The 84,823-nt window shown below is 43.6% G+C and carries 64 protein-coding genes and 2 tRNA genes; 28 read left to right on the forward strand and 38 right to left on the reverse strand.

Features of this window, described 5'->3' with window-relative positions:
* Both INT03_RS09650 and INT03_RS09655 read right to left on the reverse strand, forming a co-directional pair.
* A partial coding sequence (locus INT03_RS09650) for an Arm DNA-binding domain-containing protein (protein ID WP_193008783.1) occupies positions 1-1,148 on the reverse strand: 1,148 nt, incomplete at its 3' end.
* Between the two features lie 18 nt (positions 1,149-1,166).
* Entirely contained in the window at positions 1,167-1,382 is a 216-nt protein-coding gene (locus INT03_RS09655) for a hypothetical protein (protein WP_011513303.1), read from the reverse strand.
* A 196-nt stretch (positions 1,383-1,578) separates the two neighbouring features.
* On the opposite strand from INT03_RS09655, the gene INT03_RS09660 reads away from it, so the two are divergent.
* Positions 1,579-1,803, forward strand: a complete 225-nt coding sequence (locus INT03_RS09660) for a helix-turn-helix domain-containing protein (protein WP_193008784.1) — start codon at positions 1,579-1,581, stop codon at positions 1,801-1,803.
* A 428-nt stretch (positions 1,804-2,231) separates the two neighbouring features.
* On the opposite strand, the gene INT03_RS09665 is transcribed toward INT03_RS09660, so the two are convergent.
* Positions 2,232-2,306 (reverse strand) — tRNA-Gly (locus INT03_RS09665).
* A gap of 261 nt (positions 2,307-2,567) precedes the next feature.
* Between INT03_RS09665 and INT03_RS09670 the strand changes: the two genes are divergently transcribed.
* From INT03_RS09670 to INT03_RS09680, 3 genes are all read left to right on the forward strand, one after another.
* On the forward strand, positions 2,568-4,238 hold the full coding sequence (locus INT03_RS09670) for an alpha-keto acid decarboxylase family protein (RefSeq protein WP_193008785.1): 1,671 nt from the start codon (positions 2,568-2,570) through the stop codon (positions 4,236-4,238).
* Between the two features lie 193 nt (positions 4,239-4,431).
* Positions 4,432-4,767, forward strand: a complete 336-nt coding sequence (locus INT03_RS09675; RefSeq protein WP_227676529.1) for a GlpM family protein — start codon at positions 4,432-4,434, stop codon at positions 4,765-4,767.
* 214 nt (positions 4,768-4,981) lie between these two features.
* Positions 4,982-6,757: a potassium/proton antiporter gene (locus INT03_RS09680; protein ID WP_193008786.1), complete on the forward strand. Its 1,776-nt coding sequence runs from the start codon at positions 4,982-4,984 to the stop codon at positions 6,755-6,757.
* Positions 6,758-6,797: 40 nt separating this feature from the next.
* On the opposite strand, the gene INT03_RS09685 is transcribed toward INT03_RS09680, so the two are convergent.
* Positions 6,798-7,697, reverse strand: a complete 900-nt coding sequence (locus INT03_RS09685) for a LysR family transcriptional regulator (protein WP_060491318.1) — start codon at positions 7,695-7,697, stop codon at positions 6,798-6,800.
* A 233-nt stretch (positions 7,698-7,930) separates the two neighbouring features.
* On the opposite strand from INT03_RS09685, the gene speB reads away from it, so the two are divergent.
* From speB to INT03_RS09715, 6 genes are all read left to right on the forward strand, one after another.
* On the forward strand, positions 7,931-8,899 hold the full coding sequence (gene speB / locus INT03_RS09690) for an agmatinase (RefSeq protein WP_055125012.1): 969 nt from the start codon (positions 7,931-7,933) through the stop codon (positions 8,897-8,899).
* A gap of 124 nt (positions 8,900-9,023) precedes the next feature.
* The gene (locus INT03_RS09695; RefSeq protein ID WP_193008787.1) at positions 9,024-10,757 is read left to right on the forward strand and encodes a 5-guanidino-2-oxopentanoate decarboxylase; all 1,734 of its coding nucleotides are present in this window, start codon (positions 9,024-9,026) and stop codon (positions 10,755-10,757) included.
* A gap of 50 nt (positions 10,758-10,807) precedes the next feature.
* Positions 10,808-12,619, forward strand: a complete 1,812-nt coding sequence (gene dld, locus INT03_RS09700; protein WP_193008788.1) for a D-lactate dehydrogenase — start codon at positions 10,808-10,810, stop codon at positions 12,617-12,619.
* Positions 12,600-14,006 (forward strand): YjiH family protein, encoded by a 1,407-nt coding sequence (locus tag INT03_RS09705; protein WP_060491314.1) that lies wholly within the window; start codon positions 12,600-12,602, stop codon positions 14,004-14,006. The genes dld and INT03_RS09705 overlap by 20 nt, the downstream gene beginning before the upstream one ends.
* A gap of 178 nt (positions 14,007-14,184) precedes the next feature.
* On the forward strand, positions 14,185-15,708 hold the full coding sequence (locus INT03_RS09710) for an aldehyde dehydrogenase family protein (RefSeq protein WP_193008789.1): 1,524 nt from the start codon (positions 14,185-14,187) through the stop codon (positions 15,706-15,708).
* 185 nt (positions 15,709-15,893) lie between these two features.
* Positions 15,894-16,505 (forward strand): TetR/AcrR family transcriptional regulator, encoded by a 612-nt coding sequence (locus INT03_RS09715; protein ID WP_193008790.1) that lies wholly within the window; start codon positions 15,894-15,896, stop codon positions 16,503-16,505.
* A gap of 192 nt (positions 16,506-16,697) precedes the next feature.
* On the opposite strand, the gene INT03_RS09720 is transcribed toward INT03_RS09715, so the two are convergent.
* The 10 genes from INT03_RS09720 to INT03_RS09765 all read right to left on the reverse strand — a co-directional run bounded on the left by INT03_RS09720 (position 16,698) and on the right by INT03_RS09765 (position 27,364).
* Positions 16,698-17,351: a DsbA family protein gene (locus INT03_RS09720; protein WP_193008791.1), complete on the reverse strand. Its 654-nt coding sequence runs from the start codon at positions 17,349-17,351 to the stop codon at positions 16,698-16,700.
* 28 nt (positions 17,352-17,379) lie between these two features.
* Positions 17,380-17,934, reverse strand: a complete 555-nt coding sequence (locus INT03_RS09725; RefSeq protein WP_193008792.1) for a carboxymuconolactone decarboxylase family protein — start codon at positions 17,932-17,934, stop codon at positions 17,380-17,382.
* A gap of 239 nt (positions 17,935-18,173) precedes the next feature.
* Positions 18,174-18,983 (reverse strand): sterol desaturase family protein, encoded by an 810-nt coding sequence (locus INT03_RS09730; protein ID WP_193008793.1) that lies wholly within the window; start codon positions 18,981-18,983, stop codon positions 18,174-18,176.
* A gap of 24 nt (positions 18,984-19,007) precedes the next feature.
* Positions 19,008-19,643 carry a CDP-alcohol phosphatidyltransferase family protein gene (locus tag INT03_RS09735; protein ID WP_193008794.1) on the reverse strand — a complete coding sequence of 212 codons (636 nt, stop codon included), beginning with the start codon at positions 19,641-19,643 and terminating at the stop codon, positions 19,008-19,010.
* Between the two features lie 71 nt (positions 19,644-19,714).
* Positions 19,715-20,359, reverse strand: coding sequence for an ATP-binding cassette domain-containing protein (locus INT03_RS09740; RefSeq protein WP_193008795.1), 645 nt, complete (start codon positions 20,357-20,359; stop codon positions 19,715-19,717).
* 99 nt (positions 20,360-20,458) lie between these two features.
* Positions 20,459-22,246 (reverse strand): ABC transporter permease, encoded by a 1,788-nt coding sequence (locus INT03_RS09745; protein ID WP_226950305.1) that lies wholly within the window; start codon positions 22,244-22,246, stop codon positions 20,459-20,461.
* On the reverse strand, positions 22,243-23,550 hold the full coding sequence (locus INT03_RS09750) for an ABC transporter substrate-binding protein (RefSeq protein ID WP_193008796.1): 1,308 nt from the start codon (positions 23,548-23,550) through the stop codon (positions 22,243-22,245). The genes INT03_RS09745 and INT03_RS09750 overlap by 4 nt, the downstream gene beginning before the upstream one ends.
* 51 nt (positions 23,551-23,601) lie before the next feature.
* Positions 23,602-25,788, reverse strand: a complete 2,187-nt coding sequence (locus INT03_RS09755; protein ID WP_193008797.1) for an FAD-dependent oxidoreductase — start codon at positions 25,786-25,788, stop codon at positions 23,602-23,604.
* 260 nt (positions 25,789-26,048) lie between these two features.
* Positions 26,049-26,453: a hypothetical protein gene (locus INT03_RS09760; protein ID WP_193008798.1), complete on the reverse strand. Its 405-nt coding sequence runs from the start codon at positions 26,451-26,453 to the stop codon at positions 26,049-26,051.
* 377 nt (positions 26,454-26,830) lie between these two features.
* Complete coding sequence (locus INT03_RS09765) at positions 26,831-27,364, reverse strand: DUF2058 domain-containing protein (RefSeq protein ID WP_193008799.1); 534 nt, start codon at positions 27,362-27,364, stop codon at positions 26,831-26,833.
* Between the two features lie 313 nt (positions 27,365-27,677).
* On the opposite strand from INT03_RS09765, the gene INT03_RS09770 reads away from it, so the two are divergent.
* Together INT03_RS09770 and INT03_RS09775 are read left to right on the forward strand one after the other, a co-directional pair.
* The gene (locus INT03_RS09770; protein WP_193008800.1) at positions 27,678-28,541 is read left to right on the forward strand and encodes a universal stress protein; all 864 of its coding nucleotides are present in this window, start codon (positions 27,678-27,680) and stop codon (positions 28,539-28,541) included.
* A gap of 124 nt (positions 28,542-28,665) precedes the next feature.
* Positions 28,666-29,334, forward strand: a complete 669-nt coding sequence (locus INT03_RS09775; RefSeq protein ID WP_193008801.1) for a cupin domain-containing protein — start codon at positions 28,666-28,668, stop codon at positions 29,332-29,334.
* Between the two features lie 193 nt (positions 29,335-29,527).
* Here the strand turns inward: INT03_RS09775 and INT03_RS09780 are convergent, their stop codons facing one another.
* The gene (locus INT03_RS09780; RefSeq protein ID WP_193008802.1) at positions 29,528-30,271 is read right to left on the reverse strand and encodes a siderophore-interacting protein; all 744 of its coding nucleotides are present in this window, start codon (positions 30,269-30,271) and stop codon (positions 29,528-29,530) included.
* A 105-nt stretch (positions 30,272-30,376) separates the two neighbouring features.
* A complete protein-coding gene (locus INT03_RS09785; RefSeq protein ID WP_193008803.1) occupies positions 30,377-32,602 on the reverse strand; it encodes a TonB-dependent siderophore receptor in 2,226 nt (741 codons plus the stop codon).
* 355 nt (positions 32,603-32,957) lie between these two features.
* Here INT03_RS09785 and INT03_RS09790 point away from each other — a divergent pair, with 355 nt between their 5' ends.
* Positions 32,958-34,472: a PepSY-associated TM helix domain-containing protein gene (locus INT03_RS09790; protein WP_193008804.1), complete on the forward strand. Its 1,515-nt coding sequence runs from the start codon at positions 32,958-32,960 to the stop codon at positions 34,470-34,472.
* Positions 34,473-34,593: 121 nt separating this feature from the next.
* Here the strand turns inward: INT03_RS09790 and INT03_RS09795 are convergent, their stop codons facing one another.
* From INT03_RS09795 to INT03_RS09815, 5 genes are all read right to left on the reverse strand, one after another.
* Positions 34,594-36,306 carry a multidrug ABC transporter permease/ATP-binding protein gene (locus INT03_RS09795; RefSeq protein WP_193008805.1) on the reverse strand — a complete coding sequence of 571 codons (1,713 nt, stop codon included), beginning with the start codon at positions 36,304-36,306 and terminating at the stop codon, positions 34,594-34,596.
* Positions 36,307-36,418: 112 nt separating this feature from the next.
* Positions 36,419-38,707, reverse strand: coding sequence for a TonB-dependent receptor (locus INT03_RS09800; protein WP_193008806.1), 2,289 nt, complete (start codon positions 38,705-38,707; stop codon positions 36,419-36,421).
* A 303-nt stretch (positions 38,708-39,010) separates the two neighbouring features.
* Complete coding sequence (locus INT03_RS09805; RefSeq protein ID WP_193008807.1) at positions 39,011-40,150, reverse strand: siderophore-interacting protein; 1,140 nt, start codon at positions 40,148-40,150, stop codon at positions 39,011-39,013.
* A 349-nt stretch (positions 40,151-40,499) separates the two neighbouring features.
* Positions 40,500-41,765: an HmuY family protein gene (locus INT03_RS09810; RefSeq protein WP_193008808.1), complete on the reverse strand. Its 1,266-nt coding sequence runs from the start codon at positions 41,763-41,765 to the stop codon at positions 40,500-40,502.
* A gap of 102 nt (positions 41,766-41,867) precedes the next feature.
* The gene (locus INT03_RS09815; RefSeq protein WP_193008809.1) at positions 41,868-44,045 is read right to left on the reverse strand and encodes a TonB-dependent receptor plug domain-containing protein; all 2,178 of its coding nucleotides are present in this window, start codon (positions 44,043-44,045) and stop codon (positions 41,868-41,870) included.
* A gap of 469 nt (positions 44,046-44,514) precedes the next feature.
* On the opposite strand from INT03_RS09815, the gene INT03_RS09820 reads away from it, so the two are divergent.
* From INT03_RS09820 to INT03_RS09855, 8 genes are all read left to right on the forward strand, one after another.
* Complete coding sequence (locus INT03_RS09820) at positions 44,515-45,648, forward strand: ChuX/HutX family heme-like substrate-binding protein (protein ID WP_193008810.1); 1,134 nt, start codon at positions 44,515-44,517, stop codon at positions 45,646-45,648.
* A gap of 150 nt (positions 45,649-45,798) precedes the next feature.
* The gene (locus INT03_RS09825; RefSeq protein WP_226950306.1) at positions 45,799-46,656 is read left to right on the forward strand and encodes a heme/hemin ABC transporter substrate-binding protein; all 858 of its coding nucleotides are present in this window, start codon (positions 45,799-45,801) and stop codon (positions 46,654-46,656) included.
* A gap of 47 nt (positions 46,657-46,703) precedes the next feature.
* A complete protein-coding gene (locus tag INT03_RS09830) occupies positions 46,704-47,690 on the forward strand; it encodes a FecCD family ABC transporter permease (RefSeq protein WP_226950307.1) in 987 nt (328 codons plus the stop codon).
* 15 nt (positions 47,691-47,705) lie between these two features.
* Positions 47,706-48,563 (forward strand): ABC transporter ATP-binding protein, encoded by an 858-nt coding sequence (locus INT03_RS09835; RefSeq protein ID WP_193008811.1) that lies wholly within the window; start codon positions 47,706-47,708, stop codon positions 48,561-48,563.
* A 333-nt stretch (positions 48,564-48,896) separates the two neighbouring features.
* Positions 48,897-50,138 carry an efflux RND transporter periplasmic adaptor subunit gene (locus tag INT03_RS09840; protein WP_193008812.1) on the forward strand — a complete coding sequence of 414 codons (1,242 nt, stop codon included), beginning with the start codon at positions 48,897-48,899 and terminating at the stop codon, positions 50,136-50,138.
* Positions 50,135-51,418 (forward strand): ABC transporter permease, encoded by a 1,284-nt coding sequence (locus INT03_RS09845; protein ID WP_226950308.1) that lies wholly within the window; start codon positions 50,135-50,137, stop codon positions 51,416-51,418. Before INT03_RS09840 ends, INT03_RS09845 begins: the two co-directional genes overlap by 4 nt.
* Positions 51,419-51,506: 88 nt before the next feature.
* The gene (locus INT03_RS09850; RefSeq protein WP_193008833.1) at positions 51,507-52,226 is read left to right on the forward strand and encodes an ABC transporter ATP-binding protein; all 720 of its coding nucleotides are present in this window, start codon (positions 51,507-51,509) and stop codon (positions 52,224-52,226) included.
* 453 nt (positions 52,227-52,679) lie between these two features.
* Positions 52,680-54,362 carry an NAD-dependent malic enzyme gene (locus tag INT03_RS09855; RefSeq protein WP_193008813.1) on the forward strand — a complete coding sequence of 561 codons (1,683 nt, stop codon included), beginning with the start codon at positions 52,680-52,682 and terminating at the stop codon, positions 54,360-54,362.
* A gap of 242 nt (positions 54,363-54,604) precedes the next feature.
* On the opposite strand, the gene INT03_RS09860 is transcribed toward INT03_RS09855, so the two are convergent.
* The 7 genes from INT03_RS09860 to INT03_RS09890 all read right to left on the reverse strand — a co-directional run bounded on the left by INT03_RS09860 (position 54,605) and on the right by INT03_RS09890 (position 63,178).
* A tRNA-Ile gene (locus tag INT03_RS09860) sits at positions 54,605-54,681 on the reverse strand.
* Between the two features lie 95 nt (positions 54,682-54,776).
* Positions 54,777-54,962: an SDR family oxidoreductase gene (locus INT03_RS09865; RefSeq protein ID WP_193008814.1), complete on the reverse strand. Its 186-nt coding sequence runs from the start codon at positions 54,960-54,962 to the stop codon at positions 54,777-54,779.
* Positions 54,956-56,143 (reverse strand): tRNA nucleotidyltransferase, encoded by a 1,188-nt coding sequence (locus INT03_RS09870; RefSeq protein WP_193008815.1) that lies wholly within the window; start codon positions 56,141-56,143, stop codon positions 54,956-54,958. The genes INT03_RS09865 and INT03_RS09870 overlap by 7 nt, the downstream gene beginning before the upstream one ends.
* A 207-nt stretch (positions 56,144-56,350) precedes the next feature.
* Positions 56,351-58,672 carry an NADP-dependent malic enzyme gene (locus INT03_RS09875; protein WP_060491229.1) on the reverse strand — a complete coding sequence of 774 codons (2,322 nt, stop codon included), beginning with the start codon at positions 58,670-58,672 and terminating at the stop codon, positions 56,351-56,353.
* Positions 58,673-59,031: 359 nt separating this feature from the next.
* A complete protein-coding gene (locus tag INT03_RS09880; RefSeq protein ID WP_193008816.1) occupies positions 59,032-60,498 on the reverse strand; it encodes a protein adenylyltransferase SelO in 1,467 nt (488 codons plus the stop codon).
* Between the two features lie 323 nt (positions 60,499-60,821).
* On the reverse strand, positions 60,822-62,000 hold the full coding sequence (locus tag INT03_RS09885; protein ID WP_193008834.1) for an acyl-CoA desaturase: 1,179 nt from the start codon (positions 61,998-62,000) through the stop codon (positions 60,822-60,824).
* A 449-nt stretch (positions 62,001-62,449) separates the two neighbouring features.
* A complete protein-coding gene (locus INT03_RS09890; protein ID WP_193008817.1) occupies positions 62,450-63,178 on the reverse strand; it encodes a glycerophosphodiester phosphodiesterase in 729 nt (242 codons plus the stop codon).
* 438 nt (positions 63,179-63,616) lie between these two features.
* Between INT03_RS09890 and INT03_RS09895 the strand changes: the two genes are divergently transcribed.
* Positions 63,617-64,543, forward strand: a complete 927-nt coding sequence (locus INT03_RS09895; protein ID WP_193008818.1) for a hypothetical protein — start codon at positions 63,617-63,619, stop codon at positions 64,541-64,543.
* A 169-nt stretch (positions 64,544-64,712) separates the two neighbouring features.
* Here INT03_RS09895 and INT03_RS09900 read toward each other — a convergent pair whose 3' ends face one another.
* On the reverse strand, positions 64,713-65,309 hold the full coding sequence (locus INT03_RS09900) for a cob(I)yrinic acid a,c-diamide adenosyltransferase (protein WP_193008819.1): 597 nt from the start codon (positions 65,307-65,309) through the stop codon (positions 64,713-64,715).
* Between the two features lie 212 nt (positions 65,310-65,521).
* Between INT03_RS09900 and cysS the strand changes: the two genes are divergently transcribed.
* From cysS to pdxH, 5 genes are all read left to right on the forward strand, one after another.
* Complete coding sequence (gene cysS / locus INT03_RS09905; protein ID WP_193008820.1) at positions 65,522-66,982, forward strand: cysteine--tRNA ligase; 1,461 nt, start codon at positions 65,522-65,524, stop codon at positions 66,980-66,982.
* 239 nt (positions 66,983-67,221) lie between these two features.
* On the forward strand, positions 67,222-69,234 hold the full coding sequence (locus INT03_RS09910) for a mechanosensitive ion channel family protein (protein ID WP_226950309.1): 2,013 nt from the start codon (positions 67,222-67,224) through the stop codon (positions 69,232-69,234).
* A 402-nt stretch (positions 69,235-69,636) separates the two neighbouring features.
* Positions 69,637-71,109, forward strand: a complete 1,473-nt coding sequence (guaB, locus tag INT03_RS09915; RefSeq protein WP_045454296.1) for an IMP dehydrogenase — start codon at positions 69,637-69,639, stop codon at positions 71,107-71,109.
* Between the two features lie 213 nt (positions 71,110-71,322).
* The gene (glmM, locus tag INT03_RS09920; RefSeq protein ID WP_193008821.1) at positions 71,323-72,693 is read left to right on the forward strand and encodes a phosphoglucosamine mutase; all 1,371 of its coding nucleotides are present in this window, start codon (positions 71,323-71,325) and stop codon (positions 72,691-72,693) included.
* Between the two features lie 43 nt (positions 72,694-72,736).
* Positions 72,737-73,381: a pyridoxamine 5'-phosphate oxidase gene (pdxH, locus tag INT03_RS09925; RefSeq protein ID WP_193008836.1), complete on the forward strand. Its 645-nt coding sequence runs from the start codon at positions 72,737-72,739 to the stop codon at positions 73,379-73,381.
* Between the two features lie 97 nt (positions 73,382-73,478).
* On the opposite strand, the gene INT03_RS09930 is transcribed toward pdxH, so the two are convergent.
* The 8 genes from INT03_RS09930 to INT03_RS09965 form a co-directional block, all read right to left on the reverse strand.
* A complete protein-coding gene (locus tag INT03_RS09930; RefSeq protein WP_193008822.1) occupies positions 73,479-73,913 on the reverse strand; it encodes a hypothetical protein in 435 nt (144 codons plus the stop codon).
* Positions 73,914-74,004: 91 nt separating this feature from the next.
* Positions 74,005-75,300 (reverse strand): HlyD family secretion protein, encoded by a 1,296-nt coding sequence (locus tag INT03_RS09935; RefSeq protein ID WP_193008823.1) that lies wholly within the window; start codon positions 75,298-75,300, stop codon positions 74,005-74,007.
* Between the two features lie 107 nt (positions 75,301-75,407).
* Positions 75,408-77,024, reverse strand: coding sequence for an MFS transporter (locus INT03_RS09940; RefSeq protein WP_193008824.1), 1,617 nt, complete (start codon positions 77,022-77,024; stop codon positions 75,408-75,410).
* Positions 77,025-77,526: 502 nt separating this feature from the next.
* The gene (locus INT03_RS09945) at positions 77,527-78,156 is read right to left on the reverse strand and encodes a glutathione S-transferase family protein (RefSeq protein WP_193008825.1); all 630 of its coding nucleotides are present in this window, start codon (positions 78,154-78,156) and stop codon (positions 77,527-77,529) included.
* Between the two features lie 47 nt (positions 78,157-78,203).
* Positions 78,204-78,881 (reverse strand): type 1 glutamine amidotransferase domain-containing protein, encoded by a 678-nt coding sequence (locus INT03_RS09950; RefSeq protein ID WP_045446333.1) that lies wholly within the window; start codon positions 78,879-78,881, stop codon positions 78,204-78,206.
* Positions 78,882-79,100: 219 nt separating this feature from the next.
* On the reverse strand, positions 79,101-80,150 hold the full coding sequence (locus INT03_RS09955) for an NADP-dependent oxidoreductase (RefSeq protein WP_060491217.1): 1,050 nt from the start codon (positions 80,148-80,150) through the stop codon (positions 79,101-79,103).
* A gap of 140 nt (positions 80,151-80,290) precedes the next feature.
* Positions 80,291-81,511 (reverse strand): iron-containing alcohol dehydrogenase, encoded by a 1,221-nt coding sequence (locus tag INT03_RS09960; RefSeq protein WP_193008826.1) that lies wholly within the window; start codon positions 81,509-81,511, stop codon positions 80,291-80,293.
* Between the two features lie 208 nt (positions 81,512-81,719).
* Positions 81,720-82,322, reverse strand: coding sequence for a TetR/AcrR family transcriptional regulator (locus tag INT03_RS09965; RefSeq protein WP_193008827.1), 603 nt, complete (start codon positions 82,320-82,322; stop codon positions 81,720-81,722).
* A 406-nt stretch (positions 82,323-82,728) separates the two neighbouring features.
* On the opposite strand from INT03_RS09965, the gene INT03_RS09970 reads away from it, so the two are divergent.
* Positions 82,729-84,219: an aldehyde dehydrogenase family protein gene (locus INT03_RS09970; RefSeq protein ID WP_193008828.1), complete on the forward strand. Its 1,491-nt coding sequence runs from the start codon at positions 82,729-82,731 to the stop codon at positions 84,217-84,219.
* 94 nt (positions 84,220-84,313) lie between these two features.
* Here INT03_RS09970 and INT03_RS09975 read toward each other — a convergent pair whose 3' ends face one another.
* A complete protein-coding gene (locus tag INT03_RS09975) occupies positions 84,314-84,544 on the reverse strand; it encodes a hypothetical protein (protein ID WP_045454282.1) in 231 nt (76 codons plus the stop codon).
* Positions 84,545-84,823 lie beyond the last annotated feature (279 nt).

Consider the following 84,823-nt stretch of genomic DNA (forward strand, 5'->3'; position numbering starts at 1 on the left):
AGCAAGTTATCCATTGCTGAGCCATCCTGACGGGTAATGTCAGGTACATATCGGCTATACACTCGAAACAGCATTTCCGTACTACTGTGACCCATCTGCCGAGCTATCCACTCAGGATTCTCCCCAGCAGCGAGCCAAAGCGTCGCTGCTGTATGCCGAGTCTGATAAGCACGCCGATGTTTCAAACCGAGTAGGGCCAGTGTGGGTTTCCATACCCGTCTATTCACATTACGGTACTCCATCGGATTGCCCTGTGAGTTGCAGAATACGAACTCTGACTTACCATAGGTGCGAGCCTTCTGCTCTAACAAGGCATCGTATACCAGCTGTGATATCGCAATATCACGTTGTGAGCCTAACGTCTTGGTTGGACCCATCTCACCATTGACTAATGCTCCTCTGATGCTGATTTCACGGCGATCAAAGTTAATACACTCCCACTTAAGCCCGTCAATCTCACTGGTACGCATTCCCGTAAAGAAGCGGATAGCGTAGTAGGGCCTATAATCAGCACGGACATGCTTTAAAAATAGCCATACCTCGCTCAATGTAAAAGGGTTTACATCTGGACGAGCTTGCTTGAGATTCTTAATATTCTTATAAGGCATCTCAAACTCATGGCGATCTGACGCTTCTTCTAGTATCATACGAAGAAGTATCATGATCTGATTGATTCGTGCTACTGACAGACTTGACTGACCATCTTTACCGTAACGAACTTTGGCGAGAGAGCTACGGAAGGTCAGCAAGTCTGGTTTTTTTATGGCATGTACCGCTTTACCACCAAACTCAGGTAAGAGATACTTATCTAGAATAATCTTTATTTTTTGCCGATAGCTCGGTCGCCATTCAATCTTCCTCTCCTCAAAAAACGTTTTCGAAAACTCCTTAAAGGTCGGATTGCGACTGATACAAGCTTCTGCTCTATCAGCCAGTGCCGTCATCTCCTGTGCTCGTTCACTTTTTGGAAAGTAAGCAGCATAGTCAAAGATGCCTAAAGTTATTTCTGCTTCCATTTTTTTCATGACTTGCGCTAATTTTTTACGATTAGCTGGGTTGTCTTCTAAACTGGTCTTTTCTCGACAGCGCTTACCTAAGTAGCGGAAGTCAACGACCAGCTTACCAAACCGTCCTCGCATAGTAGCCATAGTAAATCTCCTTATTTTTTATTGAAGTGCCATACCGTTGATAGCGCTCATAACCGGCTTGCACATATCTTCTTCGATACGTTCCCATACATACAGAATCTTACGACCACCAAACGGGCGTATGTAGTGAATGTTTTCAATCAAAACGGTGTCTTTCATTTGATTGCGGATAGTACGTGCGTCGTACTTGATGCGTTCGGCTAACTCATCAGTTGTTAAATAAGTATTACTCATAGTATTTACCTCTTTTCAGTTATTAAGTCATTGCATTAAGTGATAGAATAAAAATTATTTTATCAACCTGTAAAAATGCATCTTGAAGGAATCAGTTAAGATTTACCCGCTTAGAGGTAATTAATAACCGATTTGTGTAATATATTACCTTTTTACTGCAATGTAAAGCATTTTTACCCGAAAAGAGGTAATTTTTATGATCGTGTCTAAACTTCCTGTTATTTTGGCAGAGAAAAAATTGCGTGTAGCAGATGTTGTAAGAGCAACAGGCATGAGTAAATCAACCCTTCATAAACTATATAATGAAGAGTCATCAAGAATTGATTTCAATACTATCGACCAGTTATGTGAGTTTTTAGACGTGCAGGTGGGTGACTTGTTTATCTATAAGCCAAATAAAGATGTGGGTGACCAGTCCTGAAGACTTATAAAACTGGAAATACATGAGTAGAGAAACAGCTGTATAGCCTTATATACAAGGCGCTTCAAAGTATAAAATTAAGGTTGGGGTTATTTTTTATATTTACTTTTTCATGATTTGGTCACGTTTTGGTCACGCTATGAGCTAATTGTAAAAAAAGCAGTGGAAAAGGAAAAGTGATACTAAGAAAATATTTTTTAGCATCGCTTCTTATAAAGGTAGGAATAGTAAGTTGGGGTCAATTACAAAATCAGTGTTTATAGCGTGGGCACGAAATGGTCACGTTTTGGTCACGGTGCTGATTTCGAGACCTATATCTCGTTAGATTAACTTAATAATTTGATTGGGAAATAAGATATAAAAACGCTGTAACCCTTGAAAATTAGACAAAAAAAAGCCTCACTGTTAAGTGAGGCTTTTTAAGTATTTGGAGCGGGAAAAGAGATTCGAACTCTCGACCCCAACCTTGGCAAGGTTATGCTCTACCACTGAGCTATTCCCGCTAATTATCAATTAACTATCGTCAGTTGATGAAGGCGTATTATACGCAGTTTTTTGAACGTGTCAACAGTTAGTATGAAAAAAAGTAAAAGATAGTAAATTGGCATATTATCCTAGCCTTCATCTGTGATATAACAGATTGTTGTAATCTATATTCCAAAAGCTTTGCTTTCTATAAATAGGCTGGAATACAGTTTTATAATGACTTTAACCATATTAATCATTTTCATGAGTTATAAAGATAACACTTAAGGATAAGTACTATGAGTCAACAATATACCATCGCTGATTATTTGTTTGATCGTGTCGCAGAAGCAGGCGCGTCAGAGATATTTGGCGTACCTGGTGATTTCAACTTAACTTTTTTAGACAATATTATCGCCTCTGATAAGCTGCGCTGGGTGGGTAACACCAATGAGTTAAATGCAGGTTACGCAGCTGACGGCTATGCACGTGAGCGTGGCTTTGCGGCGATGGTGACGACCTTTGGGGTGGGAGAATTGTCAGCGATTAACGCGACCGCAGGCTCTTTTGCTGAGTATGCACCAGTGCTACATATCGTGGGCGCGCCAAGTACGGCTCTACAAGATTCAAAGCGCCGCATCCATCACTCACTTGGTGATGGCGTGTTCAATCATTTTATTAAAATGGTAGAGCCGGTCACGGTAGCACGAGCGCAGCTTACCCCTGAAAATGCTGCCTCAGAAATCGACCGTGTGATTCGTTTAATTCTTAAAAAACATCGCCCAGGCTATCTGTTACTATCGCCTGACGTTGCTCGTCAACCTATTTATCCACCGACTACAAAGCTTGTTGATAGCCAAGAAGACATCACCAGTCAAGCAGCATTGGCAGACTTTAAGCAAGCGCTCATAGAATTTCTGCCAAACAAAACCACGACGCTGATGGCAGATTTGATGGTGCATCGTTTAGGGCTGCAAAATCAGCTTAAGGCATTGATTGCCGATACGGATATTCCTTATACGACGTTGTCATGGGGCAAAACCTTACTTGACGAAAATAGTGAGCGCTGGGCAGGGACTTATGCTGGCGTGGCATCACGTCCCGTGGTCAAGGATGCAGTCGAAAACTGTGAGTGCTTAATAAAAATCGGTGTGCAATATACCGATACTACGACGGCAGGTTTTAGCCAAGATATTGATGAAAGTACAGTGGTTGATTTGCATTATGAGCGCGCGAGCATTGCTGGCAAAAACTTTGCGCCCATTGCCCTAAAAGACGCCCTAAAAACGCTACATGAAGTCTTGACCTCAGATATTAATATTGTGCCAAAGCAGTTCTGTAAAGAAGTCAAGCCGCATGAGCAGCAGGGTAAGGACAGCGAGGCTATTCTTCAAGATGATCTATGGCATATCATTGCCGATCATCTAGACCATAATAATTTGGTGTTTGCAGAACAGGGAACGGCGTATTTTGGCATCAGTGATGTGCGTTTACCAGAAGGCGTGACTTGTTATGGACAACCAATGTGGGGTTCGATTGGTTATACGCTACCGGCAAGTTTGGGTGCGGCTATTGCATCGCCAAACAAGCGCAGTGTTTTATTAATTGGTGATGGCTCAGCATTATTGACCATTCAAGAAATCGCGGTGATGATTCAAGAGCATATCAATCCAGTGATTGTACTGATTAATAATGATGGCTATACCGTGGAGCGGGCGATTCATGGTGAAAACCAGCGCTATAATGACATTCCTAAGTGTAACTGGCAGATGATGCCAAAAGCTTTTGGTGCTACCGATGATAATAGTCTGCTGCTAAAAGCAGAAACAGCAGGCGAGTTAAAAGCGGCTCTTACGCAAGCGGCAGCTGTAAAAGACAAGTTGGTTATGTTGGAGGTCATCGCTGATAAGCATGATATCCCGCCACTACTCGCCGATATCAGTGCCGCACTGAAGCCAAAAAACGATTGAGTGAGTAATAAAAAACTCGCTTCATAAAAATGAATAGCCCCATTTAGCACCATTGCTAGATGGGGTTTTTTGCACTTTTTTATCATATAGATTAATTAATCAGCTATTGCTCTTATGTCGGTTTGCAGACTTTAGTATCATGGTGGATTGGGCTATTTCCAGCCCTTATCATTCCATAGGAGATGACCCCGTCGTGATTTGGTTAAAAATGCTTATTGGTGCTCTAATGGTATTGGCGATTCAATTATTCGCGCAAACCAGATTTTTTTATTTGGCAGCACTCGCGCCACTGTTCCCCACATTTACGTTAATCAGTCACTTTATTGTTGGTACTGAGCGTAGCCCCGCTGATTTAAAAGTCGCATTAATATTTAGTATGCTCGGTGTCATACCGCATCTTATTTATACCTTTGTGGTGTTTTTTAGCATCGGTTACGTCAGCTTATATAAGGCATTACTGTTCGGCGTTGTCGCTTGGACAATAGCCGCAGCGATTTTGGTCCTTACATGGCAGTACATTCAGGCTTAGTTGTGGTTAGAAAAAAACGTAAACTCTGTCAAAGGGCAATATATCAAAGGTATATATGAAATTCAGTACATATTTCTACAGATAATTTTTATAGATTCGGTCGTAGATGTTATTCTTAAGAGCGATTTTATGGTGTGACCTGTAGCAAACTAAAACTAAAATTATCGCGATAACTCCATTCATTACAATTTATAAAAATAGGGCTTAAAAAAAGATGGATACCTTAAATATCATCTATCTCGTAGGGGCATTGTTAATTTTCGCCAGTATTATGGCAAGTACGTTATCGGCGCGCTTGGGCGTTCCGCTATTGCTGTTGTTTTTGATCGTAGGGATGTTGGCAGGCGAAGATGGTATTTTAGGTATCGAGTTTGCCCAATACGGGCTTGCTAATTTCGTTGGGCAGGCGGCTCTTGCTTGTATCTTGTTGGATGGTGGGCTACGCACGTCTTTTAAGTCATTTCGAGTGGGTCTCAAGCCTGCTATTACCTTAGCCACTTGGGGCGTACTTGCGACGGTAATAATACTGGGTATATTCGTCACTTGGCTACTCGATGTTGATTGGCGTCTTGGTTTGTTGATGGCGGCCATTGTTGGTTCAACCGATGCAGCAGCGGTGTTTTCGCTATTGCGTAATGGCGGCGTCAAACTTAACGATCGTGTGCAAGCCACATTGGAGCTAGAATCGGGCGCGAACGATCCTTTGGCTATTTTGCTGGTGACAGGATTAATCGCTTTAAATGTTGATCCCGCTGGACAGACAATACTGGGCTTTTTAGGGTTGTTATTACAGCAGCTTGGCTTTGGTTTGGGCATGGGCTTACTGTTTGGTTATTTATTGGCAAGGCTATTACCAAAAATACACTTGGCAGAGGGTATGTATGCCATTTTGATCATGTCTGCGGGCCTGGCAGTTTTTGCCGCGACTAATCTGATTGGCGGTAGCGGATTTCTGGCAATTTATCTCACTGGTGTGCTAATTGGCAACCATAAAGTGCGCTCAACTGAGCATGTGATGCGGGTGATGGATAGCTTTGCGTGGTTGTCACAAGCGGTATTGTTTGTGGTACTAGGGTTATTGGTGACGCCATCGCATGTGATTGATGTTTGGTATTACTCCGTCGCGATTGCCGCTTTTATGATTTTTATTGCTCGCCCTATTGCGGTCTATATCAGTGTGAAACCCTTTAAATTTAAAGATAGAGAAATTGGCTTTATTTCTTGGGTTGGCTTGCGCGGTGCGGTTCCTATTACGCTTGCCATATTACCGGTGATGGCGGGAATAGATGGCGCTTTTATGTTGTTTGATATTGCTTTTGGCGTGGTGGTTTTGTCTTTGGTTTTACAAGGCACAACCATTCCTTTTATGGCAAATTTATTCAAAGTGCGTATTCCTAGTAATAAAGACCCAGAAGAAGAGCATGAGGTTTGGGTATCTGACAAAGCAAGCATTACTTTATATGAGTTTGAAGTAAAGTCAGGGGCATTTGCGATTGATCGTCATCCAATGGCCATCTCTAAGCGCATAAGCCCTAATGAAATAAGTGTCTTTGCCTTGGTACGCAGGCAGCATATTATCGTTGTTGATGAAAATACCAAGCTCAAATGCGGTGATAGGGTGTGGTATGCGATGACAGGGAACCACGCCACCCAAATTGCTAAGATTTTCAATGACACGACCCTTGACCATAAAGCCATGGATGATTTTTATGGCGATTGGCTGCTATCCCCAAGTGTGAAGCTTGGAGATTTACCGTTTTTTACCAGTATTATGGCGTCTGAGTCGCTTGTCGATAAACTCAAATCCAAATCTGAAGACAGCGCCAAAAGCATGTGGGATCAAACAGTCGCTGAATATATCAATGATAGCTTAGAGATAAAGCCAGTATCGGGTGATACGGTCGATATCAATGACGAATGGTCGTTGGTCATAAAAGAAGTGGATGATAAAGGAAAGCTTAGAACGATTGGTTTAAAGCATCTAAAGTGATTAACAGTAGGGTAGCTATGTAGCTATTTGCCGTCATTATTCACAAAAGACGCGTCATTTGACTTAAGAATTCGGCGACTTGTTTGTGTAAGTTTTCTCGATAAGCCCAATGATGCTTGACCTCGTAACTGGCCTCATTGGGCAGTAGTATTTTCATCAGCCCCATTTCTTCATAACGCTTGGCTAAATCATTGGGCAAGTAACCAACATGATGACCCGCCAGAATGAGCTGCGCAGTTGCCTCCATGTGATAAGTGGTGGCACTCAAAGTTTTTGGGCGGACATGATTGATACTCAAATCGGTAATATAGCCTCGTTTTATCCATGGATAGTTTTGTTCCAAATCCTCAAATGTTAACCCTTCTGATTCATAAAACAATCGATGCTCGCGCCCACAGCACACCACTTGTTTTTCAATAAACGCTGGTTGAAAAGTGAGTAGTGGTGGAAAACTGCCAAAATATCCCACACCAATATCACTCTCGTTGCTTAGCAGCTTCTCTAGCATGCTTTCAGGGCTTTGCACATCGATAGAAAAGTGAATAAGGGGATTGTCACGATAGCTAGCAGCCAAGCATTGGCGCAAGGCGTCATAAAAAAACGTCGGCATCTGGTCAATGAGACACAGTCGGATATGACCGCCACGCACCGAATCCAATTGGCGAATATAGTGCAGTTGATGCTGAAAACTGGCAACCGCTTCGGTAAAACTCAAGCAAGCTTCATATACTGCTGCACCATCTTCTGTGAGCTTAAAACCCGCGCGTCCGCGATGACAAAGCGTCATGCCTAAGCGATCTTCTAAATGGGTCAAATGACCACTAATGACAGAGGTCGTCACATTTAAGCGAGACTGTGCGGCTGTCACGCCCTGACATTCTACGATTGCCATAAAGCTACGCAAGGTTTTGATGTCTATTTTTATCAATTCATCTAGCATCGGTCATTATTCCTCAGTACCTCTGATGTCCATCAAAATGCATCTTCTATTTATCACTTTTCTAACATCAAATTTATATCAAACTTCTGATAATAACGGTTAAATCTAAATTACTACGAAAAATCAGAAGTTTACTTCTAAATTTTACCATGGTCTGACTTCAAATATTTAGGTATTGTCAAAGCATATAAAAAATTGCCTATTTTAAACAAACTGAAACAAGGATGTGATTTATGAAATTCAATCAACCATTAAGCGGCAACGATATGCCAAGATTTGGCGGCTTTGCTTCTATGATGCGCTTGCCGACTCAGGCCGATGCAGAAGGGTTAGATGTGGCGTTTGTGGGTGTGCCTTTAGATATCGGTGCGTCAAACCGTAGTGGTGCGAGATTGGGCCCACGACAAATTCGTGATGAATCACGCATGATTCGTCCTTATAATGTCGCCACTCGTGCAGCGCCTTTTGAGTCTTTACAAGTTGCTGATATCGGCGACGTGCCTATCAATACCTTTAATCTCTTAAAAAGTATTGATATCATCGAAAAATTCTATACCGATAAAATCGTGAATCATGGTGCTATTCCATTGACTTTGGGCGGCGATCATACCATTGCCTTGCCTATCTTGCGTGCGCTTGCCAAAAAACACGGCCCTGTCGGCATGGTGCATATCGATGCGCATGCAGATATCAACGATGAGATGTTTGGCGAAAAAATCGCTCATGGTACACCGTTCCGCCGTGCTGTCGAAGAGAACTTAATCGATGGCAACCGCGTGGTACAGATTGGCTTACGTGGTACAGGCTATAGCGCCGAAGAGTTTGATTGGTCAACCCAACAAGGCTTTCGTGTTGTCCCTGCCGAGGAATGCTGGTACAAGTCTCTGACGCCATTGATGGCAGAAGTACGCGAAAAGCTCGGTGATGGCCCCGTCTATTTAAGTTTCGATATCGATGGTATTGATCCTGCGTTTGCACCGGGTACGGGCACTGCTGAAATCGGTGGCTTGACCTCAACGCAAGCGATAGAAATCATTCGCGGTATGCGCGGACTTGATGTGGTGGGTGGCGATTTAGTAGAAGTGTCTCCTCCTTATGACCCCTTTGGTAACACCTCAGTATTGGCGGCAAACTTACTGTTTGAGATGTTATGTATCTTACCGGGTGTGCGCTATGACGATAAGGTAAAGGCGGTGTATTAAGAATGATTTGTAATCGCAAACTGCTTTTATCAAGCTGCTTTTTATAATGGATTAAAGGGCAGCTTGGGTTTTGACACTGAACAACTTATTTAAACGCGATTGAACTTTTTAGGATGATTAACTCATGACGCAAACGCTTCAAACATCTTCTTCAGCGCCCGCCACGCCGTCTCTGACATGTGGTGAGCTGCTCGTACAGTGGCTAGAGTATTATGGGGTAGAGACCGTATTTGGTATTCCGGGTGTGCATACGGTCGAGCTATATCGTGGTCTGCCAAACACCAACATTCGCCACGTGACACCGCGTCATGAACAAGGTGCGGGGTTTATGGCTGATGGCTATTACCGCGCGTCTGCCAAAGTTGGCGTGTGTTTTATCATCACAGGTCCGGGTATGACGAATATCATGACGGCCATGGCGCAGGCGTTGGCTGACTCCATCCCGATGTTAGTGATTTCTAGTGTTAATAAAGTGGCAGATACGGGCAGCGGTGAAGGGCACTTGCATGAATTGCACGATCAGCAAGGTATGGTCAGCAAGGTAGCGCTCACGAGCAAAACTATTTGGCAGCCTGAATCGTTACCCAAGGTCATCGCTGAAGCGTTTGCATTATTTAATGGCGCACGTCCAGGGCCAGTGCATATCCAGCTGCCCATTGATGTGATTACCGCCGATGCCAGTCATGTCGCAAAGCCCTCTGATTTAACTCCTTATTTAAATAACTTTGCAAAAAATTCGACTGATGCACATGGTTTAACGTCACCTCAAGTAATGAGACCGCTGCCCAATCCTGCGCAATTAGATTTGATCGTTGAATCTCTAAAAGCGGCAAAAAATCCAGTGATACTTTATGGTGGTGGCTGCGTCGATGTCGATCATGACGCGCAGACTCTAGCAGAGATTATCGATGCACCGACGTTTTTGACCATCAATGCCAAAGGTTTGCTGCCACCTAGCCACCCATTAAGTTTGGGTAGCAATCAGTCATTAGAGGCAGGTCGCGCCGTTATTGCTGAGGCTGATTGGGTGTTGGCGATTGGTACTGAGCTGGGTGAAACTGATTATGATGTGTTCTTTAACGGCCAGTTCAAAATCAATGGCACGCTGATTCGTATCGACTGCGATGCCCAGCAATTACAGCGTCCTTTTAGAGCCGATATCGCGGTATTGTCCGATGCGCAAATGGCGGTAAGTGGTCTATGTAGTCGTTTAAAGGGTCAGGTGTTAAATCATCAAGCGGTATCACGAGTAAATGAGGCAAAACAAGCACTATTAGCAGGAATGACACCAGACTTTGCGGGTCAAAATGCGCTACTTCAATTGATTCGAGATGAAGTGAAAGACGTCATCTTCGTTGGTGATTCAACGCAGCCTGTCTATAGCGGCAATCTTGGTTTTGAGGCATTGGCGACGCGTCGATGGTTTAATTCATCGACTGGATTTGGCACGTTAGGTTATGGTTTGCCTGCTGCCATTGGCGCCATGATTGGTTCCAACAGTCCAGTGGTCAGCTTGATTGGCGACGGCGGTATTCAGTTTACGATTGCAGAACTTATCTGCGCCGCCGAGCTTGAGCTGCCATTGATTGTGCTGCTGTGGAACAATCAAGGCTATGGCGAGATTCGTCGTTATATGGAAGAGGGCGGATTGCCACTAATCGGGGTTAATATTAAGACGCCAAACTTTGAGCCGCTGGCAGCAGGATTTGGTGCAGGTTATCGCAGAATTACCGATAAGCAGCAATTACTAGACGCCTTGCAAAAGGATATCAACGGCAAGCAGCCTTTCATTTATGAAGTTGATGAAGCCGATGACTTTTTGATTGAAATGGGTAAAACGTTCATCTGCTTTAGCTAATGTTAATACGTCAAATATAATAAAGGCTGGTCGCTCAAGGAAGAACGTCTATGATGCCACATGCTAACCGCTCGTCTGGTCGCTTGAGCACCTCGCTGGCAAGCTTATTAACGGATTTATCCGCCGTTGTTGGCGCGACCAATGTATTGACCAAGTCAAGCCAGCAGCAGTCGTATACACAAGGGGCTATTGCTTCTATCACGGATGCTGTCGCGGCAGTTGTGATACCAGACTCTCTTGTGGCACTATGGCGCGTCATTAATCTCTGTGCGGCGGTTGATGTGATTATTATTGCACAGGCTGCTAACACAGGGTTGACCGGAGGCTCGACACCGTACGGAGAGTACGATCGAGCAGTCGTTGTGATTTCTATGCAACGATTGGGCGGTGTTCATCTGCTCAATGACGCAGCAGAGCTAGTTGCTTTGCCAGCGGCTAGCCTCCAGCAGTTGGAGTCTCAGCTTGCGCCATTAGGGCGTGAGCCGCATTCAGTGCTGGGCTCTAGTTGTGTTGGTGCTTCAGTGATTGGCGGTATTTGCAACAGCTCTGGCGGTATGTTGGTGCAGCGTGGTCCGGCGTATACCGAGATGTCGCTATTTGCCAAACGTAATGCCATGGGTGAGTTTGAATTAATCAATCACTTGGGCATTGATTTAGGTGCGGATCCAGAAGAGATGCTTAGAAACTTACAAACTGGCACATTTAATAAAAATCCAAATAGTATCAGCAGTAAATCCTGTACAAACCACCATTATCAACATAAAGTTCGCGATTGCGAAGCAGACACGCCTGCCAGATTCAATAATGATCCTAACGGATTATATGAAGCTTCGGGTTCAGCAGGCAAAGTCATCGTCTTTGCGGTTCGAGTCGCGACATTTGCCAAACCGACACAAGAGCAAACATTCTATATCTCGACCAATGACGCCGATACTTTGACCACACTCAGGCAACAGTGGTTAAAAAGCGAGCTAAACCTGCCTATTTTGGCAGAATATATGCACAAAAATTACAACGATATTACCATGCGCTATGGCCGTGATACTTGTTTGAGTATGCGAAAATTGCCTGCTGGTAAGATAGGTGGATTGTATCGGCTACAAGCTAAAATTGGCTATTATTTAAATAAATGGCGATTGCCTCAGACTTTACCAGATCGGCTGCTACAAATGACTGGTATTTTCATGCCGCCGTCATTACCCAATTCTTTGGCTGAGCAGGCGTGTTCCTATCGTTATCATTTAATCATTAAAGTCGCGGATGGCAATAATACGTACGATGATAATAGCGATGATAACGGCAGTCATGGTCATATTGCCGCCGCTCAAGCATTTCTACAGTCCCATATGCAGCAACATAAAGGCGTCGTACATCTCTGTACAGCAGCAGAATCCCAAGCATTATTGGTGTTTCGCAGTGCAGCAACCGCTGCCATGTTTCGTTATCACAATCTTAACCACACAACGTTTGGCGAGCTATTATCTACCGACATTGCCTTACCAAGGAATGCCGTAGATTGGGATGAAGTGCTACCTATTAACTTACAAAAGCAAGTCAGTAAAACCTTTTATTTGGGACATTTTTTCTGCCATGTCATGCATCAAGATTATCTGTTATACCCTGAAGTGGATGCAAAAAAATTCAAGGATGAGCTATTGGCGTTTTATGATCGACGTCGTATAGAGTACCCTGCTGAACACAACGTGGGTCATGTCTATACCGCAAAGCCTGCACTACATACTTTTTATAAAAAATTAGATCCGACCAATTCACTGAACCCAGGCATTGGTCAGACAGCAAAATGGAAAAATTGGCGATCGTCGCCCATCAAGGAGGAATTAAATGACGAATTATCTCGATAAGTCGCAGCAACCGATATTAGGAAATGATGTTGTCGATTCAGAAACGCCGCAAGGAGAGCAGTGGCGTGCGTCAATGTGGAAGTTTTTATTGTTTTCAGCATTGGGCATTGCACTATTTATTATTCCGTTTCAATGGGACGGAAAGGTTACGATTTTATTGGGTGTGTTAACGGACGCTTTGCAAGCTTTGTTGGGCGGTTCTGTCGTTTATGTGGCAATGGCAATCGTGACGACATCCTTTCTTGGGGCATTGGCTGTGAAGGTGTTAAAACCCAACCTGCATGAAGACTCTATGGTCAAAAAACTCTTCGATGTTGATTGGTTTTGGCTCACTGCCCGATTGTTAGGGATGGTGTTTGTCTGGATGATTTATCTGCAAGTCGGCCCTGAGTTTATTATTAATCGTAATACCGGCGGCGTCATTTTCGAAGATTTGATTCCAATTTTGATTCCTTTGTTTTTCTTCGCCATTTTATCGTTACCGTTTTTGACAGATTTTGGTTTGATGGAGTTTTTGGGCACACTGGCGAGCAAAATATTTGTCAAGCTGTTTAAGTTGCCAGGACGCTCAGCGGTAGATGCCATGTCCTCTTGGTTTGGCGCAGCTTCTATCGGTTTACTCGTGACCATGCAGGAGTATGATAAAAGCTACTATAGCCAGCGTGAAGCGGCGATTATCGCGACGACTTTTTCGGTGACTTCGATCGCTTTTACTTATGTCGTCGCCAAAACCATCGGCGTGGACGATAACTTTGTTTATTTTTATCTGACCATTGCTTTAACAGGCTTTATCGCCGCGATTATTATGCCGCGTATACCGCCACTCTCCTTAAAGCCTGACACCTATCATTCTGGCAAAAGCATGCTTGATGAAGGGATTCCTGCTCAGTACACGACCTACCAATGGGCGGTCAATCGTGCTGTGACGCGCGCGCACTCAATGCCAAGTCTGGGTCAAGTGTTCAAACGTAGTGTAAAGAATTTATTCGATATCTATTTTGGGCTAATCCCCGTGATTTTCGCAATTGGTACGATTGGTCTGGGCTTAGCCGAATATACGCCTGTGTTTAAATGGTTGTCTACACCGTTGGTACCGCTGCTTGATTTGTTACAGATTCCAGAGGCAGCAGAGGCGGCTCCAGCGATGATTATGGGCTTTGCGGATATGTATTTGCCAGCCTTGGTCGGCAAAAGTATTGAGAGTGAGATGACAAGATTCATCGTTGGTGCATGTTCTATTACTCAGATTATTTATATGTCTGAAGTAGGCGCGCTGATTTTGAAATCAAACATCAAGCTTAATGTGTTAGAGCTGTTTATGATTTTTATTCTTCGTACGCTGATCAGTTTGGTGGTGATTACCTCAGTGGCGCATCTACTGTATTAGCCATGTAGCCAATATCAACCCAGCCTCTAGCATCACGATAATGTGCCAAATAATCGGTTTATTCTTTAGTTAGATAAACCGATTACTTAGCGAATGATTGATAGAGACACTTATAAATGAAATTAAAGACAATAGGTATAAAACAATTATATCAAACCATATAAGGTGATTGACCATCATGGAAATGACGAATGCTAACAGTTTAACGAGAGAAAGCGCCATCCAAACGGTTCACGATGAAGTGATGTTAAATGCAGCTTATATAGATGGCAAATGGATGACTATTGAAGCGCCTGCTACCGATACTGCTGACGCTGATAGCTATGATTCGAATTATGATTTATATGATTCAAATTCGGGAACAATCATCGCTACCACTCGATTGTGTACCAAGGTACAGGTAGAAATGGCAGTCAATGCGGCTTCTGCGGCGTATCCATCTTGGTCGCGAACCGCCGTAAGCACGCGTGCATCGTATCTCAATGCCATTGCCGAGAAGATGGAGGAGCAGTTTGACAAATTGGTGGGATTGTCTGTGTTAAATAATGGTAAGCCCATTGAAGAGGCAAAAATAGACGTGAGTGATGCCATTGCCTGCTATCGCTATTATGCCAATCTCATCACAGAACAAGCGACGTGGTCGGAGGTATCCACCAGCGAGTCAGGCATACGCTTGCTAAAAACGTATGCACCTGTTGGTATTTGCGCCCTTATTGTCCCGTGGAATTTTCCAATGGTCACTACTGCTTGGAAGTTAGCCCCTGCATTGGCTGCAGGCTGTACGGTGCTATTAAAGCCCTCCGAGGTGACATTATTGCCAGAGTTGATGCTGGGCAATATGTTGTCTGCTATTAAACTACCGAAAGGAGTCGTTAATATTTTGCCGGGTGCAGCTGAAGTGGGCGCTGCCATGACCTGCCATCCATTAATCGACAAAATTTCTTTTACTGGTAGCAACGCCGTTGGTGAAAAGGTAATGAGCCAAGCGGCAAAAGGTATTAAGGATATCAGTCTAGAGCTGGGCGGTAAGTCAGCCATCGTCGTATGTGCAGATGCTGATATCGACCACGCTTGTGATTTGATTATCGGTGGTATATTTACCAATGCCGGTCAGATCTGTTCAGCCACCTCAAGACTGCTTGTTCATGAAAGCATTGCTCAGTCGTTGTTCGATACATTAAAAGTTAATACAGAAAGTTTGCAAATTGGTGATGGCTTTGACACTGACACGCAAATGGGTCCACTGGTTAGTGAGCAGCAACTAAATCAAGTAAAAAAATATTTCGACCTTGCTGCTGCCGAAAACCTGACTTGTCTCACAGGTGGTGAGATCTTAAATCGGCAAGGGTATTTTGCGATGCCGACGATTTATACCAATGTTCTAGTGACCAGTCAGTTATGGACAGAAGAGGTTTTTGGGCCGATACTAGTGAGTCAAACGTTTACCGACCATGCCGAGGCGATTGCTTTAGCCAATGATAGCCAGTTTGCTTTGGCCGCGAGCATTGTCAGCGCTGATGAAACGGCGGCCGTAGAGATGGCGCTACAGATTCAAGCGGGTCATATCTGGATCAATGAACAGCAAATTGTACTGCCAGAATCAGGGTGGGGCGGATTTAAGCAAAGCGGTATCGGTCGTGAGCTGGGCGTAGACGGCTTGTCTGCGTATCAAAAAAGCAAGCACGTGCTGTTGAGTCATTAAACGTTGGGCGCTTTCATATCTTATTTAGCCATTAATATTGCTACCAATGGCTAAATAAGATATTTGCTTTGTAAATTAACTTTACTGGACTAAGAATGCCATTCGATATAAAATTGAGCAATCATTCAAATTTTATCGCTGTGCTTATTTTTATATGAGATTACAGCTTTTGAGATGGAAAAACTATGTCACGTACCGCACTTTATAACCGTCAGGATGCCTTAGAACGCGCGTTACAGCTTTTTTGGCAAAAAGGCTTTCATGCTACTTCGTTAAAAGACATAGAAGAGGCGCTCGATATGCGTCCAGGAAGCATTTATGCTGCGTTTGGCAGTAAAGATGGATTATTTCAAGAAGCGTTAGACTACTATGCTCGCCTAGGTTTGAGTGAGCTTGAGCGGGTAATGGGCGCTTATCAATCGCCGCTGTTGGGGTTAGCCGCTTTCGTGCGTCAGCTGGGCGGTATTCGTGATAAAGGGCTGCCGAGTCAGGCTTGCATGTTGGTCAAAAGCTTACTGGAGCTTGGTGCTCGTGAGCAGACAGCGCTACAAAAAGTTGAAATGCTGCTGGCAGGTATGGAGCTGCGTTTTATAAATTACTTTACCGAAGCACAGCGGCTGGGTGAGCTTGATAGTAAGTTGGATCCGACTAGGTTAGGTCGTCGCTTGCAGGCTGAAGTGATGGGATTGCGTGCTTTTGCGCAGCGTGATGTCGAGAGTGCAGCGGTGCAAGCGTTGGCTGAAGATATGGCACTCTCTATAGAAGGGCTGCGTATTGATAAGCCTGTTGGCGTGTAGTTCATGTTGACTATTTGCAAATAAGCACTGCTAAAGGGTTATTGCCGATTAAGTAAGGCTGATTGCTAAGATATTTTTGGTATGAAAAAAGGGTTTTAGAGTTACTGTATAGTCTCGGGCTATACAGTAACTCTAAAACCCTTAGCTTTTCTAAAACTCTCAGCTTTGAAGACTAAACCATGACTTCATGGTTTAGTCTGGCATGTCAGCTAACTGCTGCAAAATGCTTTTATAATTTTCAATACCTTGTGCGCCGCTAATTAAATGACGCTCATTGAAAACCATAGAAGGCACACTTTGAATGCCTTGTTGCTGCCAATGCTGCTTTTCTTTTTCTACCGCTGCAGCAAATCGCTGATCTTTTAAGACCGCTAGTGCTTCGCTACGATCCAGTCCAACATCGGCCGCAACATCGGCAAGCACACTATGATCTGATACATTTTGATTATCGACGAAATGTGCGACCAACAATGCTTGCTTTAGCTCGTGCATACGCCCTTGTTGATCGGCCCAATGCAGCAACTGATGCGCATTAAAAGTATTGTAAGTACGAAAGTCATCGGTAAACTGAAAATTAAATCCAGCTTCAGCACCTACTTCTGTCATTCTAGCTCGGTTCTCTTGAACGTCCTCAGCAGTCGTACCGTACTTCTCCATGATATGCTCACGATAGTTTCGTCCTTCGTGCGGTGTATTAGGATTTAACTCAAATGGATGCCAGTGAATCTCGTGTGGAGTGTTGGTTTGTTTTAATGCCTCGGCTAGTTGACTATAGCCGATAGCGCACCAAGGGCAGACCACGTCTGACACGATATCTATTCGTAATGGCTTTTTTAAATTACTCATGGTGGCTCCTTATTTGGTTCTTATATAATTAGACAGCTTTATGCCATTCAAACTTTTGGAAAGGCTTGTCGATTGGCGTGTTGGCCAAATGGTTGGTGTAGTTGCTCATCACTTTTTGAGCCGCTGCAAGAACCACTTCTAAAATCTGACGTTTAGTAAAGCCTGCATCTAAGAACGCTTGCACTGCGTCATCATTTACATTACCACGATCACGAACGACCGATAGCGTAAAGTCGCGTAATGCTTCTAGTTTTTCAGTTGGTAGTGGTGTCTCATTACGTAATGCATCAGTAATGGCGTCATCTACTTTCATGCTTTTGGCGATGCCAGTATGAGCGGGTACACAGTAATGGCACTCATGCTCGACGTTGATGGTTTGCCATACGACCGTGACTTCCTCATCATCGAAACTGCTGTCTAAAAACAACTGATGCAGGCGTTGATAGCCTTCTAATAGCCCAGGTGCTTCAGCCATGACGGCATGTAGGTTAGGTACCATGCCAAACGCTTTGATAGAAACATCAAGCAAGTCTTTGCTTGCTGCTGGGGCTGTGTCTTTGTCGTGTAGAGTAAATTCAGTCATGTGAAAGTCCTTCGGATAATTATTAGTGAATTGTTGTAAAAGTAAGTGTGTAGAAACGACTTGAGAACCTATTATATAGTTGAGTGAATACTCAATTTTATAAGTGAGATTTTCGTGAGTCGCTCAACAACTGCAGCCACTATAATTCATTTTGAGCAATCGTTCAAATAATATTTGAGTGAATGCTCAAGTTTTTTGTAACTTTGACTTACATTCGAAGCTAGGCGACATCACGACAGTTATTTGTTTTTCTTAACCAAGTTATTGCTAAATGGCATTGTTAACAATCCCCATAGCGAGGCATTTTGTTTGGCTGCTGGGTATTCTTTTAGTCCAATATCTAGCTCATTATCAGACTGCTTTGCTTTACCCTTATAACTACCAAAAATCCAATCCCACCAGATGATACTAAAGCCATAGTTTGAGTTGGTCTCACTGACGCGTTGGCTATGGTGAATACGGTGCAAAATCTGGGTCATGAATATTAAGCGTAGCGGTTTTTCAAGCGCAGGTGGCAGGCGAATATTGGCATGGTTAAATATTGCTAAGCCATTTAACGCAATCTCAAATATCAATACGGCGATGGCAGGAACGCCCAACAAGCTGACGGCAACGAGCTTTACTAGAATGCTTAAAATGATTTCAATGGGATGAAATCTAAGCCCTGTACTGGCATCGACATGTGCATCAGCGTGATGGACTTTATGCAAACGCCATAGCATAGGTACGCGGTGAAATAGTCGATGTTGCCAGTAAATGATGATGTCGAGCAATATCAAGCTTAGTATGATGACTAGGATACTTGGCAAATTGATGATATTAAATAAGCCAATCCCATGCTGCTGATTATACAGCGCCACAGCCGTTAGACCGACAGGCACCGCTAGACGAGCAATAACTGACGAGATAAAAACCAAGCCAAAGTTAGCGAACCAGCGTTTGCTGCTTTTGATCGGTGCTTGACGTGCAGGCATGCGCCATTCTATCAGCATCATAATCACTAAAATGCTTAAAAAGAACCCAAGCCGCCACCATACTTCGTTAGTCATTAGCTGCCCCTTAACTTAGTCTACTTATATACTGTTTTTATCTATTTCTAGCTGTTTAAGGGTATGGTAGCCGCCATGGATACGGGTAAAAATCGTAATCGCGCAGGCAGTGGCAAAAATGCTGGCGAGTAATACAAAGTGCTGTGGCCACAGGCAAAAAGCGACAAACAGTGCGATGGTTTCGGTGCCTTCCGTCAAACCATTTAAATAATAAAAACTCTTATATTTAAACTGTGGTTTATCCAGTGTAAACTTTTCCGCAGCAATGGCAAACGCTAAGAAGCTAGAGCCTGTGCCAATAAAGGTCGCGAGTAATAAAGCGCCAGCAATGGCATTCTGTTCAGGGTTTGCCAATATAAATCCCAGCGGGATGGCGGCATAAAATAAAAAGTCGAGCGTAATATCTAAATAGCCGCCTGCGCTAGAGCTTTGCTTTGCATAACGGGCTAAAGCGCCATCAAGACCATCAAAAATACGATTTAATGCAATGGCTGCCAGTGCGCCATACCAAAGCTCAAACGCCAGTAATGGCACCGCTAACATACCGATTAAAAAGCCTGCCACCGTGAGTTGATCAGCCGTAATACCGCGTTTGTGCAAGACAACGACGACAGGGCTTAGTATCGGCTTAATCATGGGCGTAAGAAATTTATCTAGCATGCGCTTGCCTTTTGTATTTCGCTTTGATGTTTAGAATTTAGATCTACAAGTCTAAAAGTATAAGCCTAAAACTACAGGTCTAAATGAATAACTTTACCGTTTGCGGCCTCAGCATCGCTATAATCGTGCGTGACCATGATGGCGGGAAGTTTATGAGTGCGGATTTGCTCAAACACCAGTTGCCGCGTATCTACTCGAAGTTGGGTATCAAGCTTGCTAAAAGGCTCATCAAGTAGTATCGCTTTTGGTGCGCTGAGCAAGGTGCGCAGTAGCGCCACTCTTGCTTGTTGTCCGCCCGATAAATTATCAGGATGGCGATCTCCCATGCCTGCTAGCCCCACTTGTGCCAGCGCTTGTTCTATTTTTTCACGGCGCTGTTTTTTATTGCTGTTTTTATTACTTTTAGGCATCGCAAACGCAATATTACCCGCGACTGATAAATGCGAAAACAGTAGGGCATCTTGATACAGTACCCCAATATGCCGCAGATGCGTCGGCAGATGGCTTACATTTTCATCATTTAACCAGACCTCACCAATAGCGGTAAAACCATTTGGTAAAGTGCCTGTCAGCCAGTTCAATAAGCTTGATTTGCCACTACCAGATGGGCCCATGACAGTCAATATTTCACCACCAGCAATCTGCTCATCTAGGCTGAGTAGTAGCTCGCCTTGTCGATATAACTGCAAGTTTTTTATCTGTAAAGAGGATTGCATCAAGAGCCCTTTATCTGCGTTTTTATAGTGAGTTGTTTTTCAAAATCAGTGCTATTTAAAGTCAGTGCTTTTCAAAACGAATGTATTTCAAAAAACGTTTTAACAGCTGCTATTTTTACCACTTTTAAAGAAGTACTTGGGCAATACCCACGCCAATATAAAACCAATTAATGGTAGCGCCATTTGGATGATGGCATACACCGCACTGGTGCGTCTACTGGCACCATTGGCGAGGGTTACGGCTTCTGTGGTGATGGTGGCGATACGTCCGCCACCTGCCAATAATGTCGGCAAGTATTGGCCAAAGCTAATGGCTAAACCAAGGGCGATAGCAATTAACAGTGGCGCAAACAGTTGTGGTAATTTGACCTGCAAAAACACTTTAGCAGGAGTTGCACCAAGGCTCGCGGCTACATAAGCAAAACGAGGGTCTAGACGCCGATAACTACTGGCAAGCGATAAAAACACATAGGGCAGCACAAAAAGTAGATGGGTAAAAGCCACATTAAAAAACGCCGTTTGATTATTCACCAGTTGCTGTAGCCATACTAAGCCAAATAAAAAAGCAATACTGGGCACTAATAGCGGCAAATAGATAATTAAACTGGTAAATGTTGAAAGTGGCTTTTTACTTAATTGCTCAGCTTCTAAACACAATAAAGTCAGCACAATGGCAAATATAGTACTCACGATACCGATTGTAATGGTATTAAATAGCGGCGTACCCATTTGCGTAAAGGCGCTTTGAAAATGTAATAACACTAACTGCTCTGGCAATACGGCGGGAAAGCGCCAAAAACCAGCCACTGACCACATTACCAGCCCAATGAGCGCTAGCAAGATAAAGCCAATCACCACAGCGGTCAACGCTGCGGTGATTTTTTGCCATAGTGCATCGGCATAGCTGCGCTTGCCATTGACCAACGTACCATTAAAACAAGTTTTTATGATTCTCTCAGCACCAAGCCACAAGGCGATTAAACTGCCCGTCAACGCCAGCTGTAATAATGCGCCCGCCGAGGCTTTTATACGTAAGTTTAAATCCACATCGTTAAACCATTGCATGATAGTAACCGCGAGCGTTGGCGGCGTGTTTGGACCCAATATCAATGGCATCTCTACGCTGGCACTGGCATAGGCCAGCACGGCTAAGATAGGCAAACGTAAAAAAGGATAGAGGATAGGGAGTACCGCTTTAAAAAAGGCAGTAATGGGGTAATAGCCGAGATTTAGCGCGACTTTATACTGCTGACGTAGCTTTTTACCAAGCTCTGGTTGTGCCAAAGCACCTAGCGCCATTAATAATAAAAACGGCAGCTCTTTTAAGGTTAAACCCAAGGTAATGCTGATGCCGTAGGGGTCATGTGGAAATATACCGTCTGGAGCTAATTCCCAGCCACTTAGCCATGGTGATATAAGGCGTGAAAACATACCAGAAGGCGCAATTAAAAAACCAACCGCAATGGCTGCTGCTGCATGAGGAATGACCAAGATTGGACTAAGCAAACGCTCAATACGGGTCAGCCAAACGCTATTAAAAAACGCCGCCAATATCATCAAGGTCATGACAAAAGCGAGTAACGTGCTGATTAATCCAGTAGCGATGCTTAAAGCGACCATTTGAGTAAGACCAGGCGTCTGCCAGAGATCATGAAAGCCTTGTAGACTAACAGTCGTTTGCTCAAGTGCAGGCACCCAGCTAAAGGCAGGTAACAGCACGCACACCAAACCACCTAGTACCGGTAATATCAGTAGCAGCAGTAAAAATGTCGGACTCAAGGAGACGATACGCGTAAATAGATCTGTTTTATAAGGCGCGGTTATGCCAGTAATTGTTGCAGAATGGACTTTTTCCTTTGCCGTTTTATTATTAGTATTTTTACTCATGGGCTAACCCCATAACGCGCTTGCCAGCCTTGCATAATGGCATCAACCCAGCTTGGATGTGGTTCACTCACGGTACGTTTGATGCTATCAAAAGGCAGGGCGCTAGGGTGTGGTTTATTGTCTTTGAATAGCGCTTGTTGTTCAGGATTGAGCGTAGAGAGAACAAGTACGGTTTTATCACCCCATATATCAGGGGTTTGCTTTTTGGCCTGTGCTTCTGGGCTCATCAAAAAGTTTGCCACTAGCTGTGCGGCTTGCGGATGGCTGGCGTTATAAGGAATGGCCACAAAATGGGTGTTACTTAAGCTGCCATCACTCATGGCATAGCTACGAATGCTCTCGGGTAAATCATAACGCTGCACGGCCGCTGGTACTTCAGGTGCAGAAAAAGTAAAGGCCAGACTCAGCTCGGTATCATCGACCAAGCGCCGCATGTGTGCGCCCGTTTGCACAAATTGCTCACCCTTACGCCATAGAGTGGGATGTAAGTCATCTAAAAATGCCCATAAAGGGGCTAATACCATATCTGTATTTTGCTCAGTGGCTGGCAGGTTGAGCTGTGCCTTGATGTTTTTGCCTATCTTAGCATCCTGATTTTCGTGCAGCATGACTAAGGCATACTTTAAAAAGCTCATTCCTAAAAAGTCAGGTGGCTTTGGATAGCTAAAACGCCCGGGGTTTTGCGCTGTCCAATTGACTAGCTCATTTAAAGTGGTTGGTGGCTTGTCAGTTGATAAGCTGTCGTAATAAAAGGTCAACGCAGCTTGTCCCCATGGCGCTTCCATGCCGTTGGTCGGCACACCAAAATCAAAGTTAACCGCAGGATTGTTCTCTGGATCGGTCAAGGCAAAGTTAGGGAGCTTATTCGCCCATTGTTTGAGTAATAATGAATTCTCACTCATGGTGGCAAAGTTTGCGCCATTTATCCAGATGAGATCAACGCTGCCTTTATCGTTGTTATTGGCAGATTTTTCTGCAAGTACACGGCTAACGGCTTCACTGGTGTCGCTCAATTTCACATGAACCAAGTTAATATTATATTTATCATCGACTTGCTTGGCAGCCCACTGTAGATAGGCGTTGATCTGTGGATCACCGCCCCATGCATAAAAGTAGACGTCTTGGTTTTCCCCTTGCGCCTCTATTTGCTGCCAAGATGATAAATTTTGATTAAGGTTACCAGTAGTGGGTGAGGCAGTGCTTGCTGATATACCAACACAAATGCTAAGCACCATAGCATAGGCGCTATAGCGGCTTAGGTTTTTTAACGCGGTCAAAGCGGGCAGAGATTTGATAACGTACATTTAAGTTTCCGTTATGATGATATGTTTTTAGCGCAGTGAATAAAAACCCAGCTAACCTCGACGCCATGTATGGTATTTCTCAAGCCAGTTTAATATCGTTTCGGGCGCATGATTACGTTTCCATTCACCAGCCGCGTATTTATTAGCCTCTGCCCACGTTGGATACATATGGATAGTGCCAAGTATTTTATTCAGCCCTAAACCGTGCTTCATCGCCAGTATGAATTCTGGCATTAAATCCCCAGCATGTTCAGCGACGATGGTCACGCCAAGTATTTTATCTTTGCCTTTAGGGGTAATGACTTTGATAAAACCATGATTGGCACTTTCCGTCACCGCGCGATCTAAATCTTTAAAGTCGTAGCGGGTAATTTCAAAATCGATGCCTTTTTCAATAGCTTCTTGCTCATTTAAGCCCACGCGTGCGACTTCTGGATCGATAAAGGTCGTCCACGGAATCACGCGGTAATCTACTTTAAATTTCTTTAGATGTCCAAATAAACCATTTACGGCAGCGTACCATGCCTGATGGGAGGCCACATGGGTAAATTGATAAGGACCAGCGACATCACCAGCGGCGTAGATATTAGGGTAAAGGGTTTCTAAATAGTCATCGGTATCAATCGTACGCTCCGTTTCGATGCCCAAATCTTCAAGACCATATCCTTCTAAGCGGGCACTACGTCCAACGGCACAAAGCAATTCGTCATATTCAATAGCGATTTCTTGCTTGTTCTGACGGTCTTGCTTAACGGTACTGTCGCCTTGCACTTCAACGATAATGAACTTTTTACCATCGCGAGTTTCACAGCGAATCGCTTGATGCGAGGTTAAAACGTTTACGCCGCTCTCAATGAGGACTTTCTGCGCAAATTCTGAGACTTCCACGTCTTCTTTTTTCATGAGACGCGCGCTTCTTTCGATCTGGGTGACATTTGAGCCTAAGCGTGCAAAAGCTTGTGCCAGCTCAGAGCCGATTGGTCCGCCGCCAAGGACGACCAGCTTTTTCGGCGCTTCTTCTAATTCGGAAAATTTATTCCATATGGTATCGCTGGTCACGTAGCCCGTTTCTTCCAAACCCGGCAAATCTGGGATAAATGGGCGCGCACCAGTAGCGATAACGATGGAACGTGCGGTTAGAGTTTGCGTGCCGCCATCGTTTAGCGCAATCTCTACCGTCCACGGGTCGATGAATTTGGCATAACCTTTTAATACTTCGACACCCAAGTCCGTATAACGCTCGACGCTGTCGTTTGGGGCGATGTCAGCGATGACTTTATGGATGCGGGTCATGACGTTCTTAAATGAAAATTCTGGTGGGGTATTTTCCAAGCCATAACGCTCACCATTGCGCATTTGTTCTGCCACTTTTGCGCTTTTAATCAGTGCTTTACTGGGTACACAGCCATAGTTTAAGCAGTCACCGCCCATCTCGCCCGCTTCGATTAAGGTTACTTTTGCTCGGACGGTCGCCGCGATATAGCTAGTGACTAGCCCGCCAGCACCTGCGCCAATCACGATCATGTTCCGATCGAATTTTTTAGGTTTGCTATAGTTTTTATAGACGCGGCGTTTTTTTAGCATATTTAATATGCCTTTTGCTATTAATGGGAAGAAACCTAACAACGCAAATGAGACAATCAAATTAAACGATAAAATCCCCGACAAACTGTCAATTTGCGCCAATTGCGTACCAGCATTGACATATACGAAGGTGCCAGCGAGCATACCGATTTGGCTTACCCAGTAGAATGTCCTCGCTTTAATCGCGGTGACACCCATCAATAGGTTAATCAAAAAGAAAGGAAATATCGGCACTAAGCGTAGGGTAAATAAGTAAAATCCGCCTTCTTTTTCGACGCCAGCATCAATGGCTGCTAAGCGCTCAGGAAAGCGCTGTTTAATCGTATCACGCAGTAAATAACGTGAGGTTAGAAAGGCGAGTGTCGCACCAATACTTGAGGCAAATGAGGCGACCAGTAACCCTTGCCATAAACCAAATAATGCACCAGCTGCCAGAGTCAAAATAGCGGCACCCGGTAAGGATAGGGCGGTGACGACGACATAAAGTAAAAAGAATCCACCGATAATCAATAATGGTGATTGCGCTTTGTAGTCGTTAAATTGCGTCATCGACCCTTTTAAACCGTCAAGCGTCAATAATTGATTGAGGTCAAAGTAGAAAAAGCTTGCTGCTAATATTAATATTAACAGTATTAACAATATTCTTTTAATCATAAAATATCCGGCTAATTAGTAGAGCGAAGGCTAAAGTCATCGTCATTCTTTTATGATTAAGAACCTTGACCATGTTAGTGGTAATGACAAGTTAGTGGTAACGACAATTGCGTTAAGTTTTTTGCATGGTTTGTGCATTTATATACAATAAAACAGCTCACTCAGTAGTCTTCATAGTATAGAGCTTGAGTTTCGTAGGCTAGTATTTATATTCTTGCATGTTCAATCCAGCCCAATCTAACGACAAACATGACTGATGTTTAGGCTAAAGAAACTTTTTTGCCCAAGGTTAAGGTATCCCAATCTCTCATTAAGAAAAGCGCCAAACACGCAGCCAACATCGGCCATGCTGCAAAGAACAACAAGTTATCAAAAGGCTTGAGGTATAAGCCGAAGGTTGAGAACGTCGAAATCGCATGAAGTAGCAAGATGATGGCGTAAGTCCAAGTTTTGAATAATCCTGTGACAAACAATAGAATGAGGATGAATTGAGCCGCGCCAATGACATAAAACACGGTGTCGCCTATACTTTCAAAACCATAAAAACTAGAAAAAACGCCTGCGGCATGATCAGGATTAATCAGCTTATCTAAAGTCCAGACTAAAAAAACAATGAAAATACCCAGTCGAAGCAATAACAGTGAAAGAGGGAGATGTTTTGGCATAAGTTATTTCTTCTTAATAAGCGTTAAAAGTGAGTGCAAAAGAGCTTAGCAAGTCTAATTAATGAAATATATGGCAATGACTACTATTGTCAGGCAGTAAGCATGAATAAAGTGTTTATTTTGAGTGATTACTCAAAATTAGATAAAATACTAACGCTCAGTAGGTCAATAAACCGCATTGTAGTTGTTATTGAATGGTTGTTCGAGTTCGTAGCCTCAAGCATGCTACTGTTCGAGAGTATCGTTACGTTTTTCAACCAAAGCAGCAATGCTAGGTTAAAGGTGGTCGCTTTTCGTACAATAAAAAGCCCTTCATAGACTGATATAGTTCATGAAAGGCTTTTGGCTGACATCATAAGTGTGGTGAAATTGAACGGTTACCACATCAAGTCGTCTGGAATCACATAGGCGGCATAAGGATCATCTTCTGCTAGTACTTCTTCTGATGTATCGTTAGACACGACCATGAAGCCCTCCATTTTTGCATCGATGCGATCTGCCAACGGACGAGGAAGTAGGGCATAGCCTTCTTCTAGTCGTGCAATCACCACATGACCGGCGACGATTTGGTCATATAGTTTTTGAGTGACAAAGATTTTTTTAACCTTAGCATTATCGACAAATTGATAATTAAAATCGCCATTGGTATCGGCAATCTGATGCTGCTTAATCATCTGTACGATATTGGCCTTGAGCATCTTCTCTTCTAAAATACGTTGCTTTTCTTGATTGAGCTTTTGATCTTTCTCTAGTTTTTTCGCTTGGGCTTCTGCCAACGCTTTTTTCGCTTGCATGCTTTCTGAGTCACCAGTACGCTTGGCATGCTGAGTCTGCTTGCTGATTTTCTTGGCTTTTTTGCTATCCACCAATCCCGCTTTTAACAACTGAGCCTGTAGGGCATTTTTTGCCATAATTCCATCACCTAGATAAGGATACTTAAATCATAAATGCTAAAAAACCATTGTAGCAAAATTCGCTACGGCATGTTGTTAGACGATGACAAGACTTTTTTTAATTATGGTAGAAGTGGGCACACATCGCTGGCTGAAGCCGTTTAAATTGGTTATTATCAAGGCAATGGATACGCTTTTTTTGCCGTTACATTTTTTGGTAACTATGTTCATTGGTAACTATGTTCATTGGTAACCATGTTTTTCGGTGACCATATTTATAGTGGGTATAGAAAGCTGTATAGGGTTAAATCGTTAAATTTAAGGACGGAATATGACAACATCACAGCACATTTTAGCCTGTATAGACGGCTCGGCAGTGACTGAATCGGTTTGTGACTATGCAGCATGGTATGCCAGTAAGTTAAATTTACCCGTAGCGTTGTTGCATGTGAGTGAGGTTCCAGCCTCGACCAGACGCGATTTGTCAGGCGCAATAGGAGTCAATAGCCGCCAGTTTTTATTGGAGGAATTGACACAGTTAGACGAGCAAAGAGCGAAGGTGGTGAACAGTTATAGCAATGCTTTGGTACAAGATGCAAAAAGCCATATTCAAGGTAACTTTACTCAGGTCGATATTCGTATCTATCAACGTCGCGGCAAGCTGTTACCTGCCATTGAGCATTTTAAAGCAGAAAATCGTGCCATCGTCATGGGACGCCGAGGTGAAGATCACAAAAGCAGCCGTATTAATATCGGTAGCCAAATCGAAACCGTTGCCCGCGCATCTGACGTTCCTATATTGATTTGCTCAGAGACGTTCAAAGAGCCTAGCTCATATATGATAGCTTTTGATGGTAGTAAAACGGCTATTAAAGCAGCATGGATGGTTGCGAGGAGTCCTGTATTAAAAGGATTACAAGGTCATATCGTCATGATAGGCAATCATAACGACGCGTCAAAACAAAGCTTAAGCGCCGCAGCGGCACAATTGGAGGACGCAGGTTTTAGCGTCGCGGCACATCATTTATCTGCCTCCGATGCCGTCGACGGCTTGTTAAGGTTTCAGATAGAAAACAACATTGATATCATGGTAGTGGGTGCTTATGGACATTCGAAATTGCAACAATTATTTCTTGGTAGTACCACGACAGAAATTATCGCCAGCACGCTATCTCCTGTGATTTTATTACGTTGAAAACTCGGTAAGGTTTATAATAGCGAGGTGCAATCATTGCGCCTTTAGCTGTCGATAACGTTCAGTGAGCATATCTGACGTTTGCTAAAGGATCATCTCATCATACTATTTTTGGACATGGTTTATGCTTATTAATGCAGACTTTACTCGCCGCGCTGCCCTTATACCTGAGCAACACCAGTGGATTAAGTCACCACAAAATGGGGTAGAGCGCGTGATGCTTGACCGTGTGGGTGCAGAAAAAGCACGTGCCACTAGCCTTGTACGCTATGCGCCCAATTCTTATTTTCCGCATCATCTACATCCGGGTGGTGAAGAGATTTTAGTATTGTCAGGTACTTTTTCTGCAGATGACAAACATTACCCAGCAGGTTGGTATTTGCGCAATCCACCGACCTCAGGACACAAGCCCTATAGTGATGAAGGCGCAGTGATTTTCGTCAAGCTACGCCAAATGCCAACTGATGAACCTCATTATGTGGCTATCGATACTAAAGATAAGGCTCATTGGCAACAGCAGGGCAGCCGTGATGTTTGTCCTCTATTCTCAGGTGATAATGAGCAAGTGAGTTTGCAGCGTATCAAGGCAGGCGAGTTACTGTTTAATGAGGCAGTCTGTGGCGGTGCAGAAATACTGGTATTAGCAGGCGAGTTGATAGATGAGGGTCAAGTTTATCAGCGCGGCGGCTGGATACGTCTGCCAGCAGGTGAGCATGCGCAAATACAGGCAGGATCTGAAGGAGCTACAGTGTATCTCAAGACAGGGCATTTAATGCAAGTGATAGGGTTGTAAGGGTAGTGATCACATTTTATGAGCAGCTCACCAGCTGCTCATATTCTACAATGTCACTATATTTTGTCACCATACTTTTATTTAGCCAACAAAAGTATATAAGCAGTGGGGTAATGATTAGTAATGCAAAATTTATCAATCATTATTTAAACCGCTTTCAAAATAGTTCAAAAATACAAAACGTCATTGCTCATCATTCTATACTTTGCGCATCCTCTCGTTTGACAATTTTATGCTGGTCTTCTGTACTATCGACTTTCCAATAGCTAGATATGTACAAATGCGTTTTTGGTATTGGGCGATCTACCTTAAAATAATGGCGTAGGGCGCGCATACTATGGAACTCGCAAGCTGCCCAAACAGCAGGTTGTCCTATTAGCCACGTAAGCGTTTTAATGCGATCAAGTAATGGGCTGCTTTGTTCATTTGGATGTGCGTTTATCACCCAATGAATGTCAACGTTGTCTGGCTTCTTGAGTAGTTGCTTATCTGCTTCAGTGGTAATCTCAAGGACTGCATAGCCGTGTGCGTCAGCAGGTAGCTGGGCAAGATTGACGGTAATCGCCGGCAGCGCTGTCATATCACCGATCAATAAAAACCAATCAGCCTCATTGTTAATCAGCTTCTTTGGTCCAGGGCCGCCTACCAATATTTGCTCGCCCACTTGGGCGTTACGTGCCCATGCTGAAGCAGGGCCTTCTGTCTCGTGCAACGCAAAATCGACATCTATTTCGTCATCACGTTGAAGGCTGACGGTATAGGTGCGCATCAATGGTCGAGTGTCATCGCCTTGAGGGAATATCAGCTTAATGTACGCGCTTTCTTGATCTGCCGGAAAATCAGTCAGTCCAGCACCGCCAAGCGTGACACGGCACATATGTGGGGTGAGGTATTTACTGCCAATTACATCTAGCATTCTTGGGGTAGGTTTTGCCATATTAATACTTTCCTTCATTTAACTATTCGATAGTTTAGGTCATCATTTGAGATGAGACCACTCTATAAGATTGATATTCTCTAGTAATGGTAAGTTCTACATTGCCTAAAAATTGGCTTTTAGGCTGACGGACATTTGGCGCTCAGGTCCCATCCAGCAATTGTTAATATCATAACAAGCGCCGACATAGGTCTTATCAAAGAGATTGTTGATACTCGCGCCGACAGTGAGCATCGGATTGATTTGATAATTACCGCCAATATCTACCAAAGTCACGCTTGGTAATTCGTCTGAGTTTTGCTTATCAAGTTGCATACCGCCTTCATAGCGCACGCCAGCGTTGAGACTGAGCTTGTCAGTAGCGTAATAATCTGCCCACAATGTTGCCTTGTGCTTAGCCGTTTGCGCAGGGGTATTGCCAACCAAATCAGGGTTGAATTCATCTTCTGTAATTTCAGCATCGGTATAGCTATAACTGGCGGCAATATCTACCCAGTCGTTAAGCATGTGGCTGCCTGAGACTTCAAAGCCTTTGGAGGTAATTTCACCCGTTTGTGTTTGACTTCTATAGTTAATTTCGTCAGCCACCACGACGTTTTTTTGAGTGATATCAAATACTGCTAATGTTCCTTGCGTGGCGCGATTGGCAGAGAGATATTTGACACCAGCCTCTAGCTGATCGGCAGTCGTTGGCTTAAATGGCGCATTGGTAATAAAGTTACTACCGACCACTGGCTGAAACGACTGAGAATAACTAGCATAAGGAGATAGCCCATTATCAAAGTCATAGATAGCTGCGAGACGACCACTGGTTTTCGAGGCATCATTGTCAATGGTTCTATCACTATAGATGGCACCTTCAGAAGCCTTGGTTTGCTTAGTGATACTATCAAAGTTATCATGACGTAAGCCTGCTACTACTATCAAATCTTGCCATTTCATTTCATCTTGTATATAAAAACCAAGCTGGCTTTGTTCAATGTTTTCATTTTGACGATAAGCCTCTAAAGGCAACGTATCGGCATTTATTTGTGAGTAATCTGGATTGGATAAGTCAAGATTTGGCGTGCCATTTGCGCCAGCATCATAATAAGTGGCGGTACTGTCTGTCTCTTGATACTCAATACCAAATAATAAATTGTGCGAGGTACTGGTAGTATCTAACTGATAAGCAAGCTGGTTGTCCGTGGTCCAGTTGTTCATACTTTCATCGGTGGTGTAGGCCACGCGATTTAGTATCTTATCACTACCACTTACAAACCCGCTGTTGTACATATTACGCTGCTGCGCGTCGGCGTCGGTATAGCGCAGAATGTGCTTGAACGTCAACTTATCATTGATGTCCCAGTTTATGGTAACACTTGGCATGAGTACTTCTTTGCTGAAGTGATTCCACTCATCGCCGGCATAGGCATCACTGCCCAGTTTGCCATAGCTGGCATGGTAGACAGTGCCAACGGCAGGCAGTGGGGTGGAAGGCACCATTTCCGGATCATCTTGATAAAACAGATTGGCAAGAACGGACACATCTTCTGTCGGTTGCCATTGCAGTGACGGATTGATCAGTGTGCGCTCTTCTTCTGTGGTCTGCATCTGCCCGTCTTTTTGTCGTTTTAACGCCACCAAACGATAATTGAGCGTATCTGTGATAGGTCCTGTCGTATCGACCGCCACTTCTTTTAGGTTTTGATTACCCACTCGCAACTGTACCTCAGATGCTTGAGTGCTTTTTGGGGTTTTGGCGACTTGATTGACCATGCCACCTGGAGATGCATAGCCATAGAGTGAGGATGCGGGCCCTTTGACCACTTCGACTGCTTCTGTTGCGTAGATATCGACTTGCGGCATCAGATTCCAAGCCCCATCGTAGGGCAGTCTTAATCCATCGTAAAAATTGGAGTAAGTTTTAAAACCGCGAATATTGTATTCATCAAAGATGGATACGGTACCGCGACTCTCAGTACTCACCCCTGGCTCATAACGTAACGCTGCATTGACACTGTCTGCTTGACGTTTTTGTAACAGCGCTTGATCGATTCTCGTATAGCTCATGGGTGCATCATTGGGATCTAACGCTGTTTTGGTGCCTGTACTACGATAGTTGTCGGCATAGACAGTAATGGTATCCAAGGTGGTCGATGGTGTCACAGTCTCATTATTATTAACATCACTACCAACATCATTATCGACGTCGTTCTCAACACTGTTTTCGATGTTATTCGGCATCGTCTCAGCATAAGCTGCGTGGCTCAAACCCATTGCCAATCCCAATTGCACCGCGAGAGTTAAACGTTTTTGACGAATGGATGTAGACGTTGAGATAAAACGCATCATATTTCCTTGTAAGTTATCAAATGCCGAAAGCGAAAGAAAAGGAATAATAACATTAATGATTATCATTATCATTAAAAATTTACAAACAAAGCGTTCTTAGTAAGATGTCGAGTGAAGTAGCCTCATTTTTAGCCATTAAGATGACTATGATGCAAACATGAAAATTGAAGAAACGCCTTAATATGACGATAATTTTTGACTATAAGCAATGGTGTTTACAAGGCTTTTCTCGTATGATGCAGCCGTCTATTTGGAATCAACTTTTAGATCAACAGACAGACAGGATTTATTACTACTATTAATAGGTCTAGGTCGTTCATTGAGCAACCAAAGATTGTTAAAGGTCATATTTATGAACAGACATACAAGTCAATCAACCAATACTCAACGCTATTTTACGGTATGGCGTTGGCATTTTTATGCGGGAATGTTTATAGCACCTTTCCTAATTATCCTAGCTTGCAGCGCACTTGGCATGCTGTTGATGTCTAACATAGCAGGTCGTGATGACGATCGCCTCACCATTACCACCCCAGAGTCGGCGATGACGGCATTAATTACTGCCCCTATTTCTACGCAAGCTAAAAACGCGTTGAACACTTTATCTAACAGCACGCTGGTGAAATATATCGCGCCTCGTGATACGGGCACCGTTGCCTTGTTTCAAGTTAAGTCAGCCAGTCATGAGAATATGGTGGCGGTGAATCCTTATACGGCTGATATCGTCAAAAGCACACCGACTAATAGTGGTCTGTACTATACCTTTAATGATATTCATGCTGATTTACTATTGGGCAAAGTCGGTGATTATATCCAAGAAACCACTGCCTCATTAACCATCTTAATGATTCTAACGGGTTGGTATTTGTGGTGGCAAAAACGCAAATCACTCAAAGCCATGCTTATACCCAATGATGCTGTAAATAATAAGAAAAAACGCTCATTCATACGTACCATTCATGCGACATTGGGCAGTTGGATATCTGTGTTGCTACTGTTTTTCTGTATTTCAGGAATGGCATGGGCAGGCATCTGGGGCGAGCGAGTCGTGCAGGCATGGAGTCAGTTTCCTGCGGGCAAATGGGGCGTTGCGCCAATGCCGCTTTCTATTGATCACAGTCAACATCATGTTGGTATGGATATGAATAACGCTGAAGCCACGCCGCACGTTCATGGAGCAACACCAGCCACAGCACCCACCCATGGTGATGCACTAAATACGGGTAGTACCAAAGATGTGCCTTGGGTGCTTGAATTGACACCAATGCCAACATCTGGCACTGTCGCTGGCAAGGATGGTATCGCGTCCAATATACCGATTATGATCGATACTGTAGATCGATTTGCCCGTGAGATTGGTATTGTCGGACGTTACCAATTAAATCTGCCACAGGGTAATACGGGCGTCTGGACGATTAGCCAAGACTCAATGAGCTATGATATGAAAAATCCAATGGCTGATCGTACGGTACATATCGATCGTTATTCGGGCAATATTTTGGCAGATATCCGCTTTGATGATTATAATGCTTTTGGTAAATTTATGGCGGCGGGCATTGCTATTCATATGGGGACGCTTGGATGGTGGAGCGTATTGGTCAATGTCCTATTTTGCTTATCGGTTATTGCTATTTGTGTGAGCGGTTACATTATGTGGTGGCAACGCCGTCCACGTCATGCCAGTGAAAAGGTTGGACTAAATCCACCAGCGCGTGGTCTCAGTTTTTCTATATGGTGGCCGTTTGCCATTCCTTTGTTAGCAGTGGCAATCATATTCCCGACCGCCATCATCGCGATTGTCGCTATCGGATTACTAGATTTCTTAGTCATTTCACGGGTTGGTTTTTTACAGAAATTATTATTTTAAAATTAAATAAAATAAGAGAGCCATTCAAAAAGTCATTCTTATTTACACAAAATCAGGGCAACTTTCTAAAAGATGCCCTGATTTTTTATTGCTCGCCATTAACTTTTTACTAAGCCAGTATTTACGCCAACATAGCAATGGCATCGGCACTAGCACGTTGACGCTCTTCAGCATTTAACTCAATCAATCGGCCTTCTTTCATCAGTAATAATCGATCTGCATGCTCAAAGTAACCGTCATCATGACTGATGATAAACAGCGTTTTACCCAAGGCTTTGAGTTCAGGTATCAGTGTTTGATAAAACACTCGGCGAAAGGCAGGATCTTGGTCAGCCGCCCATTCATCGAGTAGCAGTATGTCTTTTTGTTCAGCCACGGCAATGAGCATGGCCAAGCGCTTGCGTTGTCCTTGTGATAGCTTGTCGGTCGATAATTGGTTGTCAGTCACGCTGACTTTATCTTGTAAATTCAATTTATGCAGCCATGTATTTACGAGCGCTTCATCGGGTTGCTGTCTCTCTCTACCAATCAGCTGTTTAAAAAGATGCTGATCGCTAAAAATGGCAGAAAAAAGCTGTCGGTAATCGGCGTTGTTTTCTGAGTCAACGAGCTGGCTGTCTATTTTTACAGCACCGATGCTAGGGGTGAAAATGCCTGTAATAATCTTGGCAAGCGTAGATTTACCGCTACCATTCGCCCCGATTAAAAACACCACATCGCCACGTTGCAAAGTCAGATTAACCGATTTTAGGATATCGCTAGCATGCTCATTTTCTTTGACCACTAGCTCATTTGCATCGGTATTAATACTTGCATAGCGATAGCCAATATCATTGAACGATATGGACTGCCAGTTGTTGACCACAATATCCGTTGTAAAGGTTGATTGGTACTCCGCCAATTCTAAAGATTGTATTTTATCCAGCGCCACTTGTGCCGTTTGTAAGGTCGGATACGCGCCGACGGCATGGAGGATGGGTGATTGCATGAATAGAATGGTTAAAGAGAAAGTGGTGGCAATACCCATTGGAATAGTAAGATAATTTGACACGGCAAACACCACACCAATGGCTGCGAACATCATAATATTCGACCAATTCACGGCGGATAAATGATACGTATCCGATTTAATCACTCGATTTTGATAAGACTTGGCATGATTTAAAAAATCATGTTTGTAGAGTTTTTCAGCGCGGTGTTGATTAAGCGCCAGCTCTTTGCGACCATCTATAATGGATTGATAGTCCTCATATAAAAGATCATTGATCTCTCTGAGCTCTCTTAAATGAGTATAGACATGCTTCACTAAAATGGTGCTTATCCAAATCGTCATCGCAATCCAAAACATGACAATCAATAATAATGGCAGCGACAACCAGCCTAAATAAAGGGCGACACCAACCGATAAAATAACGCCTTGCACCAGTTCTGGCATACGCACAAAGGCGACGGTAATCGATTGAATATCTGAGGATAAGCTGGCGAGTAACCGTGCGCTACCCAAATGATCTATTTGCGGAACTTTGGTATCGATGATTTGTTTGACCAGCTTGGTTCTAAGCTCGTAGACGAACTGATGCCCCAAACGGGTCAGTGCATATTGTGATACGAAGGTCGTGACTAATAGCAGCAGCACCAAAGCTGAAAATTGACCCAAGCTTGCCCACGATAAGGTATTAAAAACAGGCTGACTGATAAAGGTGTGATTGATATAGGCAATGATGCCCACACTGACCGCCGCATTCACCAAATTAAGGAAAATAACTTTAAGAAAGGGCAGGCGATAGTGTGCCCAAATCATCTGATATAAAGAAACGGTGGCGTGAGAGGACATAATGGCTCAATAATAGAATGGTTTTTTGCGTATTTTTGATAACATAAAAGGGAGTAGGTGGTGCCTAATCCCTTTTATCTAAGTCTTATAAACGTGGTTTAATGGGCATGTCTTAAAAGTCGAAAGTCGCTGATACTTTTAGGGCAGTAGGCTCACCGGCATTTAAATACCCAGCACCCGCATAACCACCCACTGATTGCCAATAGTCTTCACCAGTAATATTAGTAACTACTCCTTTTAGCGTCACGTCTTGTCCAGCGAGCATGGTTTTGTAGCGAGCACCTAGATCTAGCGTGGTATAACCGTCAACTTTTAGGCTGTTGGCAGCATCAGCATAACGTGCGCCTGTGTGAATGATATCGCCGGTCACCGTCAATCCTTCAACTGCTGCTAAATCATATTCTAGGTTGACGTTGCTTTGTAGCGTGGGCAGTCCGATGACTCGGTTGCCGTCGAACGTCACATCGCCCGTATCTTTTTGCTCAGCATTTAAGTAAGTAACACCAGCATTGAAACGCATGTTTTCGCTTGGGCTACCAAATACAGTCAATTCCACCCCTTGATGGCGATTTTCTCCAGCAGCGGTAAACGTATTTGAGTCATTGATATAAGCACGCGGCTCATCGGTGCGGAATACCGCCAAACTACTGCCAATCAGACCATTGTCATACTTAACGCCAACCTCAGTCTGCTCACTCACATAAGGGTCTAAATTTTGACCACCATTGGTGACAGCACCACCATTATTAGTCAGAGGTGCTCTTGCGCCTGGCGCTAGACTTTCGATATAGTTACCATAAACAGACCAGTCCATGCTTGGTTGATAGACAATTCCAACGCTTGGTGTCCACTCGCTTTTATCGTAATCAGCCGTTTTAGCCTGAGTGTTAGGATCATAGCTGGTGGTTTTTAAATTCTGATGACGCACACCTAAAGTAGTTTTTAGTTTGTCATCGAACAGTGATATGGTATCGGCTAGCGCAAAGCTTTGGAATTGCTTCTCGTTGGTTAGCTTCGGATCGTCTAAGTTACCACCGAAGATTGCTGTGCTTGTAAAAGGGACCTCAGCGTAGTCGGTGGGATGGTACAAATTGGTCACGGGTTGATTACCAAAATCATAGGCGAAGGCCCCTTTTTCTTCTTGGTCATAGAAATCCGCTGCTAGTACCCAATTATGAGCCACTTCACCTGTTTGCCATTTACCACGCAGACCGAGCTCAGCACTTTGTACCAAATCTTTTCTAGAGTTATCAAAGCGATAAAACGTACCTGCACCATCAACATTGTTGACGGTTAGATTGGCCAGTGAGTTTTCTTCCTCACCACTTCGCACACCGTAAGCACCATAAGCGGTAATATTATCAGTAAAATCATATTCTCCTCGAATGGTACCAAAGACATCTTCTTCATCTGAATACGTCCAAGGCTGCGCCCAATTCTTTGAGCCGTCTGGTGCTTTTGGTACTCTAGAAACACCAGCAAGTGTGACACTAGGGCGGGTCTCTTTGAGTTTGTTGTCTTGCCAGCCCAAATCAGCTGATAATCGATACTGATCGCCTCTATAATCTAGTCCTAACGCTGCCAGACCCAGTGTTGAAGATTCATCATCAATCGCGCTGTCGCCATCTTGATAAGCAGCATTAAAGCGAATGCCAAACGCATCATCAGTACCAAAGCGATCACTGACGTCTACGGCAACTTTGCCTTGATCACCTTGACCATAACCAAGCGTTAGTTGACGTAGTGGGTCATTACTGGCGCGCTTAGGTAATAGGTTAATCGTACCACCGGCATTGCCACCACTGGGCGCTGCGCCATTGAGCATGGCAGATGCCCCGCGCTGAACCTCGACACGCTCGAACAATTCCGTTGCGATATACTGCCTTGGCAATATGCCGTATAGACCGTTATACATGGTGTCATCAGAGGTTGTGACAAAGCCGCGCATAAAGTACGCTTCTTGAAAGTTGCCAAAGCCTCTAGCGACACGAACAGTCGGGTCTTTTTTGAGCAGGTCGCCCACACTTTGGGCTTGTTGATTGCCGATATACTCATTGGTATATGAGGTAGTGGAGAACGGCGTGTCCATGATGTCTTGATTGCCCAAGATTCCGACACGGCTTCCTGTCGCTACTTGACCACCTTCATAGGCATCTGGCAACCCATCGGCTGATGCATCAGCACTACTGGTCACGACAATCTCATCGAGTACCACGCTTGGGGTATCGGATTGAGCGTCAGCACTTAAATCTGCTTGTGCCCACGCGATTTGGCTTGCACCCAGTAGTATTACCGATGTGGACAGACAAGATGAGCACAGTGATTTTAATGACAAGGGATGGCGAGACATATTCAATAGAGTAGGGCGAAATAAAGCAGAGTATAAGCGAGACAGTTGCATGAATATTTCCAGCACATAGATTAAATGCTTATTATAATGATAATCATTTTCATTACAATATATTACTGGATTAAATCTCAATATATTTTTATCGTGTTAAGTGTACGTTTTTGTTAGGAAAAACAGTAAGTCGTCTAAAGTTGATTAATTACACTACGTTGATTAGTCGCGCTACACCAGCAGCAACGATTGTTATTAGCTCAATTTAGAAGTCAGCACAAGTGGTTAGTAAGTGGCTAAATGCCTATTATTTATTAAATGCTTGCTGTTTATAGAAAATACCATTTACAAAAAACATAATGCTTATTGCGCACGCCAATAGACTTTAATGACCATATCCTGACGTGATAGCCCAAGGTTTGTTTTTAGTTGCTGTCGTAATGATTTGATATCCGCTGCTTCCAGCGCGCCCCATACTTTGTCAATTTTGACAGGCAGTCGCGCAAATTGTGTATTTAATAATGTCATTATTTGCTCAGTAATATCAGTTGTTGGGGCATTAACCAGCTGGCACACATTATCTTGCAAAAAATGCGCCTCATGGCGTAGTTGATTACTAAGCGTTAGGGTGTGTAGATAACTGATATCCTCTGGATCATTAGTGATGGCAATGACGAGGGGCGGCAATGGATTCTGCCAGTTTTCCAATAGATTGGCCACCGTAGGCAAGGAGGTTTCATCACAGATGAGTAAGCACTGACCAGTGCTGAGATGTTCTATTTTCTCTGGATATTCACGTACTGTTTTGATTTTACTGCCACAGTCAAGTGCGCGTGCCCAATTGCCTCCTGCCGTGTCGCCATGAATATAAACGTCTATCCACGCTTGGACGGACGAGCTGCTCGAATCTCGCCATGCTTTTCGTAAGGTATAGTAGCGCTGCAAAGGTTTGTCGCTATCTCTTGAATGGTCTTTTGACTGGTGTTTTGTAGCAGATAGACCGTCCGCATCTAGCTCAAACAGATACGCGTAGCCCGGATGAGTGAGTGGTGTACTATCGGGTGCGGTTACCAGCAGTCGATACATATTGGGGCTGGCATAATAGCCATTAATGACCGTAAAACCCTGTTCTTGAAGCTTGATCGTGCGCTTGCCAAGCTTATTGGCAGAGGTTTGCAATAGCGTTATATATTGCTCTTGTAGCGTCATAGAGTCACTAATAGGAACTGTAAAATCGATAAAATATTGACGGCTGAGCTTGCTGCTGTTTGTTAAGGTATCGTTGTCATGATGGGCGGTTGTGACATCCATTAGTATCCCATCAGTATACAGCTCTGTTATCGAGACGATCTCGTGCTCACTCACTGCTGTGGTAGTAAAGGCATTGATAAACATCGCGAGTTCATCTTGATGCTCTTCATTGACATGACTCATAAACTGGGCTTTGTCAGCCATGTCGAGCAGTGTTTTATCGAAATCGTACTGAGTAAGTGGTTGAGCCATAAGATGTCGTCCAAGCCAGAATTCAAATAATTATTCAGCAAAATTTTTATTAATAAATGATTGGCTGCTGATTAAGGGCAAGATGGAAATGTAATAGTTAATAAGCATGAAACATGAAAATGTTAATGATTATTAATATCATCTATATTTTTATTACGATAATATACCATAGGTTAATTTATTTACAATCATAAAAGGACTGGTGTTATCGAATGACTAATAGCTTTCTTGTAATGATTGGCAGTGGTGACTCTTAGACTGTGTATAAACGTTATCGCCCAACCCGTTTTTGCAAGGTTTGATAGCTTACAAAAATGGATTGGGCGAGCTAAAGTCGAACAGTAGAGTGTTAAGGAGCAGGCTGAATGTCTATTTTAAATTCCCATGAGGTCGCAGTCGTCGTTGAGCTATCAGGGTAATTGATTTTATCCAAACGCACTCGGGCATAGCTATTGCCTTCAGCAGATCTAATGAGCGCGCCTTGAGCGCTGTCAACCGCTTTGGCATTTAGTTGATGGGTCATGCCATTGTAGGTATACCAGCCAAAGTCTAGGTTCGGGAAATTACCCGTATAAGCAGGATTGAGATCCGAGCCTTTACTATCAATGACCCAGCTTCTGGCACTCATCGGTTTATCGTACACAGCGGTGTTGGTAAGGTCGGTTAAAGTCGCCGCACTACCATCGGTTATAAACTTGCTGACAATGGGCTCACCTTTATCATCATAATACCCTATTGGTGTTTTTGATAAGAAGCCACCAACTTTGCCTTTATTAGTGCCGATAGCAGAATCGCCACCATTTAAAATGACGCTATTACGCTTAAAGCCAATATGCCAAGTGCTGTTTTTATCGGCGCTACTTTGTCCCGTGGTTAGATCAAAATAGACCCAGTTATCATTGTTTGAGGCATCGATGGTTTGCGTCTGCACCTTGTTCGGTAGCGCCGTATCAATCCAGCGCAGAGTAGGGTAGCCGGAGGTTCCAGCATTATTATAGTAGTTGGTAATCTGCATGGCATAAATAGGCTGCTGGACGCTGCTGTCTGTCATGGCACTGCTATTATCTGTGGTGACAAGGTAGACACGATTGTTCGGGTAGAGCTGATGGTTGTCTTTTAAATTGTATTCAAACCAAGGCTGCGCATCAAAAATACCGCCACTATGGTCTTCATTGTAGTGCATGGTAATATCACGACTGGTATCAGGATCTTGAGTTGCATTGCTATAACGGCTCAAATCTGACCAATCGATTAAACCAAAAACGCCGCCTTTACCTGCGCCAGAATCACCGCTATTTGACCAAAGCTTGACCGAACGCGCTTGATTATCAAACTTGATATCCCACTTATCCTCAGCACACGAGCTTTCAGCTTTGGCATCAAAGTCATAACAGGTTGCAGTATCAGGCGCTAGATTGGTGACTTGCCAAGTAGCCGTTTCGCTAAAGCTGGCACTGCTCACAGGCGGGGTAGTGCCGCCATTTCCGGTATTGCCACTACTCGAGTCATCACTGCCGCCACCGCAGCCAGTCATGCTGAGTGCTAAAATACTGCCACTAAACAGTAATGCCAATTTGGTCGGCTTGGTGTGAACTGCTGGGAGAATGGGGGTCATATCAGCTTCCTTGAAGGTTGTGGTTTCAGATAGAGGGTACAAAATAAGGGTAAAAATAGCGGTACAAATACACTTGCTTTAGAATGATTGTGAATCAAAGGCTTACCAATGGTAGCTGGCGCCAAGTAACCACTCGCGACTATCAATGGGACGGTAGTCACTGGTATCGGTGACATCACGCTGCACATCAAAGATATTATTAATCGCCGCATACAAGCTCAGGTTTGTGGTGGCGTCATAATTGAGCTTGCTATCGAGTGTCCACCAAGACGGTGAATACGCCTGCTCGCTGGTACTAATCAGCTGTTTGGATTCATAATTGAGGCGCGGGATTAGCTGTAATTTATCATTGATTTGATAATCTAGTGCTAGCATCGCTTTGTGATTGGGCTTATAGGTCAGCTCGGTATCGGTCACATTATTATGCGTTTTTAAATAAGCATAGCTGGCTTGCAGTTTGGCGCGCTCGTCCACTTGCCAGTCAATGCCAATATCGCCGCCATAGGTTTTGGCACTATCGACGTTCATATATTTATAAATGGCGATGTTACCGTCGAAGGTAGCGTTGTCCTCGTCGGTCTGAATCAGGTCATCTATCTCGTTATAAAAACCATTAACCGTCAAATTCATGGTGTCGCTCAGCTGACCTTGATAGCCGATCTGGTAACTGGTTGAGGTTTCAGGCTGCAAGTCGGGGTTGCCCATGACTTTATAACCCAAATTGCTATGGTCAAAGACGTAGTAGCGTTCTTTCAGGTTGGGCACGCGATAACCACCGCCAATACTGCTACGAAAGACATGGTCACGACCGCTGGCATCCAAATGGTTGTATTTAAGTGATACTTTCGGCGCCGTATGACCACCAAAGTCTTCATCGTTTTGATAGCGAATACCGCTCAACACTTCCCAGTTATCGCCAATCAGCCAATCATCTTGTAGATACAGCTCACCGACATTACGGCTGACGTCATCGCTGATAAGCTCGCTGACTTGGTTTTTCGTTTGGCTTAACTTGTCTTGCTGAACCTGACCGCCGACTTGGATAAGATGAAGGTGCTTATCGGATAGCAATAGCTCAGGTAAGTCGAGCTGGGCTTGTGCCAACGTCGTACTAATGTCTGTATCACGGGCACTAGTGATGGCTTGCTGCGTTTTAGTATTGGATTCGCTTTGATATTCCTCATGCAGTGCTTGTGCGGACAATCGATAAGTCCTGCTGCGATCATCGACATGCGGCGCGATATCAGCGCGCGCACCGATACTAAAGCGCTGCTTGCTGATGTGTTCATCTCTTTGCTGTGCCAAATAGCGCGGCGCGACATAATAATTAAAACGGCTAATATCGTCTTCTTTATAGTGGCTGGCTTCTAGCCAATATTGAGAATTTTTGACTAGTCGGCTATCGTTATTACTATTGTCGTCCGATATACCTTTACCGTCAGGGCGGTAGCTGAGGCGAGCACTGACTTGTGATTGCTCGCTGGCATCTTTTAATCTGGGCCATGCTTCATGGTCTAAGCTCAAACCATCATTGTCCAGATACGAGCCTGATAGACGCGCGTGAAAGCGCTGGTTTTTATCCAATGCCCCTTCCACGCTGGCTTCTACATAGCGCTTATTGGCATCTAGCTTTTTACCAGATGGATTTTGCTGCCCATTGCTGGCAATCTCGGTGGTGATATGTCCTGTTGCCTCACCAATGGGTTTGGTGATGATATTAATGACGCCGCCCATCGCCGCGCTACCAAACTGCGCTGACGCCGCTCCTTGCACCACCTCTATCTGTTCGATATCCATATTCATATATTGATTCAAGTTTACTGTCGAGCCAGTGCTGGCTGTGATCGGTAAACCATCAATCAACACCAATACTTGATCACCTGTGAAGCCTTGCATGCTGACTTCGTAACCTGTCTTGCCGTGGACTTCACGTAAGTAGACATTGGGCAACAAGGCCAGCGCTTCTTTTAAAGTATGCGCATGGTTGTCATCAAGCTGTTGGCGACTAAGTACTTGCAGGGCAACTGGCGCATCACTCAAGGCGCGCTCAGAGCGAGTCGCCGTTACCACGATAGGGTCTAAACGTGTGCTCGGCATGGCTGCATCGTCGGTCATATCACCGTTAGTCTCTGCGAAAATTGGTGCTGCTTGGACTGAAACTGACGTAAATGCAAACAATGCTAATGCCACACTTATGGCTAATGGGCTACGACGCAGTAGTGAGGGATGGGTGTTTAGTCCCGTATGAGTCAACGATAAATCAAACGCTAAAATTGACATAAATAAAACAGCCATCGTAAAAAGAGAAAGTAAGAAAGTCGCGTTGCTTAAAGACCTTTTGCTACAAAAAGAGCGATCTAAAGCGACCTTTTCATAGTATTAATTATTAAAGGTTTGGTTACTTGATTCACTAGATTAAGCAACAAAGACTAGACATAGTATTTCAAACGATAATAATTATCAAGATGTAAATGATAATTATTATTATTTACAAAGTGGAAAAATGTTGCCATAATGATTTCGCCCGAAGCCTAGAGACAAAATTATAAATGATGAATTAAAAGCGATAATTGCTAAAAGTCTGTTTGATAAATACATCATTGCAAGCATTGTAGTACAGCAGGCATTATTTTTATCAAATATCAATCATAGTCATCGTCGCTGCTATTTTCTAAAGATATTCATATCTCAATACTATATAGCCAAGATCATTGGCTTTTTTACTGCTATTCATTTTATGGAGACCATCATGAGTCAACCGTTATCATTAACCAAAAAAAATACTGAGCTGTGGCAACAGTACCAAGCATTAAAAGCAAAAACACCGATGCTATTTCCCACAGAAGGAGCAGCTGCATTAGGTATCAGCGAGTTTGAACTGATGTTAGCATCCCCTTATAGTCAGTATATGGGTGATCAGTGCAAAGCTGTATTAAAGCAATTTGAGAACTTTGGTGACATGGAAAGCATCGTCAGAAACGAGTTGGCCGTGCATGAAAAAACCGCGCCATATCATAATCTTAAGCTTGGCGAAAAGATGGGATTGGCACTCAATGTGGGTGGTCTAGATTTGCGATTCTTTATGTGGCAATGGCAGCATATGTTAGCGGTAACGGATACCAGCCGCGCCGATAAGCCCTCTTATAGTATTCAGTTTTATAACGCGCAAGGCGGTGCGATTGATAAAGTATATCTACGAGAGTTAAGTGCTGAAACTATCGCGCGTTGGCAAGCGATGATTCAGGAGCAGCAGCAAACGGTGAATAATGAGACGCTGACGTTAGAGGCACAAGAACCACTGAATGACTGGCGTTACAAGGCATTAAGTGAAGAGGAGCGCGCGAAGCTACAACAAGGCTGGCAGGCGATGACAGATGTGCATCAATTCCATTCATTATTAAAAAATCTCGATATCGATCGTGCTAGCAGCTACCGTCAAGCACCAGAGCAGATGACGCAGCAGCTTGATATTAGCGCGGTCGAAGCGGTATTTGAGCAAGCGCGTGATGCCAAATGTCCGATTATGATATTTGTCGGTAATAGTGGTCTGGTGCAGATTCAGACTGGCACCGTGCAGACGCTCAAGCGCATGGGCGATTGGTTTAATATTTTAGATAAAGACCATAATGACTTTACGCTGCATTTAAAAGACAAAGCATTGGCGCAAGTGTGGAGCGTTAAGCGCCCAACCAAAGACGGTATCGTGACTTGCATCGAAGGTTTTGATGGTCACGGCGTCAGTATCTTTAGTGTGTTCGGTCAGCGTATTGAAGGCACGCCTGAGCTTGAAGCATGGCAGCAAATTGTATCAAAGGTCATCGAAGCGCATTCATATGCAGAAGCCTTAGCACCAGTGGTTATGGCTGAAGAAGAGAGCGTGTAAATCCGCCATAAAAAATCAGCAAATTTTGCGATATTGACACTCACATAACGGATAAGCCATAGCTGTTGTGTGAGTTATTTGGGATGCTTAATACACGTTAATGGTTCTGTTAATAGTGTCATTTTTTACGTTAGCAAATTAGGAATGCTTATGTCTTCTGCATTATCAAAAACAGTAATAACTCACGCAGTGATAAATAAAAAATTGATGAGTCGTGCTATCAGTACTGCGGCTATTATTGGCGCATTTGCCGTGCCCTCACTTTCTGCCCAAGCTTATGATCGTATTGTCGCCATGAGTCCAGATGTTGCAGACGTCGTGGTGGCACTAGGAGCGATTAATAAGCTGGTTGGTAAAGATGCAACCAATCATAATCCAGCGTTAAAGAATGTACCAGCCGTGGGTATGCACCGTAATATCACTGCCGAGTCAGTGTTGGCGGTCAAGCCAGATTTGGTGCTCGGTAGTTATATGGTGCAGCCTGCGAGTATTTATCAGCGCTTAAATGGTCTAAAGATTAAAGCCGTCAATGTCGCGCCCAAAGAAGAAATAAACACCTTTGCCAATAGTATTAAATCTATCGGCAGTTACGTTGATAAAAAAGCTGAAGGGTCGCAGCTTGCGAAGCGTTGGAATACAGGGATGAGTCCAATGGCAAAGACGGGTAAGCGTTATTTATTAAGTTACGATGGTCGTATCGTTGCAGGTAAAGGCACGGTAGGCGACGAGTTGATTCGCCGAGCTGGTGGGATTAACGCTGCAAACGTATCGGGGTTAAAACCTATGTCCCGTGAAGGCTGGCTGGCCGCCAAGCCCGATGTGATTATTATTGCCGATCATAATCAGGCAGTGGTTGGCGGGGTCAGTAAATTTAGTAAACGTCCAGAGATTGCAGCAAGTGACGCAGGCAAGAAGGGCGGCGTACATTTTTGGCCAGCAGATGATTTTCTGCGCTATGGCTTGCATTCGCCTGACGTCTTAAAAAAGCTGAACGCTGTAGCAAAATAGCCTAAGCAAAAATAATTTATCTCATATTCAACAAAATGACATCTCACATGGCAAATACGATTTCTGCTTCTATCCCTACACAAACTAGAAAACATAAACATAGCCTCTACTATATTGCTGCCGCTGTCGCATCTGTATTGCTAATTTGGTTGGCGCTTGGTATTGGCTTTGGTGAATGGTCAATTCCCAATTATCTTGATGACACCATTTGGCAGCTGCGTTATCCGCGTGTGGTGACGGCATTACTGGTTGGTATGGCGTTGTCAGTTAGTGGTGCAGCATTACAGGCTTTATTTGAGAATCCTTTAGCAGACCCAAGTTTAATCGGTACGTCAGGTGGCGCAGCGCTTGGTGTTGTTTTGGTTCTGGCATTGGGCTTTGGTGGCATTGGGATACCGCTTGCAGCGTTTACCGGAAGCGTATTGGTGTGCTTGTTTATTCTCGCTTGTCATCGATTTTTGGGCGGTGGGCAGATGGGCTTGCTGATATTGGGATTTGTCATCAGTGCTTTTTGTGCGGCGGTGGTCAGCCTGATTTTATTCATGTCTGATGACATGGTGCTGCGTTCCGCGACCAATTGGCTGTCAGGCAGTATGGCGGAAGCGGGCTTTGTACCGCTGCGTTATTCGATTGTCTCTATGTTATTGGGGTTGGCGATTTTATTACCGTTAGGTCGCCAGTTGGACGGGTTGATGCTCGGTGAGGCAGCCGCTAAGTCCTTGGGTATCAAGGTGGGTGTGGTTCGTTGTTTGGTCGTGATTGCCTCGGCATTATTAACAGGGGCAGCGGTGTCTTTAGCAGGCGTCATAGGTTTTATTGGCATGATGGTGCCAAACCTGTTGGCTATTCTATTTGGCGGCGGACGTATGCGTCTCATGATTTGGTCTGGCTGGCTTGGCGCGATATTATTACTCGTCATTGATGGCGCGGCACGGCATGTTGCTTATCCAGTGGATGTGCCTGTTGGCATCGTTTTAGCGTTGCTTGGTGGTCCATTCTTTATTTGGCTGTTTGTACGTAGTAGCCGCCGTTAATTGGAGAGAGTGTTTATGTTTCATTCATTTTTTACGGCTACATCAAAGACATCATTAGCGAGTCGAGACAGTCGTATAAATAGTAGTGATATCAAGAGTAGTGATGCAGGCGAGTTGTTGTCGATGCAAGATATTCATATCTCGCATGGTCATAAAACATTGTTAAAGATAGACAAACTAACCGTGCCAAGCCAAAAGCTGGTCGCCTTTATCGGACCAAATGGCGCGGGTAAAAGCACGTTGCTGCATACGGTTTTAGGTCAGCATACGGGAGCCGCGCTTAAAACAGATGGTCACATTACGATTTACGGTCAGGCGATCAACGAGGTCATGAATGATGGTCATATCGCTTGGGTTGGACAACATGAGCGTTTTGAGCTGCCGTTAACGGTATTGGATTATGCGCTGTTAGGAGTCTCGCCAAATCTTGCATGGTATCAGCGCCCAAATAGCTATCATGTTGAGCGCGCGCAACGTTTACTACAGGATTTTGAGTTATCAAGTTTGGTCAGTGCCCGCGTGCAAACCTTATCAGGCGGTGAAAAACAGCGCTTGGCTATCGTAAGGGCACTGATGCAAGACACTAAAATCATGATGTTTGATGAGCCGACCAATCATCTTGATATTCGCCATCAGCGTTTCTTACTTAATTACTTGCATAATTTGGTACGACAGCAGCGCAAAAGTATCTTGGTTGTGTTGCATGATTTGACCCATGCGCATTGCTATACTGATGAAGTGGTGCTATTAAGCGGTGGACAAATTGTTGCACAAGGAACGCCTAGTGAAGTGATGACACGCTCGCAATTAAGCGATGTTTATGATGTTGATATTAAGGTGCATCAAACTGAAGATGGTTTGGTGTTTATATGATTCTGAGCACTTGAACGATTATTTTGACTTTACAATAGGCATTTGATGATCAACTTGGCTTTTTAATTTGTATATATCGCACTGATTTATTCGGCAGTAAAAACCCCTTCATGCTATATAAATAATAGCATGAAGGGGTTTTTTTACATCTTAACTATTGTAGTGAATCAAATACTCTTAATATAACCATGCAAAATATAACTATACTAACAGGATGATTTTCAGTTAATAAATGATTTTAAACCTAAAAAATGTTGCAGTAAACTCGCATAACGATCGGATTTAGTAGAAACTGTAAACCACTAGGTATTTGTTCTGAACGGGAGAAACTCATTGCGCGCTATTCCTTATAAACTGATTGTTAGCGCACTACTGATCATCATTGTTGCGGGCTTTTTTGCCTTTCGCTGGTGGCAAGGACCACTATTACCAAGCTATAGAATATCTTCGATGCCTTTGGTGCAGACGGTCGTAGCGACTGGACGGGTCGTTGCCGTATCGAATACTGACATTGGTAGCGAGATATCAGGTGTCGTATTAGAACGACGGGTAGCAGAAGGCGAACAAGTCGCTGCAGGAGATTTATTGTTGGTACTAAGCTCCGATGACGTTGCAGCCCAAGTGCGGCAAGCAGAAGCCGAGTTGGCGGAATTGATTAGTAGCACTCGTCCACAGGCAGCAGTAGATTTGGCAAATGCCGAAGTAGCGTTGGCGCAAGCTGACCGTAATGTCGAGCGTAGGCGCGAATTGGCTGCTATCTCGGCCATCTCTGATGAGGAAATGGAGCAAGCGATTCAAGCCCAAGCCCAAGCACGCAATGACCTTGAAAATGCACGCCTGAGAGCGAATGCACTCTCCTCTGGTGGTGTTGAAGAAGATTTATTACGTGCTCGTATCGCAGCATTGCAGGCTCAGCTCAATAAAGCGCAAGTACGTAGCAAAGTATCAGGCACTATTCTAACCCGAAATGTAGAAATAGGCGATTTGGTACAGCCAGGTCAGAGCTTGTTTACTATTGCCCTCGATGGTAAGACTGAAATAAGAGTACCGCTTGATGAACGTAATTTATCTCGGTTGGCTTTGCAGCAACCAGCTGTCGCTATTGCCGATGCCTATCCAGATAAACCGTTCCCCGTACGTATTAGTTTCATTGCACCAAGTATAGATCCGCAACGCGGTACGGTAGAAGTGAGATTGTCCGTCGATCCTGTACCTGATTTTTTGCGTCAAGACATGACAGTATCAGTGAATATCGAAACGGATCAACGCGCAAAAGCCTTAGTCATTCCTAATGATGCACTAGCCAATGTTAAAGAAGACAGCGCCGAAGTATTATTATTGCGTGATGGTCAAGTCCAGCGCCAGCGAGTAAGATTGGGATTGCGCGGGCTATCAGCTTCAGAGGTGCTCTCAGGACTGAGCGCAGGTGATGAGATATTGGTTGATGCGACAGTCTCACTGGCTGATGGAAAAAGAGTGAGAACCGCGCTTCAAGCAGCACCTTTTGCCGCTCCTGATGCTGACAAGATAACGACGGTAAGTGATAAGAGCCAAGCAGCGGAGACAGTCAATTGACGGCTTTTTTCGGTAGACTATGGATTGATGCCACTATTGCCATCAGTTTTTTACGCGAGGGACGCATACAGTCGTTGATGATTACTCTGGGAGTAGCGATAGGTGTTGCCGTTATTATATTTATCACCGCACTCATCCAAGGATTACAGACTAACCTTATTGAAAGCACCCTTGGCAGTCAGGCACATATTCGCTTAGTAGCGCCAGATGAAGTCAACCTAATAGTGCCGTATGCTGATGATAAGCTGCAACTGATACAAGAAGACAAGCGTCCACAGCGGCTACGTTCTATTAATAATTGGCAGCAAATCACTAACACGCTAGATCAACTGCCCTTATTGACTTCTGTATCGCCAAACGTGTCTGGTCCAGGGTTCGTCCGGCGTGGTGAGGCATTAGAGTCGGTAATACTAGTAGGTACTGACTTGGCACGCTATCAGAACATTATTCCACTTGATGAATACTTAATCAGTGGTGAGCTGCGAGTGGGCGCAGATAATGTATTGATTGGTAGTGAACTGGCTAAAGATTTGGGTGTAGAGGTCGGCAGCAAATTACGTTTGGATACGGGTCAAGACGATGGCGATAGTATTCCCAGTAATAATCTGAGCAACAACCTTGGTAGCAACCTTAGTAACAACAGCGCTGTAGTCAATATCGCTGGTATATTTGAGCTCGGCGTACGAGAGCTTGATGCACGCTACGTCTATCTAGACTTAAAACAAGCACAGTCATTACTCAACCTACCGGGCGGTATCACAGTCATTGATTTGACGGTTGAAGATATCTTTGAGGCGGAGGAAATCGCTGCACAAGTGGGTCGTTTGACCTCATTGCAAGCAGAAAGCTGGATTGAAACCAACGCCCAACTGTTGAGTGGTCTCACCGCTCAAAGTTTATCTAGCAATATGATTGTTGTTTTTGTGGCGATCTCAGTAGCTTTTGGCATTGCCAGTGTGCTGTCGGTCAGTGTGGTTCAGCGTACGCGCGAGATTGGTATCTTACGAGCCATGGGTGCAACTCGTCAGCAGATTTTACGCATATTCTTAATTCAAGGGGCTATATTTGGCTTGCTAGGCTCGATTGTCGGTAGTGGTGTCAGCTATGTATTGGTCTGGTCTTTTAATACTTTTGGGCCCGACATATTTACAATTCCCATATCGATAAACCTGATCTTAGTGACTATGTCGTTAGCCACGCTCACCGGTGTGATAGCAGCTGCTATTCCAGCGCGGCGCGCAGCAGCACTTGATCCAGTAGTGGCTATTCGTTATGTCTAATCATGATTCTAGCGACACTTTTAATAATGACTTTAACAGTGACTTTAACAATGTTTCTGCCAATCCTTTTAATAAGACGTCAACTCCTATGTCCAGTCAATCTCACGAAGTTCTGCGTTTAGAGGCACTAAAAAAGTCTTATAACATCGGTCAACCTAATGAGATTGAGGTGCTTCACGGTATTGACTTAACCATCAGCACTAACGACTTTGCCGCCCTGATTGGTCCTTCTGGTTCAGGTAAAAGCACTTTGCTAAATGTACTAGGGTTACTAGATCAGCCAACCAGCGGTGAGCTATATCTGTTGGGTCAAGCGACCAGTGCTATGAATGATGCTAGTCGCACCGCTTTACGTGGCAGTAGTATTGGCTTTGTCTTTCAGTTTCATCATCTGATTCAAGCGTTTAGCGCATTAGACAATATCTTAATGCCGCTGACATTGACAAGGGGTCGTCCAAATAAGCTTGCTATCCAAAAAGCGCGCGAGCTACTGGCAGCGGTTGGGTTAGAGCGCTTTGCTGACAGTAAACCTAACGAGCTATCAGGTGGCCAGCAACAGCGTGTTGCGATTGCACGTGCCTTGATAACTGAACCGGCATTGCTATTGGCTGATGAACCTACAGGTAATCTGGATACCGTGACGGCTGGAGAAGTGTTTGAGCTGTTCCGCAAAGTCAATCAGGAACGTGATTGCGCGGTATTGTTGGTTACCCATGATCCACGCTTGTCAGCATCTTGTGATCGAACGATTAATTTGGTTGATGGTCGTATTGATAGTGATAGTTTAAATAATCAAAAAATATCGTAGTGATAATAAAAGTCATATTGGCGGATTACTTATCTGCTTAACAAAGATTTCTATCAATACCGCCGTCAATATAGTCATTCCACTATAAAAGCATTACAGCGTTAGCCTCGCTTGAAGTATTTAATATACATCTACACTCGGTTGCCTTGTACTACTTTTAAATTGAATCGACTATAGTGACATCAATAAAGGTAGCGGCTTCGATTGTATGAAATCTCATGTAAAACAACCGATAATCACAAACCCTTTTTTATAAAAAATTAAGGTAAAAGCTAAATATATCTATATTTCTAGGTCAATGTATCCGTGTCATCACCTTTAGAGCCATATTCATTCAAAATGATTTTGTTATCTATTGTTAAATACCAGTAGATGCTATGTATAATGCAGCACTAGCATAGCTTTCACTCAGTATGGCTTTCACTCATATGCCTTTAATAAGAAGATTACATTATGTCAAACAAGCGTCCTTTATATATTCCCGTTGCAGGCCCCGCTCTTTTAGAGACTCCTTTACTAAATAAAGGCAGTGCTTTTTCATCAGAAGAGCGTGATAGCTTTAATTTAACTGGGCTATTACCTCATAATATTGAGACAATTGAAGAGCAGTCACTACGCGCTTATCATCAATTGCGCTCATTCACTAATGATATGGATAAGCATATTTACTTGCGTAACATCCAAGATACCAATGAAACCTTATTTCACCATCTAATTGAGCAGCATATTGAGGAAGTCATGCCGCTCATTTATACGCCAACTGTGGGTCAAGCATGTGAAAAATTCTCGCAAATTTATCGCCGTAAACGCGGTTTGTTTATCTCATATCCTGAGCGCCATAAAATCGATGACATGCTGCAAAATGCCACCAAGCAAAACGTCAAAGTGATCGTTGTCACTGACGGCGAACGTATATTAGGTCTAGGGGATCAAGGCATTGGTGGTATGGGAATTCCCATTGGTAAATTGGCTTTGTATACCGCTTGTGGTGGTATTAGCCCTGCTTATTGCTTACCAATTTTGTTGGATGTTGGTACCAATAATCAACAGCTACTTGACGATCCTATGTACATGGGCTGGAGAAACCCACGCATTTCTGGTGATGAGTATAATGAGTTTGTCGACTTGTTTATTCAAGCCGTTAAACGTCGTTGGCCAGAGGCATTATTACAATTTGAAGATTTTGCCCAAGAGAATGCGACACCATTATTGAATAAATATCGTGACCAATTATGCTGCTTCAATGATGACATTCAGGGTACTGCTGCGGTTTCAGTCGGTACCTTGATTGCAGCGTGCTTGAATAAAGGTCAGAAGCTTAGCCAACAAAAAATAGCATTTTTAGGCGCAGGGTCTGCTGGTTGCGGTATTGCTGAGCATATTATTCGCCAAATGCAGCGTGAAGGGTTAACGGAGTCGCAGGCTCGCAGCCAAGTATTTATGGTTGACCGCTATGGCCTGCTTACTGATAACATGACGGAGCTACAAAAATTCCAAGAACCGTTAGTACAAAAAGAATCTGCTATTGAAAGCTGGGATAAAAGTAAAAAGCTCGGTTTAGCGCAAGTGGTTAAACAAGCAAAAATAACTGTATTGTTTGGTGTCAGTGGGCAAAAAGGTCTGTTCACCCAAGAGGTGATCGAATCCTTGTGTGTTAATACTGAGCATCCTATTGTATTACCACTTTCAAACCCCACGTCTCGTGTGGAAGCAACACCGCAAGAAGTGACTAATTGGAGCAAGGGTAAGGCAATTGTTGCAACAGGTAGCCCTTTCTCTCATACCACTTTTGAAGGTCAGTCTTTCGAGGTTTCTCAGTGTAATAACAGCTATATTTTCCCCGGTATTGGTCTGGGTGTTTTAGCAGCACGGGCGACGGGTATCAGCGATAATATGCTCATGGCGGCAAGCCAAGCCCTTGCAGATATATCAATGGAATACGAAAAAGCACCTGGTGCCATACTACCGCCGATTAAAGTTATCAGAGAGATCAGTGAAAAAATAGCGTATGCAGTGGCATTGCAAGCGGCTCAAGATAAGCTCGCACTACCTATCACAGCGGAGAATTTACAACGTCGATTAAAAGCGAATTTTTGGTTGCCTGAATATCGTAATTATCGCCGTACTTCTTTCTAATGTTAGAAATTAGATATAACAAATTCTAATATTAGGCACATTATCTAAGTAAAATATTAAATGAAAAAAGGTTGCTAACGCTATATTACATATAGTGTTGGCAACCTTTTTTACTGCTATGCAATCTATTAGTTTAGCAAGTTTACTTTTACCGGTTTTTCAGCACAGCTCAATGATTGTTTTTTATTAAATTCTAGACAACAAAAAACCCTTACAAGCAAATGCCTGTAAGGGTTTGAATTTGGTGGGCCCAGTAGGACTTGAACCTACGACCAAAGGATTATGAGTCCTCTGCTCTAACCAACTGAGCTATGGGCCCTAACGCTAGACGGACAATGATACCTGAATTTTTTAATTTTTCAAGTAAAAGATAGATAGTAATCAAGATATTTTTTATGATGCTCTACTTTTCTATCAAATATGACCATCAGCCAATGTCAGGCTGCGACCACCATCAACAGTAATAATCTCAGCAGTAATATAATTGGCCTGTACGAGGTACAACACATGATGGGCAATCTCGTCAGGTCGACCTATACGCTGCATAGGAATTGAGTCAATGATATCGCGCTGCTGCATCTTTTTAAATTTTCTTAACATTGGTTTCGTACTTGCAAGTGCTCAATTCTGGCTTGTCGTAATGCCGCACCAATCGCAGGGCCTGTTAGTGCTGAGTCAATATCCTGCATACTAATGGCATGAAAGCTATTCAATGCTATCATCATCTGACGGTGCTGTGTTGCCAATTGCAACACGTGACTGGTCACTAATAGCTGCGATAACTTATCAGGCTCTTTATGAGCGCCGCAAGTTTGTGTGAGGTCAATTTTTTCAGCCGCGCTTAAATGGTTTATTGTGCTTAGCTTTGTGGCTTGCTGAGTGAAGAGAGTCGAAAATTGAGTGTGTGCCTTTGGTACCTTAGCGGCGTTGCCTATATCATTGATACCTTTTGTATTGGCTGCTTTATTCACGTTTTCATTTGTATGTTCTGAGGTAAATAAAAATGAATTAAGGCTACTCATTAATAGTGCCCAGCGCTGTGATAGATTCAATTGCATTTGCCCTGCGAAATATAGCGCAGTCTGTACCGTTTCACGTATCTGAGTATTAGCCCAAGCTTCATGTAGTGGGGCAAAATATTCTATGAGCGCACCAATCTCAAACAGTTGTTGCCAGTATACCTGCGGCGATAGCTGCATGGTTGCACGGCTAGATTCTTGCCAAATGCGCTCTGCACTTAAATGCGCAAGCTCTCCAGAGTCAACCAATTGGCGCATCAACGTCAAAGTTTCATCAGCAATGACAAAACCTAGATCATAATAACGGCTATAGAAGCGAGCGGTCCGAAGCACTCGTAGAGGGTCTTCGCTAAATGCACCTGATACATGACGCAAGGTTTTGCTTTCTATATCAGCCATGCCACCATAATAGTCAATGACGTCACCGTTGATTGGCGTATCATCAGTTAAGCTGGTGACTTCTATCGCCATGGCATTAATCGTCAAGTCTCGACGTTGTAGATCCTCTTTTAAGCTGACATCAGGACTGGCATGTACGCTAAAGCCTTTATACCCCAAGCCTTCTTTGCGTTCAGTGCGTGCCAATGCGTATTCTTCATGGCTACTAGGATGCAAAAATACAGGGAAATCTGCACCCACTTGCTGGAACCCTGCATCAAGCATTTCTGCAACAGTTGCACCAACGACGACAAAATCTTTATCTTTAATAGGACGTGCTAACAGTTGATCGCGTACCGCGCCGCCGACAAGGTAAATTTGCATGAATGCCTCTATCTTTTATTTTTATTGAGCAAGTGATGACTGATACTGAATAAGGCTACGTTGCGTCTTAGCCAATGTATAACAAGCAAAAAAAACCAGACAACGCTGTTTAATAGCATTGACTGGTTTTAGTATAGCAGACGGTCTCTATAAATGAATAACAGAGACCATCTCGATAACACATACTACTAGGTAGCGCAGGATATATTACTGATTTTCGCTCGCCAAATCTTGAGCTTCAGTAACGGAAAGAGCAGTCATATTGACGATACCACGTGCAGTTGCTGATGGTGTGAGAATATGTACCGGTTTGCTAGTACCTAATAAAATAGGACCAATAGAGGCGCTACCAGTTGCTGTCTTGAGTAAGTTAAAGGCAATATTTGAGGCGTCAAGTGTTGGTAAGATGAGCAGATTTGCAGCACCTTTTAATGGACTTGATGGCATGTTGTTTAAACGAATATGTTCATTCAACGCGGCGTCACCTTGCATCTCGCCGTCGAATTCAAAGTCTACATTCATATCTGTCAGCAGTTCATATACCTTGCGCATCTTGACAGCACTGGTGCGATTTGAAGCGCCAAAGTTAGAATGAGAAACTAGTGCGACACGTGGTGTAATACCAAAGCGACGTAATTGATCAACTGCCAAGACAGTCATTTCAGCCAATTGTTCAGCCGTTGGATCTTCGTGGATATAAGTATCAGCGATGAAAATATTACGATCTTGCATGAGTACTGCATTCATAGCATAGAAGTCGTTCACACCTTCTTTTTTGCCAATAACGCTTTGTACATATTTTAAGTGCAACTGATAATGGCTAAACGTACCACATACCATGCCATCTGCAGCGCCATTTTCGACCAATAGTGAGCCGATCAATGTGGTCTTACGACGAACATCACGGCGAGCAAGTTCAATACTTACACCAAGACGTTTGTTCTTCTCGTAGTAACCCTGCCAGTAGTCTTTATAACGAGGATCGTCATCGATATTGACGATAGAGATGTTCACACCATCTTTTAGACGTAACCCTAGTTTTTCGATATTGGCTTCGATGACTGAAGGACGACCAATTAAAATAGGTTGGGCTAGCTTTTCATCAACGACCACTTGCACAGCAAGTAAGATATTATTGTCTTCACCTTCACAGTAAACGATACGTTTTGGATCGGCTTTAGCGCGAGCAAAGATTGGTTTCATCACGAATGCAGAGTTATAGACAAACTCAGACAGACGCTGACGATAAGCTTGCATATCAGCGATAGGTAAGGTTGCAACGCCTGAGTCCATCGCAGCTTGAGCGACCGCAGACGCGATCTCGATGATTAGGTTTGGCTCTAAAGGTCCTGGAATCAGGTAATCACGACCGAAACTTTGCATTTTTTCAATGTTTCTAGCGCTGGTGGTTGGCGTTGCTTCAACGTGTGCCATCGCAGCGATAGCTCTTACACAAGCGACTTTCATCTCTTCGTTAACAGTCGTGGCACCAACATCTAATGCGCCGCGGAAGATGTAAGGGAAGCATAAAGCGTTGTTTACTTGGTTTGGATAGTCTGAGCGACCCGTTGCCATGATGACATCTGGACGTACGGCGTGCGCCAATTCTGGCATGATCTCAGGTGTTGGGTTGGCAAGGGCAAAGACGATAGGGTCTTTTGCCATACGGCGAACCATATCTTCAGATAACGTACCAGGCATCGATAGACCAAGGAACATATCGACATCATCCATCACTTCGTCGATAGTGGTCGCAGTCGTCTCACGCGCATAGCGCTGTTTGGTTTCGTCAAGATTTTCACGGATAGTCGTAATGATACCGCGTGAATCTGAAACGAAGATATTGTTTTTGTTTACACCAAGTGCGCAAATAATATCTAAACAAGAAATGGCGGCGGCACCAGCACCTGAGCAGACGATTTTAATCTCTTCGATTTTTTTGCCAGTAATCAATAGCGCGTTGAGCATCGCTGCTGCAACAATGATTGACGTACCATGTTGGTCATCGTGGAATACTGGAATGTTCATGCGCTTACGTAATTCACGCTCAATTTTGAAACATTCTGGTGCTTTGATGTCTTCTAGATTGATACCACCGAAAGTAGGCTCAAGAGAAGCAACTGCCTCGATGAATTTGTCTGGATCATTTTGTGCAATTTCAATATCAAAAACGTCGATACCTGCGAATTTTTTGAATAAAACCCCTTTACCTTCCATCACAGGCTTCGATGCCAATGGCCCGATATTACCTAGACCCAGTACCGCAGTACCGTTGGTGATAACACCAACCAAGTTGCTACGGGCGGTATATTTAGCCGCTAACGTCGGATCTCTTTGAATCTCAAGACAAGGAACTGCCACACCTGGTGAATAGGCAAGTGCTAAGTCACGTTGGTTTGCCAACTGCTTAATAGGGGTGACAGAGATTTTGCCTGGACGTGGGAACTCATGATAATGTAAGGCAGCTTGTTCAAACTGCTCTTTTTCTGTACTAAGGTTATCCGTATTCAAAGTGGTATCGTCATTCATAATAATTGCCATGGTTAGAATAAATTGGAATAAAGTAAATGGAGATAAAAATAACGTTTTACCCTCAAAAAATCATGGAATAATAATCCTCTAAGGGCAACGTGACGCTAAACAGTTAATAATTTAAAGTGTCAGGATTAGCGATTAAGCATTGAGCCAAAAAAGTAATCTAGTGGAATAGTTATTCTAGCACTATTGCCAATTCACTGCCTAGTCAGCTGCCGTGAACGGCGAGAATAATATAGTAAAATGATATTCATTATTTAGCCAATTAATAATGCCAAAAAATAGGGTTAAATATCAACCTTAATCTCATAATGTTTCAAAATATTACAGAATAGCATTTTAATAACATATCATTAAGACGAGCAACTAATCGGCATTTGCGGCGCATGTGGGGTAGGCGGCATCGTATCGAGAAGGGTAGCGATTGCTTGTACCTGATAAGGATTAGCCAGTAAATCGAATACTCGACTCACTTCTTCGAACTGTCCTTGTTCTGCTGCCGTAATGGCACGCTGCGCCATACTATTGCGCAGTACATAAACAGGATTGTTGGCTGTCATATCATCGATAACTTGCTCAAGTGGCAGCTGCTGTATTTGCGCCATATAACGAGTCGACCAATCTTGCCAGACTTGCTGGGCATCATCGCTAAGCTCATTCGTCATGATTGACAATAGGTGCTCTTCATAATGGTGCTCATTCGGCGCGACCAAACCGAGTAGCGCACGGAAGCTATTGGTATAATCCAGCAAGTTGTCTTCTAACAAGGTTAACCATTCAAAAGCCAATGTTAGACTCTCTTTTGCATGCGGCAGCCCAAGCTTACGACAAAGCCCTTGCTGATAGTGCTGCATAAATGTGGCTTCATAAGGCGCTAGACAGTCTGCTAACGCCTCACGTGTTACGCCCTCTAAGCGCATAAAATGTGGCAGCCAAGCATTGAGGTTCCAGTGACCAATAGCAGGTTGATTCTGATAAGCGTAGCGACCAGTATGATCAGAGTGGTTGTTGATCCAAGCAGGGTTGAAGCGCTCCATAAAACCAAATGGACCAAAGTCTAAGGTGCTACCAGTGATAGAGAGGTTGTCAGTATTCATCACGCCATGCGCAAAGCCAATCAGTTGCCAGTCAGCGATCATTCGTGCGGTTCGCTCAACCACCGTGGTTAAAAATGTCAGTATGGGAGCGTCACTATCACGGCACTCTGGATAATAAGTGTCGATCATATAATCGGTGAACTCAGCGAGCAAATCGGGCGCAAAGCTGGCAATCCACTCGATATGACCTAAGCGAATATGGCTGTCAGCCACGCGCATCAATGCCGCACCTGCTTCCATGCGCTCACGGCGCACCCTCGTGTCGGAGACAACAAATCCCAAAGCATTAGAGGAGGGAACACCTAATTGTGTAAGGGCATGACCACATAAATACTCGCGAATAGTGCTGCGCAAGACAGCGCGACCATCACCCATCCGCGAATAAGGCGTCAGACCAACGCCCTTAAGGTGCAAGTCTTGCAATTGATTATTGTTATCGAGCACTTGTGCCATCAGCAAGCCGCGCCCATCACCCAATTGACCTGCCCATTGCCCAAATTGGTGACCCGCATAAACCATGGCCAATGGCTTAAAATCCGCTGGCACGTATTGACCACTGAGTATCTCTACCCAATGTGTCATCAGATCTTCATCATCTGTCCAGCCTAACTGCTGCGCAACTTGCATGTTGAAGTGTCCAGCACGTGGATTGTCCAGAGGCGTTGGCGGTTGCTCATGATAAAGGCGAGTGTCTAGATTGACATAGGTATTTTGATAGCGCATACAAGCCGTTCCTGCTTTTGAAGTATAAGTAAAGTGTAGGGGCGATAAAAGCACTATAGCATAGCCTTGATATTACATCGTTTCACTCTGTCCATCTCTTGTAATAGCGCAGCCAAAAACCATGAGTAATATTGAATGCATTTAGCCTATCAAACAAAGATATTGCTTCCACTTGTCCTTTTTATTTCTATAAATCAATGTTCGATACGATCTATAAAGGATGAGCAAAAAAATCCCTCTATCTGTAGCAGATAGAGGGAAGGAGAAGCTTTACAATTATCGTTCATCACAAAGGTAATAAAATACAGTTTAATAATCAGCGATTATGCCGCTTTTTTACTGATTCCGATAGAGCGAAACGCGGTTTTTAAGTTGCTGTTATGCTCAAGGATTTTCTGTTCAATTTTGGCATAGTCATGCTTTAGCTCATCTTCCACTTCATACAAGCGATCGGCATATTCTGTCTTTTTCAGCTCAATCGTTTTGGCTTTGAGTGCTTGCCATTCTTCAACAGTCTGCATAAAGGCATCATATTCAAACTTAATACGGTCTTGGAAGCTCTTCATCGCATGAGGAAGATCAATGCCGCTTACTGCTGCTGTATCGATTTGCTGCTGAGCCGCTTTAAATTGCATTTGTACTTCTGCATGCTTGATAGTGGTGTCATCAACGGTACGTAGCTCACTGGTTAAGCCCAGCTTTGATAGGCCAGCAATCAACCATTTAGTAGGATCATACTGCCACCATTTTACACCGTTACGATAATCGTATTGGAAGAAGTGATGGTAGTTATGATAACCCTCACCCCACGTAAAGATAGCTAAGAAGAAGTTATCGCGAGCAGTATTGGTATCCGTATAAGGACGCGTGCCAAACATATGACATAGCGAGTTAATAAAGAAGGTAAAGTGGTGCGTCAGTACCAGACGTAGTAAGCCTACGATGACCAAAGTACCCCAAACATCACCCAATAACCAACCGATCGCAGCGACTGCACCGATGTTCAATGCCGCAACCCAGAGACCGTAATATTTATGCTGAATCTGTAAGGTTCTATCTTTGGTTAGGTCAGGGATATTTTTATAGTCAAATTTACCGCTAGGATAATTGCGTAGCATCCAGCCCATATGACTAAAGAAAAAGCCACGCTTTGCTGAGTACGGGTCTTCTAAGCGGTCATCGACATGACGATGATGCGTACGGTGACCAGAAACCCAATCAAATGCTGAACCTTGTACGGCAAAGGTGGAACCTAGCAATAAAAAGTTTTTGACGATTGGATGCGCTTTATAAGCACGATGCGATAGCAGGCGATGATAACCAGCGGTAATACTAATGCCTGTCCATACCATAAAGGCACCAAATACGCCCCAAACTGGCGCGCTAACATCATGAGTAAACAAATACCATGGTGTAATGATCGCAGCAGCAATAGGTGTGGCTACCAAGATAGTCGCTGGAATCCAGTTGATCGGCGCTTTTGTAAACTCAAACTCGCGCATATCAATGCTGTCTTCTTTAGTAGAGACATCTTGCTCTCCCGCAGCATGGGCGTAGTTGCGTTTGGCAACAGGCTGCTCATTAAGTGAGCTTGCAGTTTTACTCTCGTCAAAACGTGTCTTAAAACGTGTGGCTTGAGTGCTGGCGGCTTTGATAAGCGTATCACCAGATTTGATAGCGAAACGTAAGCCTTTAAGCGGTAAGCCAAGTGCTTTTTTTGCAATCATATAATATCCCTAGCGGTATTAATTTAAGCCTATATGATACCTTAAAAAATCAATAAAGTGAACAGTTATACACTGTAAAAATATTGCTAAATAACAATAACTTGTATTGATTATGGAATGTATTAACGAAAATAATGGATGACTTATCAGGCATTGAGGAGAAGTGTAAGTAACACCGTAGATATGTAGATGATTTTAAATAAATCAAATAAAGGCGATGCTTATTAACCCAGCAGTAAATGACTTGGATAATCAGTGATGATAACGTCAGCTTGCCATGCGATCAGCTGTTTAATCGTGTCAATATCATTGACCGTCCACGCACTCACTGGCAAGCCATGACAGTGGCTATGTTTAATGACTGCTCGACTAATCAGCGGATAGTGGATACCTAGCTGAATACAGCCAAGTTGCAAGGCGGTATTCGGTGCAGTCATTAAGACTTCAGGTGTGCGAATGAGCAAGCCGCGAGAGATATGCTTTAGTAATGGATGACGTTGTAAGCGAACATGTAGCTCTACATCGAAACTGGTCAGCACAATGGGTAGTTTGGCAAGTGGGCTATCGATGAGGTTGTGTGTCAATGCTTTTACCAATTTAGCATAATCAGTACGGTCATGCGTTTTAATCTCCAGTTCAATATCAGTAAAGCCCTTTAGCAACGGCACTACCTGCCCTAATGTCATAATCTGATGACCAAACTGCGAATGGCGTTGAATCTCAGTAAGATTCAACTGATCAACACGTGCTTGCTGACCACACATGCGTTGCAGCGTGTCATCATGAAACACGATTAAATGACCATCCGCACTCAGTTGTACATCAAACTCAACCCCTGCCAAACCCTGAGTGTTGAGACGTTGAGCGTACTCAAAGCCTGAAAAGGTATTTTCTAATGCTTCGCCGCGCGCACCGCGATGACCCAATAAAAGCGTGTTTTCAAAATTTATCATAATTTATATGGTTGGTTAGTGATACGCGCAATCATATAGTGCTAAAACAACAGCGTCTAATAAAATTTGCTCGATAGAGCAATATTACTATGTGGTTCCTTTTATCCAAAAACCTTATAGATATGAGCTGAGCGAAATCTTAGAATATGTTTACTGTCTGTCAAACATTCAACAGACCCTAGTTGATCGCGGTAGTCTAAAAGCGTATTTACAGCGAATTCATAAGTATGTATTTGTTATGTTTTTGCAACTAAATACAGGTTTTACCTATAATGAGGGACGTTATTTGTATATCCATGGGCTACACTAATGAACATTTTATTTAAACACCGTATAATAATCTGGTTTTCAAACCTAGGGCAGCTAGGGTTGCGGTTTGAACATCAATCACTGTCCATCAGTGGCGGTACGTATTAGTAAATTGGGAGCAAAAGAAATATGAGCGTAGCAAATAAAAACGTGAGCAAGTGGTATAAAGTGGCTGGTATTGGCATGGTATGTGGTTTAGCGCTTGCTGGCTGTGATCGCTCAGAGAAGGAAGATACCACCGAGACGGCAGAGCTCACAGAGCAAGAGTCTGCATCTACTGAAAATACTGCAGCTACTGCGGTGAGCTGTGATGACCCCATGGTACAAGATCGTCTCAAAACGGCTTTAAAAAACACGCTCAATCAACAAGCACAAACGCTGGCTGCCAACTACGCAAATGATGCAGAGATCAGTCTCGCTAGCGGCGCTATCACTAATAAAACCAACGGCATTGTGATTGATGTACAAAATGCTGCAGTCTTACAAGCAGCCAATGACAATGGTATGACGACTTGTCAGGCAAGCGTGAGCATGACGTTACCAAGCGAAGATTTGTATCAAGCCAGTCAAGTACAAGCAGCCAACAATTTGCCAAGCCTACAATCACGCTTAGCGCAAAATAACATTCGTATCAACAATAACATGTTGGTTGATGATGCCTTTACTTATGTCGTTGGTACTCAAGGCGGTCAAGTACGCACACGTATTGCTGGGCAGCCAGCATTGATTACTGTGGTCGCCGATGTGATGGCAGGTTCTGTATTTAAATCAGCGATGGATGAGCAGCGCGCCCAACGTAGCACTGAGCGCCGTGCAGCACAAAACGATGACAGTCAGTCAGCACCCGTTCGTCAGCCTCAAGTAGTCAAGCCAGTTGAGCCGATTCGTCCTACTCAGCCTGCCACGCCGCCGACTATTAACAATCCAAGCAGTAGTAATACGGATAGCAGCGCGTCAGCCACTCCTGAGGTCAAAACCCCAGCTGTACCGAAATCAGTACCTAAAGATGAAAGTATCGATATGGTCATTATTGAAGATGACAGCGCTACTTACTAATTAGTAAGGTTTAAGCTGTTTTCGAATAATATTGTCGTGACTGAATAGTATCGCTTAGTCAATAAAAAGCCCGCAGTGTTAAGGTTGCGGGCTTTTTTATATTTTATGCTAAACCTTGATCCTAGGGTGTTATTTTAGCGTTTTAGTCCACTAAAGTAGTCCTGCGCAATTATTTTTTATCAGCGAATTTTTGTAATACCTGACTGTCCCATAAGACTTCAGAGACTTTGTTGGGATCTGTACAAAAGCGAGCAGCGACAAACAACCAATCCGATAAGCGATTGATAAAACTCACGGCCGTACTGCGAATCGCTTGTGGTCGCTCTTGCTGTAATAGCACTGCTTGGCGCTCTGCACGGCGACAGATCGTACGCGCAACATGTAGTTGGCTGACCAATACCGAACCTGTGGGCAAGATAAAATCTTTTAGCGGCGGCAAGGTGGTATTCATCGCATCAATTTGCTGTTCTAACCATGTAATGTGAGTGGCATTGACGCCTTCATATTCTGGCATAGCCAGCTCACCACCGATATTAAACAATAAGTGCTGAATGATGACTAACGCTTGAGAAAATTCTTTCTCTATAGATTGCCCTTTATTATGCTGTAACTGAGCACGTACCAGACCAATGTGTGAGTTAAGCTCGTCGATATCACCCATTACGCTAAATAGATTGTCTGCTTTGCTGACGCGGCTGCCGTCTGCCATGCCAGTACTACCGTCATCTCCAGTACGCGTATATATTTTGCTTAAACGATTGCCCATATCTAAATCCTTAACAGTTTTTTATGATTGAATGATGTTAGTTGCGGGCTCATTGTAGTATTTTATGGCTGTTTTCGCTAAGATAATGGGTTAGGTTTTATGTTGCCGCTATTTTTACAGTTATAGCGACCATAGTCAGTACTGTTTAATATCCAAACATTGATTATATTTTTATTTTATCTATTTTATTTATATTAAAAGGCTTTTTAACCATGACCACACCACTTGCCGATGCGATGTCTCAGCTTGCTATTTATGACTCACTGACTGGCGGAAAACGTCAGTTTGTACCACTCAAATCAGGGCAAGTAGGCATGTATGTGTGCGGTATGACCGTTTATGATTATTGTCATATTGGGCATGCTCGAATGATGATTGGGTTTGATATGGTGGTACGTTGGCTTACGCAATTGGGTTATGACGTTAATTATGTGCGCAATATCACCGATATTGATGACAAAATCATCGCGCGCGCCGCCGAGAATGGCGAAGAGATAGGTACGTTAACGCAGCGTTTTATTGAAGCCATGCACGAAGATTTCGCAGCACTTGGTTGCTTGGCACCTGATGCTGAGCCGCGGGCGACTGACCATATTGATGACATGCAACACATGATTGAGACGCTGGTTACAGGTAATTATGCGTACACAGGCGACAATGGTGATGTCTACTATGCCGTCGATAATTTTGCAGATTATGGTAAATTGTCTAAGCGTAATCTCGATGAGATGCAAGCAGGTTCACGCGTCGATGTCGAAAATGACAAACGAAATCCGTTTGACTTTGTCCTGTGGAAAGCCGCGAAACCTGATGAGCCGCAATGGGCGTCACCATGGGGACAGGGGCGTCCAGGTTGGCATATCGAATGCTCAGCGATGTCGACCAAGTGCTTGGGTAGTACCTTTGATATTCATGGCGGTGGTCACGACTTACAGTTTCCGCATCACGAAAACGAGATAGCGCAGTCTGAAGCCGCGACTGGCTGTGAATACGCGCGTAACTGGATGCATGTCGGTTTCATTAATGTCGATGGCGAAAAAATGTCTAAGTCATTAGCGAACTTTTCAACCATTCGCGATGTGATAGCAAAATACCTACCTGAAACCGTACGCTTTTTCCTATTATCAAGTCATTATCGTAGCCAAGTAAACTTCTCTGATAGTGCATTGGATGAAGCACATAATAGCCTAAGCAGATTGTATAATGCGTTAAAATTGGCCGAACAACAAAAAGGGCAGACGCTCGTCGTCAGTGATACGCTGATAAATGATGCTTATAGCAGCAGTGCTGGACAAGATTTCATCAAAGCCATGAACGATGACTTTAATAGTTCAACGGCGATCAGTGTATTGTTTGGGCTGGCGCGCGATATTAATAAAGCTATTAAAGCCGAAGACGTAGACACCGCATGGCAATTAGCAGAGCAGCTCAAAACGTTGGCACAGGTACTCAATATTTTACAGCAGCCAGTTCAACAGTTTTTGCAAGCAGTGATTGGTGAACAGGCGGATGATGGTTTAACCGATGACACTATCGATGGTTTAATCATTGAGCGTGCGGATGCCAAAACCAATAAAAACTTTGCGCGTGCTGATGAGATACGTGAGCAATTAAAAGATGCTGGTATTGAGCTTGAAGACAGCCGTGCTGGCACGACATGGCGCCGCGCTTAAGGCAATCATGTTACAGAACACCCATATAGATAGTCATAAACTAAGTCAGCTTTGAGCTGGCTTTTTTTATAGACTAAACTAGAGTGTGTCATCATTCTAAAAATGGTGCTAAGAAAAAGATAAATTGCAGTCAAACAAGAAATATGAAGCTAAATTGGCTATGCAATATATGTAAGAATAAGCTTTGTAGGCAAACTTCAAGAGATGCAAACATCAAGTGAATTAATGGCTTTTAAAATATGAATATTCTCAAAAAAAGCATTGTTGGCAGTCATCGTATAGCAATTGATACCGACAGTGACCACTATCCTAACCCCCAGCGTTGGAATGTGCGCGCCAGTACTTTGTCATTACTATTGGTTTTTTTTATAGTCAGCATGAATGCTGTGTTTGCACCCGCTAATGCCGCAAGCACTAGTGATATGCAAAGCGATAGCGAACAAGCTGCGGATGAGCAGTCTAACTCGTCATCAACTTCAATCAGCAAGCCCGATAATCTGGCTGAATATGCCACTCAGAAAATCAATATAATTAAAGATGAAAACCTCAGCATCTCTGGCGTTGCAGAAGAGATATTTGATCCTACCGAGCGCAATGCAGTAGAGCAAGCGGGTAATTTGCAGGGAGATTCTGGACTGACGGGTGAATACAATGAAGGTTATTATTTGCTAGACAAGCTCAATGTAGGCTTGCCGCCATTGTCTGAACTGCCAAATTTAACCACGCCACTAGCGACTTTAGAGTTTTTTCAGTCAGCGGTCATGAAGCAACAATACGACTTGGCTGCTTATGCACTCAACATGAATTTAATCGATCAGAAAATTCAGCGTAACCACGCGCTTGAGTTATCAAAACGGTTGGATTTTTTGTTAACGGAAAAAGAGCTTTACGTTTTTGATGATCTGCCAGATCGCCCAGATGGTTTAATCGAGCCGCCGCTTGGCAATACCAGTAGTATTATGGGCATTCCTAGACGTTCGATTCAGCTAGGCTATATTGACTATCGTGAGCGCCGTGTCCCCATTTATTTGCAACGAGTACGGGTTGGTGAGGCTGCGCCTATTTGGGTATTTTCTGCACAGACAGTTGATAATATCGACAATCTCTATGAGCAATATCATCCAGCGGAATTTGAGCGTTATTTACCTGGATGGTTAAAACTTAAGATTTTTAGTATTGCACTATGGGAGTTTTTGGCATTAGCATTGTTTTTCTTAGTGACCATGGGAGTAGGGTGGTTACTCAGTAAAGGCACGGAAAAAATAATCAGCCGTTATATCGATGATGAGAAATATAGTAATTATGTTGGTAGTACTAATGGCGTGGCAGATTTGGTTAATAAGCTGACCGTGCCGTTGACTTTTACCATCAGTTTTTTGCTCGTCTTTACTTTGGTGTCAGGCGGTTTTCCTTATTTGGATGCAGTAGCTTCATCGACTCGTCCGCTTATCTGGATTGGGCTAGTATTTAGCACCTTATGGCTTGGCATTCGTGTTATTAACTTTTTTGCTAATCGCTATCAAAGCCTACAAATTGAAAATCTGGCTGAAGAGCACTTTGATAAAGAGCGCCGTCGCCGTACTTATGTATCGATATTTCGCCGCGTCTTTATTTTTGTCATGATTTTGGGCAGTATTTGGATTGGTCTCAGTGAATTTGCCAACATGGAAGGTCTTGGCAAAACGCTATTGACCTCGGCTGGTATCGCAGGCGTGGTCATTGGGATTGCCGCGCAGCCGATACTGGGTAACATCATTGCTGGGGTACAGGTGGCCGTGACCCAGCCGGTACGGATTGGCGACAGTGTGATAATGGATGGCAATTTTAGTACCGTTGAAGACCTGCGTTATACGTATGCGGTACTCAAAACATGGGATGAACGTCGATTAATCGTGCCGATGCGTGAACTGATCACCGAAACGGTAGAAAACTGGTCACATACAGAAGTACATCAGACCTGTCCTGTGTTTTTATATGTCGATTATGGTGCAGATATTGATGCCATTCGCCAGCAATTTATATCGGCGGTCAAAGACAATAAGCTTTGGGACAACAAAACTGAGCCTGAAATGTTTGTCGTTGAGGTGACTGCCAACATTATTCACCTGCGCGGCGCTGTTTCAGCGGTAGGTCCTATAGAAGCATGGACACTGGCCTGTGAGATACGTGAGCAGATGTTGAATTATTTATATAGCAAACAAAAAGCTTATCTGCCTGCTGAACGTTTGATATTGAAGGGTCAAGACCAGTAACCAACGATTGAGTGTATTTTCTATGCTTTTAAATAGCTGGGCTTTACAGATGTCGATATTGATAGACAAGCGCTAGCAAAATAAGCTGACAAATATAGCATGCGATTTGTCTGATTATTTGTTATAATATGGCGTTATTTTTAAGGGATAAATGAGCGATTAAGAGTAGGGGCGCGCTATATTTGTGCAAACTTATTAGCATCAATCAATGGCAATTTTCGAGTGTCTCTGTTTGTTTAATCACAAACACCGACTGGTTCATTGCTGATTATCTAAAACTTTGTGATACGAGGTCTTTAATTTTAAGACTTTAGCTTCATAAAGTCATATCGGTGATTTTGGTTGATTGTCTTAATGCCAAAAATATCCCACCCATCAAAATAACCACCACTAGGGGTCTGTATGTTGCGAATTGTCGATGAAGCCTTAACCTTTGATGACGTTTTATTGTTGCCAGCTTATTCTGAAGTCTTGCCAAAAACTGCCGATCTGACTACCCGTTTGACCAAAAATATCACGCTGAATCTACCGCTGATTTCTGCCGCGATGGATACCGTGACCGAATCTGAAATGGCCATTACGATGGCACAGTTAGGCGGTATGGGTATCTTGCACAAGAGCATGGATATCGCCAAGCAAGCCACACAAGTACGTCGCGTCAAAAAATTTGAAGCAGGTACGGTCGTAGATCCGATCACTGTGCATCCAGAGATGACGATTGGTGATCTGCTACAGCTGACGCAAGATAATAATATCTCAGGCGTACCTGTGGTAGAAAGAGGTACTGATAATGTCGTGGGTATTGTGACTCACAGAGATTGGCGCTTTGAAACCAATCTGTCTTTGCCAGTCAGCAAAATCATGACGCCAAAAGATCAGTTGGTCACAGTACATGAAGGTGAAAGCAATGAAAACATCAAGCGTCTGCTACATGAACACCGCATTGAAAAAGTCATTGTTATCGACGATCATTTCCGCTTACGTGGTTTGATTACGGTTAATGATTTTGCAAAAGCTGAAAACAATCCAAATGCTTGTAAAGATGAGCAAGGTCGTCTACGTGTTGGTGCTGCTGTTGGTACTGGTGCAGATACCCAAGCGCGTGTTGAAGCGTTAATCGCTGCTGACGTCGATATCATCGTGGTTGATACCGCACATGGTCATTCAAAAGGCGTGATTGATAAGGTGTCTTGGATTAAAAAGCACTATCCACACGTACAAGTCATCGGTGGCAATATCGCAACAGGGGATGCTGCACTTGCACTACGTGATGCAGGCGCTGATGCGGTGAAAGTCGGTATTGGCCCTGGTTCTATCTGTACTACGCGTATCATCGCTGGTATCGGTGTGCCGCAAATCTCAGCCATCGATAACGTCGCTAGCGCATTAAAAGACAGTATTCCACTAATTGCTGATGGTGGTATTCGCTATTCAGGTGATATGGCAAAAGCTATTGCCGCTGGTGCTTCGTGCATCATGGTAGGCTCATTGATGGCTGGCACTGAAGAAGCGCCGGGTGAAGTTGAGCTGTTCCAAGGTCGTTACTACAAAGCTTACCGCGGTATGGGTAGCCTTGGTGCGATGTCAGGCTCAAATGGTTCATCAGACCGTTACTTCCAAGATGCCAAAGATGGTGTAGAAAAATTAGTACCAGAAGGTATCGAAGGCCGAGTTCCTTATAAAGGTCCAGTTGCTGGTATTGTTAATCAGTTGGTTGGCGGTTTGCGCTCATCAATGGGTTATACTGGCTCTGCGACCATCGAAGATATGCGTACCAATCCACAGTTCATTAAAGTGACATCGGCGGGTATGAAAGAGTCGCATGTCCATGATGTTCAAATCACTAAAGAAGCACCGAACTATCGTGTGAACTAAAAGGTGTTTTATAATCCTGCATTATGTCAACGATAGCTATTTTGCAGGGCTGCAGTGACTTTAAGATACAAACAGCCAACAATGCCTTGTTATTGTTGGCTGTTTTTTTTGTAAAATACACAAGCGGATTATAATAATAACTACTTAGACTGTTTATACGTTATTGTTTGCGTATTCGTCTGGTTTTCACTCTTAGATTTGGGAGCATACATAATGAGCTACTTTGGCACCGATGGTATTCGCGGAAAATTCGGTGAGTCGCCGATCACACCAGACTTTATTTTAAAATTGGGCTATGTGACGGGACGTGTGCTGATAGAGAATAATGACAATCCTGCGCGCAAGCCAAGCGTGGTCATCGGTAAGGATACGCGGCTGTCAGGTTATGTGATTGAAGGCGCATTGCAAGCAGGATTTAACGCCGCTGGTGTTGATGTTCACATGCTTGGACCATTACCCACACCAGCGATTGCGCATTTGACCCGTAGTTTTAATGCAGATGCTGGGGTAGTTATTTCAGCGTCGCACAATCCTTACTATGACAACGGTATCAAGCTGTTTTCAGGTGATGGCAAAAAGCTGACTGATGAGATGCAAAACTCTATTAATGATAAGCTAAAAGCGATTATGAGTGCCTCTGAGGCAGACAATAATGTGATCATGCCTATTCTTGATCCAGCACAATTGGGGAAAAATAATCGAATCAATGATGCCAAAGGTCGCTATATCGAATTCTGTAAAGGCAGTTTTCCTTATCAGTACGACTTGAGTCATCTGACTGTCGTCGTAGATTGTGCCAATGGTGCAGGCTATAGCGTGGCACCAAGAGTCATGCGTGAGTTGGGTGCCAATGTGATTGCTATTAACAATACGCCTGATGGCATCAATATCAATGCCGACTGCGGCTCTACCCATCCTGAAGGCTTACAGAAAGCAGTGATTGAGCACGAAGCAGATGTTGGTATCGCACTAGACGGTGATGGCGATCGTATTGTGATGGTTGATGAGGCTGGTAATCTGGTCGACGGCGATGGCATTTTATACGTACTTGCTACCCAATGTCAGACTAAGGCGAAAGGTGTGGTTGGTACGCTGATGAGTAATATGGGCTTAGAGTTGGCACTCAAAGCGGCAGACATTAAATTTACGCGTGCAAAAGTAGGCGATCGTTATGTGATGCATGAGCTTGAAGCGAATGGCTGGATACTGGGCGGCGAACCATCGGGTCATATTCTATGTTTAGATAAGAGTCGTACGGGCGATGCCATTATCGCCGGCTTGCAAGTGCTTGCGGTAATGCAAGCACGTGGTAAAGCGCTCAGTGATTTGACCGAAGGCTTTGAAAAATTGCCACAGAAACTGGTCAATGTACGCTTAAGTAAAATGCAAGATCCGTTTGAGCATGAAGAGCTGGTTGCTGCTTTTGCAAAAGCACAGGCCACTTTAGAGGGTCGCGGTCGTCTGCTCATTCGCCAATCAGGTACAGAACCTATGATACGTGTGATGGTTGAGTCGGATGATGAAATAGAATGTGATGTATTGGCAAATGATTTGGCTGACCATATCAAAGCAGTATTGGGTTAAAGTGATAATGTAGTTATATTAAGATAAGGAATATTTTATGAGCATGGATTTTACCGATCAGCGTTTGTCATACGAAAAAGGTGAGCTTGATCAACAGTCCGTCCCAGACTCTCCATTTGAGCTACTAAAAGAATGGATGAATGAGGCATTAGCACAAAAGGTGCAAGAGCCTTATGCGATGAGTCTGGCGACGTGCGGTGCTGATAATAAACCTAGCGTGCGCATCGTACTTATGCGTGAGATTACCGAAAATGGTGTGGTGTTTTATACCAATTATGAAAGTGCTAAAGGTCAAGATATTGCCGAAAACCCGAATGTCGAAGCGCTATTCTTTTGGCAAGAGCTGGAGCGTCAAGTACGTATTAGTGGCAGTATTGCTAAAATCGATGCTAATAAGTCAGCTGCTTACTTTCAAAAGCGTCCTCACGACAGTCAAGTGGGTGCGTGGGTCAGTCAACCTCAAAGTGGCGAAGTTGCTGATCGTGAGGTGATGCAAACCAAGTTTGATGAGCTACAAAATCAGTATCCAGAAAGTAGCCAAGTGCCAACACCAGAATTTTGGGGTGGTTACGAGATTAGCATTCATGAAATTGAGTTTTGGCAAGGTCGTGCCAATCGTATGCATGACCGTATTGTCTATACTAAAGACAATGGTGAAAGCTGGAGTACCAAGCGTTTATTACCTTAAACATATTTGCTGTTTATATTTAGATATAAGCAGAGAGTGATTTCTTAGGTGCTGTTGCTGCTCTAAACAGCAACAGCACCTAATTTTATTAAAAGCTTTATGGTATAAGCTCGAGTACTTGCGACTTTTTTAGCTTTCCTGGGAAGTTTCCTGTAAATATACGGCAATATAAAGTTTTGTCGTTCTCTAAGTATGTTGAAGAATCAAGTTTGATGCTATAGATGTATTGATCTGAAAGTGTGTCAGCAGTAGGTTTGGTGTTTTTAGGAATATTGCCGCTCAAATAATTATTCGAAGAGTAGTCAGGAATGTATTTATCACCATAGATTCGTTTATCGTTGATACAATGTATATAACTCCCTGTATTTCTAGTTGATTCACGTATTGAAAAATTAGCTTCTGACAAAAAAGTTATTTCATAATATGATGATGTCCGTTTAAACTCGACCAATTGAACTTCCGTATTTTTATGATTTTTTATGCACCCTGATAAAATGAGTAAAGCACTTAACCCTATTATCTTATTCCGCATTATCATTCCTTTCATATAGTCAATTTATCATAAACTGACTATAAACATACGCAGCATCAAAAATGATGAATAGTAGCAAGCAAATATTCTTTTACCTTTCGTTTCTTTGAGTATCGACATCGACCGATACCGACATACCGGGGCGCAATTGCGCAAGCTCAGGTTGTCCTTGCTCTAAATCTATTCGTACCGGAATACGCTGAGCGATTTTAATATAGTTGCCAGTTGCAGGGTTTGCCGCGCCCGCGCTAAATTCACTGCCAGTCGCTGGCGAGATATTGCTGACATGACCTCGAAACGTAGCGCCGCCTAGCGCATCCACATGAATAGTTGCAGGCTCACCGACAGTCATATTTGCCACTTGGGTTTCTTTAAAGTTGGCAATAATCCACACGCCTTTTGGCACCACATACATGAGCTGTGTACCCGCGCTGACATATTGCCCAGCTTTGACGCTGACTTGACTCAGTTGTCCTGATTCAGGGGCAGTAATAATCGTATTGTCTAAATTAATCTGTGCTTGCTTAGCAACTGCTTCTGCATTTTTAATATTGGCATCGAGTGATGAGCGGCTACCACTGGTTTTTTTGCTGGCCTCAAGGGCGACTTGTAAATTGGCTTCTGCTTGCTGCACGCCAGCTTGTGCTTGAGCGAGCTGAGCTTGGGCATGAGCAACTTCTGCTTTGGATACTGCGCCAATCGCATCAAGCCCTTGATAGCGCTTTACATCTTCGCGTGCACTATCAACGCTAACTTTGGCACTATATAAGTCCGCTTTACGTGCTTCGATTTGCGCCTGACTGGTACCCGTATCTTGCGCATTGCTTGAGCGGTCGGTCATAGCGACTTCGATATTGGCTTGTGCTTGTTCGAGCTGCTGCAAAAAGGCACGGTCGTCTATCTTGACCAATAAATCACCTGCTTGTACATTTTCAAAATCTTGCACTGCCACTTCTGTGACATAGCCAGAAACTTGTGGGCTGATAATCGTTGTTTGACCTTTTATAAAGGCATTATTAGTCTGCTGAACCGTAGGCGTAAAGGGCGGTAGCTTCCACGCATAAAGAATCAAAAGTACGCCAATAATAATTAGTGCAATCAATAAGCCTAGGTTAAAGTAAGATTTCTTTTTAGGCGACCAACCCGTAGCGTCAGGAATAGGCTCTTTTGGCGGCATTGGCGTTTCATCAGCATCAGCAACGGACGTTATTACCGAGTCCTCTGTTTTCGGTATAGTCACAGTATCATCATTTTTCGATTGTTTTAGAGGCATCTCTATTGCTGCTGCATTGGATGATGTCTGATTGTTTTCAGCAGTATTTTGGGTAGCATCTTGAGCGGTGTCTTGATTATGGTCATCAAGATCATTTAACTTGTCTTCGCTCATGATGCGCTCCTAATGAGATTAGTAAACATAGTGGATAACTTTTTAAAATATAGTAATTAGCATAAGAAGAAAAGGTAACAGCAACAAATCGATATGATTATCACCTATTATTTTTTGCCCATCATTTCTGCCAATGCGGCAAGTTCTTTACCAAGTGGATTGCGTTTATGATAAAGGTAATAAAAATAAATCATCAATAAATATAGCGCGGTGATAGTGGCGCCCACAGCCATCAAAAAGAATAAATCGTCATAAGCGGCGACCGTGGCTTGACGTTGCACACCCTGTAGCATTTGGGTCATCGTAGCAGGATCAGTGGTATTCATTGAACTGACCATATCGGCATAATGCATCTGAGTACGAATGGTGGTAAATGCTTGAATACCTGCCGCGCCTGCCAAACCACCGACCGTTTGTGAAATACCAAAAATAACCGAAAAGCTAATAATATAGGCAGGTCCGTTAGCAATGGCGCGAAACATACCTTCAAATACCATTGGTCCCATAAAGTAAACGGCAGCAAAAGCGATTATAAACTGACTGAAATAGAACATATAAGGGGCAGAGTTTAGCGACACACCCGTATCTACCCATGCACCAATCGCAATCAATGCAACCGCAAAAATCACTGGTCGGCGCAGATCCGTCGCCTTGGTGGTAAAAATGCTAATCACTAATGCCAGTATGCTAGCCACCAAGATGATGGCATAAAAAACAATCAGCTGGTCATTACCATAACCAAGGTTTGCTAATAATCCTGCGGCGCCCACACTTTGCTCAGACAGCAAAATACGCATGACGGCACCAGTAATCATAAAGGCAATAATGGTGCGACTACGCATCCAGCGCACTTGTAACATAGGGTTTTTGCGGTGCGTCTCAATCCATAAAGCAATCGAGATAGTCACGACGGCAATAATCAGTGGATAGCTAAGCCAAGGCATTGTCCACCATTGAATTCTACCTTGTACTAAAAATACGGATAGGGCGGCAAGACCACTGGCAAAAAAGCCAAAACTCACCAAATCAAGTTTTTCAAAGACCTTTTCCGTGTTGCCCGGTGGTAGCTCAAGAATGTTAATAAGCCCAAAGCAAATCAGCGATAATCCCACTTGAAATAAAAATAAACCTTCAAGCTGACCATCAACGGCTAAATAAGGCGAGATAATCCGTGACAGTGGAATGCCAAACTGCACCAAGCCAAAGCCCAAAATAAGTCCGCTGATACGCCGAGCGGTTGGCATGCCTTGTAGACAATAAAAAATAGACAATACCGTCATCGCACTAGCCACCACACCACTAAAGCCACGGGCGAGCAGTTCTAAATAATAAGGCTCAATGCTAACCCCAATCGTCGTACTGAGTAGATTGCTACTGACCAACCACTGCATACTGGTGGCTGCCAATAAAAAGAACAAAGTGATTTTGCTAAATAACGACATGCCAAATTGCTGGCGAATTTTGTACAGCAGCACCGTGACACAAGCATTGGTCATATTGTAAGCGACTGATATCCAGCCACCTTCTACTGGTGTTAAGCCCATTTCACCTTGGATTTGAGTGAGATTCGCGACCAATAGACCATTCTGAAAGCTGGCAGTTAAGCCAATAAATATTCCAATCAGTAAATAAAATACTTTACGGTGCACAGGGTGATCAGGGGTGGCAGGCGAGCCAAGCATGAATGGTCGTTCATGGGGCTTAAACTGGTATTCAGTACTCATGGATGGATAATCTGCGTAGAGGGATAAAATGGTGTATAGCCGTTGTTAAACAAGCATCGCGCTCGTTGGATAGTCATGAAGCTCAAGACGTTCAAAGTCATTTAATAAAAAGCCATTTAACAGAAAGTCATTTAGTAGACTGATAAAACCAAAAAAGTATTCTAAACCCTGTTTTGAATATTTTATCATAATTTTTGTTGAGCATTTATCACGCATAACTCACACATTGAAAATCAAGTTAAAAGATAGATGCAGCTGTCTGTCAATGATAGACGATAAGAAACACAGTGCTATAGTCAGAGCACTTTTAAACCGCTACGGTGTTACCCGCCTTAGATGTACTCAGTGTACTATCTGCGGTCGGTCGCCTTGTAGCGATTCTAAAATTCCTTGACTGTATGTCACATAGCTACGACTCAGGTCATTTTTGCCCATAAAAAACAGCTCTATAAAGAGCTGTTTTTTATACATTAAATAGTCGATAAACAGTTAGACCATGGTACTAAATAGAGTGATCATAATTCGCCTCTAAACGCATGGCACGTTGATAGCTATCAAGACTGGCAAGTTGTAAAGCATACTGTTTGATATGCGGATAATCATCTAACGCTTCGCGCTTAGCCAGCATGATTAAGTCAAAAGACAGCATAAAGTCAGCGCCGCTTAGCTTATGACCAACGATAAATGACTTATCTGCAACTTCCTCGTTTAGATAGCTCAACAGTCTGTGTTTTTCTTGACTGATATAACCATCTAAAAACTCGTTATCGACGATACCGGCTTTTTTGGTAAATAGCTCCAGTAATAACGGCAACATGAGCGAGCTTTCAGCAAAGTTAATCCATTGCAGATAATGTCCATAGTCTATGCTATGAGTCGTAGGACGTAAGCGCTCTGGCGCAAATCGCTCAATCAATAACTCAGTGATTGCACCCGACTCAGCATAAAGTTGACCATCCATCTCGATAACCGGAGATTTACCGAGTGGATGTACCGCCTTTAAACTGTCTGGTGCCAAATGAGTATTAGGATCGCGTTGATGACTAATGATCTCATAAGGCACGCCCAGCTCTTCTAAAAGCCATAAAATACGTAATGAGCGAGACTGGTTGAGATGATGTAAGCGAATCATGATAGTGGCCTTTTTGCATGGTCTATTATATTAACGTTAAAAAGATATTAACCTTTCAGCTTAGTGATTAAGCGCTTGGCAGCTTCCTCTGATGACGCTGGGTTTTGTCCCGTAATCAGCAAGCCATCTTCGACCACAAATGATTCCCAATCAGCGGCTTTTTCATAGTTACCACCATTGGCTTTTAGTGCATCTTCTACTAAGAATGGCACGACATCTGTTAGACCAACGGCGTCTTCTTCTGAATTGGTAAAGCCAGTCACTGTTTTGCCTTTGACTAAATACTCACCGTCAATTTTGACATTTTTAAGAGCGGCTGGAGAATGACAAACAAAGGCGACAGGTTTGTCTTGTTTGACAAACGTCTCAATCAAATTGATCGAATTTTTATCAACTGCCAAGTCCCATAGTGGACCATGACCGCCTGGATAAAAGACTGAATCAAAATCTTCAGCGTTCATATCAGCGAGTTTTTCAGTATTGGCAAGATGCTTTTGAGCATCGCTGTCTTCTTTAAAGCGCTTGGTATCTTTCGTTTGCGTGTCTTCAGTATCGCTGCTCGGATCAAGCGGTGGCTGCCCGCCAGCAGGAGAAGCAAGTGTCACATTGACGCCCGCATCGATAAAAGCGTAATAAGGCGCGGCAAATTCTTCTAGCCAAAAGCCCGTTTTTTTGCCAGTATCGCCCAACTTATCATGTGAGGTTAGTACCATTAAAATATTCATAATCGTCCTTATTTATTATTAATGTTGTCTTTAAATCATGGATTGTTAGCAGTCATGCTTAATTAATCATCTGTAATCAATATGAGTATTTGCAATGACTGCTAGCGGTATTCATAGAACAGTATTCATGGTTGAGAGGTCATTTTCAGTGGTTGTCTTAGCAAGTTATGTTGTTAAGTCGTTATTTGCGATTCAACCAACTGATAACCATTGGTTCTGTTATTCAACCTCAGAAACTTTAACCACTGTTTTACCGAAGTTATCGCCATTTAGCATGCGAACAAAGGCATTTGGTGCATCGTCTAAGCCTTCAGCGATATATTCTTTGGTTTTAACATCGCCTGACTCGACCCATTTGCTCATGGTTTTTAAGAATTCTGGGAAGTGATCGCCATATTCTTCAAAAATAATAAAACCTTTGATGGTGAGACGACGGCTTAGAATGTTGCCCATTAATACGCCTAGACGATCTTTACCATCAGGTAGCTCAGTGGCGTTGTATTGCGAGACCAGACCACAGACTGGGATACGTGCATGCGCATTTAATAATGGCATAACGGCATCAAATACTTTGCCACCGACGTTTTCGTAATAGATATCGATGCCATCTGGGCAAGCCGCTTTTAATTGCTCGGCAAAGTCATCCGCTTTATGGTCAATACAGACATCAAAGCCTAGCTCATTGACAGCAAAGTCACATTTTTCCTTGCCACCAGCCACACCAACGGTACGTAAGCCATATTGGTTGCCAACTTGACCTACCGTTGCACCAACGGGCCCCGTTGCGGCAGCGACGACCAAAGTTTCTCCTTTTTGCGGCTTACCGATGTCGGTCAAACCCATGTAACCGGTAAAGCCTGGCATACCTAGTACGCCTAAACCATAAGATGGATTTGACATGTTTTTGTCAAGCTTTAAGACGCCTTCGCCATCACTGACGCTATAGTCTTGCCAGCCTGAGTTTGAGACCACTAAGTCACCCACAGCAAATTTGTCGATATTGGATTCAACGACTTGGGCAACCGTGCCACCCATCATGACATCACCCACTTCTAGCGGATCAGCATAGCTTTTCGCATCGCTCATACGTCCACGCATGTATGGGTCTAATGATAAGTAAACGGTACGCAGCAGCATTTCATTGTTATTTGGCGATGGGATATCGCTGGTTACCATGTCAAAGTTTTCAGCTTTTGGCTCACCTGTTGGACGGCTTGCCAATTTAATTTGACGGTTTGTTTTTTGATTTTGTTGTTTATCAAAGCTCATTATCAGATTCCTTTTCTATTTATTGATTTTAAGATTCTATTGATTTTAATATTTACTGGTGAATGGAGTAGTTGCTCAGCACTGAGTAACTACTATAAATAGCATAACAATATGTGTTTCTTATTACGGTGGTGTTTTTATTAAGCAGCTTTGCTACTAATAGCACGTTGTAGAATACGACGTGACACTTCTAAATCATTGTTGCTGTGCTCACCTAACTGAACCATGTTGTGCGCTTCAAGCTGCTTGATAATTGGGTCAATAGCTGACGCATCAAGTTCTGCATCTTCTAAACTGACGGGCAAGCCAAGGTCGCGGAAGAAGTTTTCGGTACGGACAATAGCGGCTTCAATGACAGCGTCTTCGTCTTGATGGGTATCATCAAGCGTAATATTCCAGACATTATGTGCATATTGAAGTAGTTTCTCTTTTTTGCTGTCTTTCAACTCGCGCATTACTGAGGGTAATAAAATGGTTAGGGTGCGGGCATGATCGATGCTGTGTAACGAGGTTAGCTCATGACCGATCATATGTGTCGTCCAGTCTTGCGGTACGCCTGCACCGATTAGACCATTGAGTGCCATGGTCGCTGTCCACATAATATTCTTACGAGTTTCTAAGTTTTCTGGATCTTGTTTAACGATACGACCTTCATCAATGAGGATTTTCAGCAAGCTCTCAGCAAAGGCATCTTGCACTTTTGCATTGACTGGATACGTTAGGTACTGTTCCATGACATGGACAAAGGCATCCGCAACACCATTCATCACTTGACGCTCAGGTAATGTCAGTGTTTTGATTGGATCTAATATTGAGAATTTAGGGAAGGCAAGTGCGTTGCCAAATGGTAGCTTAGCTTGACGTTCACTATAATTGATGACGCCGCCTGAGTTCATCTCAGAGCCAGTGGCTGGAATGGTCAAAACAGCACCCAAATCGATGGCAGAATCAATGTCTCTGCAATAGCTGGTTAGTGCATTCCATGCTTGTTCGCGTGAGACAGTCGTGCCATCTTCTTCAGTAAGTGACGATACCAATGCCACAAATTTGCTACCATCAATGACTGAGCCGCCACCGACCGCTAGCAAAAAGTCAATATTGTGCTCATTGACCATGTCTGCAGCTTTTAAAAGAGTCGTGAATTCTGGATTGGCTTCAATACCACCAAATTCGAATACGGTACGTGTACCGCTCGCAGCCAAGGCTTCTTTTACTTCGTCTAGCGTACCTGTGCGCTGTGCCGAACCGCCACCATAAGTGATAAGTACACGGGCATCAGTCGGTACCAATTCCGATAGTTGTTTGATTTGACCTTCACCAAAGACGATACGTACTGGATTGTAATATTGGAAGTTATTCATAGTATTCCTAAAATCATTAAATATTTGTGTTGGACGTATTGGGTGCAAAAATCTCAGTGGCAAATTAGCCTTTCGTTTTTACAACTGTGGGCATTGTACATTAAATAGACCAGTCGTCTAGTAATTTTTACAAAACTCTCTTATAACTCAATTTTTTGCTTTAGATATAGGGAAGTATAAATGGCTAAAAAGCGTTTAACGCACGAAATTAGCGTCCCAATTGAGAAGTAGTCATCTGCCATACTTCTGCAAGCGGTGTATTGGTTTGGCTAATCTTGGCGATTAAACTGGCACCAAGCCAAGCAAAATACCAACGTTTGGCCATGCTCTCGGCCGCGATATTGTCAGGTTGTGGTACAGAGTCATCCGCCCAGCCTGCTTTGATTTGTTCGGCAAGCCAACTGATGGTCTGCTGATAACCAGCATTCAGTGCGATGCGCATAGGTTCAGACAGATCTGCAACCTCAGCGCTGAGCTTAACCACCAAGCACTTTTCATGATCACAGCCATTTTGCTGGGTGTCATACCAGCTTTGAAAGTAATCATAAATCTTTTGCTGAGCATTAACTTTTTGACGACCAATGGCGTCTAAGCGTATCTTATAGTCAGTGAAATAATGACTGATGATAGCTTCACCGAACGCTTCCTTTGAGGCAAAATAATGGTAAAAAGAGCCTTTAGGAATACCGGCTGTGTCTAGTATTTGTTTGATACCGACGGCAGTAAAACCTTTTTTGGAAATCAGTTGATAGCCTGTTTCTAACAGATGCGTTTTGGTATCTGGTGGGATTGTGGTTGAGGCCGCAGACATAATGGTAATGTCCTCCTATATTTTTTATGAATGTATTTCAGAGATAAGGTATGGCGAATAATGCTACTTAGCGCGCTATTAACAATTATTCATGATACTTTCTATGGGTCGATGCAGATTTTTATCGTTGCTTATAATGAGTGCTTATTGTCAGGGTTGATATGGTCACGTTACGTTTTTTCAACAATACTTGCTGACAAAATACGCTTATTTGTATGAGGTCTATGGTAGCATTAGACCAGTCGTCTAGCAAGTTTCGTTTTGATGTGCTTAATCAAATGTCGCGAGCGCAGGCTATTTAATATAAATAACTGTGTTAAGGGTTATTTTTTATCTGCCTCAATTTGCTAGCCATACTGTTTTATTGACAACCAACATAACATCCATAAAATAAATGAGAAGAATTATGTTAACTGATACCGATAATACCAAAGCCAATGCCTATAATGATTTCCACCTCCAGTACATTGCAGGGGAATGGCAAAGCGGTCAAGATGATAGCGTCAATACCAACACCAACCCCTACAATGGCGATACACTTGTAAAGATTCAGCAGGCGACAGAAGCACAGCTTAATGAAGCTTATCAAGCAGCAAGTGCGGCACAAAAAGAGTGGGCACAGCAAACGCCAGCGACACGAGCAGGTGTACTATATAAAGTGGTTGAGATTTTAGATCAGCGCCAAGATGAAATCGTCGATTGGCTCATTAAAGAGTCGGGCAGTACCCGTGTTAAAGCCATGGTGGAGTTTGCTGCTACCCGCGGCATTACCCTTGAGGCTGCGACTTTCCCCAGTCGTGTACATGGCGAGATTCGTCCATCTAACACCCCTGGCAAAGAAAACTTTGTTTACCGTGAGCCCATCGGTGTCGTCGCTGTCATTAGTCCGTGGAACTTTCCATTACATTTGACCCAACGTTCTATTGCACCAGCCTTAGCACTTGGTAACGCTGTGGTACTCAAGCCTGCGAGTGATACTCCAGTGACTGGTGGTTTGCTGCTAGCAAAAGTATTCGAAGAAGCAGGTTTGCCAAAAGGCTTGCTCAACGTGGTGGTTGGCTCAGGCAAAGAGATAGGAGATGCGATCGTTGAACACAAAACCCCAAGCTTTGTATCATTTACTGGCTCTACTTCAGTCGGTAAGCGCATTGGCGAGTTGGCTAATGGCGGCGACTACATTAAACAAGTAGCGCTTGAGTTGGGTGGTAACAGTCCATTTGTGGTACTAAAAGACGCTGATATTGAGCAAGCGGTCAAAGCAGCCGCCTTTGGGAAGTTCTTACATCAAGGTCAAATCTGTATTGCTATCAATCGTATTATCGTTGAAGACGAGATTTATGATGACTTTGTTGAGCGTTTCTTGGCACACGTTAAAACGTTAAATGTCGGCGATCCGAGCAAACAAGACACGGCGGTTGGTCCGATTATTAACAAAAAACAAGTCGAATCGTTGAAAGAGAAAATCGCTAATGCGCAGCAAGAAGGTGCAAAAATGATACTAAGTGGTGAGATTAAAGGACAAGTTGTACCGCCGCATATCTTTACTGAAGTGACGCGCGAGATGGATTTGTCACGTAATGAGGTATTTGGACCATTGGTCGGTATCATTCGTGCCAAAGATGAAGATGATGCGTTATCGATCGCCAATGACTCAATGTTTGGTCTGTCGAGTGCGGTATTTACAAAAGATATGGCAAAAGGCATACGCTTTGCTCGCGGTATCAGAGCAGGCATGACACATATTAATGATATTTCAGTCAATGATGAAAGTAACTTACCATTCGGTGGCGAGAAAAACTCAGGTATTGGTCGTTTTAACGGTGAGTGGGTGCTAGAAGAGTTTACTAGAACGCACTGGATATCTATGCAACATGAGCCACGCGAGTATCCGTTTTAAGCGATGTATATTTTCAATGCTCTAAATTGAAGTTTTAATAATAAAAAAGCCTGCAAATAAGCGGGCTTTTTTTATGGGAACGTTGAAAGTGTGATTATTTAAGGTGAAAGCCTAGCAAGTCTTGTATCTCCTCGACGGTCATATGTCTAACGAGCGCCTGATCTTCTACCGACAGGCGATTGGTGTGTTCTTTTATCATAGTATGGATACTACGAGCGACCTCAGAGGTGCTAGCATAATACATTTGCGGCTCTTCTTTGGTGAGTTTCATCAAAAACTTATCGATGATTTTGCGCTTTTCATGGGAAGCGTGTTCTTGAGTCATGACATTCTCCTAGTTATAAACCATCTAAGCAGTCAGCTCAGTGATAGTCAATGCTTATGGCTAGTATAACGCAGATAACAACGAGGATAGCGACTTAAGTTGAACGGGTAACACGCTCTATACTGTGTGTCACATTCTAAAATATTATCATCTAGCGCCTGATATCCACGTCCTTCTAGGGCGTGGATATCAGGCGTCAACCGTTGTCACCTAAGATTGAACATACCTTGATAACCAAATACATTGAGATCATAATTACCCCATGAAAACGCTCAAACT

This window comes from Psychrobacter sp. PG1 (genome assembly GCF_014897815.1).
Lineage (GTDB): Bacteria > Pseudomonadota > Gammaproteobacteria > Pseudomonadales > Moraxellaceae > Psychrobacter.

Bases quoted from the DNA above. Each gene is read 5' to 3' on its own strand.
- INT03_RS09655 (WP_011513303.1), bottom strand. From the start codon at position 1,382: ATGAGTAATACTTATTTAACAACTGATGAGTTAGCCGAACGCATCAAG.
- INT03_RS09660 (WP_193008784.1), top strand. From the start codon at position 1,579: ATGATCGTGTCTAAACTTCCTGTTATTTTGGCAGAGAAAAAATTGCGT.
- INT03_RS09670 (WP_193008785.1), top strand. From the start codon at position 2,568: ATGAGTCAACAATATACCATCGCTGATTATTTGTTTGATCGTGTCGCA.
- INT03_RS09680 (WP_193008786.1), top strand. From the start codon at position 4,982: ATGGATACCTTAAATATCATCTATCTCGTAGGGGCATTGTTAATTTTC.
- INT03_RS09685 (WP_060491318.1), bottom strand. From the start codon at position 7,697: ATGCTAGATGAATTGATAAAAATAGACATCAAAACCTTGCGTAGCTTT.
- speB (WP_055125012.1), top strand. From the start codon at position 7,931: ATGAAATTCAATCAACCATTAAGCGGCAACGATATGCCAAGATTTGGC.
- INT03_RS09695 (WP_193008787.1), top strand. From the start codon at position 9,024: ATGACGCAAACGCTTCAAACATCTTCTTCAGCGCCCGCCACGCCGTCT.
- dld (WP_193008788.1), top strand. From the start codon at position 10,808: ATGATGCCACATGCTAACCGCTCGTCTGGTCGCTTGAGCACCTCGCTG.
- INT03_RS09705 (WP_060491314.1), top strand. From the start codon at position 12,600: ATGACGAATTATCTCGATAAGTCGCAGCAACCGATATTAGGAAATGAT.
- INT03_RS09710 (WP_193008789.1), top strand. From the start codon at position 14,185: ATGGAAATGACGAATGCTAACAGTTTAACGAGAGAAAGCGCCATCCAA.
- INT03_RS09715 (WP_193008790.1), top strand. From the start codon at position 15,894: ATGTCACGTACCGCACTTTATAACCGTCAGGATGCCTTAGAACGCGCG.
- INT03_RS09720 (WP_193008791.1), bottom strand. From the start codon at position 17,351: ATGAGTAATTTAAAAAAGCCATTACGAATAGATATCGTGTCAGACGTG.
- INT03_RS09725 (WP_193008792.1), bottom strand. From the start codon at position 17,934: ATGACTGAATTTACTCTACACGACAAAGACACAGCCCCAGCAGCAAGC.
- INT03_RS09730 (WP_193008793.1), bottom strand. From the start codon at position 18,983: ATGACTAACGAAGTATGGTGGCGGCTTGGGTTCTTTTTAAGCATTTTA.
- INT03_RS09735 (WP_193008794.1), bottom strand. From the start codon at position 19,643: ATGCTAGATAAATTTCTTACGCCCATGATTAAGCCGATACTAAGCCCT.
- INT03_RS09740 (WP_193008795.1), bottom strand. From the start codon at position 20,359: ATGCAATCCTCTTTACAGATAAAAAACTTGCAGTTATATCGACAAGGC.
- INT03_RS09745 (WP_226950305.1), bottom strand. From the start codon at position 22,246: ATGAGTAAAAATACTAATAATAAAACGGCAAAGGAAAAAGTCCATTCT.
- INT03_RS09750 (WP_193008796.1), bottom strand. From the start codon at position 23,550: ATGTACGTTATCAAATCTCTGCCCGCTTTGACCGCGTTAAAAAACCTA.
- INT03_RS09755 (WP_193008797.1), bottom strand. From the start codon at position 25,788: ATGATTAAAAGAATATTGTTAATACTGTTAATATTAATATTAGCAGCA.
- INT03_RS09760 (WP_193008798.1), bottom strand. From the start codon at position 26,453: ATGCCAAAACATCTCCCTCTTTCACTGTTATTGCTTCGACTGGGTATT.
- INT03_RS09765 (WP_193008799.1), bottom strand. From the start codon at position 27,364: ATGGCAAAAAATGCCCTACAGGCTCAGTTGTTAAAAGCGGGATTGGTG.
- INT03_RS09770 (WP_193008800.1), top strand. From the start codon at position 27,678: ATGACAACATCACAGCACATTTTAGCCTGTATAGACGGCTCGGCAGTG.
- INT03_RS09775 (WP_193008801.1), top strand. From the start codon at position 28,666: ATGCTTATTAATGCAGACTTTACTCGCCGCGCTGCCCTTATACCTGAG.
- INT03_RS09780 (WP_193008802.1), bottom strand. From the start codon at position 30,271: ATGGCAAAACCTACCCCAAGAATGCTAGATGTAATTGGCAGTAAATAC.
- INT03_RS09785 (WP_193008803.1), bottom strand. From the start codon at position 32,602: ATGCGTTTTATCTCAACGTCTACATCCATTCGTCAAAAACGTTTAACT.
- INT03_RS09790 (WP_193008804.1), top strand. From the start codon at position 32,958: ATGAACAGACATACAAGTCAATCAACCAATACTCAACGCTATTTTACG.
- INT03_RS09795 (WP_193008805.1), bottom strand. From the start codon at position 36,306: ATGTCCTCTCACGCCACCGTTTCTTTATATCAGATGATTTGGGCACAC.
- INT03_RS09800 (WP_193008806.1), bottom strand. From the start codon at position 38,707: ATGCAACTGTCTCGCTTATACTCTGCTTTATTTCGCCCTACTCTATTG.
- INT03_RS09805 (WP_193008807.1), bottom strand. From the start codon at position 40,150: ATGGCTCAACCACTTACTCAGTACGATTTCGATAAAACACTGCTCGAC.
- INT03_RS09810 (WP_193008808.1), bottom strand. From the start codon at position 41,765: ATGACCCCCATTCTCCCAGCAGTTCACACCAAGCCGACCAAATTGGCA.
- INT03_RS09815 (WP_193008809.1), bottom strand. From the start codon at position 44,045: ATGTCAATTTTAGCGTTTGATTTATCGTTGACTCATACGGGACTAAAC.
- INT03_RS09820 (WP_193008810.1), top strand. From the start codon at position 44,515: ATGAGTCAACCGTTATCATTAACCAAAAAAAATACTGAGCTGTGGCAA.
- INT03_RS09825 (WP_226950306.1), top strand. From the start codon at position 45,799: ATGTCTTCTGCATTATCAAAAACAGTAATAACTCACGCAGTGATAAAT.
- INT03_RS09830 (WP_226950307.1), top strand. From the start codon at position 46,704: ATGGCAAATACGATTTCTGCTTCTATCCCTACACAAACTAGAAAACAT.
- INT03_RS09835 (WP_193008811.1), top strand. From the start codon at position 47,706: ATGTTTCATTCATTTTTTACGGCTACATCAAAGACATCATTAGCGAGT.
- INT03_RS09850 (WP_193008833.1), top strand. From the start codon at position 51,507: ATGTCCAGTCAATCTCACGAAGTTCTGCGTTTAGAGGCACTAAAAAAG.
- INT03_RS09855 (WP_193008813.1), top strand. From the start codon at position 52,680: ATGTCAAACAAGCGTCCTTTATATATTCCCGTTGCAGGCCCCGCTCTT.
- INT03_RS09865 (WP_193008814.1), bottom strand. From the start codon at position 54,962: ATGTTAAGAAAATTTAAAAAGATGCAGCAGCGCGATATCATTGACTCA.
- INT03_RS09870 (WP_193008815.1), bottom strand. From the start codon at position 56,143: ATGCAAATTTACCTTGTCGGCGGCGCGGTACGCGATCAACTGTTAGCA.
- INT03_RS09875 (WP_060491229.1), bottom strand. From the start codon at position 58,672: ATGAATGACGATACCACTTTGAATACGGATAACCTTAGTACAGAAAAA.
- INT03_RS09880 (WP_193008816.1), bottom strand. From the start codon at position 60,498: ATGCGCTATCAAAATACCTATGTCAATCTAGACACTCGCCTTTATCAT.
- INT03_RS09885 (WP_193008834.1), bottom strand. From the start codon at position 62,000: ATGCGCGAGTTTGAGTTTACAAAAGCGCCGATCAACTGGATTCCAGCG.
- INT03_RS09890 (WP_193008817.1), bottom strand. From the start codon at position 63,178: ATGATAAATTTTGAAAACACGCTTTTATTGGGTCATCGCGGTGCGCGC.
- INT03_RS09895 (WP_193008818.1), top strand. From the start codon at position 63,617: ATGAGCGTAGCAAATAAAAACGTGAGCAAGTGGTATAAAGTGGCTGGT.
- INT03_RS09900 (WP_193008819.1), bottom strand. From the start codon at position 65,309: ATGGGCAATCGTTTAAGCAAAATATATACGCGTACTGGAGATGACGGT.
- cysS (WP_193008820.1), top strand. From the start codon at position 65,522: ATGACCACACCACTTGCCGATGCGATGTCTCAGCTTGCTATTTATGAC.
- INT03_RS09910 (WP_226950309.1), top strand. From the start codon at position 67,222: ATGAATATTCTCAAAAAAAGCATTGTTGGCAGTCATCGTATAGCAATT.
- guaB (WP_045454296.1), top strand. From the start codon at position 69,637: ATGTTGCGAATTGTCGATGAAGCCTTAACCTTTGATGACGTTTTATTG.
- glmM (WP_193008821.1), top strand. From the start codon at position 71,323: ATGAGCTACTTTGGCACCGATGGTATTCGCGGAAAATTCGGTGAGTCG.
- pdxH (WP_193008836.1), top strand. From the start codon at position 72,737: ATGGATTTTACCGATCAGCGTTTGTCATACGAAAAAGGTGAGCTTGAT.
- INT03_RS09930 (WP_193008822.1), bottom strand. From the start codon at position 73,913: ATGCGGAATAAGATAATAGGGTTAAGTGCTTTACTCATTTTATCAGGG.
- INT03_RS09935 (WP_193008823.1), bottom strand. From the start codon at position 75,300: ATGAGCGAAGACAAGTTAAATGATCTTGATGACCATAATCAAGACACC.
- INT03_RS09940 (WP_193008824.1), bottom strand. From the start codon at position 77,024: ATGAGTACTGAATACCAGTTTAAGCCCCATGAACGACCATTCATGCTT.
- INT03_RS09945 (WP_193008825.1), bottom strand. From the start codon at position 78,156: ATGATTCGCTTACATCATCTCAACCAGTCTCGCTCATTACGTATTTTA.
- INT03_RS09950 (WP_045446333.1), bottom strand. From the start codon at position 78,881: ATGAATATTTTAATGGTACTAACCTCACATGATAAGTTGGGCGATACT.
- INT03_RS09955 (WP_060491217.1), bottom strand. From the start codon at position 80,150: ATGAGCTTTGATAAACAACAAAATCAAAAAACAAACCGTCAAATTAAA.
- INT03_RS09960 (WP_193008826.1), bottom strand. From the start codon at position 81,511: ATGAATAACTTCCAATATTACAATCCAGTACGTATCGTCTTTGGTGAA.
- INT03_RS09965 (WP_193008827.1), bottom strand. From the start codon at position 82,322: ATGTCTGCGGCCTCAACCACAATCCCACCAGATACCAAAACGCATCTG.
- INT03_RS09970 (WP_193008828.1), top strand. From the start codon at position 82,729: ATGTTAACTGATACCGATAATACCAAAGCCAATGCCTATAATGATTTC.
- INT03_RS09975 (WP_045454282.1), bottom strand. From the start codon at position 84,544: ATGACTCAAGAACACGCTTCCCATGAAAAGCGCAAAATCATCGATAAG.